The organism is Stenotrophomonas sp. (assembly GCF_032099025.1).
Lineage (GTDB): Bacteria > Pseudomonadota > Gammaproteobacteria > Xanthomonadales > Xanthomonadaceae > Stenotrophomonas.
This window is the reverse complement of sequence record NZ_DAMCID010000007.1, coordinates 1-115,343: the sequence shown is the minus strand read 5'-3', so window position 1 is coordinate 115,343 and position 115,343 is coordinate 1. Positions and strand designations below refer to the sequence as shown.

Here is a 115,343-nt window from a genome sequence, read left to right as displayed (position 1 = left end):
GAGGGCATTGCCATTCGCACGCACCTGCTGCCCGGGCACGGCGCCGGGCACCGTGGTGCAGCTGGCCGCATCGACCGCCTGTGCGCGCACCGCAGCGGGGGCAGCACCCAGCACCCCGAGCACCAACAGCAGCGATGCCTGCCGGCGATGAAGCGGGCAGGCGGACGTCAACGGTGACGAAACCATGCGGCGGGACCCTGTCCATTCGTCCGCGCACAGGGTGGGCGCTCCTACAGCGCTGCACCAGCGCAATAGGTGCAACCGGGGTGAGTAAAACTACTTACCCCCTGGCATCGCGACGGCTGAATGAGCGCATGCACCCGTCGCAGGTCCATGCGCGCCGCCTGCACCTCAGAAGGCTGCCCGCACCGTTATCTGCGCGCCCTGGTCCTGCACACCCGAACCGAACCGGCCCTGATAGTCCGCCTTCAGTTCGACCGCCGGCGTGAGCTGCGTACGGAAGCCGAATTCGGCTACGCCCGCATTGCGCGCCAGCGGCATGCCGCTGATGTCGAATGCATCACCGCCCGCCGCGAACCGCTGCGTCAGCCCGGCATCGGTGTCACCCCACACGTGCTGGTAGCCAACGTTGAGCACCAGCGCGGTGTTGAAGCGCGAGTCCAGGTGCCAGTGCGTGCGCAGGCCTGCCGTACCGATATCCAGCGCGCGGGTCTGCGCCTCACCGGCAAGCGCGGCATCGCCGCCCTGTTCGGCGAACGCATCCTGGTCGAGCTCTGCACGCGCGTAGTTCAGATAGGGCTCCAGCCGCAGGCGGCCGATGTCACTGCCATGTGCGACTTCGACGAAGCCCTGCCACAGGTCAGCATCGTCGTGCGACTTCAACGTCTGGTTGCCGCCCACGGTGCCGGTGCTGCGGGTGAACCGGCTGTCGCTGCGTCCGGCTGACAGGCCGCTGCGCACGACCCACTGGCCAAACGTGCCACCCGCATACAGACCGGCGTACGTGCTGTTGGTCTTCGCATCCGATCTGCGCGCGCCCACCTCCAGCGTGCTGCGTGCCTGGCCCACCGCCACGCCCAGCACCACCTGGTTGTCCAGGGTCAGGTCGCTACCCGCCATCCAGCCGGTGCCCTGCTGGCGCGAACGGGCCGTGTTGCCGTTGTCATCCGTGTGCCCGCGGTGGCCCCACGCAGACGCCCACGCGTGGACGCCACTGCCCTCTGCCGCAGCGTCTGCCGGCTGCCCACTGACCAGTCGATCGGCCAGGGTGCGGCGCACCCGTGCGGCATCGTCAAACAGCGACACCTGCGCGCTGGCGCGCACCTCGCCGGAATAGGCCTCGAAGGCCTGCCGTGCCGAATCACCATCGAGCGTCAGCACCCGCGCATACAGCGGCCCGCTGCCCACGCTTTCAAGCGCGGCGGCCGTGCTGCGCTGGTTGTCGGTCTGCCCGACCGACGGGAAACTCGCCTCGTTGCGGGCCAATGACAGCGTCACGGCGGTGGGCGCGTACTCCAGGGTCGGGGTCAGGAAGGCCAGGTTGCTGCTGACCGCGTTGAACTGCCCGCTGATGCCGCCCTGCGAGGTCAGGATGGTGTAGCGCGTCAGCGGATTCCAGCGCGCGCCGTCGGCCAGCCCCAGCACCGAGCCGCCCAGGATCGTGGTGCGCCCGTCCACAGCCAGCAGATCATGCCCGCCGTCGGCATCTACCTCGACCTGGTAGCGCGCCGATGCCTGGAAGGTTGCGTTGCCGCTCACGTGCAGCGTGCCGATGGAATTGCCCGGTGCGAGCGTGCCGTACAGATCCAGGACGCCCACGCGGCCAATGCCCTTGAGCAGGGCGTCCTCACGGACGATCACCGCTCCGTTGATGGCTGCCCCGCCGAAGCCGGCGTCACCCATCACCAGCGTGCCCTGCTGCACGTCCGTGCGGCCGCTGAAGGTCTGCGCCTGGCGCACCACCAGCGCGCCGGCGCCGGTCTTGACCAGGCTGCCGGATCCGCTCAGCGCGGCAGAGAGCAGGCCGTCCCCGGCCTGGTCGATCACCAGCCGTGCATTGTTCTGGATGTCACCCTGGAAGGCAGCCGCGCTGCCCTGCAGCGTGCCCGCTTCGATCACGGTGCCACCGCTGTAGGTGTTGGCGCCGGACAGCACTACGCTGCCGGTGCCGCGCTTGGTCAGGCTGCCGCTGCCGGAGATGTTGGCGGCAAGGCTGCCATCGATGTCCTGCGCCACCAGCACGGCGGCGTTGTTGACGATGTCGCCCTGCAGGCTGGCGGTGCTGCCCTGCAAGGCACCTTCGGCCACCAGCGTACCGCCCGTGTAGCTATTGGCACCCTGCAGCGTGAGCGTGCCCTGCCCCTGCTTGGTCAGCGTGCCGCTGCCGGACATCGCACCGGCGTACACCCCGTCGGCGGCCTGCTCGAACACGACGCGCGCATGGTTGGTGATGGCACCGGACAGGCTGCCGCTGTTGCCCAGCAGTGTGCCCTGCTGCACCGTCGTACCGCCCTGGTAGCTGTTGCTGCCTTGCAGTTCCAGGGTGCCTGCACCCGCCTTGAGCAGTGCCCCGCTACCGGTGAGCGACTGGCCGACTACCAGCGTGTGCGCCGCCTCGGCCACGTCGAAGCCACCGCCGACACTGCCGAGCTGTATGCCGCGTGCCAACGTGCCTACCGCGTTGCCGGTGACCTGCAGCACGCCGCCGTCCAGCACCAGGGTGGACGACAGGGCGCCCAGGGACGCCTCCGCTGCAACAGAGAGCGTGCCGCCGCTGATGCGGGTGTCGCCCGTCCACGTGTTCACGCCGTTGAGCACCAGCGTGCCGAGGTCGGTCTTGTCCAGGCCCGCTGTTCCGCTGAGCACGGCATCGATGGTGGTCGTATAGGCGGCGCCAGCGGCACTGCCATCGCCCACGCGGATGACCGGTGCGGCGCCCTGCGGGTCGGCCAGCAGGGTCAGCGCATCGCCGTTGAGGCGGTAGCCGTCGCTGGCGAACTGCAGTCCGTAGGCCGTCACCGCGCCGCCGGTGTTGTCTACCGTGACCACGCCCGGTGCGCCCGCAAAGATGGCGGTGCCCGGCATGGGCGTCATCGCCGAGGTGATGGCGCCGGTGGCGTCGGTCCAGCTCGGCGCGCTGGTTGACCACACACCGCTGCCGCCACCGGCCGTGATGGGCGATGCCTGGCCGTTGGCATTCCAGAACTGCAGCGTGCTGTTGCCGGTGGCGAGCAGGTTGATCTGCCCGGCACCGCTGAGGTACTGCAGCGCATAGCTGTTACCGGCGGGCACCTGGCCGAACGTGATCCCGCCATTGCTGAGCGTGAGGGCGCCACCGTAGCTGAAGAGCCGGTACAGCCCCGCGCCGAAGCCACCGTCGTCGCTGATGGTGAGCACCGCGCCGTTGAGGCTGAGCGCGCCACCCACCACCACGCTGTCGCCCTGCCCCACCGCCCCGAACGGATTGCCGGATGCCGGGCTGCCGAATTCGAAGTCGAGCACCGCGCCTTGGTCAAGCTGCAGATCGCCTGCAACGTGCAGGGTGCCGATGCTGTTGCCGGGCGAGAGCGTTGCGCCCTGCGCGATGACCACATTGCCCAGCAGCGTGCCATGGCCGGCCAGCGCCGCGCCTGCCGCCACCTGCACGACGCCGCCCAGCTGCGCGGCAGCATCTGCGGCAGCGCCTCCAATGACCAGGCGACCATCGACCACCTCGGTCACCCCGGCAAAGGTGCCGCTGGTGCCATTGAAGATCAGCGCACCGCTGCCGTCTTTCAGCACCCGCCCGCTGCCGGACAACGTGCCCGCGTAGGTGCCTGTGCCTGCCTGGTCGAACACAACCGTTGATGAAGCCCCCACCGCGATGGCGCCGCGCAGCGAAGCTGCGTCACCCAGAACGGTGCCCGCCTGCACGTTGATGCCTCCCGCGAAGGTGCTCGGCCCGTTGAGGTACAGGGCGCCGGTGCCTGTCTTGGTCAGCTGGCCAGGCCCGGACAGCGCGCCATTGAGATGAACGTCCGCCGGCCCGCCGAGCGAGGCGTTGCCTGAAAGTACGACGGCGTTGGCCAGATTCAGCGGCACGTAGGCCAGCAACGCGCCTGACGCCAGCGAAAGGGTGCCACTGCCCAGGGCATTGGGCGCCGTCACCGCCACGGTGCCGGCGTTGACAGTGACGCCACCGAAGGCGTTGTTGACGCCGGAAAGCGTGAGGGTTCCCACGCCCTGCTTGATCACTCCGCCAACGCCGGTGAAGGTACCTGCGAGGGTCAGGTTGCTGCTGCCGCCGATGGTGAGGTTGCCGGCGCCCAGCACGATGCCACTGGCCAGGGTCAGGCCATTCGCACCTGCTTCGAGCATGCCACCGTCGGCGGTGACGGTGTTTCCCAGCAGCCACGGATTGGTGAACTGCAGCGCTCCGCCATTCAACGTCGTCGCAACGAAGGGATTGCTGCCCGACAGCGCCCAGGTGCCGCTGTTGACGCGCAGCGAGGTGAAATTGAGGTACTGGTCCGTATTGAGCGCACCGTTGCCGGACGTGCCACTACCGGTCCATGTCGCGGCGTTCTGCAGCAGCAGCGTGTTGATGCCAGCGGCACCGCCATCGACGTAACCGGTGGGCGCGAAGTTCATCGTGCCGCCCGGCCCGGTCAGTCGTTGCCCCAGCCCGGCCGCGCCGTTGACGGTGCTGCCGGTCACCGCGGTGAAGCTGTTGCTGCCGAGATCCCCGAGTGAGACGCTGCCGTTGATCGTGCCGGCATTGACGAACGTATTGCCGCTCCCCGAGCGCTCGAATCCAACGCGCCCATTGATGGTGCCGGTGTTGATGGCGTTGACGGCGCCGCCCCCGGTGACCGCGATCACCGGGGCATCCGATGTCAGGGTCGACAGGGCCAGCAACGAGCGCGAGCTGATGGTGCCCTGGTTGTCGATCGTCACGGTGCCGCCGCTGCTGCTGCGCAGGTCCAGTGCCATGCCATCGAAGCTGGACAGCGTTGCGCCGAGCAGTCCGCCGGTGCCGTAGATCGAACCGAAGACCAGGTTGTTGACCGCGACCAGCGTGGACGACGCGTTGCCGAGCTGCACCCCTGTCGACGGGGCGGTGAGCAGCCCCAGGGCCGACGGGTCGATCGTGCCGGCGTTGTTGAGCGTGCCGTTGGTGCCGCTGAGGCTGAGCGCAGTACCGCCCAGCTGACCGGCGGTCATCTGGGTCCCCGCGGCCACGTTCACGGTCAGGTTGTTGGCCGCACTGGAAAAGCTGTTGCTGGTGATCGGCAGGCCGGTGCAGGTGACCACGGCGCCCGCCGCCGGTAGCGCCGGCGTGCATGCACCCCAGGCAAGTGCCGGTGCAGCGCCCGCCGTCAGCAGCACGGTCAGGCGCAGTACGCCGCGCCGCGCGGAACCGCCCTTGCGGCGCTTGCGCGCCCGTTCATGCGTGACCACCCAGGCGCCGAGCGCCACGTTCCAGACCAGCGCGAATGCACGGTTCATCCCACTTCCCTATGAAGGCGAGGGCCAATGCACGCAGGAAGCGACCCGCCCGGCAGCACGCGGGCATGGCGGGGCTGGCGCCCCCTGTCGCCTCCCCTACGCAGAGCATACGGCCTGCAGCGCCCGCTACAGAACCTTCGCCCACAGCTGCGAGACCTGCGGCTTGCCGAACAGATGCTCCTGCTGCTCGGTCAGCAGTTCAAAGCCACTCCTGGCATACAGATTGCATGCGTCGGTCAGCACCGCGTTGGTCCACAGCACCATGCGCTTGTAGCCCACCGCGCGCGCGAACGCGATGGCTTCGTCCACCAGCCGCTGGCCGATGCCCAGCCCGCGCGTGCTGGCGTCCACGTAGAGCAGCCGCAGCTTGGCGGTCTGCGCATCGTGGCGGACCACGAAGATGGAGCCCACCGCCGCACCGTCGTGCTCGGCGATCCAGCAGCGCTCGGTCTGCGGGTCGTGCTCGCGCACGTAGCGCGCGACGATGTCGGCCACCAGCGCTTCGAACTCTGCATTCCAGCCATATTCGCGCGCGTACAGCGCGCCGTGCCGGTGCACGATCCAGCCCATGTCGCCGGGCCGCGGGTCACGCAGTACAAAGCCGCTGCCCGCGCCGTCCAGCAACGCCTGGATCTGCCGCATGGACTCCACCAGCTGCTGGCGCCCGCCGTCGGTGAGGGCCCCGATCATCTCGCCCACGCTCTGGCTCGCGGCGCGGTCCAGGTCCTGGACGACCGCGCGCCCGGCATCGGTCAGGCCGAGCACACTGGCGCGTGCGTCCGCCATCGAGGGCTGCCGGCTCACCCGTCCGCGCGCTTCCAGTCCGCCCAACAGCCGGCTGACATAGCCCGCGTTGAGTCCCAGCAGCCGGCACAGGTCCGCGGCCGTCACCCCCCGACGGTCGGCAAGTTCAAACAGCACCCGTACTTCGGTGAGCGCCAGGTCGCTGCACAGCAGCGCCTCGTCCAGTACGCCGAGGCGACCGGTGTAGAAGCGGTTGAATGCGCGGACATGCGCGATATCGGAGGCGGTTGGCTCGGCCATGGCGGTGTCACGTATGTGCTTATGGCAAGTATTGATTGCCTATAACAACCATACAAGCCCTTTATGTGACCTGTTTCGCAGCGCATATCGTGAAAACGAAAGATTCGTTGCAGTACGGTTTACGTTCTGTTAATTCTTTGTGCAGCGCGTCAGGGGGATACCGAAGCGCAGGGAGAACCAACTGGATGAACACCTAACCGAACGACAACTCAGACTCTGACTGCAAGGTGCATGCATGAACTACGGCATAGGCAAGTGTGTTCACGCTCCAACCGCATTTTCGCCATTGGCCTCTGCAGTGAAGGTGGCCCTGGCCACTGCACTGCTGGTCACCAGTTCCGTCGCAGTCGCCCAGGACAGCAGCCCGCCGGGCAGCGCCGAGACCTCCACCCTGGACACGGTGTCGGTGCTGGGCAGCCGCACCAAGCCGCGTACCGTGTCGTCGTCGGCGGTGCCGATCGACATCATCAGCGGTGAGGAATTCCGCAACCAGGGCGCCACCGATGCGCTGGACCAGCTCAAGGTGCTGGTCCCCTCGTTCAACGTCAGCACCATTCCCATCGACGATGCCGCCAGCCTGATCCGCCCGGCCAACCTGCGCGGCCTGCCGCCGGACAACACCCTGCTGCTGGTCAACGGCAAGCGCTTCCACCGCGCGGCGGTGATCACCTTCCTCGGCCACGGGCTGTCCGATGGCGCGCAGGGACCCGATCTGTCGGTATTCCCGTCGCTGGCCCTGGAGCAGGTGGACGTGTTGCGCGACGGCGCGGCAGCCCAGTACGGCTCGGATGCCATCGCCGGCGTGATCAACTTCGGCCTGAAGAAGCTGCGCGAAGGTGGCACCGCCGAAGCCTTCGTCGGCCAGTTCTATGAAGGCGACGGACTCACCACGCAGTACTCGGCACAGATCGGTTTGCCGCTGACCGAGCGCGGCTTCGCCACCTTGACCGCCGAGTGGCGCAACGCCGATGACACCTCGCGCAGCGTGCAGCGCGACGACGCCGCCGCGGCCATCGCCGCCGGCTACCCGGGCGTGGGCCAGCCCGCGCAGGTCTGGGGCTCGCCCAAGGTCGACGACGACCTCAAGCTGGTCGCCAACCTGGGCCTGACCACCGACAGCGTGGACTTCTACCTGTTCGGCAACTACGCCAAGCGCGACGTCGACGGTGGCTTCTACTTCCGCGATCCCACCGCCCGCTCGGGCGTGTATTCCAATGACGGCGGCGAGACCCTGCTGGTGGGCAACCTCACCGGCGCCGGGGGCTGCCCGACCATTCCGCTGCGTGACGGCGGTGGCACCCTGCTGCCGTACACCACAGTGAGCGGGGCGGTGGCCGCGCTGCCGGCCAACTGCTACACCTTCCTGTCCAGCCTGCCGGGCGGCTTCACCCCGCGCTTCGGCGGCAAGCTGGAAGACGCGTCTGTGTTCGCCGGCGCCAAGGGCAACCTGGGCGAGTGGTACTGGGACGTGAGTGGTTCCTGGGGCCGCAACGATATCGAGTTCATCATCTACAACACGGTGAACGCCTCGCTCGGCCCGGCCCAGCCGGCCGGCCTGTACTTCCGTCCCGGTGGCAACACGCAGACCGAGAAGAGCGTCAACGTCGATGTGAGCCGCGACATCGCCACCAGCTTCACCAGCCAGCCGCTGCGCCTGGCGGCCGGTGCCGAGTGGCGTGAGGAGAGCTTCAAGATCAGCCCCGGCGATGGGCCGTCCACGGCCATCGGTCCACTCACCCAGCAAGGCTTCGCACTGGGCTCCAACGGCTTCAACGGCTTCAGTTCGCGTACTGCCGGCACGTTCGACCGGCGCAACTGGGCCGCCTATGCCGACCTGGAGGCGCAGGTGACCGAGCGCCTGCTGCTGGCCGGCGCACTGCGCTTTGAAGACTACGATTCGTTCGGCAGCACCACCAACGGCAAGGTCACCGCGCGCTTCGACTTCAACGAGCACTTCGCCCTGCGCGGTGCCTACAACACCGGCTTCCGCGCGCCGACCCCGGGCCAGGCCAACATCAGCCAGATCAGCACCGTGTTCGGCGGCACCGCACTGGAAGACATCGCCACCCTGCCGCCCACCAATCCCATTGCCCAGCTCAAGGGCGCGCAGCCGCTGACCCCGGAAGAGTCGAAGAACATTTCGTTCGGCGCGGTCTGGACCGAGGGCGATTACCTGCTCACCCTGGACGGCTACCAGATCAAGGTGGAAGACCGCATCGCGCTCAGCACCAGTTTCGCGGTCACCCCGGAAGAACGCGCCGCGCTGGTGGCTGGCGGCAACCCGGAAGCGGCATCGATCTCGCAGGTCACCTATTTCGGCAATGCGTTCGACACCACCACCACCGGCGTGGACCTGGTCACCAGCTACCGCAGCGATCACTTCGGTGGCACCACCACCTACTCGCTGGCGGCCAACTGGAACCGCACCAAGGTGGACCGGTTCAACCCGGACTTCATCGACGAGGCCCGCGTGTACAAGCTGGAGAAGTCGCTGCCCAAGACCAAGGGCTACTTCAGCATCAACCACCAGCGCCAGATCTTCCACGCCAACCTGCGCTTCAACTACTACAGCTCCTGGTACGAGGACCACCTGGACAGCGGGGTGATCTCGGCCGACGACGGCGGCCTGCCGATCTACGGTGGCAGCGCGTTGATCGTCGATGCCGAAGTGGGCTGGAAGTTCGACTCCGGGCTGTACTTCAGCCTGGGCGCGCAGAACCTGTTCGACCGCGTGCCGTCCGACAATCCGTGGGGTGGCGTGGCCGGTGCCCAGTACCCGGTGCACTCGCCGTACGGCTTCAACGGGGGCTTCTACTACGCCCGCGTGGGCTGGAAGTTCTAGGCAACAACGTTCCAGGCAACACAGTGGGGAAACAGGCGGCGGGCCCTCGGGGGGCCCGCCGTCTTTTTTTGTGCAGGCCCGGCATGCTCCACTGCACGTTCAGCCATGCGTCACGAGAATCCGAACGATTCAGCAACATCCAGTACCACGCGCCCTGCATCCCGCCCCGCACATACGCCACCGACACGGCTCGCGGCGATAATCGGCGTTGCCCTGCCCCGCCAGCCCCCACCACCGCGAGATCACCTTGAACCCATCGGATTCGCTAGACCCCCACGCCGAGCGCGACAGTGAACGCGTCAAGATGGCGCTGGCCGCCGGTGCGATCATCGGCACCTGGTTCTGGGACGTCGCCAAGGACAGCCTGACCATCGACGATGCGTTGGCGCGCTCGTTCGGGCTGGACCCGTCGGTGGGGCGCAGCGACCTTCGCCTGGACGAGGTGGTGACCGGTGTGCACCCGGACGACCGCGCCGGGCTGCAACGCGCCATCGACGATGCCGTACGAAGCGGAGGGCGCTATGCCCACCAGTTCCGTACCCGCGGCAGCGACGGCGAGTACCGCTGGATCGAGGCCATCGGCCGGGTCGATCTGGACGCCAGCGGCAAGGCCGTCGAATTTCCCGGTGTCCTGATCGACATCGACGACCGCCTTCGCATCCAGGCCGAGCGCGACCAGGCACAGACGCTGCTGCGTTCCTTCGTGGAGGCGGCGCCCGGGGTGGTGTATGCCAAGGACCGGCAGGGGCGGATCCTGATCGGCAACCGCGGCACCACCGAACTGATCGGCGTACCGCCCGAGGCCTACGTGGGCCGCACCGACGCCGAGCTGCTGCAGGACCCGGTGCAGGCGGCGGCGGTGATGGCCACCGACGAGCGCATCATGGCCACCGGCCAGGTCGAGCAGCTCGAAGAGGTCGTGAGCTTCCCCGATGGGCGCCGTGCCACCTGGCTGTCCACCAAGGCACCGCTGCGCGATGCGCAGGGAACCGTCGTGGGCCTGGTCGGCACCTCGCTGGACATCACCGACCGCAAGGCCGCCGAAGCGCGCCATGCCGAAGTGGAAGAACGCTACCGGCTGGCCGCCCGCGCCACCAACGATGCGATCTGGGACTGGCGCATCTTCGATGGTCATGTGATCTGGAACGAGGCATTGACCGCCCTGTTCGGACACACGCAGGTCGAGACCAGCGCGCGGTGGTGGCTGGATCACATCCACCCGGAGGAACGCGAACGCGTTGAAGCAGGCATCCATGCGGTCATCGAGGGCACTGACCTGTCCTGGTCCGACGAATACCGCTTCCTGCGCGCCGATGGCAGTTACGCCTCGGTGCTGGACCGCGGCACGGTCCTGCGCGGCACGGCAGGCGAACCGATCCGCATGATCGGCGCCATCCTTGATCTGTCCGGTCGCAAGGCGGCCGAAGCGGCCCTGGCCGAAAGCGAGGAACGCCTGCGCCTGGCTACCGAGGCAGGCGACATGGGCTTCTGGGATGTGGACTTCGTCCAGGATGTGCTGATCTGGCCGGCGCGGACCAAGGCGATGTTCGGCATGTCCTCCGACGCTGACGTGACCCTGGACGATTTCTATGCAGGGTTGCACCCCGATGATCGCGAGGCGACCAGCGCCGCGTTCGCCGCCGCCGCCGATCCGGTGCTGCGTGCCCTCTATGACGTGGAGTACCGCACCATCGGCAAGGAAGATGGTGTCGTGCGCTGGGTGGCCGCGAAGGGCCGTGGCCTGTTCGAGGGCGATCGCTGCGTGCGCGTCCTCGGCGTGGCCATCGACGTCACCGCCCGCAAGGCGGCCGATGCACGCCTGCAGGAATTGAACGAGCGCCTGGAAAGCCGCGTGCTCGAAGAAGTCGCCGAGCGCTCGCGCGTTGAAGATGCGCTGCGCCAGAGCCAGAAGATGGAAGCCGTGGGCCAGCTCACCGGCGGCATCGCGCACGACTTCAACAACATGCTCACCACCGTGATCGGGCCACTGGACCTGCTGGAAACGCGGCTGGGCGACAGCGACCCGCGCACGAAGCGCTACATCCAGATGGCGCTGGACGGCGCACAACGCGCCGCGCTGCTCACCCAGCGGCTGCTGGCCTTTTCCCGCCGCCAGCCGCTGCAGCCGGTACCGGTGGACGCCAACCGCCTGGTGGCCGGCATGTCCGACCTGCTCACGCATTCGCTGGGCGGCAGCGTGCGCCTGCAGACCGCACTGGCCGACGGTCTGTGGTGGACGTACGCCGATGCGAACCAGCTGGAGAACGTGATTCTCAACCTGGCGGTGAACTCACGCGACGCCATGCCCGGCGGCGGCCGGCTTGCAGTGCAGACCACCAACTGCCAGGTCGATCCACGCACCGCCGACGCGCACCCCGGCGTCCCCGCCGGGCAGTACGTCCTCATCGCCGTGGCGGACACTGGCACCGGCATGACCCCGGACGTCATGGCCAAGGCATTCGAGCCTTTCTTCACCACCAAGCAGGTCGGGCAAGGCACCGGGCTCGGGCTCTCGCAGGTGTATGGCTTCGTCAAACAGTCGTCCGGCCATGTGAAGCTGCATTCGGAGGTCGGTAAAGGCACTACGGTGAACCTCTATCTTCCCCGTCATACCGCCGGCCTGGATGCGGTGGGAAGCGAGGATCCGCGCACCACGCCGGCCAGTCCCGGCCAGGGTCGCGAGCGGATCCTGGTGGTGGAGGACGAACCGGCGGTGCGCCAGTTCTCCGTCGACGTGCTGACCGAGCTGGGCTACCCGGTGCTTGCCGCCGATGGTGCCGCCGCCGCTCTGGCCCTGCTGGATGCGCATCCCGATGTCGCGCTGCTGTTCACCGACGTGGTCATGCCCGAGGTCAATGGCCGGCAGCTGGCCGACCAGGCGCTCCAACGGCGCCCGGACCTGAAAGTGCTGTTCACCAGCGGCTACAGCCGCAATGCGCTGGAAAGCGACGGCGTGCTGGACCCGGGTGTACAGCTGCTCGCCAAGCCCTTCACCGTGGAAGCGCTGGCAACCCGGATACGCGGGATGCTGGCGGATGCTGCATGGCCCAACGCCGCACCATAGGGCGGACGGCGGCCATGGCGGGTCAGCGCACCCGGTTGCCGGCCGGGTCGATCACCACTTCACCGTCTTCCTTGGTGAAGGGCGCGCTCACTGCGGGAAGAATCTCCAGCACCTGCTCGGACGGGCGGCACAGGCGGGTGCCGAGATCGGTCTGCACGAACGGGCGGTTGATCAGGATCGGATTGGCCAGCATCGCGTCCAGCAGTGCATCGTCGCTGAGCGTGGCGTCGTCCAGACCCAGCGCGAGGTACGCGGGCTCCTTCGCCCGGATGGCATCGCGCACGCTCAATCCGGCTGCTGAAATGAGTGCCGCCAGCTGGGCGCGCGTGGGCGGGTTGGCCAGGTAGTCGATCACCTCCGGCTCGATGCCCGCATGGCGGATCAGTGCAAGCGTGTTGCGCGAGGTGCCGCATTTCGGGTTGTGGTAGATCACGGCGTTCATGCACTTTCCTTCTGCGTAACAGTTGCTTCCACGACACCGGCCGCGGCGGCGAGCGCCGCAGCCTCAACCGCGCCCTTTCGTTCGCTGTAGCGGTCCACCAGGTACTCACTGCGTCCTCGCACCAACAGGGTGAACTTGACCAGTTCCTCCATGACGTCCACAACACGATCGTAGTACGGCGAGGGCTTCATACGCCCATCTTCGTCGAATTCCTGCCAGGCTTTCGGCACCGACGACTGGTTGGGGATGGTCACCATGCGCATCCACCGCCCCAGCACACGCAGCGCGTTGACTACATTGAAGGACTGCGAACCGCCGCTGACCTGCATCACTGCGAGCGTGCGTCCTTGGGTCGGTCGTACGCTCCCTTCCTCCAAGGGCAGCCAGTCGACCTGGTTCTTGAACACCGCCGTCAGCGTGCCGTGGCGCTCCGGACTGATCCACACGTGCCCCTCCGACCAGAGTGAGGCCTGACGCAGCTCCTGCACCTTGGGGTGCGTGGCCGCTACCGAGTCGAGCATGGGCAGTGCATGGGGGTCGAACAACCGCGTCTCCGCGCCGAGGTGCTCAAGTATCCGCTGCGCCTCCAGCGCCAGCTTCCGGCTGAAGGACTGAGGACGCAGGGAGCCGTACAGGATCAGAATCCTCGGGCGGTGCTGCGGAGCGGCCGCCGTTTCAAGCATGGCCGTCGAGGGAACGTCCACGGCGTCAGGGCTCAGGTTGGGATTCTCGTGCATGTACTTGTCCTGCGACTTTCGTTCCACTATTCTAGAATCATGGAACATTCAAATGCAACGCAGGCGCTTGCTGCGCTTGGCCAGGCCACCCGGCTCTCCATTTTTCGTCTCCTGGTCCAGGCTGGATCGGGCGGCAAGCTCGCAGGCGACATTGCACACGCGCTGGTGTTGCCTGGCGCCACCTTGTCCTTTCACCTGAAGGAATTGCTGGCCGCAGGCCTGATTACCGCCGAGCAACGCGGCCGCACCATCTGCTACCGGGCCGAGTACCGTGCCATGAACGCGCTGCTGGCCTATCTGACCGAAAACTGCTGCGCTGAGGATCAGGCCTGTGATCGCCCCGGCTGCTGATCGCCCACCGGCGACTCCCGTGGCGGCGAAATCTCCACGCCTGTCCTTCCTGGACCGCTACCTCACGCTGTGGATCTTCGCCGCAATGGCTCTCGGTGTGGGCCTGGGCGCGGCATTCGATGCAATCCCCGTGGCACTGGAGGGAATGTCCATCGGCACCACCAACATTCCCATCGGCATTGGTCTCATCCTGATGATGTATCCGCCGCTGGCCAAGGTGAAGTACGAAGCCCTGCCCAAGGTATTCGCCGACAAGAGAGTGCTGGCGCTCTCCCTGGTGCAGAACTGGGTCATCGGGCCGTTCCTGATGTTCGGCCTGGCCGCCCTGTTTCTGCACGATCATCCGGACTACATGACCGGCCTGATCCTGGTCGGCTTGGCGCGTTGCATTGCGATGGTGCTCGTATGGAACCAGCTGGCACGCGGCGACAGCGAGTATGTGGCGGCATTGGTGGCATTCAATTCAGTCTTCCAGATCGCTCTGTTCAGTGTCTATGCCTGGTTCTTCCTTTCCTGGCTGCCGCCCGTGTTCGGGCTTCAAAGCAGTGTCGTCGACGTGAGCTTCGCTCGCATCGCCGAGGCGGTGCTCATCTACCTGGGTATTCCGTTCGCAGCCGGGGCTGCCACCCGGCGCTGGTTGAAGGCGCGCAAGGGTGAGCGATGGTACGAAGAGCGCTTCCTGCCATCCATCAGCCCGATCACCTTGGTGGCGTTGCTGTTCACGATCGTGGCGATGTTCAGTCTGAAGGGCGCGGATGTGCTGCGCATCCCGCTCGACGCGGTTCGCGTCGCCATTCCGCTCGCGCTCTACTTCTTCATCCAGTTCGGGCTCAGCTTCTGGATGGGAAGGCTTGTCGCCAAGGACTACCCCCGTACCACCGCCATCGCCTTCACTGCTGCAGGCAACAACTTCGAACTGGCCATCGCCGTCGCCATCGCTGCATTCGGCTTAGCCTCGCCAGTGGCATTTGCCGCTGTCATCGGCCCGCTGGTGGAAGTACCTGTGCTGATTCTTCTTGTGCATGTGGCGCTTGGATTGGGCAGGCGCTGGTTTACCGCGCCTGCACCGGGGCGCTGAGGCCGCGCGGGCAGGACGAGCTCGGCCTGCACGAATCGATCACGGCATTCCTGTTCGGTGGTACGGGCGCTGCGCGCACCCCTGCTCAATAGCATATCTGGCCATCCTCGAAATGGCCGGTGTAGACCACCGGCAATCCGCAGCGCAGCGGATGCTTCCGCCGGTCTTCGCCACGGTCCCGCAGTACGAGGAAGGTCGCGTAGCTGCGGCCATCCACCACGAAACACGGGCGGAAGACCCGGTCCGGCGCCGCCAGCTGGAAGGCCCCTGCTGCGTTGGTGACCGCCGCCAGCTCACTGCCCTGCCTGCAATCGCGCGCATCCAGGTCGGTTGATATCCAGACCTGCACACCGGCGCGCGGAACGCCCTCCACCGTAAAGGTCCCCTCCATCATCGATTGGGGAGACGGCGCGCAGCCCACGATGGCCGCGCACAGGGCACACAGAAGCAACGCCTTCGCCACCATCAGTTTCCTCTGTTCAATGGAGTGCCGTCTCGCTGCAGCGCACACCTATCTGGACGGGATCAGGAACGGGCGCTGCAACAAACGACTGCCGATCCTAGCCGGTCGCCGTGGGCGGTGTCGGCCCCTGGTCGAAACAGTCGATCAGCAACTCGGTCAGTGCCCGCACCTTCAGCGATGGATGCGGGCCCGGTGGCCGGATGACATAGATGCCGGCCGGCGGTGGCGGATAGCGCGGCATCACGTGGACCAGTTCACCCGCTTCCAGATGCGGCTGGGTGAGACCGTCCGGAAGCCAGGCGATGCCAAGCCCCGAGAGGGCCGCCGCCAGCAGCGCTGTGCCGTTGTCGGCCTTGAAGCGTCCTCGTGGATGCATCGTGACCACGGCGTCGCCATCCATGAACTGCCATGGCTCGGTTCCCTGCATCAGTGCCTCGTGAGCGGGCAACTCATCCGGGGTCTCGGGCGACCCATGCGCGTTCACATAGTCCGGGCTGGCGACAAGCCTTCCGTAGAGCGGCCCCACGCAGCGTGCCACCAGGTTCGAGTCCTGCAGATAGCCAACGCGCACGGCGCAGTCGAAGCCCTCTGCGACCAGATCGACGAAGCGGTCGCTGTAGGCGGCATGCACATGCAGCTGCGGGTGGCGCCGTGCCATCTGGGCGAAGACCGCGGCAAAGTGCGTGGGCCCGAACGTCAGCGGCGCCGCGATCCGTAAACGGCCGCGCAGGTCACCGTTGGGCAGGATGGCCTCGCGGGCGGCGTCCATCTCCGCGCACGCGCGGGCGGCGTGTTCGCGAAACGTGGCCCCGGCTTCGGTGAGCGCCGCCCCGCGCGTGGTGCGTGCAAGCAGCTGCACGCCCAGCGCCGCTTCGAGCCGGGCAAGCCGGCGGCTGACGATGGACTTGGCCACGCCCAGCCGGCGCGCTGCAGGCGAAACACCCCCGGCGTCGGCCACTTCCACGAACGTGCGCAGGTCTTCGATATCCATTCTGGCCTCCCGGTACGTGGCACAGCCTGACACAGCCGCGGCCAGTTCAGCGTTCCGCATTCTGCGACACAGCATGGCGCGCGGCGCGGCTACCGCCGTACCGGGTGCGATGACAAGGTCTGTCTTCGCCTCACTCCACCCCACCCAGGATGAATTCATGACATTCCGTAACGGTCTTGACTCGCTGCTTCGCCCCGAAGATTCCGTGCTTGTCCTCATCGACCACCAGCCCTACCAGCTCACCAACCTCAACAGCCACGATCCGCAGACCGTGGTGAACAACGCCACCGCACTGGCCAAGATCGCCAAGGCCTTCAATGTGCCTACCATCCTCACCAGCGTCATCGCCGAGCGCGGCGGCCTCATTTTCCCGCACATCACCGATGTGTTCCCCGGCCAGGAGGTCATCGACCGCACCTTCATCAACACCTGGGAAGACAAGAAGGTGGTGGACGTGGTGAAAGCCACCGGCCGCAAGCAGCTCATCATCGCCGGCCTGTGGACCGAGATCTGCGTGGCCATGCCGGTCATCCAGGCGCTGGGCGAAGGCTGGGACGTCACCGTCATCACCGATGCCTGCGGCGCCGTGTCGGTGGAAGCGCACCAGGTGGCCATCCAGCGCATGATCGCGGCCGGCGCGAACGTGATGACCTGGCTCGCCCTTGCCGGCGAATGGCAGCGTGACTGGGCCCGCATGGAGCACGTGGCTGAGGTGACGGAGGTGTTCAAGCAGCACGCCGCCGGCAGCGGCATTGCCTACCTGTGGGAGCAGCAGCTGCTCAATACGCCGGTACCTGCGCCCGCTGCCTGAGCCTGCTTGAACACCGCTGTGTGGGCGTACGTCGCCCGCACAGCGTGCAGTGGCGCAGCGCCGCTGTCCCGGCGCATGGCCCGGGACAGCCGAACCACTCTGGTGGCCAGATCGGGCACGTGGGTGCATTTGCCGCATGCCAGATGCAAGAATGGCCGCAGCGCCAAGTGTTTCGATGGATCGACCATGCTGAGCCAGCATCTCCTGTTCTTCTTTGCCATGCTCGGCGCCTTCAATGGCATCGGGCTGGCGTCGTTTCTCTGGTGGCGGGCCAGCGGCACGCCCTCGCTGCGTTGGCTGTCGCTGCTCATCCTGGCCGTGGGCCTACGCACGGGAAAATCCGTGGCGTTCTATTTCTGGCCCGACATCCCCCTGATCGTCCTCCAGCTGGGCCTGACCGCCTGCTTCCTGATCGGCCCCTGCCTGTTCTTCCTGGTGCGTTCCTGCCAGAGCCATACGCCCGGCCCCAGCCGCGTGGACCGCTGGCATATCGCCGCGTTGCTGGCGATTGTCATCGGCGTCAATGTATTCCTGCCCTACACCGGGCACCCCGACCTGTGGCGGCACGTGATCACCCCGGGCATCAACCATGCCTGGCTGGTCTACCTGGTCCTGGCCACTGCCCTGCTGTACCGCCATCGCGCCCGGCTGGTCGGCGCGCCCACCGGCCGGTTGCTGCTGGGCGTGCTGGTGGGGGTGTGGATCATCTGGACCGCGTACTTCACCGCCGGCTACACCTCTTACATCGTGGGCGCGCTGTCCTTCACCTTCATCCTCGCGCTGAGCGTGCTGGTTTACCTGCGCCAACGGTCTGGCCAGGCCACGGTTGAGCCCTACCAGGACCGCCGGATTCCCGAGACTGAGGCGGCCACCCAGCTGCAGGCGCTGGCCGACCTGATGGCGCAGGAGCGGTTGCACCTTGACCCCGGGTTGACCCTGCCCCGGGTGGCCCGCCGGCTGGGCATGCCGCAGACCCGGCTGTCGCAGCTGCTCAACGACAACAACCAGACCTCGTTCAAGCAGTACCTGGCGCAACTGCGGGTGGTGGAAGCCAGGACGTTGCTGCGGCAGGTGCCGCCCAAGCCGCTCGAGGTCGTGGCCGAGCAGGCCGGCTTCCAGTCGATGTCCACCTTCTACAGTGCCTTCAAGAAGCACGAGGGCATTACCCCGGCCGCGTTCCGCGCCGCCGCAGCGAACTCCTAGAATCGATTCCAGCAGTCCGGGAATGGCTTCCAACATATTGATTTGAAAGTGATTGGTTAGCGTACTGGCTCCTCCTGCGAGCCAGTACCCATGACCGCCTCCCGCTACCTCCTCTCTCTGCTGCTCCTGCTGGTGTCCAACCTCACCGGCGGTGTCTGCCTGGCCGGCGCCGCAGACGTGCCGGGGCGCCCCGCCCCGGAGCGCGTGCTCTTCATCGTCTCCAGCGCCAAGGTCCACGGCGCCTCGTCGCTGCCCGCCAGTGTCAGCTTCGGCGAGGTCGTGCATGCCTGGGACACATTCCACGCCGCCGGCTACGCCGTGGATTTCGTCTCGCCCGACGGCGGTGGCGTGCCGATCCTGGACGCCTATGTCAGCGACGATGTGGAAGCGCGTTTGAAAGACGCGCGCATCATGACCGGCCTGCGCAACACCGCCAGGCCCAACCAGATCGATCCCTCCCGTTACCGCGCCGTGTACTACGTCGGCGGCAGCAACGCCATGTACGGCGTGCCGGAGAACCTCGCCCTTCAGCGCATCGCCCTGCATGTGTACGAGCGCAACGGCGGGGTGGTGTCGGCGGTCTGCCACGGCACGGCCGGCATCGTGAACCTCACCCTTGCCGGTGGCCAGAACCTGATGACCGGCAAGCGCATCACCGGCTTCCCCGAGCAGCACGAGGATGCCGATGCCGCCTACTTCCGCGAGTTCCCGTTCCTGATGGGCAAGACCGTCAAGGCCCGCGGCGGCCTGTTCAGTGCCATCGACAGCGAAGACCCCTATGTCCAGGTGGATGGCCGCGTGGTGACCGGGCAGAACTACGCCTCCGCCAGGCCGGTGGCCGAAGCCGTGGTCGAAGTACTGCGCAAGCGCGCGGCGCAACCCCCGGCGCCGGTCGCCGCCAAGGACTGATCGCTCAACACCACACCCCCAACCCACCCGAACGCCGACTTCAACTCCAACGCCACCAGGAAACCCATGAACGCTTCGATCCGATCCCTCTGCCTTTCCGCCGCCCTCGTCCTTCTCCCCACCACGCTCATGGCGCAGAACAGCGACCGCGATGCGGTTGACCAGGTCATGCAGACCATGATGCGCGGCTTCGAAGCCGGCGACCCCACGCTGATCCTGCAGGTGCTCAGGAAGGACGGCGTGGTGGTGGGCTACTCGCCCGTTACCAAGGGCATGATGCAGGTGAGTGCCGAAGAATGGGCGAAGGGCTTTCCCGGCAAGCCGGCCGACGACGAGGACAAGCGCCACCGCAAGTACGAGATCCTGGATGTCACCGAACACGGCGCGCTGGTGAAGGTGTCCCTCGATTACCCCCGATGGGACGGCGTGGACTACCTCGGGCTGGCCAAGATCGACGGCAAGTGGATGATCATCAGCAAGTCGTGGACGGGCAGGAGCAAGCCGGCGGCGCCGTAACACAGCGCTCAGCGCCTGCGGGCCCGATCAAGAAGGCGCCGTGCAACGGCGCCTTCAGCCACCCAAGTGCTCCGTCAGGATCAGCGTCTATGGAGACGAGGAAGCTGGCATGGTCGCCGCGGACATTTCGTTTATTGCGATTTTCGTATAGTTCGTTTAGTCTCGACGCTTGCCTACGATGCACCCGTTCGTTGGAGCTCCGCCGTGACCACGCCAGTCTCCCTTCCGCTCACCCAAGACATTGAAACCGCGGCCACCGCGCAGCGCGAGCTGGCTGCATACCTCGCGACTGGCTTTGAGACCAAGCGCGTTCAGTTGGTCGACTCCCAGGACCATGTCCACTCCATCCAGCTCCCCATGGCGGCATTGCGCCTCCTGGGCGATATCCTGGCAGAGCTCGCCGATGGCAATGCCGTCAGGATCGTACCCGTGCACGCGGAGCTGACAACGCAGCAGGCCGCCGACATGCTCAACGTGTCGCGTCCGCATCTGGTCAAACTGCTGGAGAGTGGCAAGCTGCCCTATCACCGAACGGGGAAGCATCGCCGCGTCCGCTTCAATGATCTTATGACCTATAAACAAGCGCGTGATGACAAGAGTGCACAAGCCTTGGATGCCCTTGCCTCGCAGGCTCAGGAGCTTGGACTGGGCTACGAGTGAACAGCTCCGCTTTCACGGCGGTGTTTGACGCATGTGTTCTATACCCTGCGAATGTTCGCGATTTGTTGATGCGTTTGGCCTGTACAGGCGCATTTCGTGCGCGCTGGAGTAAGCAGATTCACGACGAATGGATCCGCAATCTACTGGCCAAACGGAGTGATCTGACGCGAACCCAGCTTGACCGCACTGCAGCGCTGATGAATGGCGCAATCGATGACTGCCTGGTTACCAACTTCGAGCCATTGATTGAGAGCATCACGGGCTTGCCTGACGCAGATGACAGACACGTGGTCGCCGCCGCCATCCGATGCAACGCAAGCGTCGTCGTCACCTTCAATCTCAAGGACTTTCCTGAAATCGCTCTCGATGCATGGGGTCTTGAAGCACAGCACCCGGACGAGTTCGTGGAGAACCTCTTCGACCTTCACCCAGCTCAAGTGCTTGGTGCGGTGCAGAGCATGCGCCGAGCCCTTGGGAATCCCTCTCTAACCGTTGACGATCTATTCGGTATCTTGCTCAGGGCGGGGCTGGCTCAGACCGTGAAGTGCCTGGAACAGTACAAAGGCATGCTGTGACCGAAACTGGATCCGCTATCAGGATCGCTTGACGATCGACACAATCAAGCGCTCCAGCTCACCCTCCGCGTGCGGTTGCTCCACCAACCCTGCAGCCACCGCCTCAGACAGCGATTCAGCGGCGCCGAGAATCGCCCAGAAGCCCGCCTCCGGCACTTCAGCACCCGTCGCGAATCCGCCCAACCACGTCGCGCACTTCCCGGTGAAGTCCTGCTGGTAGCGCCGCTTCACCTCCATCAACTCCGGCGACCCCGCCAGCGCGGCCAGAATTCCCTGGATCTCGCTGCCCTGTGACAGCACGCAGTCGATGTACCCGCCGGCAATCGCCCGCGCGCGGTCCCTCAGCTGCGCCTTCGCCTTGCCGATGCGCTCTTCGAACACCGCCGTCTGGCGCTGGTCGTAGTCCTGATAGAGCGCTGCCAGCAGACCGTTGCGGGTGACGAAGTGGTCGTAGGCCACCGGCTTGGTAACCCCGGCCGCCTCGGCCAGCCGCCCCAGCGAGAGCGCATCGGTGCCCTCTTCGCCCACCAGCGCCCACGCCACGTCCAGCAGTTGGCGGGTGCGCTGTTCGCGCGGCATGCGGCGGCGGGGTGGTTCAGGGCGGGCAGGCATCGAAGTGGCAGCAGTCACGCGGCAGCAGAGGTCCCAATGGTACGACCGATATCACCAGCAGTGCGCAGGTTGGCGTCGGCGTTGCCGCTGTCGGACTCCAGCAGCAGCGTGGACGACTGCACGCGCGCACCGCAGTAATCGAAGATACCCATGTCGATCTGCGTCTTCATCGCCGCGCCATAGCCACGCCGCTCGATCATGCTGGCATCCGCGCCGCCCAGGCCAACCAGGTGCACCTGCAGGCGTTGGAGCTTCTTTTCCACTTTGCCATCGGCCCCGTCCGCATAGGCCCAGCCCTGGGTGAACACCCGGTCGATCCAACCTTTCAGCAATGCCGGGAACGACCACCAGTACAGCGGATAGACCAGCACCAGCTTATCGGCGCGATCGATGCGGGCGTGCTCGGCCACAACGTCCGCAGGTGGCGGTGCCGTCATGCGGAACAGCGCGTTGTCGGCCTGGTTGAAGCGGGGGTCGAAGCCCTCTGCGGCCAGATCGGCGATCTCCACCGTGTTGCCGTTGCTGGCAGAAAGGATGAGATCGCCGATCCGGTTCGCTACCGCATGGGTCAGCGAACCGGGTTCGGGATGGGCTACTACGATCAGGCTGTGCATGGGGATGACCCTTTGAATGACATTACCTACCAAAGGTAACATCGCACATCCAGGTCACCAGTGCCGCCGCTGGAACGCTGTTTTCGCATCGGCGGCCGTTCAGTACTTCGGGTTCTCCGCCAACGATTCGCACCACCAGCCTTCCTTGCGTGCGACAGTCTCCTCACCGTCGTCTTCGAAGACAAACGCAGACGATTCGGGTGGTATCGCGCGGAGCACCGCGCAGGCGGTGCATTTGAAGGTCCGATCTGTCACCGGGGCACAAAAGACAGGATGATGACCCTGGATATCCACATACTCCTGCATAAGCAGCCGAACTACCGCCGCCGGGCTGGTCCTTGAACGCCATGCCGCCCCCTTGAAGCGGGCGCGCAGCGCATCGTCCACTTTCACCCGCATCAGCACCGTCTTGCTCATGCCGTGTACTCCTGGCGGTGCGGGCTGTGTGCCAGCGGGCTGCGTGCCAACGGCCAGCGATCCACCACGCCTTCGCGGTGCAGCAGCGTGGGCGGCGGGGACACCACGGGCGGCGCCGGGGTGATCATCATGATGCAGACGAGGCCTTCGCTGGCGTCGACACGTACCTTCGCACCTATGTCGAAGCCCATCTTTCGCAGCCACGGGCCACGCAACAGGATGTAGGGCACAGGCTCGTCGTCGCACACCACGCAGGGCGGAGCGGACGAGGCGCCCACTTCGTCTTGCGGCCAAGGGGCGGGCGGCGAGCTGCCGTTCGAGTAATCGATGTGGGGCGTGTCTGCCCAGTGCGACTGCATAAGAGACCTCCGATGGATGTCTCCCCCGCCGGGATGGCGAGGGAGTCGGGAGGTTAGGAACCGACACATGAGAACCGGTGGGCGTATTTCCGCGAGGGTGTTGTATTAGCCGCCCTCCCGACCAAGGGACGTGCAACTTTCTCATGTGAAGGAGTTCCTACACTCCGGTGGCCACCATGCGGGATGCTGTAGAAGATAGGAAATCGCTTGTTTCTGTTGATATGGCGGCTTCATTCGACGCCGCCTTGCAATGACGCTTATGGCATTGACGTGTTGTGACTGCCGTCATCAGCTTCAGCGCGCATCTACGCCAGTCAGCTGTTTCCTACGGAGAATTCAGGCCATTTCGGGTATTTGACTGATCCAGCGGCAGGGTAGACTGCCCGCAACGACCGGACTACCGGGCTCAAAAGGGTACAGCTATGGCTCCCGCAACCAGGAAGATGTGCGACTCCATTGATTCCGAAATTCGAAAGCTTGCACAGGGCTCCGTCAAGATCAGCTTCTGGGGCGCCTATTCGCTCGACACAAATCGCATCTTTGTAAGCAGATCAGCGGCAGATCATTCCAGTGTCATCCTGAAGTCCTTACTGGCGCGGCGAGTGAAAGCAGGCGATAAGTGACGTTATGACCGCCGGACTTGCCGCGATCCTACCTGCGCTCACTGCGGGCTTCCTTTTCGTCATCGTTCATTACAAAACCCGGATTCTAGGCTCCCAGGCAGAGGGTCAGCGATTGTTCTTCATGTGCGCGGCCACGGGCTTGGCCTTGGCGGCATTCGCTCGGCTCATCTTGCTGTTGATGCCTTCAGAGGTGCTGGAGATCGTTACGTACTGGGTGCCGGACAACCAGAATCGCCATCACCTCTTGACCTTCCTTCTTGGCCCCATCTCCGCCTGCCTTGCCAACGTCTTCTACGCACTCCACTACTGGATGCGCGTAGAAGCAGATGCGAAGTCGCACGCATCAACCCCGTGGGAATGGGCAAATTCTGCGCATGTCAGACGCTCTGGAAATCCGATGCGAAGGATGCTGGTTCAAGCAGTGGACAGTAACGGAGCGCAGCTGTTGCTTCTTTCGCTTTCGTCCAGAAAGGTCTATTGCGGCGCTGTACGTCGCCTTCCCTCTACCACATCCGGCGAAGAATTCATTGAAGTCATCCCGATGTTCTCAGCGACTCGGAACAAGGACACGTTGCTGTTCGAGCACAGAATCGATTACCCGGCGTTTCATATCTGGCGTCTCAGGCGTCGCATTGACATGCTGATGAGGCTAAGCAAGCTCGCAGCACGCAACGCAGAAGCGGCGAATGACCTGGATGTCATCGAGGAGGAACTGGCGGACCACATGGCACTACTCGCCTCCGTTACAGAGACGGCACCTGAGCACTACAAGGACAAGATCGATATCGACCTCTGGTCGAAAGTCATTCCTGCAAGGACAATCGAATCACTCTCCTTCTTTGACGAAGAAGGCAACGACAGGTGGTTCCGCTTCGCGCCAGCGTGCGCTCAGTTAGCGACGGTTTCAGCGCTCCCGTCACCCTCCGCCCGCGCGGATCGCGCCGGGGTCATCCCCACCTGTCGCGCGAACCCCTCTTCAACGTCCTCGACGTACATGAGACCCATGGGAAGGTGCGCCACAGTCCGCACTTCCTCCACGCTCTCTAAGCGATGCAAGCCGACGCGCTGTAACGGGACGCGAAACGGTCACTAGGCTTCGCGCTGTTGCGCCGTACAGCGCTCAAGCTGCGCCAGCCCGCGAGGAAGTCGATACAGGTGCCATCAACCGGGTCCAGTCCACCTGCCGCCAAACACGTTCACGCGCAGGGCCCTGAACTTCCTGGTCATGCACCACTGGAGAATCCGCTCGACGTCGGCGCCAGTAGGTGCGCCCTCGCGCAGTAATACGCGCAACTTTGGACGCAGCTCGATCAAGTGGCCCACCGTCGCTGCACGCTCCGCATCAGGGAACGCGGGGCCGATCACCAGGATGGACCGGAGGCAGCATCCTTTTACGGCCGGGTGTGGATCCGACTGCACTTCAATCACGATATCGAACCCGGTGTCTGGCTGCCATATACGCAGGACGTCCACCGGCTCATCGCCCACGAATTTTCGTCTGAAGGCGTTGAATTCTGTCGTGCTGGAGACAAGCGCCCATTCGAAGGCGTTGCCGCCCACTGTTACACGTGCCATCCGACGCCCCTTCTGCGTAATCTGGTGCGGACCCTGAGCCCGGATCTTATGCTGCGTCCCGTCAGCGATCCAGTCCAAGCCGACAGCTGCTACCCGCCCGGCAGGTGCTTCATGCCCGCCACACAATCGCTCCTTGGTCGCCTCACCTCGCGGCAGCACGCTTGCAGCTCTGCCACTGCCGAACTGCCCCATGTCGTCCATCGCAGGCCATGCCGCCGCAGGCATCACCGCCTACCTCTGCTGCAACAGAGGGCACAGCGCTTCCTCACGCTGGGCGCTGGCGCCGTTCGCCTTCCTGGCCGTCTGCCCGGATCTTGATTACCTTGCCGTCTGGCTGATCCATTACGACGCCACGCCACGGTTCACCCACAGCCTTGCCTTCGGGATGGGGACTGCCTTGCTTGTTCACTGGGCAGTACGCACGTCCACCAACGCACGTTTGCCCCTGGGTTGGCTGATGGCGGCCAGCGCGTCGCATCCGGTGCTTGACCTGCTGGTTGGCGCACACTCGGTGCCGTTGCTCTGGCCATTCGGTGCAGAGCTCGCCGTTGCAGTGGGCGTTCTTCCCAGCGCAGGTGCGCCTTCGCTGGGAAACTACTTCCTGTGGCGAAACCTGCTCATCGAACTCGGCGTGTTGTTGCCGGTTTTCGCGTTGATGGTTGCCGTGTCGCGGCGCGTCAGCATGGGTCGGCTCGCTGCCTGGGCGGCGTGCGTCGCGCCGGTGTGGGGGCTGTTGCTTGGCTGGTCGATCAGCCTTGTCCGATGAGCACCGCGTTGGTCTCCCCACGCGCAAACCGCGCCGGTGTCATCCCCACCTGTCGCGCGAAGGCCACACCAAACGTCACTGCGCTGGCATAGCCCACCCGTTCGGCCACCTGTTCAAGGCTGAGTTCGCGCCCACGCAGCAGGCGCTTGGCCAGCGCCATGCGCCAGGTGAGCAGGTACTCCATCGGTGCCACGCCCACCACCTTGGTGAAGCGCGCAGAGAATGCCGAGCGGGAGAGCGCGGATTCCGCCGCCAGCGTCACTACGCTCCAGCCATGTCCGGGCTGCGCATGCACCGCCCGCAGCGCGGCAGCCAGCCGCTCGTCGGCCAGGCCACGGACCAGGCCGGTGCCTTCCGCAGGACCCGCGCGGCTGCGCAGTGCTTCAATCAACAGCACTTCCAGCAGGCGCTCCAGCACCACCTCGCGCGCCGGCCGCCGCGAGCGGGCCTCCTCGCCGACCATCTGCACCAGTGCCGCCAGCCGCGGCTCGCCGCGCACATGCACCCGCTCGGGCAGCAGGGAGACCAGCAGCGCTGTATCGGGCGAGCCGAACTGGCAGTGGCCAAGCTGCACGCGCACGTCGGCAGGCCCGTCCTGGCGCCCGATGCGGAAATGGTCCTCGCCAATGCGGGTGGGAACGCTGTACTCGGTGTCGGGCGGGGCGTGCGCGCTGGCGTGCTCCAGCGTCTTCGCAGCGGGTATCAGCACGAAGTCACCGGCCTTCAGGAGCAGCGGCGGCCGCCCGTCGACCGACAACCAGCACTCGCCCTCCAGCACGGCTGCATAGAACGGCTCGCCCTGCCCTTCCCGGAAAACACGCCAGTCGCCTGCGCCTTCCACCCGTTTGGAGAACCGCGCCGCCGGCTGCAGCAGGGAAACAACCTCGGAGAGGGGATCGGCCACGACAGGACGCTCTATGAAGAAATGTGGACGTTCGAGTGTATCCCGTCCTGCACACCGCGCCGATCATGGACGTCCGTTCCGTGGTGAAAGGTGTTGCGATGTCGACTGTATTGATTACCGGCTGTTCCTCCGGCTTCGGGCTGGAGACCGCCGAGCTGTTCCTGGCCCGTGGCTGGAACGTGGTGGCCACCATGCGCACGCCACGCGCCGACGTGCTGCCGCGGTCCGACCGGCTGCGCGTGCTGGCGCTGGATGTCACCGACCCGGAGAGCATCGCCCGCGCCATTGCGGAGGCCAGCCCGATCGACGCGCTGGTGAACAATGCCGGCTTCGGTGCACCGGTACCGGTGGAGCTGACGCCGATGGACACCGCTCGCGCGCTCTTCGAGACCAACACCCTGGGTACGTTGGCCGTGACGCAGGCGGTGCTGCCGCAGCTGCGCGAGCGTGGCGCAGGCGTGGTCGTCAATGTCACCTCGTCGGTGACGCTCAAGGCACTGCCGCTGGTGGGCGTGTACAGCGCGAGCAAGGCGGCGGTCAACGCGTTTACCGAGTCGCTGGCGATCGAGGTCGAACCGTTTGGCGTGCGCGTGCGGCTGGTACTGCCCGGTCGCGCGCCCACTACCCGCTTCGGCGCGAATGCCGGGGTGCATCTGGGCGGCATGGATCACCCGGCTTACGGGCCGCTGGTGAACGGTGTGATCGCAAGCTTCCGCGATACCAGTGGACCGGTCACGCATGCGCCGGACGTTGCCGAGGCGGTGTGGCGCGCAGTAACCGACCCGGCCACGCCGATGCGCATCGCTGCCGGTGCTGATGCAGAAGCGTGGATGGCCGAAGGACACCAACTCAAGCTCTGACTGAACGTAGCTGTCTGCGTCAACGTACCAGGCGATGTCGCGTATCCGACATCAGCGAATCGTTCAATGGAAAATACGCTGGAGTGGCATCGCACGTATTACCGAGTGCGCGTTTCCAACTGTCGCCGCTGGCGCGGCCCACTCAGGTGGTCAGCGTGGCAGACCCGGGAACGGCCTTTTTCTGGTACTTCCGGCTCATTCAAGGCCAAAGGCCCGCCAGTGGCGGGCCCTTCGGAAACTAGATGGCCCCGCAATGCGGGGCCACAACGGACCTAGTGTCTTCACCAGTAATGGTGGCTGGGAGAGGACTGAAGCTAGGGCTGCCGAGGTAGCCTATCAGAACGGTCATTCTGGCGAAAGTGAAGGGTCATGAAGTGGGAACAGATGGAGCAGCACTTCTCCCCCGCCCGTGTTGGACGGTACAGGGTAGCCCGAGGCGGCGATGCGACACTTGCCGCTGCTGACTACTCGCGCAACATGCTGCTGGCCGAGGCCATGTTGCCGATGCTCAATGTTCTTGGCATGCCCGCGTGATCAACGACAACGACATACGGTCTCCAGTGCACTGAACCGCGTACGTGAACTGCGGAACCGGGTTTTCCATCACGAGCCGTTGCTTTGGTTATCCCCGGACCTCTACGAGCAGCACGGCAAGGGGGTAACACTGGTCCGTTGGCTCGATCCTAACCTTGCAAGATGGCTAGGCCGCCATGATCGCTTGCCTGTGATTTGGGCAACGGAAGAGCTCGCCGCGAAGCGGCTCCCGCTGGAATGAATTGTCACGGCGCCACGATGGACTCTTCTTCACCACAATCATAGACGTCCAGCCCGAGTGCGATACCGCGCTGACCGATGGCGAGCATAGCCTTTGCCGAAATCGAGATGCCGTCATTGCTGCTGCGCATGAAAAGGCCACAGAACAGATTGGGATTGAACCGCGCCAATGACGCCCAGATGGAGAGATCCTGTGTGAGTTGCTCGAGAATCTCGAAAATCTGAGCCTCCAGGTCCTCAGGCCTACGATCAGACGCTCTAAGCCGCCAACTGCCGGTCCTGGCAATGCGCGTGACTCCGGTACGGCTGCCAACAATTTCCTGGCCCTTGTGATGCGCCACCGTTGGGTTGGCTCCCAGCAAGGCACTTATCTCGTCGGGCGCGAGCTCGTCCCCGAAGAATCGTAGTGCTGCCAAGGAATGATCGAATGCCGCCATTTGCCCCCACCTACCTTTTGGACCGACGCCGGGTCCGGTGATGCGAATTATCTGAAGCTTACCTCCCCGTCATCTTCAGCGCGACTTCGGGCAGGCGCTCACCGCTGATGCGAATGTTGGCCACCTCTTCGTCGATGCGCATCAGGTCTGCGTGGTCCAGAACCAGATCCACAGCACCCAGGTTCTCATCAAGACGATGCAGCTTGGTGGTACCCGGAATCGGCGAAATCCACGGCTTCTGCGCCAGCAGCCAGGCCAGCGCGACCTGCGCCGGCGTGGCGCCCTTCTCAGTCGCCATCGCCCTGACCACGTCCACCAGGGCCATGTTGGCCCGACGCGCCTCAGGTGAGAAGCGTGGCACCACATTGCGGAAGTCGCTCGCATCGAACTGCGTATGCTCCTCGATGGGCACTGCCGGGTCAACGCGATGCTGGTACAGAAGATCGATGCGCTCGGTGCGAAGCCGCGTCAGACTGGCCTCGACGGCGGCGCGGATGTGTGCCGGCTGGCTGTTGGTATCCGTCACCTTTACCCTCTTTCTGGCCGACAGCGCCATCCGGACGCTGCCCGAAAGGATTCACGTCGGAGGGACAGCCTACCTGGGCGGCACCACGCTGCCACGTACGCCCTTGCCCAAGAGCTAGAAGACCGGAGATGAGCTGGACGTTGACTGGGACTGGAGGCCTTAGTCGCACTGAAGCTGTTCTCTGGCCGGAGCGGCGAAGCGGCTTCCGGTTGAATGAACGGTCAGACGGCGAACAGATTACCGCCCGCTGTAGACAACGGCAATCTGGGCGGTTGGATCGCGCACAACCAAGGACTCGCCCTCGAGGCAGTAGCTGTGCCGGCCTGGCACGCCGCTGATCTCAAGGGTGTAGCAACCATCAGACTCATTGACGACCTTGTAATTCATGGTCATTGCGTCGGGAGTGCCATCAAGACGTAAGACGAGGGTGTCAGAAGTAATCTGAAGCAGGCCTCCGTCATAGGTTTCGCGGATCTGGCCGGCCACCGAATCAGGCAGACCAGACGCCTTGGCCCTATCCGTCGTAGCGACAAGGTCGACCGCCCAGTTGCCCTGCATCGATGGGGACTTATGGCATGACGCCAGAAGAGAGAGCGAAAGAAGAACAAACTTTTTCATGTGTAGGTTCCTGCTGGCGTCCAATGCCGCTCTAGTCCTTGACAGACGGACCCGTGGGTCCGGTTAACGAGCCAACTTATAGCAGGACCCAGCGGAAGGCAATGCGCGCATTGGGTCGGGAGTTACCCTTCACCAACCTCGATAAACAATTGTTGTTCCCTAGCGCGCTCGACGTCCGCTATCGGCCAATAGCAGCCGCCCCCCCCCTACGTAAAATGCTCATGTCCAAGTAGATGATTGCTCAGGCACCCAAGCATGGTGGCCATGGGTGCTGGCCCTTGTTGCTGGATTTCAAGCTCTACCAATGCCAGCGCATGCCTACCTTTGCGTTCCATGAGGTCTCTTCGCCGTCGAAGCTCCAGGTGTAATCGGCGTCTGCAAATAGATAGCCGGTGGCGCTGACCTGCCAGGTGCCGCCCACCCCTGCTTCGCCCCAACTGTCGCCAAGGTCGGCGGTAAAGGGGACGTAGCCACGTGCACTCGAGAACTCGGTGGTTGGCGTGCCGCTGAACTGGTGCCAAGCGTTGGCGCGTATCCACCAGTTGGTGGCACGCATGCCTGAGTTGACAGCCCTCTCGCCGGTTCGGTTCAGGCGAACCCCGAGCCGGCCCACGGTGGAATCGCCATCGCTGTAACGCACCCGTGCGGCGGCATCCACCAGCTCGTCCACCGTGACCTTCTGCCAGATCACCTGCGCCTGCGGCTCAATGCGCCAACCGGCATGACTCGCCTCTTCACTGGCGGCTTGCCCGATGGCCCACGGCCACCCTGCTTCAAGGGACGCCAGCACCCCATCGCCGTTGGTGAAGACATCCGCCAGACGGGTGGAGCGTGCCCGGAAGTCGTACCAGGTGTACTGCGCAACGGCATCCACGTACGCACCACGAGGAGAGAATGCCGTCCAGTACGCACCGACGGTGCGCGCATCGAACTCGTCCGTGCCAGCGTGGAATTCATAGTCAGGGAACGTATGGCGCACCTGGCCACGAGCCTTGCCATAGGCCAGGTAGCTGCCGGCATGCTGGTGGCTGCCGTCCTCGCTGAGAGAACGGTACAGGTCCACCCCCACCTGCAGAATATCGAACGCGTAGTCGAAGCCGGGGCCCCGGTTGCCGTAGATGCCCTGGCTCCCTCCGTCACGTTCGCCGTCGTGGTGCAGCACGCGAACCCAGGCGCCCGCGAGGCCTGCCCCCGTCGACGAGACATCGTCGCGTTGGCGCAACAGGTGCTGCTCGCCGACGCGCTCATGCAACGTGTCCACGACGGCTCGACCGTAGATTGCCGACAGGGTTGGCAACGCCGCAGCCAGCGAAACCTCCTGCCGGTACGCAGGCGTGGGTTGGGGAGGCGCAGGAGGCGCCGGCGGAGGCACGGGCGGGTCCGGCGGCGGATCGGGTGGCGGCAGCGGCGGCGGCGGATCAGGTTCAGGATCTGGATCCGGCGGCGGGGGCGGGGGGGGCGGCGGCGGCGGCGGTGGTGGCGGAGGTGGTGGAGCCGGGCACGGCGGAGAGGGCGCACCTGGGGAGGCGCAATCGATTACCGACCGAAGGAACCAGCTGTTGTCGGTATCGGTGCTGCTGGCATCGACAACGCCGCCTTGATAGAGGAGGTATTCGTATGGGCCGGCGACGACTGGGCTGGCAAGGCTGAAGGCACCGGCCGATGTGGTTGCGTTGACCGCCTGTACGAGCAGGATGCCACTGGATTTGGTCACCGCGCCACTGCCACCGGTGTTGCGCACCTGGATCCGGCTCTGTCCGGCGCCCGTACCGTCCACGATGACCAACCGGTCCGATGCAGAGCCATCAGGTCCCAGCCAGGTGTTCATGGCCAGCAGCCCGTCGTAGCCGACGTAATCGGTGACGGTCAGCGCCATGTAACTCTCCGGCAACGCCGGATCGCCGAGCGGTGCGCCGAAATCAATCAAACCCGCCTGATGCGAGAGCGACGTCAGCAGCGAAGAGTCGCTCATCAGCCACGTGCTGTCATTCAACACGACGGTTGAAACACTGTCGGGTCCGGTCTGGGCAAAGCCAGACAACGAAGAGCGTTCCGCAAGGATGTAGGCATCGGCCGGATCGCCGCCCGGGTTCGCACCGACGTAAAGCCATTGGCCGCTCCCGCCGACGGTGGTGTTGGTAAGTTGGATGTTCACCCCGTCACTGCCGTTCACGTAGATCGTCGGTCCATCCACGTTGTTGAGCCGGCTGTCGGCAAAGTCCGCACGCGGGAAGTAGCCGGCCAGCCACAACGCGGGCGCGCCCTGCCCGTAACTGGAGACATCCGTGCTGGACGCACTGACCCGGCCACCGTATGCCGCGAGGACGCCCGCCGTCTGCGCGCCTTGGACAATGACGTCGACGTTGTCCAAGGACATCATTCCGGCTTGTGCCACTACACCGTGACTTCCAATGCCCACAGTCTTGACGGTACTGGACGCCAATCGAACTTCTCCTCCGCTGCGCGCCACCGCACCCCACGAGCTGTCGACGCCCGTGCCGCTGATCACCAAACCAGTGCCTTCAAAAAGGCCTGTCGCCTCGGCGCCAACCACGCCTTCGCCATCCTCGTGCGTGCTAGTCAGTGTTCCGCCGGCAGACAGGGACACGTGGCCCAAAGAGTCCCGCACGTAAATGGCGGACCGCCCAGCGCTCACGTTGACAGGGCCTCCGAGCAGCACCTCCGAACCACTGGCGAAGATGCCGCCACCTCCAACCGAGGACACGGTGAGCGCACTGCCCGCCTCGCCGATGAGCTGCGACCCCGTGGTGAGGTTGATGGCAAATTCGTCACTCTGGTTCTGAACGCCAAGCGTGCTGCCACTGCGCAGGAGGAAGCTGGCCGCGTCGACGCCTACCACGCCCTGCTCGCCCCCGAGCACGTTCAAGCTGCCTGGATTGAAGAACACACGGCTGGCCTGGTTCTCAATGCCGATCGACCCTGCTCCCGACGCGAGAATGGTGGCTTGTCCCGCCAGCGTCAGCTCCGCGCCACGGTCCAGTCCCGCACCGAAGCTGTTGCTGCCCGTTTGTATCCGCGTGTCCGTCAAGGAGGCAAAGCTGCCTGCGGTCATGTAAAGGCCCCAGCTCTGCTCCCCTACCACGAACGTTCCGCGTGTATCGCTCAACCGCGCCGGCGCGCGTGCGCCCGTCCCCCACCACCCTACGCTGCGATCTCCGAGGGTGAGCGAGGTATCGGTCAGGTTCGTTCGCGAACCCAGCACGGGCGACGCGTAGGTAGCGCTGAAGATGTTGTAGATGCCAGCCGAATAGTCACCCATCTCGAAGGTTCCGCTAGTGACGTTGAGCTCGGATTCGCCTGCCACGTAGCCGCCGAAGGTGCGCCCGGTGCCCACAATGCCACTGCCGATCCGCACGATCGTATTGGTCGCGTTTATCTGCGCGAAGCTGCCGTTCTGCCCCGGCAGCCCACCGCCCGGATCGGTGTTCATGACCTGCAGGCCATAGCCGAGCGTGGTGGGAATATCGATGATGGAGTTCTCGACATTGACCACGCCGCCACCGAAGGCTGCTACCACCGCCAAGGTCTGCGTTGGAACGTAGCTGGTGCCCGGGTGCAGCGCGAGCGTGGCATTGCGCAGCGTCAGCGTGCCCTGCGTGGTGGCCACTGCGTTGGCGAGCCGCTCTGGCGCCATGTACACGGTGGAATCGATGAAGGTCGCGTTCGCCGGGGTATAGGCGGTGCCTGGCCCACTGAACACGGTGATGGGGCTGAAGTAGCTGCCTGCGGGACGTTCGGCAACCGCTTGGTAACCGGTGAAGGTGGCAGTGGTGCCATAGGCCACGCGCACGACATCCCAGACGGTCGGAGTGATGGCTCCATCGGGTAGGTCGTAGGTGCCTCCATCACACAGAGATAGCCCGCGCGGATTCGCGGTAATGCCAAAGCACCCCTGCTGGGCACCGGGAACGGTAGACAGGAGCGTGCCGCTGCCGACGGATTCGGCGGCATCCGGCGGCGCCTCGGGCGGCGGTGCCGCAAACGCGGATGGAGCTGCCCAGTGCGCGATGACCATCGCCAGCGATGCCGCCAGGCATCGGGATGGAGGACGGCCCTCGGACACACGTCGTTCGTTCGATGAAGACATTGCACAACTCCCGATCAAAGGAGCTCCCTTACCGTACGGGGACTGGAAGCACTTGTGCCGCCACGTGGCGGCTGTATAGGTTCAGCCTCGGCCGCATTCGGACGTACACGCCACGCCGCCAAGCGGGCATAGGCGTTGGGGGGACAAAGGGGCATGATTCGTCTGCCATGGCTGTTCCGTTGGGGCGAGCCGATGCCAAGATGCTGCGGCATGCACCGGACGCCCGCCTCTGCGGTTCTACGCAGGGGAAGCCAGTAAAAATACGGTGCCGGCGGGTATGTTTGTCACCAGATTCGGCTTGGGAGCGTATCCATGCGCGAACTGAGGTTGTCTCGATCCCGTCCTGCGGCGCTTGAAGCGCTCGACTAAATGAAGCCTTCCGCCTTGGCCTTCAGCAGAAGCTGCAAGGTGCTGTGCACTTCCAGTTCCTGCATGAGCGCGTACTTGTGCGACTCAACGGTTCGGGGTGATACCCCCAACTCCAAAGCAATCTCCTGTGGTCTCAACCCCAGCGCAAGGTACTCAAGAATCCGCTGTTGCTTGCTTGTAATTACATACTCCCTCGGATTACTGGAGCACAGCACTCTGGCTGCCAATGTCTGCGAGATGTAGGTCCCGCCGCGCGCGATTTCCAGAAGCGCCTGAACGAGTTCTTCACCGGCAACGTTCTTGACCACATATCCGTTCGCGCCAGCCCGCATCGCTGTTAGCGCCATTGACACATCATCGTGCATTGTCAAGAACAGGAAAGGCACGTTGATGCCCTCCTTCCGTGCTGCAACCATCGCGTCAATGCCGCTGATGCCGGGCATGCCTATGTCGGCGACGACGACATCGGGCAGGTCCGTCCGAATGGCCTGGAGTAATTCTTCGCCACTGGTGACTACGTCAATTTCGCTGGTCGACGACTGAAGCAGGTATCGAATACCCTGCGCCACCATTGCATGGTCATCGGCGACCACCACCTTTCGGAACAAATGGCATGCCGGATGCAACTCTAGTAGACCCATACCCTGCTCCAGTGCGGCGAGTCGCTTTCCCTGGACTGCCTGTTGCCTGCATGGCCACGCGTGCGCGGTGCTGTCCCGGCCAAACTGTGTCTTATAGGCCGTGACGCGTTCATGATAGTAGGCGCGCCGTCCCACGGTGGTGCAGAAGCAAGCCAATATGCGAGTACTCGGTCACATTCTGCGACGGGCGTTCGCTTCCGCTCGGAAAGGCAATTCTTCTCTCAGGCAACGGGATAAGAAGACATGTGAAGCCCTCCTGCAATCTCGGTAGAAATACTGAGCCGAGGGCAGTGGAAACCCTCTTGTCACTGTGCCGGGCGCAAACCAGAGTGTGGCTGGACCTCCGAAGCCCGGGCCCGCGAGCAAGCTGAATCGTTTTGGCCCACTGGTTCGAGCTGAGTGTGCGACCTGAGCTGGAGCGTCTCCCAGTACACCCAGCCAAAAGTCGAGCCCATTGCCATGCGCTTAATTCCGTGCGTCGTGTTCTCCCTGATGATTCCGGTCCTGTTGCTTCCGGCGTGCCAGCGTCAACAAGACCATACCGGTTCTGCGGAAACGGAATCGACGGCGGCCCAGCCCGCCGCGGCTACTGCGGCCCGCCCTGCCGCCGGCCAAGAAGAGGCGGAGGTGCGCGCCATCGCGAAGGATGCCTACATCTATGCCTTTGCGATGCTGGAGAACTACAACACGCTCTATAAGCAGGTGGCCAATTCCAAAGCCCAGGAATATGTCGGCGGATTCGGAAAATTCCGGCACTACTCCCAGCTGTACACGCCTGACAACCATGACGTCGTCACACCCAACAACGACACCCCCTACTCATGGGCCTGGCTGGACCTGCGCGCGGAGCCGTGGGTAGTCACCGTGCCAGAGGTGCCCGAAGGACGCTACTACGTTCAGCAGTGGGTTGACCTGTTTACCTACAATTTTGCCTACATCGGTTCGCGCGCCACTGGCAACGAAGCGGGCAGCTACCTCATCGCCGGCCCCGGCTGGCGAGGTGACAAGCCCGAAGGCATCAGGCAGGTGTTTCCTTCCGAGACCGCACTGGTGCTGACGCTCACCCGCACCGCGTTGAACGGGGCCGACGACATCGCCAACGTCAAGAAAGTTCAGGCGGGGATGACGCTGCAACCACTAAGCAGTTATTTGAAGACGCAAGCGCCCCCGGCGGCACCTCAGATCGAGTTTCCCGCCTATGACGCCGGCAAGGTGCACTCGCACGATTTCATCGGCTATCTGAACTTCCTGCTGCAGTTCACTCAACCGACGAATCCGGAAGAGGTCGATCTGATGCAACGCTTTGCGAAGATCGGCATCGGCCCGGGGCGTCCGTTCGACGCTACGACGCTGAGCCCGGCGCGACTCGCTGCGATCGATGCTGGCATCGCCGATGCCAAGGCAGCCATGGCCGAGAAGGCCAAGGCGACGCTCTCGTCCAATGGCCTGTTCGGTTCGCGGGCGTTCCTGAAGAACGACTACCTCACCCGCGCCATCGCGGCCGAGAAGGGCCTGTATGGGAACTCGATCGAGGAAGCCTGGTACGGCGGCTATGTAGGGGACGGCAACAAGCCCTCGACCATCCACTTCAGCAAGGACACCCTGCCACCGGCGAAGTTCTTCTGGTCGGTCACGCTGTATACCCTGCCAGACCGCTTCCTGTACGCCAACGACCTCAAGCGCTACTCCATCGGCGATCGTACGCCGGGGCTCAAGTACGACGCCGATGGCGGACTGACCCTGTATATCGGCCACGTCTCCCCGGGCAAGGACAAGCAAAGCAACTGGCTGCCGGCGCCTGCCGGCCCCTACAGCGCAGTGGGGCGTGTCTACGGCCCAAGCCCCGCCGCCATCGAAGGCAGGTGGAACCTGCCTCCTCTGCAGCCCTTGCAGCCATCGACACCCTGAGCTGTGTTGAGCAGATTGCGTCGAAGCAGCCCACCCAGGAGAGACCGTATGTACGCCCATCGAGTTCGTCCGTCTGCCACGGTCTTCGCCACGGCCCTCGTCCTCGCCGGCTGCCTTTCGCTCAGCGCCTGCGGCGACCGCGCATCGACCGATAAGGACGGAAAGACAGCGGAACCAGGAAGTCATGTCCCCGTGCGCGCGCCAGCGCCTGCAGAGGCTGTCTCGGCGGAAGAAGCCAAGGCCATCGCGCGGGACGCCTATGTCTATGGCGTTCCGCTGGTGGACACCTACAAAACGCTCTATGCCTTCAACGTTGACACGTCGAATCCGCAGTACAAGGGACCGTTCAACTCCATCCTGAACATCGCACGGGTATTCACTCCCGACGACACCGCCTTCGTCACGCCCAATTCGGATACCCCCTATTCCTTCGCCATGCTGGATCTTCGCGCAGAGCCGGTGGTGATCACCGTGCCGAAGATGGCCAAGGACCGCTACTTCGTCTTCCAGCTGATGGATCTGTACACGTTCAATTTCGACTACATCGGCAGTCGCGCCACCGGCAATGACGGAGGCAGCTTCCTGATTGCGGGACCGGGCTGGAAGGGCGAAGCGCCGAAGGGCATCACCAAGGTGATCCGCTCCGAGACCGATTTGGTCAGTGTGGTTGGGCGTACCCAACTCTTCAATGCGGCTGACCTGGAGAACGTGAAGAAGATCCAGTCCGGATACAAAGTTCAGCCCTTGTCAGCCTTCACCGGTACGTCGGCGCCGCCACCCGCGCCCGACATCGCCTGGATCAAGCCCACGCCGCCCGCACAGGACCGTACGTCGCTGGAATTCTTCAACCAGCTGGCGTTTCTGCTGCAGTTCGCGCAGCCGCCGCACCCTAGCGAAGTGGCTCTGCGCGAGCGGTTTGCCACGCTGGGTATCGAGCCGGGCAAGCCGTTCGAAGTAGACAAACTGTCGCCGCAGATGCAGGCCGCACTCAAGGAAGGCATGGCCGAGGGGCAGAAGGAGATCGATGCCAAGCGCGCGTCGCTGGGGGGAAAGACCGATGCCCTGTTCGGCACTCGGGATTTCCTGAAAAACGATTACGTCGCCCGCGCCACAGGCACCCAGGTGGGCATAGGTGCCAACTCCCGCGAAGAGGCGATGTATCCCATCTTGGACAAGGACTCCAAAGGCGAACCGTTGGACGGGAGTAAAGGAGCGTACACGCTGCGCTTTGCCAAGGATCAGCTGCCGCCCGTCGACGCCTTCTGGTCCGTCACCATGTATGGACTGCCGCAGCAGTTGCTGGTGAAAAATCCGATAGACCGGTATCTGATCAACTCGCCGATGCTGCCCGAATTGAAGAAGGACCCCGATGGCGGGCTGACGATCTACGTCCAAGCGGAGTCGCCCGGTAAAGAGAAGCAGGCCAACTGGTTGCCGGCCCCCAACGGGCCATTCGTCATGTTCATGCGCTACTACCGCCCCAAGCCGGCATTGCTGGAGAGCCGCTGGACCACCCCAGCCGTGGTCAAGACCGCCGACGGCGCCGGCCATTAGTTGCATGACCGACTCCAGGGAAGCCCCGACCTTTGTCTGCCATCACCCAACGAGGAGGCACCCCCATGATGGGCATAGCAAGACTGATGGTATTGGGCTGTGCGGTCCTCGCCGCCGACGCTGCCGCGCAGAGCGCAGTTCCGGATGCAGCAGCATCCAGCGATGACATCGCCCGTAAGCTGGCAGATCCCGGCGCGGCGCTGATCTCCGTACCTTTCCAGTACAACTACCTGGGCTCGGTCGGCCCGGGAGGGGACTTTCACAACCAGCAGCTGAAGATCCAGCCAGTGATCCCCTTCGTGGGCGAGAACGGAAAGTTCATCCTGCGGCCCATCCTGCCGCTGAGCTGGAACCAGTTCTCCGAAGACAAGCACGGCACCGGCGATCTGTTCGTGCAGGGCTATTACATCCCCAAGACCGCCGCCGAAGCGCGTGGCACCGAGTTCGGTTTCGGTGCCGCCGCGTTGCTCGACACTGCCTCCCACGACAGTCTTGGCACCGGCAAGTATTCACTAGGTCCCGCATTCATTCTGGTGCACAAGACCAAATCGTGGACGATAGGCGCGCTGGCCAACCATATCTGGTCGATTGGCGGCGACAGTGACCGCGACGATGTCAGCAGTACCAACGTGCAACCCTTCGTCACCCGAAACCTGCCGGACGGCTGGTCGCTCAGCTTCACTTCGGAGACTACCTACAACTGGAAAGCCGCCAGTGGCGATGCATGGACCGTTCCACTTGGCGCAACCGTCTCCAAGGTCCTGCGCTTCGGGCGCACCCCGGTGAGCCTGGGTCTGGGTGGGTTCTACAACGTGGACCGGCCGCAGTATGCCAGCCGATGGACAGGGCGCTTTTCGGTCACGCTTGTTTTCCCCGAGTAACTGGCGTCGATATCCGCTATCTCCCAGAAGCGGCCACTGTCAGCCTCAGTTGGTGCTGCTGCCGGTACCACGGACCGGCGGCTTATAGCCGAAATGGACATTCAGACGCGCAGCAATGGTGTACAACCTCCGGGAGTTCAACAGGGGGGGCGCGGCAGCGAAAAATGGTTATGTCTTGCTGCTCGGCTGTTGCGAACCCGGCGACAGCAGCTGCTCTGCCAGTCCCTTATAGATTGGAGTCCTGCACACCAGCCCGGACATACCGCGGGCGATCAGTACCGTTGCCAGGATGGGTAGCAGCAGGTCGCCACTGTCGGTTAGTTCCAGCGAAATGACCGCCGAGGTCAATGGCGCTTGGGTGACACCCGTAAGGTATGCGCACATGCCCAGCAGCACGAACGCACGCGGGTCCACGCCGGGCATCAGCACGGCCAGGTTGTGGCCCAGACCGGCACCGACGGCCAGCGCCGGCGAGAACAGCCCGCCGGGAATGCCGGCCACATAAGAGGCCAGGTTCGCCAGCAGCTTCATCAGCCCAAACTCATGCCCAACCGTCGGCTGACCCTGCACAAGACTGCGCGCTTGCTCATAGCCGGTGCCAAAGGCCCCGTCGCCGCACAATGCCGCCAGCGCCACCACCACCAGCCCGCAGCCGGCTGCCAGCAGCACCGGATGCCGCTGCCGCAGGTTGCCCAGCCAGCGCGGGCGCCCTGCAGCGCTGGCCAGCACCATGCGGGCAAATACCCCGCCCAGCAGACCCGCCACCACCCCGCACAGCAGGATGGCCAACCACCCCTGCCCCAACGGCAAGCCCGCTGTCACATGGCCGAAGTAGGTGTAGTTCCCCAGAAGGCCCAGCGACACTACGCCGCCGACGATGACCGCCGTCAACAGCGTGCCCGAGAAGCGATGCTCGAAGCGCCCGCTGAGTTCTTCAATAGCGAACACGATGCCGGCCAGCGGCGTGTTGAAGGCCGCCGCGATACCGGCCGCACCGCCCGCCAACAGGAAGTGCGACAGCTCCCGCGGGTCTTTGAAACCGAACCAGCGGCCAAACAGGTACATCAGGCTCGCGCCCACATGCACCGTTGGCCCCTCGCGACCCACCGATGCACCTCCCAGCAGCGACAGCGAGGTCAGGAGCAGCTTGCCTGCCGAGACCGCCGGTGAAAGGTTGGTTGTCCGGAAAGCTTCATCTGGCTTGTCCAGCGCCGCGATCACCTGGGGAATCCCACTGCCCCGGGTGGGACGAAGCACCCCGCTGGTCAGCCACGCCAGCAGGGCGAATATTCCCGGCGTGAGCAGCAGCGCCCACCAGGGCGAGTGCTCGATGGCGCGTCGAAACAGGGCAAATGCCGCATCGCTGGCCTTGGCAAAAAGGATCGCGACAAGCGCAACCACCACCGCGCCCGCCCAGAGGGCAGCACGGCGCCGCCATGCCTCGCTCCGCAACTGGCCGGCCAGGCGCATCTGGATTCGGCGGAAATAGGTCATGACCTTAGTATGGCCACCGTCGCCGGGGACGAAAAGCCGGCTGCTTGGCGGGTGACCTTGCCTGATGTGGCCGGCAAGGACCGGACATCTGCCCTTCGCCGATAGACATCACCAGACGTTGCCCCGGCGTCAGAATCCCAGGATCGCGTAGAGCATAGAGCCTCATCCATTCCTGAGACAATCGTGCAGCTTCAGTGGTGGCGTGCATCTACAGCCTGTCGCGCCTAGCCGGGCTGTCAAATCTGACTCGGATTTCATGTACATGTCGACGGCACACGCTCAACCGCACGCGCGGCCAGGCTGCCGAGCATCGCTACGCTGCCGCCGCTACCCGGCATCAGCATTACCCCGGCCTCAGTGGCGCTCAGGTCATGGCGCTCGGCCAGCTGGTAGCTGTCCAACTCGGCGGCAATATCCAGGTAGTGGACGCCGCCCCCCAGGCATGCCTCCATCAGCGCTCCCGCGGTATGCGCGAACGGCCCAGCGCAGTTGAGCAGGACCGTGATGTCCTGCAGCCCGTAGGCCACATCGCCAGCATTATCCAGCGCAAACACGCGGTACGCCACGCCAAGGCGTGTGGCCAGCGCCTGCAGCGGAGCTTCGTCGCGCCCTGCCAATACCAGCTTCAGCCCAGCTTCCTTCGCGTGCGCAGCAGCCATGCGCCCGGTGTAGCCGGATGCACCGTAGATCATCAATGTCTTCATGGTGTGTTCCTCGCCACCCTATTCGAGTGAGGCGTCAATGCGGGAGATGCGGCCTGCGGAATCCACGGCCACTAGAAGCAATCCGATCTCGTGACCGAAATCGCCAGTGAAATCGACCCGGGCTCGTGCACGTGCATCGCCAAGGCCTTCGAGCGAAAGAAGCCGGGTAAGCGTGTGGTAACCCACGAAGTACTTTTCCAGATAGTCCCGCACACCGGCGTGCTTGTTGAAGGTGCATCCGGTGGACGGGTCATCGATCACTGCCGCCGTGCTGAACAACGCCAGGGCCCGTTCGATATCGAAGGCGTTCGTGGCGTTGATGAAGGCCACCACCGTCGCCTGCAGGGGGTGCGACTCGGCGCCGTCATTCATGGCCGTGCTGCCAGCTCTTGTAGACGAACTCCAGGCTGTAGCCATCCGGATCGCGCACCTGCGCGGCGTAGTAGCGCGGGTCGTAATGCAGCTGCGGGCCAGGCGGATGGATCTCGCTGGCGCCGGCGGCCATCGCGGCGGCATACGCTGCGTCGACCATCGCGCTGGAATCCGCCACGAAGCCAACATGTGCCGCCTGCGCCGCCGCCACGCCCTGCCGCAGCCAGAAGAAGACCCGGCCGCCCGCGCCGAAGCCCTTCAGGTCCGGGTGGCCGGGTGGGCCCTGCCGGCCGTCGTAGTCGAGCCGGTTGACGATGCCCAGCGGGGCCAGCGCGGCCGTGTAGAACGCGACCGAGCGGGTGGTGTCGGTGACAGTGAGGAAAATGTGGTCGAGCATGTCGTACTCCCGTTGCGAACTAGATGTTGTAGCCGCCTGCAACTTCAAGGGTCTGCGCATTGACCCAGGCCTGCTCATCACCGAGCAGCCCGGCAATGACGCGGCCCACGTCGTCCGGCTCACCTACCCGGCCCAGCGCCGTCTGCGCGGCCAGCAGGGCTTCGAACTCATCATTGAGGCCGCCGCCCAGTTCGGTACGGATCGCCCCGGGTGCGACGGCGTTGACGCGGATGCGGCGCTCGCCGAACTCCTTGGCCATGTAGCGGGTGAGCACCTCCAGCCCACCCTTGAAGGCGGCGTATGGCGCCACCCCGGCGGTGGCCACACGCGTGGTGGCACTGGTGACGTTGACGATGCTCGCGCCAGTACCCAGCAGCGGCAGCAGTGCCTGGGTAAGGAAGAACGGCCCCTTCAGGTGCACGTTGAACAGACCGTCGAACTGTTCCTCCGTCACGGCCTCGATTGGATTGAACAGCCCGAACCCGGCGTTGTTCACCAGCCCCCCCAGCGCGGAGGCGCCCCAGGTGTCCTGCAGTGTGTCCTTTACCTTCGCGGCGAATGCCGCAAAGCTTCCGGTGTTGCCCACATCCAGCTGCAGGGCCACTGCCGTACCGCCCTCTGCCTGGATGCGCTCCACTACCTGCTGCGCAGCATGGGGCTGGGCGTTGTAGGTGAGGATGACGCCCATGCCGCGCTGCGCGCAGTGCAACGCGGCGCTGGCACCAATGCCACGGCTGCCACCGGTGATCAGTACGTGTTTCATGCAGGTGATCCTGTGCAGTGAAAGGAGATGCACAGGCTAGGGTCGCCGGCTGCGGCACGCCGACCTGATCCACGCCAATTCCTGCCTATTCCTGCTTTCCGCCTTGCCAGCCCCCTGCGGCGGGTGTCCAATGTGGTCATGGACAACGCACTGGATGAACTGCGCCGCCTCGCGGCGCACGCCGAGAATCGCCGTACCGATACGGGTATTCCCCGCGTTGCCATGGTGCAGGGCGAGATCCCGGAGCATGCCCTGGCGGCCGTATACGAGCCGATGATCAACCTGATCCTGCAGGGAAGCAAATCCATGACGGTGGGTGAGAAGACCCTCGAATACGACCCTGCCACGTACTTCATCATGTCCGTGGACCTGCCGGCCGTGGGTGCGGTGCACCCGGCCAGCACCGGCGAGCCCTACCTGGCGGTGAGCCTCACGCTGGACCTTGGCATCATCGCAGCGCTGCTGTGCGACACCACCGATACCGCCACCGGGCGCGGCGAGCCCTCCACCCAGACCGAGGCCTTCAACGTCGCTGCCGTCACCCCCGAACTGATGGATGCGTGGGTACGCATGCTGCGCCTGATGGAACGCCCCGGTGAGATTCCTGCGCTGGCCCCGGCCTACGAGCGCGAGATCCTGTACCGCGTGCTGCAGGGACCACACGGGTGCATGCTGCGGCAGTTGGCCACGCCGGATTCGGCGCTGGCGCGTATCAGCAGCGCGATCCAGCGCATCCGCAGTGACTATGCCAAACCGCTTCGCATCGGCGCCTTGGCCGAACAGGTGGCAATGAGCGAGTCGGCCTTCCACCGCCACTTCAAGTCCGCCACCGCACTGAGCCCGCTTCAGTACCAGAAGCAGCTGCGCCTGCTGCAGGCCCGCCAGATTCTCGCGACGCGGGGAACAAGCGTTACGGCAGCCGCGCTCGATGTCGGCTATGAGAGTCCCACCCAGTTCACCCGCGAATACGCGCGTGCCTTCGGTTTGCCACCCTCGCAGGATGCGGCGCGCATGATCGCAAGCCGGCGTGGGTAAGCGGCATGCGCTTCGAACGCGCTGGATGAAATGGACCACCGCCTTGGGCTGGCTCTTCGCCTTGCTTGCATGCGCCCCTTGCCAGGCTGCACGCACCGGCGCGGAGCCGCTGGTCGACCCGCAGGATCGCCCCTGGCATCCCCAGCCACCCACCATCGAGCAACCCCTGTGGCCGGACGCCCTGGCCATCACGCTGCCCGCCACGACGGGCGCCGAACGCTTCGGCCGCAGCACGAGGACCATTGCCGGCCAGCCGGTCACCATGGTCCAACTCGTCTCCCGAAGCGGGCTGAGCTTGAATGAATTGTGGGGCCGAACCCTACTCGAACACGGTCAACAGATCCTTGTCTTCATGATGCTGTTCCCACGTGGAGAGCCAGCAGAAGCTCACCCCGCTGCGCATGGCAACCGTCTGGAACTCGGCGAGTTCTTCCTTCGTGATCGGGTACTCGACCGGATCAAAGTGCAGGAGCGCCCACGGTCTGAGGAATGAGAATCCGGACCTGAGTTCCGAGAAGATTGCCTTGAACTGAGGCCGGATGGGGGAGAAATCCCTGATCGGACCCGCGCGATTGCCGAGGGCATGGCACTGCCGACGAATTTTTCTATCCCCACCAACAGCGCGAGCAATGAGGTGGTCCTGGTGCACCTGCACGTAGATCAATTGACGGCGAAAAAGTTTCATCCCTGCCTGACTCCGTAATCAATCCAAGCCGCGAAGCCCACGTGCTGCCAGCCGGTGTTCCGATTCACCAATCCCAGAGCTTGCACGGGCCGATTTAACTGCCGGCCACTGCATAGCTGCGGCGCCTTCGCCCGAGGATACCTATTTCGCCAGGAGCGCACACTGCGAGCCGCGATCCAAGCGGCAAATCCTTCGAAGGCTGCAAACAACACCAGGAAGCCGCTCGACCGCTGCCATGGCTCGCCCCTCAGTCCGCTGACACATGCTCCGCCGCAAACGCGCCGTACGTACGCAACGGTCGCCCCAGCAACTGCATCAACCGCTCCACGTCACCCGCGCCCGGCAGCATGCCGTCGCTGATGAAGCGTTCGGCCATCTGCCGCATGTCGTACGCCATCCACGCCGGCATGAACTGGCGCAGATTCTGCTCGAAGGCGGCCGTGTCATCGCCGCCGTAGGCGACCGGGCGGTTCAGCGCCTCGCTCCAGATGGCGGCCACCTGTTCGCCGGTGAGTGCTTCCGGGCCCACCAGGTTGAGGCGCGTCAACGCGCTGTTGTCCGGCGCCTGTTCGCGATTGAGCAGTTCAATGGCTGCAATCTCGGCGATGTCACGGGTGTCGATCATCGCCAGCCCCTTGCTGCCGATCGGCATGGGGTACACGCCGTAGCCCTGCACCACGTCTTTGACGGTGAGGTCGTTGTCAATGAAGTACGCCGGGCGCAGGATCGTGGCGCTGAAGCCCATCTGCTCGATCATGCGCTCCACGCCGAACTTGCCGGCGAAGTGCGGCACGTTGACGTAGCGGTCGCTGTGGATCACCGAGAGGTACACCACGCGCTTCACCCCGGCCTCGCGGGCCACGTTGAGGGTGATGAGCGCTTGGGTGAATTCGTCGGCGACCACGGCATTGAGCAGGAACAGCGTGGTGACGCCCTGGAAGGCGTGGCGGAGAGCGTCCACATCCAGCAGGTCGCCCTGCACCAGCTCCACGGTTGCGGGCAGGTTGGCGGTGGCGGGGCTGCGGACCAGTGCGCGAACATTCGCGCCGCGCTGGGTGAGGTGCTGGACGACCTGACGGCCGATGGTGCCAGTGGCGCCGGTAACAAGAATGCTCATGGGATACTCCGGGTGGGTGGTGAGGCCTCATGGTTGTTGATCCGCGTGCGGGCCGATAGCCCATATACTTGGACCACCCGTCTCGCTGGTGGAACACATGGACCTGCTGGCCCTGGCCGACTTCAACCTGGTGGCGCGCCACGGCGGCTTTGGTCGTGCAGCGCGCGCGGCCGACCGCCCGAAGGCGACGCTGTCGCGGCGCGTGGGCGAACTGGAGGCCAGCCTGGGGGTGCGGCTGTTCGAGCGCGGCTCGCACACGCTGAAGCTCACCGAGGAAGGCCGGGCGCTGTTCGAGCGCACGGAGACGCTGCTTACCGAGCTGGATGAGGCGGCCACGTCCATTGCCTCGGGCGGCGACACACCCCGTGGCCGGCTGCGCGTGAGCGCACCGATGCTGTTCTCGCAGATGGCCCTGGGCAAGATCGCAGCCGAGTTCGTGAAGCGCTACCCGCAGGTGCGGCTCGATGTCACCACCGAAGACCGCGCCGTGGACATGGTGGAAGAAGGCTATGACCTGGTGATACGGGTCAATCCGGATCCGGATGAGCGGCTGGTGGGGCGGGTGCTGATCCGGGACCGCCTGGTGGCGGTGGCGCATCCGGACCTGCCCCTGCCCGCGATGGGCGCGACGGCACCCGCGGTGTTCCGGCCGACCAGCGATGCCACCGGTTGGGACCTGGTGACGCCGCGTGGCGAGATGCGGATTGCGGTGGACCCGGTGCTGCGCCTGGGCGCATTGACCATGGTGCGCGATGCCGTACGCGCAGGCACCGGCGCGGCGATGCTGCCCTTCTCGCTGGTTGCCGACGACCTCAGGGAGGGCGCATTGGTGCTGTGGGGACATGCGAAGGCCCCGCCCATCGAGATATGGGCGTTGTACCCGTCGCGTCGTCTGCTCAGCTCACGGGTGTCGGCGCTGCTGGACCTGCTCAAGGAATCCTTCCCGGAGGGTCAGGCAGAGGAGCTGGCCGCCTTCGCCCATAAGCCTGTCACTCCAAGCCCTCGCCCCAAATTTCAAACGACCGATTGAAACGCGCGTAACTTCGCCGAACTGGACACCATCCACCGGTTCCGCCAGACTTCGCCCTTTCCCGCTCCGTGGTCCCCATGGCGAAACTGCTGGTCCTGCATGGCCCCAACCTCAACCTGCTCGGTACGCGCGAGCCGGGGGTGTATGGGCACACCACGCTGGCGCAGATCGACCAGGCCCTGCTGGCCCAGGCGCAGGGCGCCGGGCACGCGGTGGAAAGCCTGCAGTCCAACGCCGAGCATGTGCTGGTGGACCGGGTGCAGGCCGCCCGTACCGACGGTACCACCTTCATCCTGATCAACCCGGCCGCATTCACCCATACCTCGGTGGCCCTGCGCGATGCGCTGGCCGCGGTGGAGGTGCCGTTCATCGAAATCCACCTCTCCAACCCGCACGCGCGCGAGCCGTTCCGCCAGCACAGCTATTTCAGCGACAAGGCCGTGGGCGTGATCTGCGGCTTCGGCGCGGACAGCTACCGCTACGCCATGGACGCAGCGCTGGCGCGGCTGGCAACCGCCTGAACCCCATTGACCCGAGCGCTACGCGCTTCCCACCACACTGACATCAAAACCCAGAGGCCCCTATGGATCTCCGCAAAATCAAGAAGCTGATCGACCTGCTTGAAGAGTCGAACCTTGCCGAAATCGAAATCAAGGAAGGCGAAGAGTCCGTGCGCCTGTCGCGCGCCCCGGTGTCGGGCTACGGCATGATGCAGGCCCCGCAGATGATGATGGCCCCGGCACCGGCCCCCGCCGCCGCCGCCGCACCGGCGATGCCGATGCAGTCGCCGACCGAAGCCTCCACCGGTGGCACCGCCAAGCCGGGCCCGGTACTGCCGGAAGGCCACGTGCTGCGCTCGCCGATGGTGGGCACCTTCTACACCTCGTCCGCGCCGGACAAGCCGGCCTTCGTGTCGGTGGGCCAGCAGGTCAAGGCCGGTGAAACGCTGGCGATCATCGAAGCGATGAAGATGTTCAACCCGATCGAAGCCGATGCTTCCGGCACCATCGTGGCCATCCTGGGTGAAAACGGCCAGCCGGTCGAATTCGACCAGCCGCTGTTCGTGATCGGCTAAGGATCCGTCCATGCTCGACAAAGTCGTTATTGCCAACCGAGGGGAGATCGCGCTGCGCATTCTGCGCGCGTGCCACACCCTGGGCATCCGCACGGTGGCCGTGCATTCCACGGTCGACCGCAACCTCAAGCACGTGGCCATGGCCGACGAGTCGGTCTGCATTGGTCCGGCACCGTCGCCGGAAAGCTACCTCAACATTCCGGCGCTGATCGCAGCGGCGGAAGTCACCGATGCCCAGGCCATCCACCCGGGCTACGGCTTCCTGTCGGAGAACGCCGACTTCGCCGAGCGCGTGGAAGAGTCCGGTTTCATCTTCATCGGCCCGAAGGCGGACACCATCCGCATGATGGGCGACAAGGTGGAAGCGATCCGCGCGATGAAGGCCGCCGGCGTGCCGTGCGTGCCCGGCTCGGGTGGCCCGCTGGGCGAAGACATCGTGGCCAACACCAAGATCGCCCGTGAGATCGGCTACCCGGTCATCATCAAGGCGGCCGGCGGTGGCGGTGGTCGCGGCATGCGCGTGGTGCATGCCGAGGCGTCGCTGAAGACCTCCATCGAAACCACCAAGAGCGAGGCCAAGGCCGCGTTCGGCAATGGTGAGGTGTACATGGAGAAGTTCCTGGAGAATCCGCGCCACGTGGAGATCCAGGTGCTGGCCGACGGCCAGGGCAACGCCATTCACCTGGGTGAGCGCGACTGCTCCATGCAGCGCCGCCACCAGAAGGTGGTGGAAGAAGCACCGGCACCGGGCATCAGCGCCGAACAGCGCGAGCAGATCGGCAAGGTATGCACCGAGGCGTGCGTGCGCATCGGCTACCGCGGCGCAGGTACGTTCGAGTTCCTGTACGAGGACGGCCACTTCTACTTCATCGAAATGAACACCCGTATCCAGGTGGAGCATCCGGTGACCGAGATGGTGACCGGCATCGATCTGGTGGTGGAGCAGCTGAAGATTGCCGCGGGCCAGAAGCTGTCGATCAAGCAGAGCGACATCGTGCTGAACGGCCACGCGATCGAATGCCGCATCAACGCCGAAGACGCTGAAACCTTCGTGCCGAGCCCGGGCCAGATCACCGCCTTCCATCCGCCGGGTGGTCCCGGCGTGCGCGTGGATACCCACATCTATGCGGGTTACCGCGTGCCGCCGAACTACGACTCGATGATCGGCAAGCTGATCGTGCACGGTCCGGACCGCGAAACGGCCATTGCGCGCATGCGCGTGGCGCTGAGCGAGATGGTGGTGGACGGCATCAAGACCAACGTGGCGCTGCAGCAGCGCATCATGCGTGACAAGGGCTTCCAGGCCGGTGGGCAGAACATCCACTACCTAGAAAAGCGCCTGGCCGAGCGCAAGACCAAGTCGATCGCGTTGACCTGATCCACCCGGCAGCCATGCATGGCTGCCCTGCCCCATCTGGACGCCCGGTGCTTTGCGCCGGGCGTTCTGGTGTGTGGCCAGCGCTCATGACAGATCGAGAATGTGCGCGCCGGCCTGCCCGAACGCCTGGCGCACCGAGCCGACCTCCTCCAGCTCCAGCTCGCCTCCGCCCACGCGCACGACCTTGAACACCCGACCGAGGTCGATCAGCACTTCCGCCTCGTCCTGCACGGTAAACAGGCCGATCGGGTGCGCGCCGCGGGTCATGCGCAGCGTCACCAGCAGCGGCACGTGGCCGGCGGGTACGGCGCGTGCGTCCAGCTGCCGCACGGCGACGTCGCGCTCGCCTGACGCGCGCACGAACGTATGGAAGTACACGGTGTGCCCGGCGCTGATGCCCTCCAGCGCGTCGGCCTGCACCATCGCGCCCCGGTATACCGCTCCGGCATGCGGTGCTATCTGGGCCAGTCCGCTGCGGATGTCCTGGGTCTGCTGCACGAACGCCTGGCGCTGCCAGGGGTACGTTGCACCGTGGCGATGGAAGTCGTCCAGTGCCGGGTGCTCCGCAGTGGCATACCCCAGGATCGCGCGATGCTCGGCCTGGGTAAGGTGCACATTCGGCGCATTGCGCACCGCCTGTTCGTAGACCTGTGCACCGTCGAGACTGCTGAAACCGCGGAAGCGTACGTTGAATTCTGCCTGGGTCATGAACTGCGGACCGTGAGTGGCCGGCGACTCGGCGACGTCGACCAGGCGCTCGCCGCCCAAGGGACGTGCCAGGCGCACACCGGCAATGTGGGAGACGCGGGGCACGTGCACTGCCAAGCGCTCGCAGGTGCCAAGCCGGTACGGTCTGACGCGGAAGTAGCGGTCCTGGAAGCGCAGGAACGGTTTGCGCTGGCCCTCATGCACGCGCACATACCACCCTGGTCTTTCAGGATCGGGGTGGATGCCGCGCCGCAGCGCCTGTGCCGAGGAGAGTCCTTGCCCATGATGCGCCTGGAGCAGTGATTCAAGTTCGCTGGAGTACGCGGACGCCGGCACCGCACAGGCAGCACCGGGGGCTCGCCGGCAACGCAGGCTGCGCGCTTCGGCCGTTTCGTCATGGCCCTCTTCCGCCGTCTCCCGGCGTCGCGGCCAGTAGATGCCATCCTGGGGTTCGAGTGCAGTACCTGCCACCGTGAAGCCTGCGCCGTGCAGATCCTGTACGGCGTGGAAACGTCCGGCCGACGCCAACGCAAGGCCCGTTTCACCGGTCGCGGGATCGCGGTAGCGCAGCAGGCCGCGTGCGTCGTGCAGGTCGGACTGGATCCACGCGGGGTCCAGCGCCGGCCCCTCGCCGACAGCCTGTGCCGCGCGGCTGGAGAGGCGGATCGCACCCGGTGTGCCGGCACGCCACAGGCCGCCCCCGGATGCCTCCGGCTTGAGGCCACCCTGTGCCATGAGCATCTCCTCGAGAAGGCCTTCGTCCGGGGGCTCGCCCTTAAGCGCATCGCCCAACGCGTCCAACGTGGCTGCGGCCTCATGCAACGCGACGGGGACTTCCGGCCCGAACAAGTCGATCTCCAACTGCGTGAACGCCATGTCGACCAGTTGCAGCGCGATCCGCTCACCGCGGCTTTCCGGTGGCGGGCAACGACGGTCGGTGAGTTCGTAGTACGCGTTGCGGCCCGCTTCATAGGCGGTCTCCGCCGGTGCCCGGGCCCATTGGGCGACGTCGTGCAACACCACCGGCCACGTCAGCGGCGACGTTGGCGCACACGGAACGGTGGCCACAGTGTCGTTCGCCGCAGCAGGCACCGTGCGGGTCATGCGATGTGGCGCGGCGGCGGCAGTGGTGGTGGCATTGGTCACCAGCAACAGCACCAAGGCCAGCTGCAGCGGTGTCTCGATGCGCAGCGATGCCGGCGCGCGCGCGCCGCGCGCAACTGGCGTCCGTTCAGCGCAGGCCAAGCCGAATGCGCCGCAGGTCCGGCGCATCTGTTCGGGGGATTTGGGCAAGACAGGCTCCTGGTGAGCCGCCCATGAAAGGCGCACACCGCGTAGCTGTCCAGTTGATGGTTGCAATGCCGCAGAACGCAACGGCTGCGCCGGTGCGAGCTGCGCCGGTTACGTCAGAAGCACGACAACGACACCACGTGCCCGGCGCCGCAGCGCCAGGCAGGCGCTTCAGCGCGGGGCATCGGCAGCGGTCACCTGCGTGTTCTTGATCGGGGCCACGCCAAGCGACGAGGTCGGGTCCACGATGACCATGGTCTCGGTCGAACCGTCCGGCCACACCACCTGGAAGGTGCTGCCGGCCGGCAGCGCGGCGAACGGCATGCCGCTCTGCGCGCGGTACACCGCGGCCACCTGGCTGGCACCGGCGCGACGCACGTCTTCCTGCGCCTTTACCGAGGTCAACTGCACCTTGGACAACTGCCGGTAACGGTCGTCGTAGGTATCGATCATGACCAGACCCACCGCACCGGCCGAGTACGCCACGAACAGCGCTACCCAGAACCAGAACTTGGCGCCATGCAGGAATCGACGGTAATTCATCGCCCGTTGCTCCGCTTGATCAACTGTTCCACCAACGTCTTCATTTTCCCCGCACCTTGCCGCGATACCGCAGCGTCATACACGAAAGTGGCAAAGTCCTGCCCACCGTCCTGCGAACAGATCCCTCCGTTCGCGCAGAAATTGTTCATCAACACACTGTCGGCGCCGCACGCCATGCCCAGCTCGCAGGCGGCCAGCCGCCAAGCGAGCTCGCTGAACTGGTCGCCGGCAACCATGCCTTCCATCGCCTGGTCACCGCTGGCACGTTGACCCATGGCGGTGGACAGGGCCATGAAGGCCTCCGGATCACGCGAATCCATGACCCGTTCAACCAGCCCACGCCGGTAGTCGGGGCTGTCCTGCAAGGGCTGGCCATCGGCCAGCAATGCCGCTTCGGCCGCCAGGTTGCCGGCCTTGGCCGCCAGCAGGCGCTGGGTCAGGATCAGCTGCCGGCCCAGCCCATCGCTGGCCACGAAGCCACTGCAGCGCCGGGCCACGCGCTCGCGCGCCTGCACCATCGGCGAGGAGGCACTCATGCCCAGGCCGGTCAGCACGTTGTTGTCGAGCTGGTAGCCGCCTGGATCCATCGCGTAGATGGCGCAGTAGTCGTAGACACGGCTGACCATCCAACCCGCTTCGGCATTGCCGTTGGCCGCCTGCAGGCGCAGCCGCTGCGCGTACGCGAACAGGTCGCTGTCGCCTTCAATGTCGGCGCGGAGGTCAAGCGGCAGCCCCGAAGGCACGGCCGTGCCGGGCTCGCGCGCGAGCAGCTGGCGGGCCAGTTGCTGCGGCTGCGGCTGCGCTGCGGCAAGGGTGCCCATCGGCACCTCGTTCATCGTCGCCGCAGGATGCTCCACCTGCAGCGCGCGTCCACCGGCGCGGTAGCCCACCACCCCCAGCAACGCCAGGGCCGGTACCACCAGCAGCCAGGTTTTGACGGTAGGCACGAGCGCCATGCGCAGGACCGGAAAGGAAGGAGGGACAACAGGTGGGGCGCAGTTTATCAATGCCGGCCGCCCCTGTCTGAACAAGCGGCCGCCTGAATTCTCAACCAGCGGCGAGACCGGGGCAGCCGCGCGGCGCCACAATGGTCTAGCATTCACGTTTTTCCGCAGGTTCTTTCCGCCCATGCCGTTCCTGGAACTCACCCTCCACTGCACCGAAGCCACCCAGCCCCGCTACGAGAATGCGCTGGACGACGTCGGCGCGCTGGCGGTGACCCTGCTCGACGCCGATGCCGATACCAGCAACGAGCGCGCCATCCTGGAGCCCGGCGTGGGCGAGACCCCGCTGTGGAATGATCTGGTGCTCTCGGCGCTGTTCCCGGCCGACACCAATGCGCTGGCCCTGCTGGCGGCGCTGGAAGCCTTCGACCCCGGCCTGGAATGGAGCAACGCGAGCTTCCGCACCGTGCAGGACGAGGACTGGGAGCGCGCGTGGCTGGACCAGTTCCAGCCGATGTCGTTCGGCGAACGCACCTGGATCGTGCCGTGGAACCATGAACTGCCGGAGGCGGCGCAGGCCGCCAACGCGGCGGTGGTGCGCCTTGATCCGGGCCTGGCCTTCGGCTCGGGCACGCACCCCACCACCGCGCTGTGCCTGCGCTGGCTGGATGGCCTGTCCGCCGAAGGGCTGCTGGTCGAGCAGACCGTGCTCGATTTCGGCTGCGGCTCGGGCATCCTTGCCCTGGCTGCGGTGAAGCTGGGCGCGGCCGGTGCGGTGGGCGTGGACAATGACCCGCAGGCGCTGATCGCCACCGGCGACAACGCCGAACGCAACGGACTGCAGGACCGCGTGCAGGTCTACCTGCCGGCCGACGAACCGCAGGCCACCTACCCGGTGGTGGTGGCCAACATCCTGGCGTCGGCACTGGACGCGCTGGCCGAGGTGCTTGCCGCGCGCGTGGCGCCAGGTGGCCGCATCGCCTTGTCGGGCATCCTGCACGGACAGGAAGACGAATTGCTGGTGCGCTACGCGCCGTGGTTCGAACAGCTTGAGGTTGCCCGCGACGACGACTGGATGCGCATCACCGGCGTCCGTCGTGCTTGAATGGCGTGACCCTCGCCCGAGCGTGACGCGATGACCGAGCCGACCCCGCCACCCCGCCGCCCGCTGGCCACCTTCCTGCGCGCCTCGACCGAGGACACGCCGGCGGTGGACGATGCGCATGCATTGCCGGCGTCGGAGACGGCGGCGCGACCGGATGACGCAGGCGACGCGTTGGCAGATGTACGCGTCACTGAACCAGACGCGGCGACCGAGGCCGCGGACGCGGCCGTGACCGGGGACGCACACGTTGAAGTAGATGACGCACCGGCGCCTGTGGATGCCGTTGACCGCGACCGCGACACTCCCACGACAGCAGACGAACCGGCCGCAACGCCCGCCCCCAGCTTCCTGCGCCTGCCGGGCGCGCGGCTGCATACCCCGCGCTGGCAGTGGGGACTGGTGGGCGGGCTGGTGGTGCTGTTGTCACTTCAGATCGCCGTGGCCGACCGCGCCCGCTTGGCCGCCGACGCGGGCAGCCGGCCGTGGATTGCCGGGCTGTGCGGCGTCCTGCGCTGCAGCCTGCCGGCCTGGCAGGAACCCACCGCCTTCAGCATGATCAGCCGCGACGTGCGGCCGGTCCCCGGGCAACCCGGGGCGCTGCAGGTGCAGGCCAGCTTCCGCAACGATGCGCGCTGGGCACAATCCTGGCCGTCGCTGCGCCTGTCGCTGTCCGACGCCGATGGCCGCGTGATCGGCACCAATGTGTTCGCGCCGCGCGACTATCTGGACCCGGCTGCCGATGCCGCAGCCCTGCTGGAACCGGGCCAGAGCGCGCAGATCGCGTTCCGTGTCCGCGAGCCTGCCGCGTCCACCGTCGCATTCACCTTCGACTTCCTGTAACCCGGCGTCCTGTCGACGAGCGTGGCGGTCCGGCGACCCACGCGCTAGACTGGCCCCCTTCCAATTTTCAGCCAGGGCTGTGGTCCGCCCTAGCTTCCGCACCGGGAACCTCCTTGAACGCTGTCCTTTCTCGTCCTGACAATAGTCGTGGCGCGCCCAAGCCACCGCTGCGCGAACACGTGGCCCAGTCGGTCCGGCGCTACCTGCGGGACCTGGATGGATGCGATGCCGACGACGTGTACGAGATCGTCCTGCGCGAAATGGAAATTCCGCTGTTCGTGGAAGTGCTCAACCATTGCGAAGGCAACCAGAGCCGCGCCGCGGCGATGCTGGGCATCCACCGCGCCACGCTGCGCAAGAAGCTGAAAGAGTACGGCATCGCTACCTAGCGTAACGGCATTGCATCGACCAACGGTCGATGCCTACCCCCAGAAATACCGGACCAGGTGGAAGAATACCGGTGCGGCGAAACACACCGAATCCAACCGGTCGAGCATGCCGCCATGGCCCTCGATCATGTGGCCCCAATCCTTGATGCCGCGATCGCGCTTGATTGCCGACATCACCAGGCCACCCCAGAATCCCATCAGATTGATCGCCAGCGACATGCCGAACGCCTGCCACGGCGTGAACGGCGTCAGCCACCACAGCGCCGCGCCCAGCGCGCTGGCCGACAGCACCCCGCCGACGAACCCTTCCACCGTTTTCGACGGCGACAGCTTCGGCGCGATCAGGTGGCGGCCCAGCAGCTTGCCCCAGATGTACTGCAGCACGTCCGAGGACTGCACCACGATCACCAGGAAGGCGAACAGCAGCAGGTTGCGCGCCGGCTCCACGCCGTCCAGCCGCAGGTTCAGCAGCGCGGGCACGTGCGAGATGCAGAACACGCAGATCATCAGCCCCCACTGCACCTTGGACGTGCGCTCCAGGTAGTCGGTGGTGTCACCGCCGATGGTGGCCAGGATGGGCAGGAACAGGAACGCGTACACCGGGATCAGCAGGGTGTACATGCCGTACCAGTCGGTCCACACCAGCCAGTACTGCCAGGGCAGCACGATGTAGAACGCCGCCAGCAGCGCGTAATAATCGCCGGCGCGGGTCGGGGTCAGGGTGATGAATTCGCGCAGCGCGAACAACGATACGCCGGCAAACAGGATGATGACGCCGGTACGCCCGAAGAAGAACGCCACGGCCACCACGGCGGCCATGACCCACCACGCGCGGATGCGCGACACCAGGTTGGCCAGCACGCTGCTGGGCGCATGCCGCGAACGCCAGCGCAGTGTCTCGGCGATGACCGTGGCCACCACCAGCACGCCGGCGATGCAGGCAAACAGCAGCCGCGTCTGCGCATGCGTGGACAGCCCTGCCACCTGCGTGGCCACGCCCTGCAGCGCGTTCATGCGCGCCCCCGGCGCGGCTGCGGATCCAGCGCCAGCAGCGCGTCGCGCGCGCGTTCCAGGAAGTGCTGCTTGTCTTCATCGGCCTTGAGCCGCAGCGGCTCACCGAAGGTGGTGGTGCACAGCAGCGGCAACGGCAACCAGCGGCCCTTGGGCATGACCCGCTTGAGGTTGTCGATCCACACCGGCACGAACTCCAGTTCCGGGCGTTGCCGCGCCAGGTGGTAGATGCCGCTCTTGAACGGCAGCACGCCCTCGTCGGTATTGCGGGTGCCTTCGGGGAACAGGATCAGCGAATTGCCTTCGTCCACGGCCTGGCACAGGCATGCGATCGGATCCTGCTGGCGGGCGCTGGCGTCGCGTTCGATCAGCACGCCGTTGAACACCGCGTGGATGAGATACCGGCGCAGCCCGTCGCGCTGCCAGTAGTCGGCCGCGGCCACCGGCCGCACCTGCCTGCGCAGGCCCGCAGGCAAGGACGACCAGATCAGCACGAAGTCGCCGTGGCTGGCATGGTTGCCGTAATAGACGCGGTGCTCGCTGGACGGGGCGCAGCCCTGCCACAGCGCGCGGGCGCCGGTGAGGGTACGGATTGCACCGCTGCAGCCGCGTGCCACCAGATCAGCCAGCATGAACGTGTCTCCTGTCCTGCCTCATGCCTGCCACCGCAACCACAAGGCCAACCCAAGCAGCAGCGCCTGCACAAGCAGCGCCAGCAGCTGGCCGCGCAGCAACGCGCGCATGCCCCGCCAGCGCGCCGGCCAGTCGCGGCAGGTGGCACCGGCAGGCCGCAGCGACAGCGCGTCCAGCGCGGCGTCGATCGGTGCCGGCGAGGGATCGCTCTGGGTGGCCGCGAAGGCCTCCAGCAGCGCCTGGTCGAAGCCCACCCGCACCGCGAAATACGCCTGCACGCTGCCGGCCAGCAGCGACAGCGCCGCCAGCAGCACGGACACCGCCGTCATCGGCGGCAGGCACAGCAGCGCCAGTGCGGTGGCACCCAGCACTGCCGACACCACCGACGCCACCCTGCCCTGGCGCAACAGCGCCGCCATGATGCGAACCTGCAACATCCCGCTCATGCGTTCACCTTGAACGGGCCGTTGGCGGCCTGCAGCTGCACCGCCTGCTCGATGGCGCGGCGATGCCGCGCCTTCAACACCACCCAGGGGCAGTCCTGCGCCAGCAGCGTGATCGCTTCATCCGCGCTGCCGGCATGCCCGCTGCGGCACAGCCAGGTGGCCACCGCCGCGGCACTGCGCGAATAGCCCAGCGCGCAGCACACCAGCACCGCACCCCGGCGGTGCCCGTGGGCGATGGCGTCGGCGGCCTGGCGCAGTGATTCCGGGGTGGGCGTGGCCAGGTCCAGCATCGCCACGTGGCGGTAGTGGCGCGCGCGGCCGCGGAACGGCAGCTCGGCGCAGACATCCACCACGGTGGGCATCTGCAGGGGTGCACCTGCGTCGGGCATGCGCCCCAGCCACACCCCGTCGATCACCAGCTGCGGCTGCGGCGCGCGCCGCGTCCACCAGCGCGAGTTGGCCCACGCGGCCCACAGATACGGGGCCAGCAGCCAGCTGGCGGCCATGCTCAGGCGGCCATCTTCCTGCTTCTGGAATACCGCCGTGCCCAGGCCGGCGTAGGCCAGCGCGACCAGCAGCAGCGACAGCGCCGGCCAGGCCAGCCACAACGCCCAACCGCCGAACACCACGGCAACGGCCGCGCAGCCCGCGCTGCCCAGCGCGTACAGCAGTGCCAGCCGCCAGCGCATGGGCTCGCGCGCCCAGTGCCACTGCAGCAGGGGCGAAGACCCCTGTGCCGGCCACAGCCACACGCACAACCAGCCCACGGCCACACCGGTGGGAACATCGATGAAGTGATGCTGCCAGGTGGTGAGCACCGACAGCCCGATCAATGCGAACCAGACATGCAGCGCGGTACGCCACAGGCCGTGCAGGTGCTGCTGGTAACGCACCCACAGCACCACCAGCAGCACGATGTGCAGCGACGGGGCCTGGTTGAACGGCTTGTCGAAGCCGAGCAGCACATCGAACAGCCAGCCGAACACGCCGCCGGTTTCCGGCCGCGCCAGGCTGAAGCGCAGCGGCCACAGCAGGAAGCAGCCCACCGACAGCAGCTGCGCACTCAACAGCCGGCGCGCATGCATGTCCAGCTCGGCGCGGTGGGCGCAGATGAAGAACGAAGCCACGTAGAACAGGTCGATGGACCAGTACGGCACGATGGTCCACGCCTGGAAGGGGATCTTCGCCTCCCAGCCGAACACGATCGAGGGCACGAACGGCAGCCGTGCGGCCAGTGCATTGGCCATGCCGTAGCTGAGGAAGAAGAACGGCCCCAGCAGCGCCAGCCACAGCAGCGCGCGCCGCCACGGACGGCCCAGCTCAGTCATGCCGCACCCGGCGTGCCAGCGACACGGTGAAGATGCCGAAGCGATCGATACGCTGGGTCACCTTCTCGAAGCCGGCCAGCCGCACCAGTTCATCCATCTCCTGCTGGGTACGGCGCCGCATCACCCACGCCGCGCCTTCGCGATGGCTGGTCAGCGCGCGGGCGATGAACTCCAGCTGCGGGTGCCACGGCTGCCCGGTGTACACCAGGTAGCCGCCGTCGCGCATGGCGGCGGCAATGCCCTGCAGCGAGCGCGATACGGCGTCGTTGTCGGCGAACAGTTCGTACAGGCCCGATACGATCGACAGCGTGGGCGCCACCGGCAACGCGGCCAGGGCATCGGCGTCGAACGCATCGCCCTGTTCGAAGGTGGCGATGTCGGCCGCGCCGAACGCGTTGATCAGGGCGCGACCCTGCACCACGTTGATCTCGCTGAAATCACGCAGCTGGATCGATTCGGCGCGCTGCTCGCCCTGCGCCAGCGCGTCCAGCGCATAACGCCCGTGCCCGGCCGCCACGTCGAGTACGCGCACCGCACGGCCTTCGCCATGCAGGTGCAGTGCCGCCAGCTGCAGCAGCTCGCGCACATGGCTGCGGCGTATGCGGATGCCACGCCAGCCGATCGCATCGAGATAGTTGCGATCCACCATGCGCCCGAGCGGACCACGCCCGCGTGCTTCATCACGGTAGATGTAATCCAGCGTGCTGCCGGAATCGAAACCGGTACTCAAGCCCAGCGCGATGCCCTCGGAGAGCTTGCCGCCGAAGCGCAGCCCGGCGCGGGTGAAGCGCCAGTACAGGTCCTGCAGGCTGTTGCGCTGCGGGGGCCAGGCCAGTACGTCGGCCTCGTTGAAGGTGGGGCCCTGGCGATGTGCATCGCGCAGGCTGGGCCGCACCAGCGGCGCGGCGAAGCGGGCGCTGATGAAACGGCGTACGGCGGCGATGGCCGGCGCGCGGTCGCGCTCGCCCAAGGTGTCGTGGAAGAAGCCGGGCAGCAGGTGGCGTTCCTTCAGCGGCGAAGACAGGCGCTCGTAGAAGCGGTCCTGCGGCGCGCGGTGCACCACGAAGTCGGCACCGGACACCAGCAGCTGGGTGGGCACGGTGATGGCTTGCGCATCCCCCACCACACGCGCCGCCGCTTCGTACAACCCCAGCAGCACGCGTACCGAGATGGGCCGGGTGATCAGCGGGTCGGTGCGGTAGCTTGCGACGCGTTCGGGGTCATGCGTCAGCCACTGCGGCTTGACGTAGCTGTTGACGAAGAAGTTGCCGCGCAGTTTCTGCATCAGCTTCAGGCCGGGCACCGCAAGCGGCACATACAGCTTCACCTTGAACGCCGGCGAGGCCAGTACCAGCGCGCGCAATGGCGGCGCATAGTCGTGCACCCACGTCGCCGCCACCACTGCACCCACGCTCTGCGCGACGATGGCGATGTCCTGCACGGCAATGCCATGCTGCTGGCCGATATGCGCGATGAAGCTGTCCAGGTCGCGCACCAGCGCCTCGAACCCGGGCGCATCGCCGCGTTCGCCCGGCGACTGGCCGTTGCCGCGCGCATCCCAGGCGAACATCTCGGCATCGGGCAGGTCGAGTTCGTCGACCAGGTGTGCCACGCGGCCGGAATGTTCGTGGCCACGGTGCAGCAGCACTACCGCCCGCCGGGAGGTGCCCGGGGTGGGTGCGGGCCAATGGCGGTAGAACAGCGGTTGTCCGTCGAAACCATGAAACTGCAGGTGTTCCTGTCCGCGCATGCATCACTCCGTTGTGCATCCGGCGGGGCAAGCCAGGTCAGCCGGCCTCCGCCAATCCATTCCGTACCCGCCGCCAGGCGGTCAGCACGCACAGTGCCGCTGCGGCGCATGCCACCCCGGTCACCACGCTGCCACCGATCCAGCCCGGCGCGAGTACCACCCCCAACACGCCAATCACGAAGGCGCGATCGCTCTTGCCCATCGGACCGTCGTAGCGCCGGGTCGCTCCCACCATCAACCCCAGGACGCCAGCGTACTCGCAAACGGCGGCCAACCACGCCAGCGCCCACAACGCGGCCGGGTTGACCCCGGGCACGCTGAGCAGGCTGAGGTACAGCGCGGCGTCGGCGAACAGGTCGCACAATTCATTGAGATACGCGCCCAGCCTGGACTGCTGGCCGAACTCGCGTGCCAGCATGCCGTCCACGGCGTTGAGCGCCATGCGCAGCAACATCCAGCCGGGCAGCGCCAGGTACCACAGCGGCTGCGCCGGGGCCCAGACGTAGACCGCGGCGGCGACCGCCAGCGATACCACGGCAGCCGCCACGGTCACGGTGTTGGCGGTGATGCCCATCCGGTACAGGCCGCGTACGGCCGGCCGCAGCAGGTCCTGGAAACGCCCCTTCAATGCATAGATCGACATGCCGCACTGTCCTTCTGATCGTCGTTGGTCCAGCCAGCCCTGCCGTTGCAGGGCATCGCACCCGGGCGCTTCGCGCTCACCCGGCCGCCATCAGTTGCCGCCAAAGCTGCACGAAGCGATCGGAGTACCAGTAGCCTTCGGTGCGCATCAAGTGCGTGGGCAGTTCGTCGGCCAGCCGGTAGCGGCCGTTGAAGCGCTGGCCGAACTGCTGCTTCAACCGGGCCAGGTGGGTGGGGTCACTGTCCAGCATCGCGCAGGCCAGCAGTCCCATCCAGCCATCCACTTCGTCCGGCTCACGGGTGAAGGCCTGCTCGAACAGCTGCCGGGCATCCTGCGGGCGGCCCAGGTCCAGCAGCATGAAGCCGTAGTTGCGCTGCGCCTCGATGTTGTCCGGCTGCGCCTGCAGCAGCTGCTGCATGTGAGTGGTCGCCTCGCCGGTGCGCCCCAGGTGGAACAGCAGGTAGCCGGCATGCTCCAGCTGCGCCGGGTCCGGCTGCGCCTGCGGCGGTTGCGCGCGTTGCAGTGCGTCCAGGCGGGTCCACGCGGCGTCGAAGTCGGGCCTTGCTGCTGCCGGGTCGCCCGCCGACAACGCCATCCCGGCACGGTTGAACCAGGGCCGGTAGTCGTCGGGTGATTCGTCGATGGCGGCCTGCAACGCAGCGCGCGCGGCGCTTGCATCGCCGGCGTCGGCCAGGGCGCTGGCCAGGTTCAGATGGATGCTCATGCGCCGCTCGCGCTGTTCGTCGGCGTCCACCTCCGGGTCCATCTGCAGCTGCAGCGCGGTGCGGTATTCCTGCACCGCCTTGCGCGGCGCGTTGAGCTGCTGCAGGTACAGGTTGCCCAGGTTGAAGTGGGCGTCCAGGCGCTTGGGCTGCAGCCGCATGGCGTCGCGGTAGGCGTCCACCGCCTGCGCATGCTGCCCGCTGTCGCCCAGCGCATTGGCAAGGTTGAGGCGCAGGCCGTAGTTGTCCGGGAAGCGCGCCACGCCACTGGCCGCCACCACCGCCGCTTCACGGGTGTCGCCCAGCTCCAGCAGCATCGCCGTGTAGTTGATGAAGGCATCGGGCGCGACGTTGCCGGGCAGTTTCACAAGTTGGGCATAGTAGCGGCGCGCCGTGTCGGTCTGGCCGGTGCGGCTGTAGTGGCGGGCCACGCGCTGCTGGATGTCCAGATTGCCCGGCTCCAGCTGTGCGGCCCGCAGCAGATCCTTTTCGGCCGCGCTGTCGTCGCCGAGCGCGTGCAGCACGTCGGCACGGTTGACCAGGCCGATGCTCTTCAGCGGTGCGCGTTTGATGTAGTCGTTGAGGGTATCGAGCGCACGCTGGTGCTGCCCCAGCCTGGCCTGCATCACGCCGAGGTTGAGCCATGCGGTGTCCAGCCCCGGATCGAGACGCACCGCCTGTGCGAACAGATCGGCGGCAGCCTGCCACTTCGATGCCTTGGCCTGTACCAGCCCCTGGTTGAAGAGCAGCTGCGCCTGGTTTTCGGCGGGCAGCGCGGCGGCCTGCGCCGCGGCGGCGGCAGCGCCCTTGCCGGTCCGCTGCAGCAGCGACAGCCGGTTGGTCAGCACCTGCGGGTTGGCAGGCTCCTTCAGCAGCGCCCGGTCGTAGGCCGCCACCGCTTCGCGGGTTCGGCCCAGCCGGTCTTCGGCCACGCCGATGTTGAGCCAGTTCGCGGCGTCGTCCTTGCCCAGTGCCAAGGCCGCCTTGAAGTCCTCCAGTGCGCCGGCCGCGTCGCCCATGTCCAGCCGGGTCACGCCGCGGTTGTACGGGTACTGCGCTTCCTTCGGGTCCAACCGCATGGCCTGGGCATCGTCGGCCAGCGATTGGCTGGACCGGCCCAGCGCGTGCTGCGCCATTGCGCGATTGCCGTAGTAGCCGGCGACCTTCGGCGACTGCGCGATGGCCTGGTCCAGCAGTTCCACCGCGCGGCGCGGCTGGCCCAGGTGGACGTACGCCTGCGCGGCGTGGAACGGAATGTCCGCCTCCTGCCCGGTGCCTTCAGGATCGTCGCGGTACGCCGCTTCGTACGCGGTATGGACCTCGATCATGCGGGCGTTGTCGTGCGCTTGGTTGAGCAGGAACAGGTAATTGCGGAACAGGCTGCTGGTATGCCCGCCGGCCTGCAGGGCGGCGGCGTAGTCCGACAGCGCGCCCTGCGTGTCGCCCTGCTTGGCCCGGGCGGTGCCACGCAGCTGCAGGGCTTCGGCATCGTCCGGGGCAAGCTGCAGCGCCTGCGCGGCGGCCGCCAGCACGCCGGCGTTGTCGTCCGTGGCACCGGCGATGTACGCCTTCAGCCGATACAGGCTGCCCTGGCGCGGGTCCAAGGCGATCGCCGCATCAATCCGCTGCCGGGCCAGCGCCCAGTCCTCGTCCTGGTAGGCGGCGTAGGCCTGCTGCTCCAGGTCATCGCTGCTGGACCCGTTGTCGTCGGCGGGGTCGTCAGCACCCCGTTCGGGCGCCGGCGAGGCGGTCCTGGCCGCCACCGCCACATCCACCACCACGGCCGGCGCGTCCACCGCCGCACGGGCCGCGTCCTGGGCCTGCGCGGCGGTACCGAAGGTGGCGCACGCCACGACGCTGGCAAGCAGCCGCACATTCCATGTTGCTGTCGACACGATGAAGACCTGCAGATCCTTGGCTGAACGCGCAGCCTACCCCAGCACCCCGGGCTTGCGGTGGTCCGACGGATGTGCCGGATCCGGTCGCCAGGGGCAATATCGCCGGTGCGGCGCCCGCCACCGGCCCCCACCGCCTACAATATTGGCCCCGCTCCGCTGCCGATTGCCCTGTCCCCATGACTGCTGATCTGTTGCCCGTTCGCCGGGCCCTCCTGTCCGTCTCCGACAAAACCGGTCTGATCGACCTGGCCCGTGCCCTTGCCGCCCGCAACGTGGAGCTGCTGTCCACCGGCGGCACCGCCAAGGCGATCCGCGAGGCCGGCCTGCCGGTCAAGGACGTGTCCGACGTCACCGGCTTCCCGGAAATGATGGACGGCCGGGTCAAGACCCTGCACCCGCTGGTGCATGGCGGCCTGCTTGGCCGCGCCGGGCTGGACGAGGCGGTGATGGCCGAACACGGCATCGGTGCGATCGACCTGCTGGTGCTGAACCTGTACCCGTTCGAGTCGGTCACCGCCAAGGCGGACTGCACGCTGGAAGACGCGGTGGAAAACATCGATATCGGCGGCCCGGCCATGCTGCGCTCGGCGGCAAAGAACTTCGCCCGCGTCACGGTGGCCACCGACCCGGCGCAGTACGCCGAGCTGCTGGCCGAGCTCGATGCCAACGACGGCAAGCTCTCCGCTGCGAAGCGGTTCGCGTTCTCGGTGGCCGCGTTCAACCGCGTGGCGCAGTACGACGCGGCGATCAGCAACTACCTCTCGGCCGTGACCGCCAGCGATGCCGCCGTGCCGGTGCGCACCGAGTTCCCGGCGCAGCTCACGTCCAGCGTGGTGAAGGTGATGGACCTGCGCTACGGCGAGAACCCCCACCAGGCTGGCGCGTTCTACCGCGACCTGTACCCGGTGCCGGGCACGCTGGCCACGTTCCAGCAGCTGCAGGGCAAGGAACTGAGCTACAACAACCTGGCCGACGCCGACGCCGCATGGGAATGCGTGCGCCAGTTCGATGCGCCGGCCTGCGTGATCGTCAAACATGCCAATCCGTGCGGTGTGGCCGTGGGTGCCGGTAACGGCGATGCCTACGAGCTCGCCTACGCGACCGACCCGACCAGCGCCTTCGGCGGCATCATCGCCTTCAACACGCCGCTGGACGCAGCCACCGCCAAGGTGATCCTGGACCGCCAGTTCGTGGAAGTGCTGATCGCCCCGGATTACGAGCCGGCCGCGCTGGAGTACGCGCAGAAGAAGGCCAACGTGCGCGTGCTGCGCATTCCGCATGGCGAAGGCCGCAACAGCTACGACACCAAGCGGATTGGTTCTGGCCTGCTGGTGCAGAGCGCGGACAACCGCGGCATGACCCGCGACGAGCTGACGGTGGTGAGCAGGCTGGCACCGACCGACAAGCAGTTCGCCGACCTGCTGTTCGCCTGGAACGTGGCCAAGTTCGTGAAGTCCAACGCGATCGTCTACGCCAAGGACCACCGCACGATTGGCGTGGGCGCCGGGCAGATGAGCCGCGTGTACTCGGCCCGCATCGCCGGCATCAAGGCCGCCGATGCGAACCTGGTGGTGGAAGGCTCGGTGATGGCTTCCGATGCGTTCTTCCCGTTCCGCGACGGCATCGACGCCGCCGCCGCCGCCGGCATCAAGGCCGTGATCCAGCCGGGCGGTTCGATGCGCGATGCGGAAGTGATTGCCGCCGCCGACGAGCACGGCCTGGCGATGGTGTTTACCGGCGTGCGTCACTTCCGGCATTGATCGTTGGGCGTAAGGTGGGTGCCGACCGGGTGTCGGCACCGACGGGCGGTTCTTGATCTGAGCTAAGGGTGATCGCATGACGGACAACCACGGCGAGCTGATTCTGTACCGCACCGAAGACGGGCGAACGGACGTTCATCTGCGCGCCGAGGGGGGGACCGTCTGGCTGACGCAGGGTGAGATGGCTGAGCTGTTTGATACGACGAAGCAGAACATCAGCCTGCATGTCCGCAATGTATTCGCCGAGCAAGAGCTGTCCGAGGAAGCAGTAGTCAAGCAATACTTGACAACTGCTTCTGACGGAAAGCGCTATAAAACAATGCGTTACCGTCTGGATCTGATCCTGGCGATTGGTTTCAGGGTGCGTTCCCCTCGAGGCGTGCAGTTCAGACGCTGGGCAGGATCCGCATTGGCGGAGTATCTGGTCAAAGGCTTCCTGCTCAACGACGAGCGGCTCAAGGAGGCCGAACGCGCAGACTATTTCAAAGAGCTGCTTCGCCGCATCCGCGACATCCGCAGTTCGGAGAAGCGGTTCTACCAGACGCTGCGCGACCTGTTCAAACTCAGCAGCAGCGATTACGACGGTACGGCCGCGACCGCCAAGACCTTCTTCGCCACCATCCAGAACAAGCTGGTCTATGCCATCACTGGCTGCACTGCCGCGTCTGACACCCGGTCTCACCACCACTTTTTCTTACTGTTACCCAGGATCGCCCTCAATGAAAATCCTCGTCATCGGCTCCGGCGGCCGTGAACATGCCCTGGCCTGGAAGCTGGCCCAGTCGTCCCGCGTTACCGAGGTGCTGGTTGCGCCGGGCAATGCCGGTACGGCGACCGAGGCGGGCTGCCGCAACGTGCCGGTGAAGGTCACCGACCTGGACGGGCTGCTGGCGCTGGTGCAGGCCGAAGGCGTCGCGCTGACCGTGGTGGGCCCGGAAGTGCCGCTGGTGGCCGGCGTGGTCGATCGCTTCCGCGCCGCCGGGCACCGCATCTTCGGGCCGACCGCTGCGGCCGCGCAGCTGGAAGGCAGCAAGGCCTACGCCAAGGACTTCCTGGCCCGCCACAACATTCCCACCGCGTTCTATGCGGTGCACACGGAGGTGGACGCGGCGCTGGCCTACCTCCGCGAGAAGGGCGCACCGATCGTGGTCAAGGCCGATGGCCTGGCCGCCGGCAAGGGCGTGATCGTGGCGATGACGCAGCAGGAAGCCGAAGATGCGGTGCGCGACATGCTGTCGGGCAATGCGTTCGGCGATGCGGGCGCGCGCGTGGTGATCGAAGAGTTCCTCGACGGCGAGGAAGCCAGCTTCATTTCGATGGTGGATGGCACCACGGCGCTGCCGATGGCGACCTCGCAGGACCACAAGCGCGTGGGCGACGCGGACACCGGCCCGAACACGGGCGGCATGGGCGCTTATTCGCCGGCACCGGTGGTGACCGATGAGGTGCATGCACGCGTGATGCGCGAGGTGGTGAACCCCACCGTGCAGGGCATGATTGCCGATGGCATTCCGTTCACCGGCTTCCTCTATGCGGGCCTGATGATCGATGCCAGCGGCGCCCCGAAGGTGATCGAATTCAACGTGCGCTTCGGCGACCCGGAGACGCAGCCGGTGATGCTGCGGCTGCAGTCGGACCTGGTGGAGCTGGTGGAGGCGGCCATCGATGAACGCCTGGACAGCGTGCAGGCGCAGTGGGACCCGCGTCCATCGCTGGGCGTGGTGATGGCGGCGTCGCCGTACCCGGAGACCCCGATCACCGGCGATGTGATCCAGGGGCTGGATCAGGTGCCCGCCACGGCCAAGGTGTTCCATGCGGGTACTACGCTGGATGCGCAGGGCCAGGTGCTCAGCGCCGGCGGCCGCGTGCTGTGTGTGGCGGCGCTGGGCGACAGCGTGGGCGATGCGCAGGCCAACGCGTATGCGGGTGTGGCGAAGATCTCGTGGGAACACGAGTTCCATCGCAACGACATCGGCTGGCGCGCGATTGCGCGCGAGAAGGCGTAGGAACCAACATACAACGTGCCCGACGGGTTAACCGATGGGGTCACCGACTGGGTAACCGACGGGTTGACCGACTGGGTAACCGACTTGGTTAACCGACTTGGTTAACCGACTGGGTATCCGACTTGGTTAACCGACTGGGTAACCGACTTGGTTAACCGACTGGGTAGAGCCGACTGGGTAGAGCCGACTGGGTAGAGCCGACTGTTAGTCGGCTGCCCTAGGCGCGAACGTGTCAGGACACCCAGCAAGAGCAGCCGACTAACAGTCAGCTCTACCCAGTCGGTGCATCCCGGTCGGTGCATCGCGTTCGGCGCATCCCGGTCGGTGCATCCCAGCCCGTGCATCCCAGTCGGTGCATCGCGTTCGGCGCATCGCGGTCGGTGCATCCCAGTCCGTGCATCCCGGTCGGTGCATCGCGTTCGGCGCATCGCGGTCGGTGCATCCCAGCCGGTGCATCCCGGCAACAAAAAACCCGGCGATGCCGGGTTTTTTGTTGGACACATGGCCACCGGGTTACGCGGTGAACAGCGCCTTCATCTTCTTCAGCGCGTTCGCCTCGACTTGGCGGATGCGTTCGGCGGAAACGCCGTACTCATCCGCAAGCTCCTGCAGCGTGACCTTGCTGTCCGCGTCCAGCCAGCGACGACGGATGATGTCGCGCGAGCGGGCATCCAGTTCGGCCAGGCCTTCGCGCAGCAGTTGCAGCTGGTTGTCTTCGCTGTCGGCACGCTCGTAGGCCATGGACGGGTCTTCGTCCTGCGCCATCAGATACGCTGCCGGCGACGGCGGTGCACGCTCTTCGTCCTCATCGGCGGGCGCGTCGAAACCGATATCGCGACCCGAAAGGCGCGACTCCATTTCCAGCACTTCGCGTTCGGAGACGTTGAGGTCCTTGGCCACCGCGCTGACTTCGGCCGCGTTCATCCAGCCCAGGCGGGTCTTGGACTTGCGCAGGTTGAAGAACAGCTTGCGCTGCGCCTTGGTCGTGGCGACCTTGACGATGCGCCAGTTCTTCAGGATGAACTCGTGCATTTCGGCACGGATCCAATGCACGGCGAACGACACCAGGCGCACGCCCATTTCCGGGTCGAAGCGCTTCACGGCCTTCATCAGGCCGATGTTGCCTTCCTGGATGAGATCGCCCAGCGCGAGGCCGTAGCCGTTGTAGCCACGGGCAACGTGCACCACGAAGCGCAGGTGGGAGTGGACCAGTTCGCGCGCGGCGTCCAGGTCCTGGTCGTCGCGGAAGCGGCGCGCCAGGTCCTGCTCGTCATCGACCGTCAACACCGGGATCTGGTGCACGGCGCCGATGTAGGCGTCCAGCGAACCGAGCGCACTGGGAATCGGAAGATTGTTTGCCACAAGGGCAGTAGACATGTTCTGGCTCATAGTCGTCATCTTAGCAGTCCCGGATTTGGACTGCTAAAGGGTTAAAAAGTTCCAGCATCCCATCAGTGCAACGCTGGCGCAGATCACACCGATAACGTACCGCGAAATGGTGACAGTGGCGAGTTTACCGCCTGGTCAAAAATTCCATTGCAATTCAACAACATAGCGTGAAAAACGTCATGGCCATGTGGTTTTGGGCTGGACAATCCCAGATCGCCAAGCCCATTCAGCATGAAAACGTTGCCAGGCATTCAGCCCTGCGGCCCCGCCGACATGAACGATGGCCCAAAGAAGGGGGCCTGCGGCCCCCAGCCACGCGTGGCCAGGCCCTACCCAGCAGGTGTCCGATCTGCCCGGTGATCCGCCAGCCATGCAGGGCGTGGCTCTACCCCCGCGGAAGCAAAGCCAAACCAACCGAAGCAAGAGCGAAATGCCCGGCAGCCAGCCACGCAGGGCGTGGCTCTACCCCGCAAAAGCAAAGCCAAACCAACCGAAGCAAGAGCGAAATGCCCGGTAGCCAGCCACGCAGGGCGTGGCTCTACCCCAGCGGAAGCAAAGCCAAACCAACCGAAGCAAGAGCGAAATGCCCGGTAGCCAGCCACGCAGGGCGTGGCTCTACCCCGCAGAAGCAAAGCCAAACCAACCGAAGCAAGAGCGAAATGCCCGGTAGTGCCACGCCCTGCGTGGCAGGCCCGACAATGACGAAGGAGGCGCGTGGCAGGCCCGACAATGACGAAGGAGGTGCGTGGCAGGCCCGACAATGACGAAGCAGGTGCGTGGCAGGCCCGACAACGACGAAGGACGTGCGTGGGCACGCCAGACAATAACGAAGCCAACGGCCGGCAACCCCGCCAAAGCCAGATCTAATAATACCCAGCCATATTCAGGAAGAACCCTTTCTGGTCGTACTTCAGCTCGGTCATGTCATCACTGAACTCGGTGAAGTTGTACCCCACCCCGACCTTGAAGTTCTCACCCACCCGGCGGTCCACACCCAGCAGCCAGCCCTTGCGGACGCCGCCGTCGCGCACCTTCAACCAGCGGTGCTCGGCCAGGCCTTCCCATTGTGCGAACAGGCGGTAGCGCAACTGCAGCGCGGCGAAGTCGGCGCGGCTGTCCAGCCAGGCTCCCTCGCCTCGCCCGGTGCGGTAGTCGCCCCAGCGCGATGCCAGCTTCGCAGCCAGCTCCCAACGCACGCCGATCTGGCGGATGCCTTCCAGCGACAGCACCTGCGAGCGCTGGTCATACAGGTTGCCGCCTTCCTGGCCCAGCGATGCCACGTCATAAAGATAGGTGTACTTGCCGAAGCCCGCCCAGCGCGTGTTGTCATGCGGTCGCCAGGCGAAGCCGACGTTGGTCTCCACCAGTTTGGCGTCGGCCACCGGATTGATGCGGTCGTCGGTGTCGGCGTAGTTGGCACGCAGGGCGAAGCGCCAGTCTTCGTTGAGCTTGTACAACAGGCGGTTGGTGGTGACCCACTGTTCGCGCTGCTCCGCGCCGCTGTCGTGGCGATATTCCAGCTTGCTGCTCCACTGCGTCACCGCGTCGGTGCGGCCGCCGCTGACGCTGTAGGCGCGGCGGTCGATGCGGCCTGCGGTGGAGTCCAGCTGGCCGTCCATGAGGGTGAAGCCCAGGTTCCAGCCTTGGGCGGGATAGAAGTCCATGCCGAAGGTGTGTACCAGGCCGGCGCTGTCCTGGCGGCGGTCCTTCAGGTACTGGCTCTCGTTGTAGACATTGACCTGGTTGCTCAACCGCCAGCGCTGGCCCACGGTCCAGCCGCTCTGCAGGCCGGTGTCGAACAGCGGGTCGGTGCCGGTGCGGTCGGTGCTGTAGCTGTAACTGCCGTACAGGCTGTGGTCGGCGGCCATGCGGTACTCCGCGTCGACCTTGGCTCCGTTGCCACGACTGCCGCTGCTGACTTCCGCACCCACGCTGCTGCGGTCACCGAACAGGTAGCGCGCGCCAAGCGTCAGCAGGTCGTTCTTCTCGTAGGCGCCGCCATCATCGTCCAGGGTCACCTGGCCGGTGCTGTACAGCTCCCACGAGGAACCGAAGCGCTGGCGGTAGCCGATGGCGGCGAGCAGTGCATCCACGTCCTGCAGATCCTGCTCCTCGCGCACGCGGCGCAGCTCACCGGTGAGCTGGCCATCGTTGCCCAGCCGCCATTCGGCCGTGAGCTGGCTCTGCTCCAGCGCCAGTTCGCCCTGTTCGGTGCGGGTATGCCGGCCATACAGGCTGAAGTCGTCGTTCAGATAGCCAAGGAACTCCGCGCCATATTCCTGGATCGGCTGGCCGGTGTCCTGGCGCGCCACCGAGAAGCCTGCGTCCACGTCGCGCCACCAGGCGCCCAGGCTCCAGTCCTGGCTCGTCCACCCCAGTTCACGCAGGTTGGCACGCGCTTCCACCGCGCTGGCCGTGCCGGAGCGACGGCCTTCGTATGGATTGCGGCGGATGAAGCTGAGGCCGCCGTTGTCCGAATAGAACACCGGCGCAGCGGTGGCGTCCGTGCGGGTCTGTTCCATCTTCAGATAGGTGCCGCGACCCGCCTGCAGGGTGAGGTCGGCACCCTTGAGGCTGTAGTTGTCGCCGCTGCGGTTCTCGTCGATCCAGGTACCGCCAATGGCCACGTGGTCGCCCAGCCATTGCCGGCCCCGCGCACCGTAGGTGACGTCATCGCTGCTGAAGCCCAGCGGCACGTATTCGTAGTCCACCAGCAGCAGCTGGTCGTAACCGTCCAGCGGCATGTCGCGGGTGATGCTGCGGACGTTCTCGCGGGTCAGCTGCGCCAGCGGGCGGGTCAGGATCAGGCGCCCCTGCAGGTCGTCGATCTCGTAGTCCACGCCTTCCTGCAGCGTCGCGCGGGTTTCGGTGCGGCCGGTGGTACGGTCGCGCACTTCCAGCACGACCTGCTCCGAGCCGGGCAGCACGTCGGTGTGGCGCAGGTAATAAAGGCTGCCACCGGTGCCGAGGAATTCGCTGTGACCCGGTGCGGACTGCGCCTCGGACCCGAACACCTTCAACTGCGAGCGCGCTTCACCCAGCGGAGTGGCGTCCAGCGAGCGCCAGTTCAACGCGCCGCCGTACAGCGAGCGCACGAACTGGCCGTATTCGGTGCCGGTGATGCCGGTGGCGTAGTTGCCCCACAGTGCCTGGCTCTGGTCCCAGTCCACCCGCAGGTACAACCGGCCCTGGGTATCCACGTCGCGGTAGGTGGTGGAGTCGTCGCCGTACACGGGGTAATACAGGTCCGGGTCCAGGCGGCGGAACACGTCCTGCGCATCGGCCTGGGTGAAATCGCGGAACAGGTACTTCAGTTCGCGGTCCTGGGTGTCGGCCTGTGCGGTCACCAGGTACTTGCCGCGCATTTTTCCCTTCAGGTAGAACGCCAGCCGTCCTTCGCTGAGGAAGCTGTCGTCGTCGCGGTTGTCGGCCGCCAGCGGCTGCACGTTGCCGCTGGCACTGTTCCTGGACAGGGTGACGTCGGCGATGGCGACCAGGAACAGGTAGCGACCGGTGACATCCACGTCCAGCTGCCGCTGCGCACCCGGCGCATCGCGCGACTCGACGCTGACATCGTAGCGATGCTGGCCGACCGGTTCGAGGAACTCGGCGGCGAACTTCTGTTCCAGGTCGACCGGGAAGTCCTGGCCATTGATGCGCACGAGGCTGTTGGGCTCCAGGCCACGTCCGTACAGACGCACGCGCGAGCCATGGATGGGAATGTTCTGCAGCCGCAGCATGCTCTGGCCGTAGATGCTGTTGCTGACCTGGAGGTCCTGCGCGCCTTCGCCATCCAGGGCCTGGCCAAGGGTCTTCTGCACGTTGTCACGCGTGAGCTGCAGGCCGCGGTCGAAGTCCTCCGGGGTGACCAGCTGGATGCGCTGGATGCGGGTTTCATCGAAGGCCCCACCGGCGCCATACGCACGGGCGACGTAGATCAGGTCATCGCCGGTGCGCAGCTTGATCTGCGCCGGCACCTCGCCATTCCACTCCGCATCACCCACGTAGTCGGGCGGCAGTTCGATGCGTGCCAGCGGGGTGACCAGGTCGGTATCGGTGCCCCGGTACAGGGTGACCTCCAGCTTCTGGATGAAGGAGGCGTAGTTGTTGTAGCTGTGGAAGCGCAGCGGACGCACCACACGCCCATTCTCGAACGGCACGGTGGCGGCAGCCTGCACGCTCAGGCTGGGCGGCACCATGGTCGGGTCTTCGGTCGCCCACACCACGCCGCCACTGGGCAGCTCGGCCATGAACTGGCCACCTGGCGCGGCGACATCCGGCGTGGTCGACGGCGCCAGCGGAACGGCGTCCCCGGCAGAGGCATCGGCACGACCGGTGAGCGGCAGCGCCGCCGGCTCGGCATCGGCATCGTCGCGGATGCGCAGCAGCAGGCCGTCATCGCTGCGGCAACTGTCGGCCTCGCAGCGCACCGTGGCGGGCGGGTCGGCGGGCAGGGTCTGCTGGGCGAAGGCCGGCGACGCGGCCAGCAGCAGGACGCCCGCCAGGCGGACGGCGAAACGGCGTGAAATCGGTGTCGGACTCAGGGTCATGTCCATGCTGTCAGCGCCCCTCCCTGAGCGAGCTGTTGGTACCGGCAGGAGACGCGGGAGGATCATCCAGGCGCAGCGAATGCAGGGTGCTGCCATCGGCGGCGAGCACATCGATGGTGGTGGCGGCGGCAACGGCGCCGCTCACCAGGGGACGCAGCGCGGCCTGCAGCGCGGACGCACGCTGTCGTGCCAGCGCGGCCCCGTCGGCGGTGGTCGCCAGCGTCAGGCGCCCCCCCGCGTGCGTCTCCAATGCCTGCGCAGCCTTGGCCAGCACCGCCGTGCGGTCGGCAGGCAGGCGTGCGCTGCCCGGGACGAACAGGGCATCGCCGAGCTCGATGCGGGCCGGTCGGGGCACGGCGGCACCCGCGGACGGCGCGCTGCGCAGCGCCCCTTCGGGCATCTGTACGCCGAAGTCGAAGCGTGCCGGCAGCCCGGGCGTGATCCGGCGGACCAGCGGATTGGGCGTGGTGAAGCGCGCACCGGCCGGCACGGTGGAGGGATCGACCTTGAGGATGAAGTTGCGCCCACGTGCCTGGCCGCCGGGAATGCCGACCAGGTGATAGCGACCGAACGCGTCCGTTTCCATCAGCAGGCCTTCGACCGCCGCGACGCGCACGCCGGGAATGCCGCGCTCGCCATCGTCCTGGATGCCGTTGCCATTGCGGTCATCGAACACGCTGCCCACGATCAGGCTTTCATCCAGCAGCGGGTCGGTGATGATGTCCACGTCGGCTGAGGCAACGTTGCCGATGGTGCGGTTCTCGCCGTCGATGGCGGTGATGCGGTTGGTGTGCACACCGGTGCCGGTGCCCGCACCGACGCGCAGGTAGTACACCACCGTGGCGCGCTCGCCTACCGGGATGTCGATGCCGTCGATGCGCAGCGGCTGTACGCCGCTGGTGCGCGCATCGTTGTCGGCGTCCTGCACCGCGAAGCCAGCGCTGACGAAGGTGAAGCCCGGCGGCAGCGTATCCAGCAGCGTTGCGCCGTTGGCATCGACTTCACCGACGTTGTCGATGGTGACCGTGTAGCGCACCAGGTCACCGATCTGCGCGCTGCGCTTGGCCGCACTCTTGGTCAGGCGCAGCACGGCCTGCTGCCCGGCCACCGTCACCGACACGTTCGCCTCGGCGCACATCGGGGTCGGGATGGACACATCGCAGACGCGGTAGCGGAAGCTGTCGGTGCCGGCGAAGGCCGCTGCCGGTGTGTAGGTGCACAGGCCGTTGGCGCACTGGACGGCGCCGTGGGTGGGTGCCACCACCCGCTGCAGGCTTGCCGGGTCCAGCGGCGCGGCGCGGGTGCTGTCATTGGCCAGCACATCGATCACCAGCGGCGCTGCCGTATCCGCGGTCGCCGCATCGTCCACCAGGCTCAGCACATTCTGATCCACCATGACGGTGACGGTGGCCCTGGCGCACATGGCCGGATCAGTGACGTCACATACCTGGTAGTCGAAGGCCTGCTCTCCGGAGAAATTGGCCAGCGCCGCAAAGCGGATGCGCGCACGCGGCAGCACGGTGGCGGTGCCATACGGCGGCGGCGACACGATGCTGAGGGTGACGCTGTCCGGATCGATCGGGGTGCCATTGACGCGGTCGTTGCCGAGCACATCGATTTCGATCACGCCGTCCTGCGGCAGATCCACGCGGTCGTTCTCGGCGTCCACACCGGGTTCGGCCGCGATGATGGTCACGCTGACCGTGCCGCTGTCGCAGACGGTGGGCTGGTTGAGCAGGCACAACGTATAGGTGGTGGTGTAGCTGCCCGCCGGCAGGCCGGCAGCAACGTCCACCCAGCCATCCGCACTGAAGGTCAGCGCAGTGGTGGCCACCGGGGTGAAGCTCACCTGCGCCGGATCAAGGGGTGCGGTATTGAAGGTGTCGTTGGTGAACACGTTCAACAGCCGCGCGCGCCCTGCCGGGCCCACCGGGCCACCGCTGTCGTCTACCGCCAGCAGTGCCCCGACCGGACCCTGCACCCGCACCGTGGCGATGGCGGTGGTGCAGTTGGTCGGCACGCCGTTTTCGCAGAGCTGGTAGGCCAGCTGGACCTGCCCCGCCTGCACGCCGGCCGCCACCATGATCTGGCCCTGGTTGTTCATGGTGTAGCCGGGGGTGCTGCCAGTCAGACTGGCGATGACACTGCCGACCGGCGGCGGCGAGACGTTGTTGAAGGTGTCGTTGTCCAGCACCGAGCGGGCGATGGTGCCGCCTACCGACGGGTCCACCGGCGTGCTGCTGAAGTCGTCGTTGACCGCCAGCACCACGTTGGCCGAACCGGAGAGGGTCAGCGTGACGCTGGCATCGCCGCACTGTGCCGCATAGGGAGCGGGCAGGCAGACGCGATAGGTGAAGCTCACCTGCCCGGTCGTGCCCGACGGCGGCGTGTAGGTGAACCCGCCGCTGCCATCGAAGAACAGGCCCGCCACCGCGCCGCTGGTGAGGGTGTACGCCGCCCCTGCCGGCACGTTGTCGTTGATGGCGACGCTGCCGGTAAACGGCACCCCGCCCGGGACGGTGAACGCATCATTCTGCGGCGCCGGGGTGACCACCACGAGGGCGCTGGCGGTGGTGCAGTTGGCCGTCGCGGCCGCTTCGCAGATCTGGTACGTGAGCGTGGTGGCACCCGAGAGGACGCCGGTGCCGACCGCGACCGTGCCGTCGGCGTTCAAGCTGAAGCCAGTCGGAGCGCCCACCAGGCTGAGCAGCACCGTGGCGGGTGCCGGCGGGCTCACTCCGTTGAGCTGGTCGTTGACCAGCACGCTGGTACCCGAACTCGTCCCGGGCAACACGTTGGTCAGTACGTCATCACCGGCCACCAGGGTGCCGTTGTTGATGTTGATCGTCGCGGTGGCGGTCGCGCACACCGTGGCATACGGCGCCGGCAGGCATGTCTGATAGGTGAAGCCGACCGGGCTGGGCGTGCCACCCGGCGGGGTGTAGGTGAACGCACCGTTGCCCGCCAGCGACAGGCCCGGCACGGTGCCCTGGAGCGTGTACAGCGCGCCCGCCGGCATGTTGTCGTTGCTGGCCACCGTGTTGCTCAGCATCTGCCCGACCTGCACAGAGAACGCATCGTTCAGCGGCGCCGGGCTGACCACCACGGTCACGCTGGCGGTATCGCAGTTGGTCGGCGCCGCCGCTTCGCAGATCTGGTAGGTGATGGTGGTCGCGCCGGAGACGACGCCGCTGGAGACGGTGATCCGGCCGTCCGGGGTGATGGTGAAGCCGGCTGGCGCCCCCACCAGGCTCAACGCCACCGTGGCCGGCAGCGGCGGCGTGACGCCGTTGAGGCTGTCATTGGCCAGTACGCTGGCAGTGGAGATGGTGCCCGGTGCCACGCCGGTGATCGTGTCGTCGCCGGCCACCAGCTGGCCGTTGTTGATGCTGATGGTGAGGATCGCCCGGCCGCACAGGCTGGCGTTCGGTGCGGGCAGGCAGACCTGGTACGCCAGGGTGATCGGGCCCACCGCGCCCACCGCCGGCGTGTAGGTGAACGCACCGTCTGCAGCGAAGGCGAAGCCTGCCGGCGCCGTGTCCTGCAGGGTATGGATCGCACCGGTCGGGGTGCTGTCGTTGGCGGCCACGGTGTTGGCCAGGGTCTGGCCGGCCTGCACGGCATAGGCGTCGTTCTGCGGCGCCGGGGTCACCACCACGGTGACACTGGCGGTATCGCAGTTGGACGGCGCGGCCGCTTCGCAGATCTGGTAGGTGATCGTGGTCGGGCCGGAGGTCACGCCGCTGCCGACAGTGATCGTGCCGTCGGGATTGATGGTGAAGCCACCCGGTGCGCCGACCAGGCTCAGCAGCACGTCGGCAGGCAGCGGCGGGCTGACGCCGTTGAGGCTGTCATTGGCCAGCACGCTGGTGCCGGTGGCCGCGCCCGGCAGCACGCCCACCAGGGTGTCATCGCCCGCGCTCAACGTGCCGTTGTTGATGTTGAGCGTCACCGTGGCCGTGCTGCACAGGTTGTTGTCCGGTGCAGGCAGGCAGGTCTGGTAGGTGAAGGCCGCCGGACTGGGCGTGCCGATGGGCGGCGTGTAGGTGAAGCTGCCGTCCAGGTTGAACAGCAGGCCGGCCGGCGGGGTGCCCTGTACCGCCCAGCTCGAGCCTGCCGGCATGCGGTCGTTGCTGGCCACGCTGTCGCTCAGACTCTGCCCGGCCATGACCGAGAACGCGTCGTCCTGCGGCGTGGGCGTCACGATCACGGTCACGCTGGCGGTGGCGCAATTGCCGGGGGCCACGGCTTCGCACACCTGGTAGGTGAAGGTACTGGGGCCCGCATCGACGCCGCTGGACACCGTGATGGTGCCGCTGGGCGTGATCGCGAAACCACCCGGTGCGCCGATCAGCGTCAACACCACGTTGGCGGCCGCCGGCGGTGATACGCCGTTGAGGCTGTCATTGGCCAGCACGCTGGCCGCCGACGTGGTGCCCGGAACCACGCCACTGAGGGTGTCGTTGCCGGCGGCCAGGGTGCCGCTGCTGGTGTTCAACGTGACGACGGCGGGCGCGCACAACGCCGCGTTGGGCGCCGGCAGGCAGGCCTGGTAGGTGAAGTTGACCGACGCCGGGGCACCGGGCGGCGGCGTGTAGGCAAACGAGCCGTCCACATTGAAGACCACACCGGCAGGCAGTGCGCCCTGCACGGTGAAGCTTGCCCCTGCCGGCAGGTTGTCATTGGTGGCCACGCTGTTGGACAGGGTCTGCCCGGCCTGCACGGTGAATGCATCGTCCTGCGGGGTCGGGCTGACCACCACGGTGACGCTGGCGGTATCGCAGTTGGTCGCGGCCGCGGCTTCGCAGATCTGGTAGGTCAGCGTGGTCGGGCCAGACACCGTGCCGATCGCCACGCTGATGGTGCCAGCCGGCGTGAGGGTGAAGCCGGCAGGCGCGCCGACCAGGCTCAGGATCACGTCGCCGGCCAGCGGCGGGGTGACGCCGTTGAGCGCATCGTTTGCCAGCACGCTGACACCGGTGGTGCCACCTGCGGCGACGCCGCTGAGCACGTCATCCGTGGCGACCAGCGTGCCGGTGTTGACGTTCAAGGTGACGCTGGCGGTGGCGCACAGCGCCGCATTCGGGGCCGGCAGGCAGGTCTGGTAGACGAAGACGAGCGGGCTGGTGGTACCCGGCGGAGTGAACGTGAACGTGCCATCGGGGTTGAACGACACGCCATCGGGCGGAACGCCCTGCACCGCCCAGGTGGAGCCGGCCGGCATCCAGTCGTTGGCAGCCACGTTGCCGTTGCTGATCGTGCCGCCGGCCTGCACCGAGTACGCATCGTTCTGCGGCGACGGATTGATCACCAGCGACACCGTTGCGGTATCGCAGTTGGCCGGCGCGGCCGTTTCGCAGATCTGGTAGGTCAGCGTGCCCGGACCGGCCATGGTGCCGACCGGCACGGCGATCGTGCCGTCGGCAGCGATGACATAGCCGGTGGGCGCGCCCACCAGGGTGAGCTGCACCGTGGCCGCAGGCGGGGGGCTGACGCTGTTGAGGACGTCGTTGCCCAACACGCTCGGCGTGGAGGTGCCGGGAGCAATGCCGGTGAAGCTGTCATCGCCCGCCACCAGGGTGCCCTGGTTGACGTTGAGGGTGGCGGTGGCATCGCCGCACACGGCGGCATTCGGCGCGGGCAGGCAGGCCCGGTAGGTAAAGGTCACCGCACCCGTGGTGCCCACCGGTGGGGTGTAGCTGAAGGTGCCGTTGCCATTGAACACCAGTCCGGCAGGCGCGGTGCCCTGCACTGCCCAGCTCGACCCGGCAGGCATGCTGTCATTGGTGGCCACGCTGGCATTGGCGATGGTGCCGCCGGCCTGCACGGCGAAGGCGTCGTTCTGCGGCGCCGGGGTGACGATGAAGCGGATGGCCGCTGTGTCGCAGTTGGTCGGCGAGGCGCTCTCGCACAGCTGGTAGGTGAGCGTGGTGGCGCCGGCAGTGGCATCGGACGGGATCTGAACGGTGCCGTCGTTGTTGATCACGAAGCCGGCGGGCGGCGCCACCAGCAGCAGCTGCACGGCGGTGGATGCAGGCGGGGTGACACCGTTGAGCGAATCGTTGACCAGCACGCTGGGCGTGACCGAACCGGTGCCCAGCGGCACCGCGAACGTATCGTCGCTGGCCACCAGCGCGTTGATGCCGATGTTCAACGTCGCGTTGGCGGTACCGCACACGGTTGCATCCGGTGCAGGCAGGCACGCCTGGTAGCTGAAGGTCACCGGACCCACGGTGCCCGCCGGCGGGGTGTACGTGAAGCTGCCGTTGCTGTTGAACACCAGGCCCTGCGGCGGCACGCCCACGCTCCAGGTGGAGCCGGCGGGCATGGTGTCGTTGCCGGACACGTTGCCGGTATTGGGCTGGCCGGACTGCACCGCAATGACATCGTCAACGGGCGTGGGACGCACCACCAGCGCGATGTTGGCGGTGGCGCAGTTGTTGGCGGCCGCCACTTCGCAGATCTGGTAGCCCAGCGTGATCGCACCGGCCGGTGCGGCGGCACCCACCGAAACGGTGCCGTTGGGATCGAGGCTGAACCCGGTCGGCGCGCCGACCAGCGCCAACGATACGGTGGCCGCCGCAGGCGGACTCAGCCCGTTGAGCACATCGTTGCCCAGCACGCTGGGCGTGACACCACCGGGAGCCACCGCGCCGAATGCATCGTCGACAGCAACCAGTGCACCGTTGTTGATGTTCAACGTGGCCGTGGCCGTCGCGCAGACGGCACTGTCCGGCGCCGGCAGGCAGGCCTGGTAAACGAAGCTGGTGGGGGTGGTGGTACCCGCCGGCGGGGTATAGCTGAAGCTGCCATCGGCGGCGAAGGTGACGCCCGCAGGCGGCGTGCCCTGCACGGTGTAGATCGAACCGATCGGCATGCTGTCATTGGTCGACACGTTGCCGTTGACGGTCTGTCCCGCCTGCACGGCGAAGGCATCATTGGCCGGCGCCGGCGCGACGATCAGGCTGATCGCAGCGGTATCGCAGTTGGTCGACGCCGCGGCCTCGCAGATCTGGTACGTCAGCGTGGTGGCACCGGACAGCGTACCGGTGGCCACATTGATCGTGCCGTCGGCGGCGATGGTGAAGCCGGTCGGTGCGCCGACCAGCGACAGCACCACATCGGCCGGCAGCGGTGCGACGGCGTTGAGCGTGTCGTTGCCGATCACGCTGGGCGACACGCCACCGGGTGCAACGGGCGTGGCGAACGTGTCATCGACCGCGACCAGCGTGCCGGTGTTGACGTTGATGGTCGCATTGGCCGTGGCGCACACCGCCCCATCCGGCGCGGGCAGACAGACCTGGTAGGTGAAGCTGACCGGACCGCTGAAGCCCACCGGCGGCGTATAGGTGAGCGTGCCATTGGTGCCGAGCACCAGACCGGCCGGTGCGGCCCCGGACACGGTGAACTGCGCATCGGGAACGGCATTGTCGTTGGTGGCGACCGAACTGTTGAGCGGCACGCCGACCGGCGTGGACAACGCATCGTCCACGGCAGAGGGCGCTACCACCAGGCGCAGCGTGGCGATGGCGCAGTTGCCCGGTGCCGCGGCTTCGCACAGCTGGTAGTTGAGGCTGCTGGCTCCCGCGGGAGTGCCGGCGGCCACGCTCACGGTGCCATCGGCAGTGATGCTGATGCCGGCGGGCGCGCCGGGCAGCGACAGCAGCACATCGGCGGCGGCCGGCGGGGTGGCACCGTTGAGCGAATCGTTGAGCAGAACCGACGCGGTGCTGCCACCACCCACCGGGCTGATCGGGGCGGTGCTGAAATCGTCGTTGACCGCCGCCAGCGTGCCGACCGTGATGGCGATCGCGGCGTTTGCCGTGGCGCACAGGGCACCGTCAGGCGCAGGCAGACAGACCCGGTAGCTGAAGTTGACCGGACCGACGGTGCCGGTCGGTGCGACATACAGGAAGCTGCCGTCGGCGTTGAACGTCAAGCCGGCCGGCACGGCGCTGGTCAGGGTGAACAGCGCGCCGGCAGGTGCGTTGTCGTTGCTGCCCACGTTGCCGTTCAGTGCCTGCCCGGCCGGCGTCGAGAACGCATCGTCGGTGGCCGACGGCGTAACCACCAGCCGGATGGTCGCGCTGGCGCAGTTGCTGGGCACGACCGCCTCGCAGACCTGATAGGTCAGCACGGTGGCGCCACCTGCAGCACCGCTGGGCACCTGCAGGATTCCGTTGGCATCCAGCGCATACCCGGCAGGCGCGCCGACCAGGCTGAGGATGACGCTGGGCGAGGCCGGCGGCGTGACGCCATCCAGGGTGTCGTTGGCGAGGACGCTCGCAGGGCTGCTGCTGCCCGGCGCCAGCGGCGACGCGCTGAAGTCATCGTCGCGTGCGACCAGGGTCCCCGCATTGACATTGATGGTCGCCGCAGCGGTGCTGCACTGTGCGGTGTCCGGTGCCGGCAGGCAGACCTGGTACGTGAACGCGACAGGGCCGGTGAAGTTCGCCGGCGGCGTGTACAGGAAGCTGCCATCCGGTCCGAACTGCAGGCCCGCCGGCGCCGTGGTGGTGAGGGTGAAGACGGCGCCGACCGGCGCGTTGTCGTTGCTGCCGACGTTGCCGGCCAGCAGCTGGGCCGCCGGGGTGGAGAACACGTCCGCGCTGGCGAGCGGCGCGACGAGCAGCTGCACCTGCGCCGAATCGCAGTTGGTATCCAGCGCCGTTTCGCACAGCTGGTAGGTGAGCGTGATGGCACCGGCGGGCACGCCGGCGGCAATGGCCAAGGTGCCGTCCGCAGCCAGCGTATAGCCGGACGGCGCGCCCACCAGGCTCAGCAGCACCTCCGCCGACGCCGGCGGCGTGGTGCCGTTGAGACTGTCGTTGGCCAGCACCGAGACGGTGCTGCCGCCCACGACGGGATTGATCGGGGTGCCACGGAAATCATCGTCACTGGCGACGAGCGTGCCGGCGTTGACGTTGAGCGTCACCGTGGCCCCGGAGCACACGGCGGTGTCCGGTGCGGGCAGGCAGGCCTGGTAGGCGAACGTGATCACGCCCTGGGTGCCCACCGGCGGCGTATAGGTGAAGCTGCCGTTGGGGTTGAACACCAGGCCTGCGGGCGCCGCGCCACTGAGGGCGAAACTGCCAGTGGCAGGCACGTTGTCGTTGGCGGCCACGCTGCCGGTCAGGACCACGCCGGCCGGCGTGCTGAAGTTGTCGTTGACCGCGACCGGTGCAAGCAACAGCTGCACGGCTGCCGTGTCGCAGTTGGTCGGCAACGCCGCTTCGCACAGCTGGTAGCTGAAGTTGACCGCGCCTGCATCCGCCCCGCCCGGCACCGAGACGGTGCCGTTGCTGTTGAGCACATAGCCGGCCGGTGCGCCCACCAGGCTCAGGATCACCTGCGCCGGTGCGGGCGGGACTGCACCATTGATGGTGTCGTTGGCCAGCACGCTGTTGGTGGTGCCACCGCTTGCCGGGTTGATGATGGCGCTGCGGAAGTCATCCGGCGTGGCGACCAGCGTGCCGGCGTTGACGTTGAGGGTGACCGCGGCGGTATCGCACACGCCCACCAGCGGCGCGGCCAGGCAGGCCTGGTAGTTGAAGGGAGTGGTCCCGGTGAACTGCGCCGGCGGGGTGTAGGTGAAGCTGCCATCGGCATTGAACACAAGGCCGGGCGGCGTGGGGCCGGTGACGGCATAGGTGGTGCCGGCCGCCACGTTGTCATTGACCGACACGTTGCCGCTCACTGGAGTGGCCACCTGGGTGGCATAGGCATCGGCCACGGCATCGGGCGCAATCACCACCGCGATGGTCGCGGTGGCGCAGTTGCCCGTGCCCGCCTGGCACAGCTGGTAGGTCAGGCTGATCGGCCCGGCGGGCGCACCGGCCGGGACCACCAGCTGTCCGTTGCTCTCCAGCGTGTAGCCGGCCGGCGGTGCATTGATCAGCGAGAGGGACGCCTGGGCCGGCGTGATCGGCGCGCCGTTGAAGGTGTCGTTGGCCAGCACGCTGGCAGTCAGGCCACCGGCGCTGGTCAGCGGCGCGGCAGTGAAATCATCGTTGTTGGCGACGATCGAGGCAGCGCCGACGTTCATGGTGACGGTGGCCGCGTCGCACACGCCGGTGTTCGGCGCCGGCAGGCACAGCTGGTAGCGGAAGGTGTCGGGGCCGGTGTACGCCGCCTGCGCGGTGTAGGTGAAACTGCCATCAGCATTGACGGTGACAGTGCCATGCGCGGCCACGGCCAGCAGGCTGAACTGCGCGTTGGGACCGGCGTTGTCGTTGCCGGTCACGTTGCCGTTGAACACGACACCGGCGGTGGCGGCGAAGGCATCGTCCACGGCATCGGGTGCGACCACGAGCTGTACATTGGCGGTGGCGCAGCTGGTCGGCGTGGCCACCTCGCAGATCTGGTAGCTGAAGCTCACCGCCCCGGCCGTGGCACCGGCCGGGATCGACAGTTGTCCACCCGCGGTCGCGGCATACCCCAGCGGTGCGCCGCTCAGGGTCAGCGTCACCGCGGCCGGAGGCACCGCCGCGCCGTTCAGTGTGTCATTGCCCAGCAGGCTCACCACGGTGGTGGTCCCCGGCTGCAGCGGTGTGGCGAACAGGTCGTCCACCGCCAGCAGCTGGTTCGCCGCGACATTCACGCTGACGGTGGCGGTATCGCACACGCCGGGATTCGGCGCCGGCAGGCACACCTGGTAGGTGAAGCTGTCCGGCCCGGTGTTGCCGTTGAGCGGGGTATAGCTGAAGGTGCCATCGGCATTGACCACGGCGGTGCCGCGGGTCGCCGGGCTGCCCAGCACGTAGGTGGAACCACTGGCGATGTTGTCGTTGGTGGCCAGGCTGCCGGTCGCGGGCTGGCCGCCGCCGGACGTGCTGACCGTGTCGTTGACGGCATCGGGGCTGACCACGAGGTTGGCGGTGGCCGTGGCGCAGTTGGCCGGCAGCGCGTTTTCGCAGAAGCGGTAGGTGAGCGCGAGCGGACCGGCCGCCGCGGTGGCAGGAACTTGAACGGTGCCGTTGGCATTGATGACGAAGCCGGTCGGTGCGCCGACCAGGCTCAGCGTCACCTGCGGCTGGGGCACGGCACCGCCGTTGAAGGTGTCGTTCTGCAGCACGCTTGTGGTGACGCCGCCCGCACCGGGCGCGATGGCGGGGGTGAGCGTGTCATCCACGGCGACCAGCGCGTTCGCATTGACCACGACCGACGCGGTTGCGGTGGCGCAGACCGTTGCGTTGGGCGCCGGCAGGCAGACCTGGTACTGGAACGAGGTCGGGGTTGCGATGCCGCCAGGCGGCGCATAGGTGAAGGTGCCGGCGCTGGTGACGGTGAGCCCGGCCGGCGGCGTGCCGATGGCACTGAACACGGCACCGGCCGGCGCGTTGTCGTTCGCCGCGACGCTGCCGCTCAGCGACGCGCTGCCGCCGACGGCGTTGAAGCTGTCATTCACCGCGGTCGGCGCGATGACAACACTGGCCGTGGCAGTGGCGCAGTTGGTCGGCGATGCGTTCTCGCAGATCTGATAGCCCAGCGTGGTGGCACCCGCCGCGGCGCCCGCCGGCACCGCAATCACGCCTGCGGCATTGATGGTGAAGCCGGCCGGTGCGTTCTGCAGCGCGATGATCAGGTTGGCCCCGTTCACCGGCGCACCGTTGAGGGTGTCGTTGGTGAGCACGCTGGGCGTGTTGCCCCCGATGGTCGAGGAAAGGGGCGTCGCAAAGGTGTCATTGTTGGCGACCAGTGCGTTGGCCTGTACCGGCACCGCCGGGGTGGTCGCGCTGTTGTCGCCCGGGGTCGGATCGGTGGTGCCGGGTGGCAGCACCAGCGACACCGTGTTGGCCGGCACCGTGGCGGGCGTGGAGGTGGGCGCGGTGCCGTTGACCAGCAGCACGACGCTGTCGCCCACACCCACGTTGACCTGCACGTTGACCGCGTTGCCGGTGCCGTTGGCCAGCGCGCAGGACGATGCGGCGGTGGTGGGCTGGCAGCTCCAGGTGACATTGGTGAGCAATGCGGACACGGTATCGGCCACGCCAACCGCGGTGGCCGCCGAGGGACCGGCGTTGCTCACCTGGATGCGGTACTGCACCGCACCGCCTGCGGCCACGGGCGTGGCGCTGAGCAGCGTCTTGGTCACGCTCAGCTGTGCCTGCAGGGCCAGCGCGTTGGTGTCGATGGCGGTGTTGTTGCCCAGCGCGGGATCGCCGACATCCACCGGCGCGGTGACCGTGGCGCTGTTGTTCAACGGATTCGGGTAGCTCTGTGCGAAGACCGATGGCGACAGCAGCAACGCCAACAGGGCCATCGCGTGCGCGATGCTGGCCGAAGCCATGCGTGCCCTGCCGTGTTTGCCGGTTGCTGCCATGCGTTCCTCCTCGAATGCGGCCGCCAGGCCTGTGCGGCCCGTTCGGCAACGGTGCGTCTGTCGATCCCCGGCGCGGGGTCATTCCCTCGCCATCGGCGCTGCTGCCCGGCGCGCTAGTACGCGCCGGGGTTGTTGCTGAAGCTCACGGGCACGCTGATCGTTGCCTGGCCCCCATTGACCAGGTTCACCCCCACGCTGACCGCACTGCCGCCGACGGTGCCGCCACTGGCTGCCGCGCAGGCGCTGCCGCCGGTGGCACTGCACGTCCAGGCGGCGCGCAGCGTGGTGCCGTTGGGCAGCGTGTCGGCGACGATGGCGTTGGTGACCGCGTCGGGGCCGTCGTTGCGCACCACCAGCGTGTAGGTCGCCGTGCCGCCGGGCGTGTAGCTGCTGCTGCCATCGCTCTTGGTGATCGACAGATCCGCCTGGCGCGTTCGATTGGTGATGCTGCACACCAGGGTGACCGCGGTGGCGGTCATCGCGGGCGCCTGCAATGTGAACGTGCCGCCGGTGCCGGAAGACACCACCGTGTTGTTCTGGTCCACGCACTGCCAGGTGCTGGCGTAGCGCGCCAGCGTGCCGCCCGCTGCGGCGGCCTCGGCAAGTGCGTAGCTGCCGCCGGGCACGGTGATCACCGCGGCGGTTGCGCCGTTGTTGCCCACGTTGCTGGCCGAGCCGACGGTGCTGCCGTTGTAGGTGATGGACAGATTGAAGCGACCGGTATCGCTGGTGGGTTGCAGCAGCTTGACCAGCTGCAGCGTCGCCGCGCAGGCCTGGGTGATGCCCTCCACGGTGAACACCGCCTGGCCGATGCGGATGCCGAGCAGGCCCAGCAGGTTGTCCACCACCCCGCCCAGCAGGGTCGTCAGTACCGGGGTGACCAGCCCGTTGACCAGAGTGCGGATCGGCGTCAGCAGCGTGCTGACGACGCCATTGACCAGATCGGCCACCGGCAGTGGCAGGGCGATGCCGCCGAGCAGCGTCACCACCGGATTGCCGCTGGTGACCTGGATGTTGAGCGAGTTGACCAGCGTGGAGACCAGCGTTGCCGCACTCACCGTACCCGCGGTCAGGGTGCGCGTCTGTGGATAGGGGCCGGTGAAGCTGGCGCTCTGCAGGCCAGGGGTTGCAGTGGCGTAACCACTGATGCTGACCGTCAGGGGAATGGTGACGTCGGCGATCGGGGTGAGGATGCCGAGGATGTTCGCCGACACCCGCACCTTCACGCTCAGCGAGGTCAGCGCTGCAGGGCTCAGCGCCGTGCTGGTCAGCACCGTGCTGCGGTTGAAGAAGGTGGCGTCGCTGATCTGGCCGACATAGAGGTTGACCAGGCCCGGACGCGCCTGCAGGGTGACCGCGTTGCCGACCAGGTTGATGGCGGAAATCGAGCCCTCGGCGCGTGCGACATCCGCGTACACCTGCAGGTGCAGCACGTCGGCGCTGATGCTGGTGTTGGACAGCGAGATGCCGAGCAGGTTGAGCCCGCTGAGCGCGGCGGTTAGCGTGCCGGTATTGAGGCCCTGCACAAGATCCAGGTCGAGCTTGATGCGGATGGCTGCGCTGTGGAACGCCGCGCCGACCGCGCCGCAGGTGTAGACCGGCGGTTCCACCACCTGCGCCCACAGGCGCACGTTGGCCACACCGTTGAGCCCCAGTGCCGCCGTGTTGACCGTGATCGGCGTCGGCGTGGTCAGCACGTTGCGGAAGTTGTACAGCTGCACCCCGCCGGTGAGCAGGTCCAGCACGTTCAACCGCACCGTGGTGAGCGAGCCGGTGGGCAGGGCGATCTGCAGGATGTCGGCCAGGCGGATGCTGCCCGACGTGCCGGCCACGCCCAGCGGCAACGCGTTGAGCACGTTGGCCGCCGCCGTCTGGCCGTCGGCCTGCAGCACCTGCACCATCGCCGCGCGCAACTGGCCCAGGGTGATGTTGGTGTTGAGCACCTGGCTGGGGTCGCTGACCACCACGCCCCCGTTGAGCTGGGTCAGCAGTGCATTGAGGTTGATGTTGGCGCCGGCGAGGTTGTTCCAGTCAACCGCGCTCAGGTTGAGGGTGGTGCCGGGCAGCAGCGCGCCGAACAGCAGATTCAGGATCGGGCTCTGGGTGGAATCGACCGAGGCCAGGCGCGGTCCGGCGCTGACGCAGGCACCGGCCGTGCAGGCCGATTGGGCATGGGCCCGGCCAAGGCAGGAAAGCACCGCCAACACGGCCAGCAGTACCAGCGACTGCCACCGCGATGACGAAGCGTTCACGCCTTTCACATTAACCATACGTTCGTCTCCCCCGCTTTTTGGGCAAAGCTCGACCGTAACGATGGATTTACTCCGTCGCCGCCCTGATCTCGCTTGCCGTTGTCCGTTTCCCGACGTGATTTACGTTCAGGCCCGGTTTTGGCGATTAATGCGGGGCAGCGGAATTTTCGTCAAACAAGACGGCGTGAAAACGGGGGACAGTACCGCTTGCTGGCGCGTGTTTATCCAGCTATAAGCCTTGTTGCAGAAGTGGGCGAAAGCAATTCTGTACACAGAAGAAAAGAATCGCTTTCAGGGAAGCAATACTTACTAAACAGGGAAAGGGGGAGTGAAATGCAGGCTATGTGCGACAGAATCAGGCGAGCACGCCTGACCGCAGGCCTATCGCAATCGCAGCTGGCGCTGGAGGCCGGCGTGCGCCGCAGTGCAGTGGCGCAGTGGGAACGCGAGGGAGGCACGTTTCCCAGTGTTCAACACCTTGCCTGCATAGCAATTGTGACGCAAGTCTATTTTGAATGGCTGGCGACGGGACGCGGACCGGGACGACCGGAGGCAGAAAACGACATTCCGCTGTCGGAAGAAACTCGCGTCGAGGCGGAGCGCACGAGCCAGGAATCCGAGATTCTCGCCCTGCTGCGTCGGATGCCGCCGCGGAAACGTCAGGTGGCCCGCGCAATCATTGAAATGCTGACTGATTAAATCGATTCAATCGATCGAGCAATTAACACTGAATGCACAGAACGTGAGGCCCGCCCACGGCTGACCGGATCGATTCAGAGCGTGGCGCGCGGCGGCAGCGACCAATCGATGCGACCCAGGCCGCGCCGGTCCAGATACTGGTTGGCCGTGGAAAAATGCTGGCAACCCAGGAAGCCGCGATGCGCCGACAACGGCGACGGATGCGGTGCCTTGAGCACGCGGTGGCGGCCGGTGTCGATCACCTTGCCCTTCTGCTGCGCGTAGCTGCCCCAGAGCAGGAACACCAGGCCCTCGCGCTCGCGGTTGAGGGTATCCACGACCTGGTCGGTGAATCCCTCCCAGCCGCGTTTCTGGTGCGAGCCCGGCTTGCCTTCCTCCACGGTGAGCACCGCGTTGAGCAGCAGCACGCCGCGCTGCGCCCACGGCAGCAGGCAGCCGTGGTCCGGCCGCGCAATGCCCAGGTCGGATTCGATTTCCTTGTAGATGTTCAGCAGCGACGGCGGCACCGGCACGCCGGGCATCACCGAGAAGCTCAGGCCATGGGCCTGTCCGTGGCCGTGATAGGGATCCTGCCCGAGGATCACCACCTTCACCTGCTCGAACGGTGTGGCGTCGAACGCGGCGAACATCTGCGGGCCCGGCGGGAACACGTGGGCACCGGCGGCCTTGCGCTGGCGCAGGAAGCCGGCGAGCTCACGCATGTCCGGCCGCAGCAGATAGTCACCAATATGCGCCTTCCAGCTCGGTTCGAGCTGGATGCTGGGCTGTACGTCGTCGTTCATCGCACCGCGGGTTTGTCGTTGAGTCGCGCCAGGCGCAGCTGGAACAGGACCTTGGTGACCAGCAGCCGTTCTTCGATCGGCTTCTGCACCAGGTCATTGGCACCGGCCTGCAGCAGGCTGGACTGGTTGAGCGGGTTGCCGTCGCCGGTCATCACCAGCACCGGCAGGCGGCGCTTGCCGTAGCCGAAGTCCACGCGCACGCGCTCCACCACATCGCGGCCACTGAGTTCGCCCTTCAGCGTGACGTCGGTCAGCACCAGGTCGATGCGGTGGCTGCTGCGGCCCAGCGATTCGGCGGTGAGCAGCGCGAAGGCTTCTTCCGCGGTCATCACGTGCAGCACGTTGAGGCTCTGCCGTTCCAGCATGCGCTTGGTCGCCTCGGCCACCACGCGGCTGTCTTCGACATACAGGATGGTGGCGCCGGGAATCGTCTCCGGCTGCACATAGCCACGGATGAAGGTGGCCAGCGCCTCGTGGCCCAGGGCCTTGTCGAAATAGTCGGTGACGTAGTCGGTGAAGCGGCGCTGCTCCAGGTGCTGCTGCGCATCGCCGGAGACCACGATCACCGGCACGTAGGCCTGGCCCGCGGTCTCGCGCACCAGCCGTGCCAGCGCCAGCCCGTCGCCATCACTCAGCGTGAGCGAGGTGGTGACCAGGTTGACCGGGCCGGCTTCCAGTGCGGTGCGCGCCTCTTCGATGCTGGCGCAGCCCACCACTTCCACCGCCGGCAGTTCGCGCTTCAGCACGTCGGCGATCAGGCGGCGGACCAGCTTGGAACCATCGACCACCATGACGCGCGGTGCATCGTCGACCAGGTGCTTCAGTACTTGCGGACGCATGCGGGCCTCAGGTTTCGGTCGGACGGGTCTGGCGCAGGAAATGTCCCGTCACCAGCCACGCGCCCAGCCAGCCCAGCACGACAGTGCCGACCAGCACGAGCGATGAATGCAGCAGGTCCAGCCCATGCAGCACGAACGGGCTGGCGTAGCTTTGCGAGAGCGCGGCCAGCGGCGGGCGCAGGGCCAGCCCTGCCACGCCGATCAGTGCCAGTGCCAGCGCACCGGCACCCAGGCCATACCAGGCGCCAAGGTACAGGAACGGGCGACGGATGAAGCCGTCGCTGGCACCCAGCAGCTGCAGCACGCCGATTTCCTCGCGGCGCGCCTGGATGTCCAGCCGCACCGTGTTGCCCACCACCAGCGCTGCGCCAAGGCCGAGCAGGACCGACAGCACCTGCACCAGCCGCGTGCCGAAGCCCAGCCAGGCATCCAGGCGCTTGCGCCACAGGGCGTCGTGCTGCACCAGGTCCGCCTGCGGCAGGCCTTCCAGCGACTGCGCCAGGCGGGCGTCATCGGTGCCGTTGGCCGGGGTCACGATCAGCAGCGACGGCAACGGGTTGTCGTGCAGCGCGTCGATGGCTTCGCCCAGCCCGGCGCTGTCGCGCAGCTCGGCCAGGCCTTCGTCCGGCGAACGCAGGGTAACGCCGGCCACGTCGGCACGGCCGCGCAGCGTGTCGGCCACCTGCTTTGCCGCAGCGGCATCGACCGTGGTCTTGAGGAACAGGTTGATGTCGCGCGACTGCTGCACGCTGCCGGCGAAGTGCTTGAGGTTGTCCAGCGCGATCGACAGGCCCAGCGGCAGGGCCAGCGCGAGCGCCATCACCATCACGGTGAGCAGGGTGGCCCACGGCTTGCGCCAGGCGCGGCCCAGGCTGAACACCACGCTGTGGCCATGATGGTGCAGCCACACGCCGAAGCGCGAGGGTGCCACGGCATCCTTGTTGGTGGCGGTACTCATTCGGCCAGGTCCTGCGGCGAGATGTCGTCGATCAGCTTGCCGTGGTCGAGGATCAGCACGCGCTTGCGCATGTGGCGCAGCAGCGCCAGGTCATGGCTGACCACCAGCACGCTGGTGCCGCGCTCGGGCAGTTCGGCGAACAGCGCCATGATTTCCGCCGCCAGGGTGGGGTCGAGGTTGCCGGTGGGTTCGTCGGCCACCAGCAGCTTGGGTTCACCGACGATCGCACGGGCGATGCCCACGCGCTGCTGTTCACCCGCCGAGAGCTGCGACGGCAGCGCCTTCTCGCGGTGGCCCAGGCCCATGCGTTCCAGCACCGAGCGCACGCGCTTGGCGATGTCGGCACGGCGGGTGCCACGCAGGATCAGGGGCAGCGCCACGTTCTCGGCAATGCTGCGGTCCATCAGCAGGCGATGGTCCTGGTAGACCGCGCCCACCGTGCGCCGATGCCGGGGGATATCGCCACCACGTACCTTGAGCAGGTTGCGGTCGTCGAACACCACCGCGCCGCGGCTGGGCCGCTCGTCGAGGTGGATCAACTTGAGCAGGGTGCTCTTGCCGGCGCCGGAATGCCCGGTGACGAACAGCATCTCCCCGGGCGCGACGTCGAAGCTGACGTCCACCAATGCCTGGTGGCCGCCCGCATAGTGTTTGCTGACATTGTCAAAACGCAGGACGCTCATCCCTCCGATTATGCCGGAGGAGGATGGCGAGGTGGGGATGACTGTTCGCCCGACCAACGGTAGGGAGCTACCGTTGATCGGGTTTGGCCTGCCGCCCCGCCAATAGCGGGGCGCTACCGATCAGGCGCGGATCAGCTGCCCGACAGCATCCGGCGGATCTTGCGGCCGATGCGGGTCAGGAAGCCGGCGCCCGGGTCGGCAGACGGTGCGGTGTTGCGCATCGGCTTGGCGGTGACCTGCACGGGCGTGACCTGCTGTGCCGTGCCTTCGGCGCCTTCAACCGGGCGACCGTGGCGACGACGACGGCGCTTGCGCGGTGCGCGCTCGCCGTCCACTGCTGCGTCCGGCGCGCCTTCGGGACGCGGCGCCTCGACAGCCTGCACGGCGGCCACGGGGACGGCACCTTCCACGGCGGCGGCGGCGGCGGCGGCGGCGGCGGACTGCTCGCCTTCCACGCGCGGCTTGCGCGGGCCACGCGGACGGCGTTCGCCGCTGCGCTCACCACTGCGTTCACCGCGACCACCCGCGGAACGGCTGCCACTGCCACTGGAACGACCGCCGCCACGACGCTCTTCCTCGGCCGCACGCGCTTCGCGTGCCTCGCGGAAGATCTGGCCAACGCTTTCGTTCGCGTCCGGGTCCACCTCGCCGTCGGCCGGCGGGGCGCGCTCGGGGCGCGGCAGCGAGGTCAGGATCTCGCTGGTGACGGGTTCCACCGGGATCTTCTGCTCGATGTACGCCTCGATGTCCGGCAGGCCCATCGCGTAGCGCTCGCACGCGAAGCTGATGGCATCGCCTTCCTCGCCCAGGCGGGCGGTACGGCCGATGCGGTGCACGTAGTCTTCGGCGTCGAACGGCAGGTCGTAGTTGTAGACGTACTTGATGCCGTCGATGTGCAGGCCGCGCGCGGCCACGTCGGTGGCGACCAGGATTTCCAGCTGACCCTTCTGGAAGCGGTTGAGCAGGCTCTCTCGCTTCTTCTGCGGCACGTCGCCGGACAGCACGCCGACACGGTAGCCGGCCTTTTCCAGCGAGCGCGCAACGCGTTCGACGAACACCTTGGTGTTGACGAAGACCATGGTGCGCGCGCCTTCGCTGCGCGACAGCAGGCCCAGCAGCAGCGGGATTTTTTCTTCGTCGGCCGGGAAGTAGATGCGCTGGCGCACGCGGGCGGCGGTGATCGACTCGCTCTCCACCACCAGCTTCTGCGGCTCGTTCATGTGCTCATAGGCCAGTTCCAGCACGCGGTGGCTGAGCGTGGCGCTGAACAGCAGGGTCTGGCGCGTGGCGCGCTCGGGCATGCGGCGCAGCAGGAAGCGGATGTCCTTGATGAAGCCCAGGTCGAACATGCGGTCGGCTTCGTCAAGCACGCAGATCTCGCAGGCATGCAGCGAAACCACCTTGTGCTGCTTGACGTAGTCGATCAGGCGGCCGGGGGTGGCGATGATCACGTCCACGCCCTGCTGCAGGATTTCGCGCTGCTTGTCGTAGTCCACGCCGCCGTAGACCAGCGCGAAGCGCAGGCCCAGGTCCGAACCGAACTTCACCGCATCCTTGTGGATCTGGATGGCCAGTTCGCGGGTCGGCGCCAGAATCAGCGCGCGCGGGTCTTCCGGCTTGCGGTCGGCCAGGGCCGGGCGGGTCAGCAGGCGGTTGACCACCGCGACCAGGAAGGCCAGCGTCTTGCCGGTACCGGTCTGGGCCTGGCCGGCGACGTCGCCGCCAGGCAGTGCCACCGGCAGGGTCAGCGCCTGGATCGGGGTGCAGCGGGTGAATCCAGCTCCTTCCAGACCGGCCTGCAGGGCCGGATGCAGATCAAAGGAGGAGAAGGTCAAATCGGTCAGCGGTTTGTCGCTCATGAGTCCGTCTTGGTAAGGCCAGCCCGGCAGCGTGCACGGATGGCTTGCAATCTTGGGGGCACCGTCGCCATTGAGGGCCCTGCGCCAGGGAAGGCGGAGGCCGGACCAACCGGTCCTCGGGCGCCGCACAATGACCCAGTTTAGCGCAAAGCGGCCGGCAAACCGGGATGGCCGGTCTCACGACCCCAAGCGACAACCTGTGAAGGCGCATTGATCGGGTAGAGCCACGCCCTGCGTGGCTGGCCGTCGCAGCCCATCAACTGACCCTTCACCGCCCCGACCCTCAGTTGAACGCCCCGCCTTTAGTGGCTGGAACCGCCACCACCTCACCCGCATATCAGTCTCGCCAGCCCCGGCAAAGCGCGATGGCAGTCACAGGACGAATCTTTCCAACCGGTGCCTGCCACCCCGCGACGATAGGGGTACACTGCCGGCCGTGAGCGTCCAGGCATCCATCGGACGCACCGCTGGCCGCCTCCGCGGCCACGAGGCAGCAGACGGGGACGGGGCCTGCGGGCACCGTCCAGGTTCAACCTCCTCCGGCCCGGCCGGGTGCACTCCAAAACGAGAGACCAAGATGAGCGACAAGGTTGTACATGTCAGCACGGCTGACTTCCAAAGCACTGTGCTGGATTCCAAGGAACCCGTGCTGGTCGATTTCTGGGCCGAGTGGTGTGGCCCCTGCAAGATGATCGCCCCGGCACTGGACGAGCTGGCCGACGCCTATAACGGGCGCGCCAAGATCGCCAAGGTCAACGTCGACGAGCAGCGCGAATTGGCCGTGAAGTACCACGTGCGCTCGATTCCGATGCTGCTGGTGTTCAAGGACGGCGAAGTCCAGGCCCAGCAGGTCGGCGCAGTGGGCAAGGCCCAGCTGGCCGGCATGCTCGACAAGGCGCTGGCCTGATCGCAGCAGGCAGCCGGCCCAGGCTGGCTGCCCCGCGGGCCCCCACGCCCGCATGAATGACCCTGCCCCACCCGGCTTGCGCACTGCCGCGAGCCGGTGTTAGTGTCGGCATATCCGGCCGCATTCGCGCGCCGCATCTTCTGGACGTCGTCTCTTTCCAGAATCCCTTCCCAACGTTCGCCGCCCCTGCCGGGCGCTCGCACCTTCCAGCGAGGAATTCAGCACTTGTCCGATATCACTACTTCCGAACCCGGGAGCGCCGACGCGCCCGCCGAGAAGCGCGTGCGCAAGCCGCGCGTCGCCAAGGCCGCTGCCAGCAGCGCCGACACCGGTTCTTCTCCTTCCCAGAACGCCCTGCCCCTGGCTGCCGCGCCTGACGCGCCGGCGCCGGCTGCACCCGCAGCCCCGCAGCAGGCGCCCCAGGCACCGGCCGCGGCCAGCGGCGATGCCCCCGCCCCCCAGGGCGGTGGCCAGGACGCCGGCGACGGCGGCCAGCGCAACAACAACAACCCGCAGGGCGGCCAGAATCCGTACCAGCAGGGCCAGAACCAGGGCAAGGGCCAGAACGACGGCCAGGGCCAGGGCAACCGCCGCGACCGTTTCCGTAACCGCCGCGACCGCGACCGCAATCGTGGCGGCGGCGGTGGTGGCTTCCGCGACGACGGCATGCCGCAGGACACCGGCGAGCAGCAGCCCTTCGTGCGCAGCCAGCAGGCCAACGTGCCGGAAGGCTTCCCGGTCTATTCGCTGAGCGACCTCAAGCGCATGCCGGCACAGAAGCTGCTGGACATCGCCGAGCAGCTGCAGATCTCCGAAGGCGTGGCACGTGCCCGCAAGCAGGACGTGATCTTCGCCCTGCTCAAGGTACTGACCCGCCACGGCGACGGCGTTGCCGCCGACGGCGTGCTGGAAATCCTGCCGGACGGCTTCGGCTTCCTGCGCGCGGCCGAGGCCAGCTACCTGGCCGGCCCGGACGACACCTACATCTCGCCCAGCCAGATCCGCCGCTTCAACCTGCGTACCGGCGACCACCTGTCGGGCCGCATCCGCTTCCCGAAGGACGGCGAGCGCTACTTCGCGCTGTCGATCGTGGACACCATCAACGGTGAGCCGCTGGAAGCGTCGAAGAACAAGGCGCTGTTCGAAAACCTTACCGCCCTGTTCCCGCGCAAGCGCTTCACGCTGGAGCGCGGCAACGGCTCGTCGGAAGACATCACCGGCCGCATCCTCGATCTGATGGCACCGCAGGGCAAGGGTCAGCGTGCGCTGATCGTCTCCCCGCCGAAGGCCGGCAAGACGATGATGATGCAGCAGGTTGCTACTGCCATCACGACGAACCATCCGGAAGTGCACATGATCGTGCTGCTGATCGATGAGCGTCCGGAAGAAGTGACCGAAATGCAGCGCACCGTGCGCGGCGAAGTCATCAGCTCCACGTTTGACGAGCCGGCGGCCCGTCACGTGCAGGTGGCCGAAATGGTGATCGAGCGGGCCAAGCGCCTGGTCGAACACAAGAAGGACGTGGTGATCCTGCTCGACTCGATCACCCGCCTGGCGCGCGCCTACAACAACGTGGTGCCCAGCTCCGGCAAGGTGCTCACCGGTGGTGTGGACGCCAATGCCCTGCACCGTCCGAAGCGCTTCTTCGGCGCCGCGCGCAACGTTGAGGAAGGCGGCAGCCTGACCATCATCGCCACCGCGCTGGTCGAAACCGGCAGCAAGATGGACGAGGTGATCTACGAAGAGTTCAAGGGCACCGGCAACAGCGAAGTGCACCTGAACCGTCGTATCGGCGAAAAGCGCGTCTACCCGGCCATCGACATCAACCGTTCGGGCACCCGCCGCGAAGACCTGCTGATCGAACCGGAGCTGCTGCAGAAGATCTGGATCCTGCGCAAGCTGCTGCATCCGATGGACGAAATCGCCGCGATGGAGTTCCTGCTCGACAAGATGAAGAACACCAAGTCCAACGACGAGTTCTTCGGTTCGATGAAGCGCTGATCCGCGCAGATATCGAAACAGAAAGAGGCCCCGCACTGCGGGGCCTCTTTCGTTGTGGCGGCTGCCGTCGGCGCCACCGGCAGGTACCGACCGTTGGTCGGTACTGCCTGGCGCTCGGCCCGACGCAACATCCCTACGGACGCAGCCGATCCCGCAACGGACCAGACTGCGCAGGCACCGCCATCCCCAACAATTCTTCGACGGCTACCGCGCCTGCCTCAGCGCGGCGCTCAGCGGCATCAGGAACTGCTACGTCATACGCGTGGCCCACCCCCAATCCCGCCCGCACCACCGTCGACACCGCCACCAGTATCAGAAGCGACGCCCCACCCAGGACATGTAACAGCGTCACATCCACCTCCCCGCATGCATGTGCCCCGCACACTACGCGTGACGCGGATGGCTTCCTTTGAAACTGTTCCTATTTGCAGCATCCACTGAATGGGTCTGGTTCGCGCCCGCCCCACATGCCGCTCTACCCCTGCCGGCACGTTTAGCGGCATCGCAGCATGGACCAGGCCCTTGACCCTGTTGTCCAAGCCCTTATTCTTGAATGCATGGCCAGTCCGAAGCCCCTGCCCCAGCCATGCCCCCCAGTGGTCGCCTCAGCGTCCGTTGATCGTGTGGCTGCCCGACTCGCGGCGCTGAAGCTGGCGAAGGCACGCTACGCGGCCCTGCGCAAAGTTCACCGCACCCTTGCGGCCGAGTTTGCAACGCTGGATGATGAAAAGGCAGCCCGCCTTGTAAAGCGTGCGCTTCGAAACGTGAAGGTCTGGGAACATGGCGGAGTAGCCAGCCCATACTATGTGCGCGCTTGGCGTAGAATTCTGCAGGATCCTGCAAACAGCATTCCCAAGATGCTGCGTGGCCACAACGCCAATGCGCTGGTCCAGAACTCCCCCTTCGGATTCATCTACCGGGAACCGAAGTATCGCGAGGAGCTTCGCGTTGGCGCCCCCGAAGAGGCCTGACGTCCCAGCGGACCTCGCGCGTGTCGGCGAATTGTTGGTCGAGGCCAGCAAGCTGAGCAACCACAAAGAATTCGTGATCATCGGCAGCCTGTCAGTACTGGCAGCGTCGATTCCGGCGCCGGATGCCATGCTGATGTCGACTGCCTTGGCACGGTCTGTCAATTGAAGGACCAGTCGCAGCTGATCCGCGAGAAACGAGGTCGCCGAACTGGCAACTTCATCAACGCTCCCGACTATGGCGATGCGCCAGAAACTTCAACTGACCAGAGCGCATCGCCCCCGGCATAGTGGACGATGGAGAAGTCGGGGCCTCGATAGATCACGGACGGCACAACGCGTTCGGGCAGGGGCAACCTTTGAGAGGGCAGCGAGACGCGGAATGCTGTCTCTCCGGAAGGCAGCGCCCAGAACGCGTCGTCCGCTCGGCCGACAATGATCTGTACCCGGCCCGCCAGATCATTTATCTGGTAGTACGAGATTCCGTCTCGGGTGAAGCCGTATACCTTCCAGCGCGCATCCAAGCTCATATCTCTGACCTTGGGGGACGAGTCGCCAAGCCCATGAGACGCCAGCTGATTCCCGTGACTGTCATCCTTCTGGGCCATCGCTATCGGGGCCAGTGCAACCATTGCCGCGAAGCAAAGTGTTCTGCAGGTTTCGACACGCATCATCTAGCCCTTCCAGGGACGGAATTCGATGTCGGCAACCATAGACCAGCGGGGCGATAATTCCTTTGAACACTGTCCTATAGCAAAGGTCCGACAGTGCAGGCCGAAGTGACGTTCACTTGATCGGCACGCTTCGTGCCACCGCTCCCCTACCCGCGCGGTGCAATGTTTCGACTTCATCACCAGCTTACTGTGACGCAGCTCAGCCAGCGCGTCATCCGCCTTCGTATTCCTCTGATAATTCATCGCGAACATTGCATGTCAGCACGCACGCCGATACGTTTCGGACCCGGATGTCAACGCATCCGGTTCAACTCGCCTAACGCAATGAAACGGAGCACTGCATGCAGATGGACTGGTGGACCAATGGCGTTGGTGTCAACTTCCGCCTGCGGCCCGTTGGATTGGCACTGGCGGTTCTGTATGCAGCGGCCTACTGGGCTTCGCGTGAAGTCTCTTTCGATCAGTTCTACCTCCCGGCTGGCGTGCGCGTCGCAGCGCTGCTGCTCTGCCCACCGAGACTTTGGCCCTATCTCCTTCTGGGCGAGTACTGCTACTTCGCGTGGCTCCGCTATCCGCTCGTCGTCAAGTACGGCGCGACATGGGCAGTACTTGGTTCGGCGTTTCTCATGCCCGCCGTCATGCTCATCGTTCATCTCCACCGCAAAGTGCTTGAAGATAAAGCGGACATATGGCTCATCTGCATTGCCGCTTCATCTACGGTATCCACGACTGCGCTCAACGTTGGACTTTCGTTTCTCCTCTGGCCTTCGCCCCCTGCCCATGGGTTCGGTGTAAACCTGATCCGCTTCCTGGTAGGCGACTTCATTGGCATCCTGACCCTTGCGCCCCTCGCTCTTCTTTGGGTGAACAGACGCAGGGATTCAACGAAAACGCTGGATTCCACTGCACCTACCATCATCTGCTTTGCGCTGATGTTCGTTCTTGGAGGGACGACGCTGTGGTTGCCTGGCCCATCCTCTTCCCAAACAGACCTGCTGTTGCTGATGGCACTTCCAGCCGTTGCTCTCACCTGCATTCATGGCTGGCGAGGGGCTGCAATCAGCATCCCGTTGTGGAGCATTGTTGCGAGACTCAACATGCCAGCTAGCGGAATGGCCGACGCTTTCGATCCCGTATCGTTTTCCATACAGCAGAGCATTGCAGTTGTGGGCATTGCCCTTCTCGCTGTCGGATCCTGCTTGTCCTACTACTACCGGCAGCACAGGGCACACGCACAGAATGGCGAGCGGGCCACCTCGCTCGCCCGGTCGGCTCACATTGCCAATGAGATGGACCTGCGCTCCCGCGCGCTCGACATCCGGAAGCTTGGCGATGGCCTGGACCACTCCCTGAGTGATCTCGCGGACTGGTTGAAGATCAAAGGCCACGATGACCTAGCGACGAGTCTGCTGCGCGTAGTCACCGTGCACTCGCGAAAGTTCCGTGAGCAGGTCACGATGGTCTACCCCACCTCCCTTGAGCACGTCGGCCTTTACTTGGCGCTGCAGATCGGCGGTATCCACGAAGCCTGGAAGAGCACCGACCGGTTGGCACTGCATCGCCTTGGCGGTGATCCGTGCCAGCTGAGCGTGGGCCTGCAACTGGCCACATACAGAAGCATTGCCGAGGCAGTGTCGCTGCTGCTCCAGTACGAGCCTGGGCAGATCCAGGTGCGCGCCCGATGCGGCACCTTCCAGCGAGAGAAGGGAATCCTGGTTTCTGTAGCGCTGCTGGACAGCCACCACCGGCTTTCGGCCACCTCGATGACGCAGGCGATCGAGCGCCTGACGGGGCGAACGCTGGGCTACAACGGCACCGTCCAGTGCCGCCGCAATCGCATCCGGATGGTGCTGCTGGAACCGGCGGACGACGAAGCGTGGATGCAGCCGAGCATTTCACGCGGCGCCGCTTGAACGTGGCGCAGGTGCGGCTTCGCCCGGCAGGGTTCAGGCCGGCCGTTGGCCGGCCTCATGTCACCTGCAGTCCACCACGCCCTCCGCCTTGTCCGCCTTCGCCGCGATCCGCACCTGGGTGAACGCCGCCGCGAACGGCGTGTCGGCGCTGACCACGAACGGGGCTTCCACCGCGCCCAGGTCGACGCCCTTGCTGGCGAAGCAGGCCAGCGGAATGGTCACGGTGCGCTTCTGCCCCGGTGACAACGACGACAACGCCGACGCGATGTCCACCCCGCCCTCGCAACCGGTGCCGCACTGCATGGTCACCTTGACCGGCGAGACGGGCGGGTGCTGCACCATCACGTCGAACTGCAGCGCGCCATGGCTTCTGGCCAGTGCGCCGAGGTTGCGCCGCGAGCTGCTGCGCGCGATGAGCTGCGCCGGGGCCAGCCAGGTCACCTCACGGGCATCCTGCTGGGTGTTGATCTGCACCGTGCGCACGTCGGCAACCGGCGCCTCCTTCGGCCAACGCAGGGTTGCGTTGAGGTCGCTGCCCAGCGGCTGGGTAGCGCCGTTGGCGGCGATGTGCAACGCGAACGGTGCGCTGTCGATGCGGTTGAAGATCGGCAGCGTGGTTACCTCGCCGCAATGATCCGGGTTGGCTTCCGGTAGCCGCGCGACCTGCGTGGCCTTGGCATAGCTCAGGCCGTACCCGAACGCGAACAGCGGCGGCCGCTTCGGGTCCGGGCGGTCGATCGGTGCCGGACACGGTACGCCCGGCCACGGGAAGCTCAACCGGCCGCGGAAGTCATGCGCAGGCGCGCCGTCCTTGCCGGCCAGCAGCACATCGGTGATGCCCTTGCCCTCGGTGCCCGGCAGCCACGCAGCAACGAAGCCCTGGGACAGGTTGAGCAGGTCGTTGGTGTACATCGGGCGGCCGGAGAAGTACACCGTGACCAGCGGCTTGCCGGTGGCGGCAGCCGCCTTGAGCACCGCCAGGTCCTGCGGCTGCGCGCGGCTGTGGCTCATGGTGTCCGAGGCCAGGATGTCACCGTTGGTCTCGGCATACGGCGTTTCGCCGATCACCGCCACCACCACGTCGAAGGTCGCCGCATCCACGCCCGTTGCATCGGCGCTGAAGGTGACCTGCTGCGTGCCCAGCTCGGCGCGCAGTGCCCCCAGCACGGAGTCTGCATTCGGGAAGTCGGCATTGCGGTTTTCGGTGCCCTGCCAGGTCAGCGACCAGCCGCCGGCCTGGTCGGACAGGCTGTCGGCACTCTTGCCCACCACCAGCACGCGCGCATCGCGCTTGAGCGGCAGCACGCTGTTCTGGTTCTTCAGCAGCACCAGCGATTCCCGCACCGCCTCGCGCGCCAGCTCGCGGTGCTGCACCGCGCTGTTGTCCCCCGCGAAACGACTGTCGGAGGGCGTGTGATCGAACAGGCCGGCGCGCAGCTTGACCCGCAGGATGCGGGTCACCGCGTCGTCGATGCGGGCCATCGGAATCTCGCCGCTCTCGACCTGGGCCATGGTGTTGGCGATGAACGCCTTCCAGTCGTCAGGCACCATCACCATGTCGATGCCCGCATTGATGGCCTGCGCGCAGCTGTCGTTGCGGCAGCCGGGCACCTGCGCGATACCGTTCCAGTCGGAGACGACGAAGCCGTCGAAGCCCATCTTCTCCTTCAGCGCCCCGGTCAGCAGCGGCTGGCTGCCGTGCATTTTGCCGTAGTCCACGCCACCGGCGCGGTCGTTCCAGCTGTTGAACGAGGCCATCACGGTCTGCACGCCCTCACCCAGCGCGCCGTAGTAGCCCTGGCCGTGCACGTTGACCATGGTGGCCTTGTCGACCAGCGCCTCGCCCTGGTCGCGCCCGTTGTCGGTGGCACCGTCGCCGATGTAGTGCTTGGCGGTGGCGACGACGTTGCCATCGGTGCTGAAGCGACCCTGCGCACCCTTGATGTAGGCGCGCGCATAGTCGCGCACCACCGATGGGTCGGACGAGAAGCTCTCGTAGGTGCGGCCCCAGCGCGGGTCGTGCGCGACTGCGAGCGTGGGCGCGAACACCCAGCCGATGCCGGTGGCGCGGGTGGCGCTGGCGGTGGCCGCGCCGATGCGCTCGATCAGCGCCGGATCGCGTGCGGCACCCAGCCCGATGTTGTGCGGGAACAGCGTGGCGCCGTACACGTTGCTGTGGCCGTGCACCGCGTCGGTGCCCCAGATCACCGGCACCGGCGTGCGTGCATCCGTGGCGAGCGAGGCCGCGTGATAGGCGTCGGCCAGCGTGACCCAGTCCGCCACGCTGGCGTGCTTGTCCATGCCGGGCCAGGAGCCGCCGCCGTTGAGTACTGAACCGATGTAGTAGGTGCGCACCTGCTCCGGCGTGATCTGCTTGATCTCGGCCTGGGTCATCTGCCCCACTTTCTGCGCCAGCGTCATCTGCGCGAGGATGCTGCGCACCCGGGCTTCAATGGCCGGATCGGTGCCGATGGCGCTGGTGATCCGCGGCCAGTCCTGCAGGCGCTCGCCGGGTGCAGGCGCGGCATGGGCGTGCGCGGTCAGTGCGCTCAGGACACAGACGGCAAGTAGAGTCTTTCGGGCGCTGCTCACGGACATCTATCTCCAATCGAACACACGGATGGGGAACCGGACGCAGCGCGTGCCGCCGCGGTCTTGACAGCGCTGTCATATAAGTCACCTCCCGTGATGTCAACCGTTACGTCGCTCCCTCGCACCACGCTCCCGTGCTTGCTGGGCTGACAGCGCAACCGGCAGCACCGCGAAGTCAATTGCTGCTGCAGCGCCGCACGGAATGCACGCCCCTGCACGCACGTGCCATGCCGTGGCACCATCGCCCTGCATCGGCAACCCCGACGCGACGCTGGCGCATTACCATCGGCAGCGGCCGACCTGCCCTCCAGAAGGATCCATCGCCCCATGCGTAGTCGTATCGAGGATGTCGCCGCGGTGGCGGGGGTTTCGATCAAGACCGTGTCCCGTGTGCTCAACCATGAGCCCAACGTGCGCGTGGAAACCCGCGACCGCGTCATGGCGGCGGTGACCCGGCTCGGCTACAAACCGAACCTGTCCGCACGCAGCCTGGCCGGGCAACGTTCGTATGCGCTGGCACTGGTCTACAACAATCCGTCGCGCAACTACCTGATGGAAATCCAGAACGGCATGCTGGAGGCCTGCCACGCCCACCACTACAACCTGACCTTGGGTCCGGTGGGGATTGGCCGGCGCACCCTGCCCGACCTGGCGGCGCTGTTCGAGAACTCACGCCCGGACGGCGTGGTGCTCATTCCGCCGCTGACCGACGATGAGGTGGTGCTGGCCTATCTGGATGAACACGAGATTCCGTTTGCCAGCATCGCCCCGCGGCATCCGGAGGGTCGCATCGGCGTCCGCATGGATGAAACCACCGCGGTGGTGGAACTGATTGGCCACCTGGTCGCGCAGGGGCATCGCCGCATTGCCCATATCAAGGGACCGCGCACGCACGGCGCGTGCCAGTGGCGCCTGGCCGGCTATCGCCAGGCGCTGCGCGAGGCGGGCATCGACTTCGATCCGGCGCTGGTGGTCAACGGCCAGTTCTCGTTCGAGTCGGGCATTGACGCGGCCAACGCGCTGCTGGATCTGCCCGAGCCCCCGACGGCGATCTTCGCCGCCAACGACGATATGGCCGCTGCGGTCTTCCGCGTTGCCGGCCAGCGCGGGCTGCGCGTGCCGCGCGACCTGTCCGTGTGCGGGTTCGATGACACCCCCATTGCCGGGCACATCTACCCGGCGCTGACCACCGTGCGCCAGCCGACGTCGACCATGGGCACGCTGGCCACTGAACAGCTGCTTGAACGCATCCGCACGCCTGGCGCCGGCCGCATGGTGACCGTGGATCACGCCTTGCTGGTACGCGAGTCGACCCAGGCCCCGCGACGGCGCTGAGGCGCACACGCGTCTTTGCGCCCGCCTGCTCCGGTCGGCGCCGGGTGCCGCCGGGTGCCGCCAGCGCGCCCCTACGGCGCTGTCCCACTGCTGTCCGCCCAACGCCGTGTGCAGACATCGCGCGCGCACTGCAGCGATGCGCATGACCCATTTTGTCCAGCGCTGTCAGACAACCGGTCAGCGCGCGCGACATCCTGATTGCGTGGCGGAAAATGCGTTCTGCGCAGTTTCGTTCTGCACTGCACAACGCTCCACCCGTGTTGAATCGGGCGCTTCACGTCCCCTCAAAAATGCCCTGAAAGGCCCACACTGCTGGGTTTGATGCGCATACGTCGCGTCCGTTTCGGCATACCTCGGCGCGCGCGTGCCTCGCAGTGTTACCGCTACCACGGATCGGTTTGTTGACAACGCTGTCAACCGCACGCTCAATCCGCCCACATTCGCTGTTGCATCGTGCCAAACGCTGTAGGACTGCCATTTTCGAATTCCCTGGGGAGGGAGCTTCCATGAAGACGTACAAGGCCGTACCCCGCAAGGCAATGCTCACGTCCGCGCTGCTCGCCGTATTGGCAGGCCCGGCATGGGCCCAGGACCAGACCCGTGACGGTGCCGCATCGTCGGTGGAAGGACTGGACCCGACCACGCTTGATGCGGTGCAGGTCACCGGTATCCGCGGCAGCCTCACCTCGTCGATGAACCTCAAGCGCGACAGCCAGGGCGTGGTGGATGGCATCGTGGCCGAGGACATCGGCAAGTTCCCCGATACCAACCTCGCCGAATCGCTGCAGCGCATCAGCGGCGTGTCGATCGACCGCACCTCCAGCGGCGAAGGCTCCAAGGTGACCGTGCGCGGCATCGGCCCGGACTTCAACCTGGTGCTGCTCAATGGCCGCCAGATGCCCGCCTCCAACCTGGGCAACGGCGGCGCCGGCCTGTCGAGCTCACGCTCGTTCGACTTCGCCAACATCGCCTCCGAATCGATCTCGGCGGTGGAAGTCTTCAAGACCACGCGCGCCGACAACCCGACCGGGGGCATCGGCGCCACCATCAACGTCAAGACCCTGCGCCCGCTGGAATCGGCGCCGGTGGTCAGCGTTGGCCTCAAGGCGGTCAACGACACCTCCAACGACAACCTGCCGCGTACGCTCAAGGGCTCGGACTTCACTGGCGAGCTGTCGGGCATCTTCAGCGATACCTACGCGGACGGACGTGTTGGCGTGATGCTCAGCGGCAGCTACCAGGAGCGCGATTCCGGATTCAACCAGGCCACGGTGGCCGAGGGCTGGGCCACGTTCGAGGGCGACAACACCACCGATTGGCGCGTGCTGCCACAGCCTGGCCAGGGCTATGCGGACCGCATCCAGAACCGTCCCGGTCCCAACGACGTGTACGGCCGCCCGCAGAACACCGCCTACAACGTCAACGGCGTGCAGCGCCAGCGCACCAACGGCCAGGCCACCCTGCAGTGGAAGCCGGTCGACAATGTGACCACCACGCTGGACTACACCTATGTCGAGAACAAGGTGCAGCAGCAGCGCAGCGAATTGTCGGTGTGGTTCAACTATGGTCCTGGCGACAGCATCTGGACCAATGGCCCGGTCGCCGCACCGATCATCTACAGCGAGGACATGACGAACTCGGACGTATCGATGGGCGGCGCACAGCTGGCGACCAAGAACGAGATGGATTCGCTGGGCTTCAACGTGGAATGGGAGGTCAACGACGCGCTGACGCTGTCCTTCGACGCACATAACTCCAGCGCCGAATCCAAGCCGGACAGCAAGTACGGTTCCGCCGGCGTGCTGGGCGTGGCCGCCTTCGTGCGCGGAAAGACCACCGTGGACTACAGCGGCGACCTGCCGATCATCAACATCGCGCTGCCGCCGGGTGGCGTGCAGGCGGCCGATGCGCTGGTCACCGGGTCGGTGTTCCAGAACAGCTACAACAAGTCGGACGTGGATCAGTACCAGGGGCGCGGTACGTTCACCTTCGCCGACTATTCCGCGCTGGACTTCGGCGTGGGCTATACCGATGTGAAGAACCGCTCGGCCTCGGCGATCATGCAGCGCGACAGCTGGGGCGGCGTGGGCACGCCTGCCGATTACGATGACAGCATCTGGTACGCCGATGACATGGCCAGGTACTTCGATGCGTTCTCCGGACACAACGATCCGCGCCTGACCGGTCAGTTCCTGGTGTTCGACTTCGACCGCCTGATCGAACGCGCCGCCCAGGTCGGCAGCGCCGGCAGCCCGGCCTGCCCGACCTGCTATTACGCGCCCACCGAGTACTCCGAAGACATCCGCACCAACGAGACATCCAAGAGCGCCTTCCTGCAGTACCGCACCACCTTCGACTGGTCGATGCCGCTGAACGTGGCGGTGGGCGTGCGCTACGAGCAGACCGAGGTGGATTCCACCGCGATGGTGCGCGTGCCCAGCGGCATCAGCTGGAGCTCGGCCAACGAGCTCAACATCGATTACGCCAGCGAGCGGGGCTACATCAGCGACAGCGGCAAGTACGACTATGTGCTGCCCAACCTGGACCTGAAGCTGGACATCAGCGACACCCTCGCCCTGCGCGGCAGCTACAGCCGCAGCCTTGGCCGCCCCGGCTGGACCCAGATCCAGAGCGGGCAGAGCCTTGCCGGCATCGTGCGCACGCAGGGGGGAACAGGGTCGCGCGGCAATCCGTCGCTGGAACCGCTGCTGTCGGACAACTTCGACCTGTCGCTGGAGTGGTACTACGGCGAATCCAGCTATGCTTCGGTCGGCTTCTTCCGCAAGAACATCAAGAACTTCATCAGCGACACCATCGTGCGCGAGAACACCGGCAACCTGCACACCCCGGTGGGCGGTGCGTACTGGAACGCGGCGCTGTCGGCCGGCGCGTGCGGGGTCACCGACATGCCCTGCATCCGCGACTACATCTTCACCAACTTCAACGGCCAGCCCGGCGTGACCGCCACCGGCACCAACTCGGCCGGCCAGCTCACCGGCACCATCGTCGGCCAGCCCGGCGACCCGGTGGCTGGGTTCGACATCACCCTGCCGGCCAACCAGCGTTCGGATCATCTCGATGGCTGGGAAGTCGCCGTGCAGCACCTGTTCGGCCAATCGGGCTTCGGCGTGGCCGCCAACTACACCAAGGTCAAGTCGGGGCTGACCTTCGATGACCTGAGCCTGGGCGACCAGTACCCGATGGTGGGCCTGAGCGATTCGGCCAACCTGGTGGTGTTCTATGACAAGAACAGCTGGCAGATCCGCGCGGCCTACAACTGGCGCGAGAAGTTCCTCAACGGCATCGGCGGCCAGGGCCCCAACCCGAACTACACCGATGATTACGGCCAGCTCGACCTCAACATCAGCTATGCGGTCAGCGACCAGCTGTCGTTGAGCCTGGAGGCGATCAACCTTACCGACGAGACCATGCGCACCTACGCGCGCCATACCAACATGCTGCGCTATGCCACGCAGACCGGCCCGCGCTACATGTTCGGCGTCCGCTACAAGTTCTGAGTCACGGCGGTCTGGCGGGTCTACACTCGCCAGACCGCCATCGCCCTGCGTGCGCCCCCTCATGCCTGCCACTCCCGGCCCGATCGACGAAGTCCGCGACCTCGACCGCAGCCGGCTGCCCGAGCTGCTGCCCACCTGGACGACGCCGAAGGTGCTGCGCGGGCTGGTGGCGGACTGGCCGATGGTCATCGCCGCGCGCGATTCGGCCGACGCCGCTGTCGCCCATCTCAAACAGTACGATCACGGCACCCTGCCCGTGACCGCCACCACCGCGCCGCCCGAGGCACAGGGGCGGATCTTCTACAACGCGGACATGAGCGGCTTCAACTTCCGCCGTGAGCAGATTCCACTCAAGGTGGTGCTCGACACCCTGCTCAAGTACCGCGTGACTGCCGCCCCGCCCACCATCTACGTTGCGTCCACCACGCTGGACAGCTTCCTGCCCGGCTTCCGCCAGGACAACCCGCTGGCGCTGGGCGTGGACGCGCCGCTGGCCAGCATCTGGATCGGCAACCGGTCGCGGATCGCCGCCCACCACGACGTGCCGGACAACCTGGCCTGCGTGGCGGCCGGGCGCCGTCGGGTCACCCTGTTTCCGCCGGACCAGATCGGCAACCTGTACGTCGGGCCATTGGACTTCACCCCGGCGGGTCAGGCCGTGAGCCTGGTCGACTTCGCCGCGCCCGACCTGGAGCGCTTCCCGCGTTTCTCCCGGGCGATGGCCAGTGCCCAGGTGGCCGAGCTGGGTCCAGGCGACGCGGTGTTCATCCCTTCCTTGTGGTGGCACCACATGGAGGGGCTCGACGACTTCAACGTGCTGGTGAACTACTGGTGGCGGCCGGTGCCGGCGTGGACGGACGCGCCGATGAACGCATTGATGCTGTCGCTGCTCGCGCTGCGCGGCCTGCCACCGGCACAGCGCAGGCATTGGCAGGCGCTGTTCGACCACTACGTCTTCACCGCCGGCGCCGAGTCCAACGCGCATATCCCCGATGCCGCACGCGGGGTGCTCGGGCCACTGGATGAGGCCATGGCGGGCAACGTGCGCAGCGTGCTGCGCAAGCGGCTGGAACGCTAGGTCCTGCCCAGGCCGTACTGCGGCCTGCGCCGGTTTCCCCACATCGCCCGGGAATCCGTGATAATCCGCGCCGTGATCCGCCGCCGGCTCCCCCTTTCATGCCCCTGCTGTCCTCCCGCCTGAACCTGGGCAAGCTGATCCTGGCCCTGGCCCTGCTCAGTGCCGTTGTTGCCCTGGCCAACACCCTGCACGCCAGCTACCGGGTGCAGCGCGAACAACTGATCGGCAACACGCTGGAGGCCAACCGGGTGTACGCCAGCAAGCTGGCCGAGACCACCCAGAACTTCGTCCTGTCCGCACAGCAGCAGCTGGCCTACGCCGCCACCGGGCTGGGGCAGCGCGCGCACGACCGCAGCCAGCTGGAAGCCGAGGCGGCGCGCCTGCAGCTGCAGACCAACAGCTTCAACTCGGTGCTGATCGTGGACCCGGCCGGCACCGTGCTGGCGACCTCGCCGCAGAGCCTTGCCCTGCAGGGCGTGGTGCTCAAGAGCCAAGGCAATGCCGAAGCCCTGCAGCGGCGCGAGCCCTACATCAGCGACCCGTACCAGTCGGCCACAGGGCGGCTGCTGGTGGCGATCTCGCACCCCATCTTCAATGCGCAGGGCCAGTACCAGGGCTACGTCAGCGGCACCATCTACCTGCGCGAGCGCAGCATCCTGCAGACCCTGCTGGGCAAGCACTACTACCGCGACGGTTCGTACCTGTACGTCGTCGATCGCAACGGGCGCATCCTCTATCACGTCGAACCGGGCCGGGTGGGCCAGTTCGCCCTGGAGAATCCCGCAGTGAAGGCCGTCAGCCAGGGACATTCGGGCGCGCAGCAGGTCCGCAACAGCCACGGCGTGCTGATGCTGGCCGGCTACGCGCCGGTGCCCAGCATCGGCTGGGGGGTGGTCGCGCAGCGCCCCACCGAGGCCACGCTGGCGCCGCTGTCGCGGTTGATGTCGGCGGTGATCTGGAATGCGATCCCGCTGGGCGTGCTGTCGCTGCTGGTGACATGGTGGTGCGCACGGCGCATCTCGCTGCCGCTGTGGCAGTTGGCGCGCAACGTGCAGAACCGTGACACCGGCATCGCCATCCGCCATGTCACCGGCATCCGCGCCTGGTACTACGAAGCCGCGCACCTGAAGCAGGCGCTGCTGTACAGCTTCAACCTGCTGCAGGACCGCATCGGCAAGCTCAACCGCGCCACCATGACCGACCCGCTGACCGGCCTGCAGAACCGGCGTGGGCTGCAGGAAGGGCTGGAAGACTGGCAGGCGCGCGGCCAGCCGTTCGGGATCATCGCGATGGACATCGACCGCTTCAAGACCATCAACGACCGCTTCGGCCACGCGGTGGGCGATGCGGTCATCCTGCGCATTGCCCAGCTGATGCGCGACGACTCGCGTGACACCGACCTGCTGTGCCGCAATGGCGGCGAAGAATTCCTGATCCTGCTGCCGGGTATCGACGCCACCGCCACCGCCGGCATTGCCGAGCGCCTGCGGCTGCAGGTGGAAGCGGAAGTATTCGAACAGGTGGGCACGGTAACGGTGTCGCTGGGCGTGGCCCACTACCCGTCCTACCACGAAGACCCGCAGCAGGCACTGCGGCTGGCCGACAAGGCGCTGTACATGGCCAAGGAACAGGGCCGCAACCGCACGGTGATGTACCCGGCGCCGGAGGGTAGCGGCGCGCCGTAGAGACCGCAGTCAAGCCAATCTATGGCTTCCCGCATAAGGCGGCGTATCCGGATAGTCGCCTGCCGCGAAGCGGGCCTGCAGGCCCTGCCACCACGCCGTGTCGAACAGGTGGGCATGATGCTCGCGCACGGCAACCAGTTCCGCCGCCGGCAACCCCATGAACGGCGCGAAGCGTTCCGGGAACACGTCGCGCGGGCCGACATGGAACCACGGCTCGTCGGCCATCGCTTCTTCTGCATTGCGCGGCTGCGGCCATGCGCGGAACACGCAGTCGCTGACCAGGCAGAGTTCGTCGTAGTCGTAGAAGACGGCGCGGCCATGCCGTGAGACACCGAAGTTCTTCGGCAGCATGTCGCCGGGGAAGATGTTGTTGCGGGCCATGTCGGTGATCGCCTGTGCGTAGTCCAGCGCGGCGGCGCGGCGCGCCTCCGCCGTCTGCTCGCGCAGGTACAGGTTGAGCGGACGGAACCGACGCTGCACGTAGCACAGCGCGATCACCAGCGCATCGCCGTCCACCCGCACGCTGCCGGCGCACTGGCCCAGCAGCTCGTCCAGCAGCGCCGGTGCGAAGCGCGCCAGCGGGAAGCGCAGGTGGCGGTAAGGCTGCGCGTCGAGCAGGCGGCCGACGCGGTCAAGGTTGAACACCAGTGCGTACTTCTCTTCGACCTGGTGGCGGGTCATCGTCTTGGGCCAGGCGAAGCGGTCGCGGATCAGCTTGAACACCAGCGGATAGCTGGGCAGGGTGAACACCGCCATGACCATGCCGGGGGTGCCGTCGGCGTGTACCAGCAGCTCGTCCGGATGCGCCTGGAAATGCCGGAAGAAGGTGCGGTAGCGCTCGGTCTTGCCCTGCTTGGCGCGCCCCAGCACGGTGTAGATCTCATCGATCGGCTTGGCCGGCAGCAGACTGCGCAGGAACACCACCGCGTCGCCGACCGTCGCCAGGTCGGCCTGGAAGTAGCTGCGCGAAACACCGAACAGGTGCGCCACATCGCGGCGCCGCGTCAGCACGGCTTCCGCGCGCAGGCCCTTGTCGTCGTTCACCAGCGCGATGATGCAGGGCGAGAAGCGATGCTCGCCGAACACACGTCCGACCAGGTAGGCGCGGCGCTCGCGGTAGAACACGGTGTCCAGCAGTTCGATGCTGCGCACCGGCGCGTCGCCCCAGTGCTGCAGGTCGTCCTGCAGGCGCACGGCGATGGCGGCCGCGCAGCGCAGCTGGTGTGCATAGGGAATGTCGAAGCGGAAATCGCCCAGCACCCGCATGAAGGCTTCGGCCGGCCGCGTGGCCGACAGTGCGTAGGCATGCCGCGCCACCGGGTGGGTGATGGCATCGGACGGCTCCATGTCCAGCGCCATGAATTCCACGGCCGCATCCACGCCTTCGATCCCGAACAGGCGGCGTGCCAGCGTGTTGTAGAAGGTCTTGTAGAGTTCGGCGTCGATCAGGCCCTCGACCAGCTCGGCAAAGGCACTACGCACCTGCAGCCACACCGCACGCTGCCCGATCGCGTCGCCAGCGGCACGGCGCAACGCGTCGACCCTCTCGCCGATGCAGCGGTCGTACAGCGCGATGCGCTCCACCGCATCCTGGCGTGCCCCAGCCCAGTCACGGCCCTCGAAACGGACGCGCGCGCGCCGGGTGATCGCGGCAAAGCGCACGTGGTAGTCCTCGAAGCCATCGTGGATGCACGCGGCCAGGCGCGCCGCCAGTGCTCCAACATCAGCAGAATCCACAACAGGCATGCGGCACGACCGGAAGGACCCACCGCAACCATAGTAGTGCCGGCCCATGGCCGGCAAGCCCAGATGAAAGAAGCCGCCAGCCACCCCGCAGGGCAGCCGGCGGCGGAGGGAAATTACAGCTTCAGGTTGGCTTCCACGTCCTGCACCTTGCGCCGGGCGAGCGCCAGGTTGGCCTTGTTGCGGTCCAGCACCAGGTACAGGAACAGGCCCTGCTGCTTCGCCACCGGGCGCATGATGTGGTACGCCTTGCCCAGCGAGATCAGGATGTCCTCGATGGTGTCGTTGAGGTTCAGCGATGCGGCCGTCTTCATCTTGGCGCGGATCACCTCTGTATTCCCTGCGGCGGCCACTTCCATGTCCATGCCCGAGCCGGCCTCGCCCAGCAGCATGCCGCTTTCGTAGTCCACCAGCGCCACTGCCTGCGCGCCGTCGATGGACATCAGCGCGTTCAAAGTATCGTCGAGTCCTGCCATGTTGCTCCCCGTTGGTTGTCGAGCCCCTAGTTGCCCTGCGGATCGGCTCGTGATCCGCTGAGTTCGGCCATGATGTTGCGGCCACATTCCTTGGCATTCCAAAGCACCTTGCCGATCACACAGCGGCTGTCGCACGCGGTCATCAACAGCAGCGGTGCCGGCGTGCACGGCAAAGCCAGCATCAGCACCTTGCCCTCGCCGGCCTCCAGCATCAGCACTTCCAGTTCACCCAGCGCCAGCTCGCGTCCCACCGCCGCGGCCAACGCCAGCATTGCGCTGGTCATTGCCGCCAGCCGCTCGCCATTGCCATGGGTGCCTGCGGCCGGCACCAGCGCAAAGCCATCCACGCTGGCCAGCACCACGCTGCGCACGCCGTTGATGTCGTCGGCGAAGGCCTGCAGGTGGTGGACCAGGCGCTCATGCAGCTGCGGTTCTAAGCGGCGGGCGTCGTGTCCGTCAGCCATCGGCAAGCACCAGGTCGTGGGTTTCCATCTCGCTCATCAACACATCCATCAGGCGCAGCCCCTGATCGCGATCACGCGTATCGACCGGCACGACCGGCAGCACGCGCTGGTCCCAACCGGCCAGGGCCACGCAGGCGTCCAGGTCGAAGTCCGGCGCCAGGTCCAGCCGCGAGATGCCGATCACCGCCGGCACCTGTGCGGCATGCTGGCGCAGCACGGCCAGGTAGGCATCCAGTTCGTCGGCTGCGGCGCTGCGGGTGGCGTCGACCAACAGGACCACGCCGCTTGCGCCCTGCAGCAGTATCGGCCAGAGAAAGTCGAAGCGCTGCTGGCCCGGGGTGCCGTACAGGCGCAGCCGGTCGCCGTTGGGCAGGTCGATGTCGGCGTAGTCCATCGCCACCGTAGTGGACGCCTTGTCGGCACCCTGGCGATCGCTATTGAGCACGTCGGTGTCCACGACCGCCCCCTCTGCGATGGCCCGCACCAGGGTGGACTTGCCGCTTCCCATCGTGCCCAGCACCACGATCTTGTGTTCGCGCATGCTCAGCCCCCGCCGCGCTGGCGCACGCTGCGCCACATGCGTGCCAGCAGCGTGCCGCCACCGCTGCCCGGGTGCGGCAGCGGTGCGGCGGTGGCGGTGTCTTCCAGCGCGGCATAGCCACACAGGTAGGCGGGGTGTACGAAGCTGCGCACCGCTTCGGCAGGAACATCTAGCAGGCGCGCGCATTCGTCCACGCTGCACGCGCGCTTGAGCAGCAGCGAACACAGCCGGAAGCTGTCGTGCTGGTGGCCCAGTACGCGGAAGTCCGGCCAGCGCAGCAGCTTCACCCGTGCCTGGCGCTGCAGGCGTGCGTCGAGGTCGTGCCAGTGTGCGGGCCGTTGGCCCCACTGCCACAGCAGCGGGCGCAACGGCTGGCGCGGCAGCGCGCCGGCCAGCTCGTGGTAGCGCTTGGCGGAAATGCCGTGCATGGACAGCAGTTCAAAGCGGTCGGACAGGTCCTGGGCCAGGTCTGCCGTGGCCGCGCCGGCGGGCACCACCATCTGGTCCTGGACGAAATCCACCAGCACCTTGGGTACGCCTTCCACCGCCAGCACCGCGTGGCCTTGGCGTGCCGGCAGGCTCTCTCGGAGCGCACGGGTGATCGCCTTGGCGCCGCGGGCGGTACAGGGTTCGTCGATGCAGGCCGGCACTTCGGGCATGTGCCGCAGCGCGTGCTCGATGGCGTGGTCGTCCAGCACACTGCGGTTGTCGCCCTGCCCCTGGCGCAGGTGGCCGTCCTGGTCTTCCACCCAGAACTGGATGCGGGGGCGCTCGCGCACCATGCGCAATGCCGCGTTGCGCAGGGCCGGTGTGTCTTTGATGACGAGCAGGTCGCAGTCGTCCAGATCGCGACAGCTGCGTACTGTATCCGGCGGCAATGAAGCGGCCACGCGCAGCCGCTGCAGCAACGCACGTTCTCCCTGGACATCCGATCCGACCACCAGCACCCTGGCCATCGCCTTCCCCTGGGTTGTGAGAGATCACAGCTATTACGAAGAAGATCGTCGATAGCCTATGTCATGGCCCACGCAGGCATAGGTGATGGATTGCACACTTTGAGTGTGGACATCTGGCCAAAAATCGCGCGACGTTACGCGCTGCCCACAGGCAAGTTTCATGCCGTTTTTACGAACCGAGGTGCCTGCTCCGATCAAAGAAGGTGGCGACGGAGTTCACAGAATTTCCAGGAACACAGTTCCAAAAAAGGTTCGTCTCGCAGCTGAGTGAAGGGGGCTCATTCCAGGGGCGTAGAAGCTTGGCGCTCGGTCTTCGATCAGGTTCGTCGCGAGCGTTGAGGGCCCCGCCGCGGCCGGTAGGCCCCTATGCAAATGTCCCCCGGCGTCGGCATGCGCCGCCGCCTCCTCCTTTA

87 protein-coding genes and 1 pseudogene (1 of these 88 running past the window's edge) are annotated in these 115,343 nt (G+C 66.3%); 38 read left to right on the top strand and 50 right to left on the bottom strand.

Going from position 1 to position 115,343, the window contains the following annotated elements; genetic code table 11:
* The 3 genes from RT456_RS07100 to RT456_RS07090 form a co-directional block, all read right to left on the bottom strand.
* Positions 1-171, bottom strand: the 5' end (the start) of a protein-coding gene (locus RT456_RS07100) for an autotransporter outer membrane beta-barrel domain-containing protein (protein ID WP_313344407.1). It extends 4,449 nt beyond the left edge of the window; only the first 171 of its 4,620 coding nucleotides appear in the window; it begins with the start codon at positions 169-171; its stop codon lies off the left edge, out of view.
* A 180-nt stretch (positions 172-351) separates the two neighbouring features.
* A complete protein-coding gene (locus tag RT456_RS07095; protein ID WP_313344404.1) occupies positions 352-5,448 on the bottom strand; it encodes an autotransporter-associated beta strand repeat-containing protein in 5,097 nt (1,698 codons plus the stop codon).
* A 126-nt stretch (positions 5,449-5,574) separates the two neighbouring features.
* Positions 5,575-6,492, bottom strand: coding sequence for a helix-turn-helix domain-containing GNAT family N-acetyltransferase (locus RT456_RS07090; protein WP_313344402.1), 918 nt, complete (start codon positions 6,490-6,492; stop codon positions 5,575-5,577).
* Between the two features lie 298 nt (positions 6,493-6,790).
* On the opposite strand from RT456_RS07090, the gene RT456_RS07085 reads away from it, so the two are divergent.
* Together RT456_RS07085 and RT456_RS07080 are read left to right on the top strand one after the other, a co-directional pair.
* A complete protein-coding gene (locus tag RT456_RS07085; protein ID WP_313344399.1) occupies positions 6,791-9,334 on the top strand; it encodes a TonB-dependent receptor in 2,544 nt (847 codons plus the stop codon).
* Positions 9,335-9,581: 247 nt separating this feature from the next.
* Positions 9,582-12,398 (top strand): PAS domain-containing protein, encoded by a 2,817-nt coding sequence (locus RT456_RS07080; protein ID WP_313344397.1) that lies wholly within the window; start codon positions 9,582-9,584, stop codon positions 12,396-12,398.
* Positions 12,399-12,420: 22 nt separating this feature from the next.
* Here RT456_RS07080 and arsC read toward each other — a convergent pair whose 3' ends face one another.
* Both arsC and arsH read right to left on the bottom strand, forming a co-directional pair.
* Complete coding sequence (gene arsC / locus RT456_RS07075) at positions 12,421-12,840, bottom strand: arsenate reductase (glutaredoxin) (RefSeq protein WP_313344395.1); 420 nt, start codon at positions 12,838-12,840, stop codon at positions 12,421-12,423.
* Entirely contained in the window at positions 12,837-13,577 is a 741-nt protein-coding gene (gene arsH, locus RT456_RS07070; RefSeq protein ID WP_313344393.1) for an arsenical resistance protein ArsH, read from the bottom strand. Before arsH ends, arsC begins: the two co-directional genes overlap by 4 nt.
* 39 nt (positions 13,578-13,616) lie before the next feature.
* Here arsH and RT456_RS07065 point away from each other — a divergent pair, with 39 nt between their 5' ends.
* A complete protein-coding gene (locus RT456_RS07065) occupies positions 13,617-13,928 on the top strand; it encodes a metalloregulator ArsR/SmtB family transcription factor (protein WP_313344390.1) in 312 nt (103 codons plus the stop codon).
* A 19-nt stretch (positions 13,929-13,947) separates the two neighbouring features.
* A complete protein-coding gene (gene arsB / locus RT456_RS07060) occupies positions 13,948-15,006 on the top strand; it encodes an ACR3 family arsenite efflux transporter (protein WP_313344525.1) in 1,059 nt (352 codons plus the stop codon).
* A gap of 85 nt (positions 15,007-15,091) precedes the next feature.
* On the opposite strand, the gene RT456_RS07055 is transcribed toward arsB, so the two are convergent.
* Both RT456_RS07055 and RT456_RS07050 read right to left on the bottom strand, forming a co-directional pair.
* On the bottom strand, positions 15,092-15,469 hold the full coding sequence (locus RT456_RS07055; RefSeq protein WP_313344388.1) for a hypothetical protein: 378 nt from the start codon (positions 15,467-15,469) through the stop codon (positions 15,092-15,094).
* A 97-nt stretch (positions 15,470-15,566) separates the two neighbouring features.
* On the bottom strand, positions 15,567-16,460 hold the full coding sequence (locus tag RT456_RS07050; protein WP_313344386.1) for a LysR family transcriptional regulator: 894 nt from the start codon (positions 16,458-16,460) through the stop codon (positions 15,567-15,569).
* A 157-nt stretch (positions 16,461-16,617) separates the two neighbouring features.
* On the opposite strand from RT456_RS07050, the gene RT456_RS07045 reads away from it, so the two are divergent.
* From RT456_RS07045 to RT456_RS07020, 6 genes are all read left to right on the top strand, one after another.
* The gene (locus RT456_RS07045) at positions 16,618-17,271 is read left to right on the top strand and encodes a hydrolase (RefSeq protein ID WP_313344383.1); all 654 of its coding nucleotides are present in this window, start codon (positions 16,618-16,620) and stop codon (positions 17,269-17,271) included.
* Positions 17,272-17,457: 186 nt separating this feature from the next.
* Positions 17,458-18,474, top strand: coding sequence for a helix-turn-helix transcriptional regulator (locus RT456_RS07040; protein ID WP_313344380.1), 1,017 nt, complete (start codon positions 17,458-17,460; stop codon positions 18,472-18,474).
* A 90-nt stretch (positions 18,475-18,564) separates the two neighbouring features.
* Positions 18,565-19,383, top strand: coding sequence for a type 1 glutamine amidotransferase domain-containing protein (locus RT456_RS07035; protein WP_313344378.1), 819 nt, complete (start codon positions 18,565-18,567; stop codon positions 19,381-19,383).
* Between the two features lie 66 nt (positions 19,384-19,449).
* Positions 19,450-19,899, top strand: a complete 450-nt coding sequence (locus RT456_RS07030) for a nuclear transport factor 2 family protein (RefSeq protein WP_313344376.1) — start codon at positions 19,450-19,452, stop codon at positions 19,897-19,899.
* Positions 19,900-20,103: 204 nt separating this feature from the next.
* Positions 20,104-20,559 (top strand): helix-turn-helix domain-containing protein, encoded by a 456-nt coding sequence (locus RT456_RS07025; RefSeq protein WP_313344374.1) that lies wholly within the window; start codon positions 20,104-20,106, stop codon positions 20,557-20,559.
* The gene (locus RT456_RS07020) at positions 20,556-21,134 is read left to right on the top strand and encodes a PIN domain-containing protein (protein WP_313344372.1); all 579 of its coding nucleotides are present in this window, start codon (positions 20,556-20,558) and stop codon (positions 21,132-21,134) included. The genes RT456_RS07025 and RT456_RS07020 overlap by 4 nt, the downstream gene beginning before the upstream one ends.
* 18 nt (positions 21,135-21,152) lie before the next feature.
* On the opposite strand, the gene RT456_RS07015 is transcribed toward RT456_RS07020, so the two are convergent.
* From RT456_RS07015 to RT456_RS07000, 4 genes are all read right to left on the bottom strand, one after another.
* Entirely contained in the window at positions 21,153-21,746 is a 594-nt protein-coding gene (locus RT456_RS07015) for a TetR/AcrR family transcriptional regulator (RefSeq protein ID WP_313344369.1), read from the bottom strand.
* A gap of 14 nt (positions 21,747-21,760) precedes the next feature.
* On the bottom strand, positions 21,761-22,360 hold the full coding sequence (locus tag RT456_RS07010) for an NAD(P)H-dependent oxidoreductase (protein ID WP_313344367.1): 600 nt from the start codon (positions 22,358-22,360) through the stop codon (positions 21,761-21,763).
* Between the two features lie 99 nt (positions 22,361-22,459).
* Positions 22,460-22,777, bottom strand: coding sequence for a hypothetical protein (locus RT456_RS07005; RefSeq protein WP_313344365.1), 318 nt, complete (start codon positions 22,775-22,777; stop codon positions 22,460-22,462).
* The gene (locus RT456_RS07000) at positions 22,774-23,136 is read right to left on the bottom strand and encodes a hypothetical protein (RefSeq protein WP_313344362.1); all 363 of its coding nucleotides are present in this window, start codon (positions 23,134-23,136) and stop codon (positions 22,774-22,776) included. Before RT456_RS07000 ends, RT456_RS07005 begins: the two co-directional genes overlap by 4 nt.
* 627 nt (positions 23,137-23,763) lie before the next feature.
* Between RT456_RS07000 and RT456_RS06995 the strand changes: the two genes are divergently transcribed.
* Positions 23,764-24,852, top strand: a complete 1,089-nt coding sequence (locus RT456_RS06995) for a hypothetical protein (protein ID WP_313344360.1) — start codon at positions 23,764-23,766, stop codon at positions 24,850-24,852.
* A 68-nt stretch (positions 24,853-24,920) separates the two neighbouring features.
* On the opposite strand, the gene RT456_RS06990 is transcribed toward RT456_RS06995, so the two are convergent.
* Entirely contained in the window at positions 24,921-25,535 is a 615-nt protein-coding gene (locus RT456_RS06990; RefSeq protein WP_313344358.1) for a hypothetical protein, read from the bottom strand.
* Here RT456_RS06990 and RT456_RS06985 point away from each other — a divergent pair.
* Positions 25,525-26,100: a metal-dependent hydrolase gene (locus RT456_RS06985; protein WP_313344355.1), complete on the top strand. Its 576-nt coding sequence runs from the start codon at positions 25,525-25,527 to the stop codon at positions 26,098-26,100. The genes RT456_RS06990 and RT456_RS06985 overlap by 11 nt on opposite strands.
* On the opposite strand, the gene RT456_RS06980 is transcribed toward RT456_RS06985, so the two are convergent.
* Positions 26,084-27,004, bottom strand: coding sequence for an AraC family transcriptional regulator (locus RT456_RS06980; protein WP_313344353.1), 921 nt, complete (start codon positions 27,002-27,004; stop codon positions 26,084-26,086). The two genes, RT456_RS06985 and RT456_RS06980, sit on opposite strands and share 17 nt — an antisense overlap.
* Before the next feature lie 98 nt (positions 27,005-27,102).
* On the opposite strand from RT456_RS06980, the gene RT456_RS06975 reads away from it, so the two are divergent.
* Both RT456_RS06975 and RT456_RS06970 read left to right on the top strand, forming a co-directional pair.
* The gene (locus RT456_RS06975; protein WP_313344350.1) at positions 27,103-27,864 is read left to right on the top strand and encodes an SDR family oxidoreductase; all 762 of its coding nucleotides are present in this window, start codon (positions 27,103-27,105) and stop codon (positions 27,862-27,864) included.
* A gap of 369 nt (positions 27,865-28,233) precedes the next feature.
* A complete protein-coding gene (locus RT456_RS06970; RefSeq protein ID WP_313344348.1) occupies positions 28,234-28,398 on the top strand; it encodes a hypothetical protein in 165 nt (54 codons plus the stop codon).
* Between the two features lie 245 nt (positions 28,399-28,643).
* On the opposite strand, the gene RT456_RS06965 is transcribed toward RT456_RS06970, so the two are convergent.
* The 5 genes and pseudogenes from RT456_RS06965 to RT456_RS06945 form a co-directional block, all read right to left on the bottom strand.
* Positions 28,644-29,075: a DUF4279 domain-containing protein gene (locus RT456_RS06965; protein ID WP_313344345.1), complete on the bottom strand. Its 432-nt coding sequence runs from the start codon at positions 29,073-29,075 to the stop codon at positions 28,644-28,646.
* 58 nt (positions 29,076-29,133) lie between these two features.
* Positions 29,134-29,589 (bottom strand): annotated as a pseudogene (locus tag RT456_RS06960) (aldo/keto reductase); the annotation flags it as partial.
* Positions 29,590-29,838: 249 nt separating this feature from the next.
* Positions 29,839-30,219 carry a hypothetical protein gene (locus RT456_RS06955; protein ID WP_313344343.1) on the bottom strand — a complete coding sequence of 127 codons (381 nt, stop codon included), beginning with the start codon at positions 30,217-30,219 and terminating at the stop codon, positions 29,839-29,841.
* Positions 30,220-30,517: 298 nt separating this feature from the next.
* Positions 30,518-34,327, bottom strand: a complete 3,810-nt coding sequence (locus tag RT456_RS06950) for an autotransporter outer membrane beta-barrel domain-containing protein (RefSeq protein ID WP_313344340.1) — start codon at positions 34,325-34,327, stop codon at positions 30,518-30,520.
* Positions 34,328-34,692: 365 nt separating this feature from the next.
* Complete coding sequence (locus tag RT456_RS06945; RefSeq protein WP_313344337.1) at positions 34,693-35,337, bottom strand: response regulator transcription factor; 645 nt, start codon at positions 35,335-35,337, stop codon at positions 34,693-34,695.
* A 399-nt stretch (positions 35,338-35,736) separates the two neighbouring features.
* Here RT456_RS06945 and RT456_RS06940 point away from each other — a divergent pair, with 399 nt between their 5' ends.
* The 3 genes from RT456_RS06940 (at position 35,737) to RT456_RS06930 (ending at position 39,680) form a co-directional block, all read left to right on the top strand.
* Positions 35,737-37,245 carry a DUF1254 domain-containing protein gene (locus tag RT456_RS06940; protein ID WP_313344335.1) on the top strand — a complete coding sequence of 503 codons (1,509 nt, stop codon included), beginning with the start codon at positions 35,737-35,739 and terminating at the stop codon, positions 37,243-37,245.
* A gap of 48 nt (positions 37,246-37,293) precedes the next feature.
* Positions 37,294-38,799: a DUF1254 domain-containing protein gene (locus RT456_RS06935; RefSeq protein ID WP_313344333.1), complete on the top strand. Its 1,506-nt coding sequence runs from the start codon at positions 37,294-37,296 to the stop codon at positions 38,797-38,799.
* A 65-nt stretch (positions 38,800-38,864) separates the two neighbouring features.
* Positions 38,865-39,680, top strand: coding sequence for a hypothetical protein (locus RT456_RS06930; RefSeq protein WP_313344331.1), 816 nt, complete (start codon positions 38,865-38,867; stop codon positions 39,678-39,680).
* A gap of 168 nt (positions 39,681-39,848) precedes the next feature.
* Here RT456_RS06930 and RT456_RS06925 read toward each other — a convergent pair whose 3' ends face one another.
* The 5 genes from RT456_RS06925 to RT456_RS06905 all read right to left on the bottom strand — a co-directional run bounded on the left by RT456_RS06925 (position 39,849) and on the right by RT456_RS06905 (position 43,410).
* Entirely contained in the window at positions 39,849-41,174 is a 1,326-nt protein-coding gene (locus RT456_RS06925; RefSeq protein WP_313344329.1) for a chloride channel protein, read from the bottom strand.
* Between the two features lie 254 nt (positions 41,175-41,428).
* Positions 41,429-41,878, bottom strand: a complete 450-nt coding sequence (locus RT456_RS06920; RefSeq protein ID WP_313344326.1) for a saccharopine dehydrogenase NADP-binding domain-containing protein — start codon at positions 41,876-41,878, stop codon at positions 41,429-41,431.
* Positions 41,879-41,896: 18 nt separating this feature from the next.
* Positions 41,897-42,250: a nuclear transport factor 2 family protein gene (locus tag RT456_RS06915; RefSeq protein ID WP_313344324.1), complete on the bottom strand. Its 354-nt coding sequence runs from the start codon at positions 42,248-42,250 to the stop codon at positions 41,897-41,899.
* On the bottom strand, positions 42,243-42,647 hold the full coding sequence (locus RT456_RS06910) for a VOC family protein (protein ID WP_313344321.1): 405 nt from the start codon (positions 42,645-42,647) through the stop codon (positions 42,243-42,245). Before RT456_RS06910 ends, RT456_RS06915 begins: the two co-directional genes overlap by 8 nt.
* A gap of 19 nt (positions 42,648-42,666) precedes the next feature.
* On the bottom strand, positions 42,667-43,410 hold the full coding sequence (locus tag RT456_RS06905) for an SDR family oxidoreductase (protein ID WP_313344318.1): 744 nt from the start codon (positions 43,408-43,410) through the stop codon (positions 42,667-42,669).
* A gap of 138 nt (positions 43,411-43,548) precedes the next feature.
* On the opposite strand from RT456_RS06905, the gene RT456_RS06900 reads away from it, so the two are divergent.
* On the top strand, positions 43,549-44,445 hold the full coding sequence (locus tag RT456_RS06900) for an AraC family transcriptional regulator (protein WP_313344315.1): 897 nt from the start codon (positions 43,549-43,551) through the stop codon (positions 44,443-44,445).
* 25 nt (positions 44,446-44,470) lie between these two features.
* Positions 44,471-44,938, top strand: coding sequence for a hypothetical protein (locus RT456_RS06895; protein WP_313344312.1), 468 nt, complete (start codon positions 44,471-44,473; stop codon positions 44,936-44,938).
* A 439-nt stretch (positions 44,939-45,377) separates the two neighbouring features.
* On the opposite strand, the gene RT456_RS06890 is transcribed toward RT456_RS06895, so the two are convergent.
* Positions 45,378-46,247 carry an NmrA/HSCARG family protein gene (locus tag RT456_RS06890; protein WP_313344309.1) on the bottom strand — a complete coding sequence of 290 codons (870 nt, stop codon included), beginning with the start codon at positions 46,245-46,247 and terminating at the stop codon, positions 45,378-45,380.
* A 97-nt stretch (positions 46,248-46,344) separates the two neighbouring features.
* Here RT456_RS06890 and RT456_RS06885 point away from each other — a divergent pair, with 97 nt between their 5' ends.
* The 4 genes from RT456_RS06885 to accC all read left to right on the top strand — a co-directional run bounded on the left by RT456_RS06885 (position 46,345) and on the right by accC (position 49,730).
* Positions 46,345-47,277 carry a LysR substrate-binding domain-containing protein gene (locus RT456_RS06885; protein ID WP_313344307.1) on the top strand — a complete coding sequence of 311 codons (933 nt, stop codon included), beginning with the start codon at positions 46,345-46,347 and terminating at the stop codon, positions 47,275-47,277.
* A 77-nt stretch (positions 47,278-47,354) separates the two neighbouring features.
* Positions 47,355-47,798, top strand: coding sequence for a type II 3-dehydroquinate dehydratase (gene aroQ / locus RT456_RS06880; RefSeq protein WP_313344304.1), 444 nt, complete (start codon positions 47,355-47,357; stop codon positions 47,796-47,798).
* A 62-nt stretch (positions 47,799-47,860) separates the two neighbouring features.
* The gene (accB, locus tag RT456_RS06875; RefSeq protein WP_313344301.1) at positions 47,861-48,352 is read left to right on the top strand and encodes an acetyl-CoA carboxylase biotin carboxyl carrier protein; all 492 of its coding nucleotides are present in this window, start codon (positions 47,861-47,863) and stop codon (positions 48,350-48,352) included.
* Positions 48,353-48,362: 10 nt separating this feature from the next.
* Complete coding sequence (accC, locus tag RT456_RS06870) at positions 48,363-49,730, top strand: acetyl-CoA carboxylase biotin carboxylase subunit (protein ID WP_313344299.1); 1,368 nt, start codon at positions 48,363-48,365, stop codon at positions 49,728-49,730.
* 84 nt (positions 49,731-49,814) lie between these two features.
* Here accC and RT456_RS06865 read toward each other — a convergent pair whose 3' ends face one another.
* The 3 genes from RT456_RS06865 to RT456_RS06855 all read right to left on the bottom strand — a co-directional run bounded on the left by RT456_RS06865 (position 49,815) and on the right by RT456_RS06855 (position 53,227).
* Positions 49,815-51,731, bottom strand: coding sequence for a hypothetical protein (locus tag RT456_RS06865; protein ID WP_313344296.1), 1,917 nt, complete (start codon positions 51,729-51,731; stop codon positions 49,815-49,817).
* Positions 51,732-51,899: 168 nt separating this feature from the next.
* Positions 51,900-52,271 (bottom strand): hypothetical protein, encoded by a 372-nt coding sequence (locus RT456_RS06860; protein ID WP_313344293.1) that lies wholly within the window; start codon positions 52,269-52,271, stop codon positions 51,900-51,902.
* Positions 52,268-53,227 carry a hypothetical protein gene (locus tag RT456_RS06855; RefSeq protein ID WP_313344291.1) on the bottom strand — a complete coding sequence of 320 codons (960 nt, stop codon included), beginning with the start codon at positions 53,225-53,227 and terminating at the stop codon, positions 52,268-52,270. The genes RT456_RS06860 and RT456_RS06855 overlap by 4 nt, the downstream gene beginning before the upstream one ends.
* Before the next feature lie 172 nt (positions 53,228-53,399).
* Between RT456_RS06855 and prmA the strand changes: the two genes are divergently transcribed.
* The 3 genes from prmA to fis all read left to right on the top strand — a co-directional run bounded on the left by prmA (position 53,400) and on the right by fis (position 55,549).
* Positions 53,400-54,320: a 50S ribosomal protein L11 methyltransferase gene (prmA, locus tag RT456_RS06850; RefSeq protein ID WP_313344288.1), complete on the top strand. Its 921-nt coding sequence runs from the start codon at positions 53,400-53,402 to the stop codon at positions 54,318-54,320.
* Between the two features lie 30 nt (positions 54,321-54,350).
* Complete coding sequence (locus RT456_RS06845; protein ID WP_313344285.1) at positions 54,351-55,160, top strand: DUF3426 domain-containing protein; 810 nt, start codon at positions 54,351-54,353, stop codon at positions 55,158-55,160.
* Between the two features lie 113 nt (positions 55,161-55,273).
* A complete protein-coding gene (gene fis / locus RT456_RS06840) occupies positions 55,274-55,549 on the top strand; it encodes a DNA-binding transcriptional regulator Fis (RefSeq protein WP_038685853.1) in 276 nt (91 codons plus the stop codon).
* Positions 55,550-55,582: 33 nt separating this feature from the next.
* Here fis and RT456_RS06835 read toward each other — a convergent pair whose 3' ends face one another.
* The 7 genes from RT456_RS06835 to RT456_RS06805 form a co-directional block, all read right to left on the bottom strand.
* Positions 55,583-56,563, bottom strand: a complete 981-nt coding sequence (locus tag RT456_RS06835; RefSeq protein ID WP_313344283.1) for a phosphatidate cytidylyltransferase — start codon at positions 56,561-56,563, stop codon at positions 55,583-55,585.
* The gene (locus tag RT456_RS06830; RefSeq protein ID WP_313344281.1) at positions 56,560-57,192 is read right to left on the bottom strand and encodes a lysophospholipid acyltransferase family protein; all 633 of its coding nucleotides are present in this window, start codon (positions 57,190-57,192) and stop codon (positions 56,560-56,562) included. The genes RT456_RS06835 and RT456_RS06830 overlap by 4 nt, the downstream gene beginning before the upstream one ends.
* A 21-nt stretch (positions 57,193-57,213) precedes the next feature.
* The gene (locus RT456_RS06825) at positions 57,214-57,639 is read right to left on the bottom strand and encodes a hypothetical protein (protein WP_313344278.1); all 426 of its coding nucleotides are present in this window, start codon (positions 57,637-57,639) and stop codon (positions 57,214-57,216) included.
* Complete coding sequence (locus tag RT456_RS06820; RefSeq protein ID WP_313344275.1) at positions 57,636-58,967, bottom strand: phosphatase PAP2/dual specificity phosphatase family protein; 1,332 nt, start codon at positions 58,965-58,967, stop codon at positions 57,636-57,638. The genes RT456_RS06825 and RT456_RS06820 overlap by 4 nt, the downstream gene beginning before the upstream one ends.
* On the bottom strand, positions 58,960-60,717 hold the full coding sequence (locus RT456_RS06815) for a bifunctional alpha/beta hydrolase/class I SAM-dependent methyltransferase (RefSeq protein WP_313344272.1): 1,758 nt from the start codon (positions 60,715-60,717) through the stop codon (positions 58,960-58,962). Before RT456_RS06815 ends, RT456_RS06820 begins: the two co-directional genes overlap by 8 nt.
* 37 nt (positions 60,718-60,754) lie before the next feature.
* On the bottom strand, positions 60,755-61,360 hold the full coding sequence (locus tag RT456_RS06810) for a CDP-alcohol phosphatidyltransferase family protein (RefSeq protein WP_313344269.1): 606 nt from the start codon (positions 61,358-61,360) through the stop codon (positions 60,755-60,757).
* Positions 61,361-61,436: 76 nt separating this feature from the next.
* Complete coding sequence (locus tag RT456_RS06805) at positions 61,437-63,977, bottom strand: tetratricopeptide repeat protein (RefSeq protein WP_313344266.1); 2,541 nt, start codon at positions 63,975-63,977, stop codon at positions 61,437-61,439.
* Positions 63,978-64,156: 179 nt separating this feature from the next.
* On the opposite strand from RT456_RS06805, the gene purH reads away from it, so the two are divergent.
* The 3 genes from purH (at position 64,157) to purD (ending at position 67,746) form a co-directional block, all read left to right on the top strand.
* Positions 64,157-65,740: a bifunctional phosphoribosylaminoimidazolecarboxamide formyltransferase/IMP cyclohydrolase gene (purH, locus tag RT456_RS06800; protein WP_313344263.1), complete on the top strand. Its 1,584-nt coding sequence runs from the start codon at positions 64,157-64,159 to the stop codon at positions 65,738-65,740.
* Positions 65,741-65,816: 76 nt separating this feature from the next.
* A complete protein-coding gene (gene rhuM, locus RT456_RS06795; protein WP_313344259.1) occupies positions 65,817-66,494 on the top strand; it encodes a RhuM family protein in 678 nt (225 codons plus the stop codon).
* On the top strand, positions 66,460-67,746 hold the full coding sequence (gene purD / locus RT456_RS06790; protein ID WP_313344256.1) for a phosphoribosylamine--glycine ligase: 1,287 nt from the start codon (positions 66,460-66,462) through the stop codon (positions 67,744-67,746). The genes rhuM and purD overlap by 35 nt, the downstream gene beginning before the upstream one ends.
* A gap of 513 nt (positions 67,747-68,259) precedes the next feature.
* On the opposite strand, the gene rpoH is transcribed toward purD, so the two are convergent.
* The 4 genes from rpoH to RT456_RS06770 form a co-directional block, all read right to left on the bottom strand.
* A complete protein-coding gene (gene rpoH, locus RT456_RS06785; protein WP_313344523.1) occupies positions 68,260-69,135 on the bottom strand; it encodes an RNA polymerase sigma factor RpoH in 876 nt (291 codons plus the stop codon).
* Positions 69,136-69,998: 863 nt separating this feature from the next.
* A complete protein-coding gene (locus RT456_RS06780) occupies positions 69,999-73,691 on the bottom strand; it encodes a hypothetical protein (RefSeq protein WP_313344253.1) in 3,693 nt (1,230 codons plus the stop codon).
* A gap of 4 nt (positions 73,692-73,695) precedes the next feature.
* Entirely contained in the window at positions 73,696-85,974 is a 12,279-nt protein-coding gene (locus RT456_RS06775; protein ID WP_313344250.1) for an Ig-like domain-containing protein, read from the bottom strand.
* Positions 85,975-86,120: 146 nt separating this feature from the next.
* The gene (locus RT456_RS06770; protein ID WP_313344247.1) at positions 86,121-88,259 is read right to left on the bottom strand and encodes a hypothetical protein; all 2,139 of its coding nucleotides are present in this window, start codon (positions 88,257-88,259) and stop codon (positions 86,121-86,123) included.
* Between the two features lie 93 nt (positions 88,260-88,352).
* Between RT456_RS06770 and RT456_RS06765 the strand changes: the two genes are divergently transcribed.
* Positions 88,353-88,958, top strand: a complete 606-nt coding sequence (locus RT456_RS06765) for a helix-turn-helix transcriptional regulator (protein ID WP_313344245.1) — start codon at positions 88,353-88,355, stop codon at positions 88,956-88,958.
* A 74-nt stretch (positions 88,959-89,032) separates the two neighbouring features.
* Here RT456_RS06765 and ung read toward each other — a convergent pair whose 3' ends face one another.
* From ung to rhlB, 5 genes are all read right to left on the bottom strand, one after another.
* Positions 89,033-89,740 (bottom strand): uracil-DNA glycosylase, encoded by a 708-nt coding sequence (gene ung, locus RT456_RS06760; RefSeq protein WP_313344243.1) that lies wholly within the window; start codon positions 89,738-89,740, stop codon positions 89,033-89,035.
* Complete coding sequence (locus RT456_RS06755) at positions 89,737-90,579, bottom strand: response regulator (protein WP_313344241.1); 843 nt, start codon at positions 90,577-90,579, stop codon at positions 89,737-89,739. Before RT456_RS06755 ends, ung begins: the two co-directional genes overlap by 4 nt.
* A gap of 7 nt (positions 90,580-90,586) precedes the next feature.
* Entirely contained in the window at positions 90,587-91,537 is a 951-nt protein-coding gene (gene ftsX / locus RT456_RS06750) for a permease-like cell division protein FtsX (protein ID WP_313344239.1), read from the bottom strand.
* The gene (gene ftsE, locus RT456_RS06745; protein WP_313344236.1) at positions 91,534-92,220 is read right to left on the bottom strand and encodes a cell division ATP-binding protein FtsE; all 687 of its coding nucleotides are present in this window, start codon (positions 92,218-92,220) and stop codon (positions 91,534-91,536) included. The genes ftsX and ftsE overlap by 4 nt, the downstream gene beginning before the upstream one ends.
* A gap of 131 nt (positions 92,221-92,351) precedes the next feature.
* Positions 92,352-94,079: an ATP-dependent RNA helicase RhlB gene (rhlB, locus tag RT456_RS06740; RefSeq protein ID WP_313344233.1), complete on the bottom strand. Its 1,728-nt coding sequence runs from the start codon at positions 94,077-94,079 to the stop codon at positions 92,352-92,354.
* A 577-nt stretch (positions 94,080-94,656) separates the two neighbouring features.
* Here rhlB and trxA point away from each other — a divergent pair.
* The 3 genes from trxA (at position 94,657) to RT456_RS06725 (ending at position 97,958) form a co-directional block, all read left to right on the top strand.
* Entirely contained in the window at positions 94,657-94,986 is a 330-nt protein-coding gene (gene trxA / locus RT456_RS06735; protein WP_313344230.1) for a thioredoxin, read from the top strand.
* Positions 94,987-95,211: 225 nt separating this feature from the next.
* Positions 95,212-96,987 carry a transcription termination factor Rho gene (gene rho, locus RT456_RS06730; RefSeq protein ID WP_313344227.1) on the top strand — a complete coding sequence of 592 codons (1,776 nt, stop codon included), beginning with the start codon at positions 95,212-95,214 and terminating at the stop codon, positions 96,985-96,987.
* A gap of 509 nt (positions 96,988-97,496) precedes the next feature.
* Positions 97,497-97,958 carry a hypothetical protein gene (locus RT456_RS06725; RefSeq protein WP_313344224.1) on the top strand — a complete coding sequence of 154 codons (462 nt, stop codon included), beginning with the start codon at positions 97,497-97,499 and terminating at the stop codon, positions 97,956-97,958.
* 233 nt (positions 97,959-98,191) lie between these two features.
* Here RT456_RS06725 and RT456_RS06720 read toward each other — a convergent pair whose 3' ends face one another.
* Complete coding sequence (locus RT456_RS06720) at positions 98,192-98,629, bottom strand: hypothetical protein (protein WP_313344221.1); 438 nt, start codon at positions 98,627-98,629, stop codon at positions 98,192-98,194.
* Between the two features lie 341 nt (positions 98,630-98,970).
* Between RT456_RS06720 and RT456_RS06715 the strand changes: the two genes are divergently transcribed.
* Positions 98,971-100,542 carry an MASE1 domain-containing protein gene (locus tag RT456_RS06715; protein WP_313344218.1) on the top strand — a complete coding sequence of 524 codons (1,572 nt, stop codon included), beginning with the start codon at positions 98,971-98,973 and terminating at the stop codon, positions 100,540-100,542.
* 60 nt (positions 100,543-100,602) lie between these two features.
* On the opposite strand, the gene RT456_RS06710 is transcribed toward RT456_RS06715, so the two are convergent.
* Complete coding sequence (locus RT456_RS06710; protein ID WP_313344216.1) at positions 100,603-103,134, bottom strand: glycoside hydrolase family 3 N-terminal domain-containing protein; 2,532 nt, start codon at positions 103,132-103,134, stop codon at positions 100,603-100,605.
* A gap of 327 nt (positions 103,135-103,461) precedes the next feature.
* Between RT456_RS06710 and RT456_RS06705 the strand changes: the two genes are divergently transcribed.
* The 4 genes from RT456_RS06705 (at position 103,462) to RT456_RS06690 (ending at position 110,750) form a co-directional block, all read left to right on the top strand.
* A complete protein-coding gene (locus tag RT456_RS06705; protein ID WP_313344213.1) occupies positions 103,462-104,469 on the top strand; it encodes a LacI family DNA-binding transcriptional regulator in 1,008 nt (335 codons plus the stop codon).
* A gap of 506 nt (positions 104,470-104,975) precedes the next feature.
* Complete coding sequence (locus RT456_RS06700) at positions 104,976-107,987, top strand: TonB-dependent receptor (protein WP_313344211.1); 3,012 nt, start codon at positions 104,976-104,978, stop codon at positions 107,985-107,987.
* A gap of 61 nt (positions 107,988-108,048) precedes the next feature.
* Positions 108,049-109,065, top strand: a complete 1,017-nt coding sequence (locus tag RT456_RS06695; RefSeq protein WP_313344209.1) for a cupin-like domain-containing protein — start codon at positions 108,049-108,051, stop codon at positions 109,063-109,065.
* Positions 109,066-109,163: 98 nt separating this feature from the next.
* Positions 109,164-110,750, top strand: coding sequence for a sensor domain-containing diguanylate cyclase (locus RT456_RS06690; RefSeq protein ID WP_313344206.1), 1,587 nt, complete (start codon positions 109,164-109,166; stop codon positions 110,748-110,750).
* 9 nt (positions 110,751-110,759) lie between these two features.
* Here the strand turns inward: RT456_RS06690 and aceK are convergent, their stop codons facing one another.
* From aceK to RT456_RS06665, 5 genes are all read right to left on the bottom strand, one after another.
* Entirely contained in the window at positions 110,760-112,496 is a 1,737-nt protein-coding gene (aceK, locus tag RT456_RS06685; protein WP_313344203.1) for a bifunctional isocitrate dehydrogenase kinase/phosphatase, read from the bottom strand.
* A 113-nt stretch (positions 112,497-112,609) separates the two neighbouring features.
* Entirely contained in the window at positions 112,610-112,969 is a 360-nt protein-coding gene (locus RT456_RS06680) for a hypothetical protein (protein ID WP_313344200.1), read from the bottom strand.
* A 26-nt stretch (positions 112,970-112,995) separates the two neighbouring features.
* Positions 112,996-113,433 carry a roadblock/LC7 domain-containing protein gene (locus tag RT456_RS06675; RefSeq protein WP_313344197.1) on the bottom strand — a complete coding sequence of 146 codons (438 nt, stop codon included), beginning with the start codon at positions 113,431-113,433 and terminating at the stop codon, positions 112,996-112,998.
* The gene (locus RT456_RS06670) at positions 113,426-113,974 is read right to left on the bottom strand and encodes an ATP/GTP-binding protein (RefSeq protein ID WP_313344194.1); all 549 of its coding nucleotides are present in this window, start codon (positions 113,972-113,974) and stop codon (positions 113,426-113,428) included. The genes RT456_RS06675 and RT456_RS06670 overlap by 8 nt, the downstream gene beginning before the upstream one ends.
* 2 nt (positions 113,975-113,976) lie before the next feature.
* Positions 113,977-114,930 carry a hypothetical protein gene (locus tag RT456_RS06665; RefSeq protein WP_313344191.1) on the bottom strand — a complete coding sequence of 318 codons (954 nt, stop codon included), beginning with the start codon at positions 114,928-114,930 and terminating at the stop codon, positions 113,977-113,979.
* Positions 114,931-115,343: the final 413 nt, after the last annotated feature.

What these genes read in the sequence shown, in the direction of transcription:
- purD (WP_313344256.1), top strand. Translation starts at nt 66,460, where the DNA reads ATGAAAATCCTCGTCATCGGCTCCGGCGGCCGTGAACATGCCCTGGCC.
- RT456_RS06845 (WP_313344285.1), top strand. Translation starts at nt 54,351, where the DNA reads ATGACCGAGCCGACCCCGCCACCCCGCCGCCCGCTGGCCACCTTCCTG.
- trxA (WP_313344230.1), top strand. Translation starts at nt 94,657, where the DNA reads ATGAGCGACAAGGTTGTACATGTCAGCACGGCTGACTTCCAAAGCACT.
- RT456_RS06695 (WP_313344209.1), top strand. Translation starts at nt 108,049, where the DNA reads ATGCCTGCCACTCCCGGCCCGATCGACGAAGTCCGCGACCTCGACCGC.
- RT456_RS06700 (WP_313344211.1), top strand. Translation starts at nt 104,976, where the DNA reads ATGAAGACGTACAAGGCCGTACCCCGCAAGGCAATGCTCACGTCCGCG.
- RT456_RS07000 (WP_313344362.1), bottom strand. Translation starts at nt 23,136, where the DNA reads ATGCAGTCGCACTGGGCAGACACGCCCCACATCGATTACTCGAACGGC.
- RT456_RS06835 (WP_313344283.1), bottom strand. Translation starts at nt 56,563, where the DNA reads ATGAACGCGCTGCAGGGCGTGGCCACGCAGGTGGCAGGGCTGTCCACG.
- RT456_RS07045 (WP_313344383.1), top strand. Translation starts at nt 16,618, where the DNA reads ATGACATTCCGTAACGGTCTTGACTCGCTGCTTCGCCCCGAAGATTCC.
- rpoH (WP_313344523.1), bottom strand. Translation starts at nt 69,135, where the DNA reads ATGAGCCAGAACATGTCTACTGCCCTTGTGGCAAACAATCTTCCGATT.
- RT456_RS06910 (WP_313344321.1), bottom strand. Translation starts at nt 42,647, where the DNA reads ATGCTCGACCACATTTTCCTCACTGTCACCGACACCACCCGCTCGGTC.
- RT456_RS06900 (WP_313344315.1), top strand. Translation starts at nt 43,549, where the DNA reads ATGGACAACGCACTGGATGAACTGCGCCGCCTCGCGGCGCACGCCGAG.
- RT456_RS06955 (WP_313344343.1), bottom strand. Translation starts at nt 30,219, where the DNA reads ATGAAAAAGTTTGTTCTTCTTTCGCTCTCTCTTCTGGCGTCATGCCAT.
- RT456_RS06775 (WP_313344250.1), bottom strand. Translation starts at nt 85,974, where the DNA reads ATGGCTTCGGCCAGCATCGCGCACGCGATGGCCCTGTTGGCGTTGCTG.
- RT456_RS06825 (WP_313344278.1), bottom strand. Translation starts at nt 57,639, where the DNA reads ATGAGCGGGATGTTGCAGGTTCGCATCATGGCGGCGCTGTTGCGCCAG.
- RT456_RS06965 (WP_313344345.1), bottom strand. Translation starts at nt 29,075, where the DNA reads ATGGCGGCATTCGATCATTCCTTGGCAGCACTACGATTCTTCGGGGAC.
- RT456_RS07040 (WP_313344380.1), top strand. Translation starts at nt 17,458, where the DNA reads ATGCTGAGCCAGCATCTCCTGTTCTTCTTTGCCATGCTCGGCGCCTTC.
- ftsX (WP_313344239.1), bottom strand. Translation starts at nt 91,537, where the DNA reads ATGAGTACCGCCACCAACAAGGATGCCGTGGCACCCTCGCGCTTCGGC.
- RT456_RS06720 (WP_313344221.1), bottom strand. Translation starts at nt 98,629, where the DNA reads ATGATGCGTGTCGAAACCTGCAGAACACTTTGCTTCGCGGCAATGGTT.
- RT456_RS06985 (WP_313344355.1), top strand. Translation starts at nt 25,525, where the DNA reads ATGTCGTCCATCGCAGGCCATGCCGCCGCAGGCATCACCGCCTACCTC.
- rhlB (WP_313344233.1), bottom strand. Translation starts at nt 94,079, where the DNA reads ATGAGCGACAAACCGCTGACCGATTTGACCTTCTCCTCCTTTGATCTG.
- RT456_RS06815 (WP_313344272.1), bottom strand. Translation starts at nt 60,717, where the DNA reads ATGCGCGGACAGGAACACCTGCAGTTTCATGGTTTCGACGGACAACCG.
- ftsE (WP_313344236.1), bottom strand. Translation starts at nt 92,220, where the DNA reads ATGAGCGTCCTGCGTTTTGACAATGTCAGCAAACACTATGCGGGCGGC.
- RT456_RS06885 (WP_313344307.1), top strand. Translation starts at nt 46,345, where the DNA reads ATGGACCTGCTGGCCCTGGCCGACTTCAACCTGGTGGCGCGCCACGGC.
- RT456_RS07005 (WP_313344365.1), bottom strand. Translation starts at nt 22,777, where the DNA reads ATGAGCAAGACGGTGCTGATGCGGGTGAAAGTGGACGATGCGCTGCGC.
- RT456_RS06915 (WP_313344324.1), bottom strand. Translation starts at nt 42,250, where the DNA reads ATGAATGACGGCGCCGAGTCGCACCCCCTGCAGGCGACGGTGGTGGCC.
- RT456_RS06930 (WP_313344331.1), top strand. Translation starts at nt 38,865, where the DNA reads ATGATGGGCATAGCAAGACTGATGGTATTGGGCTGTGCGGTCCTCGCC.
- RT456_RS07065 (WP_313344390.1), top strand. Translation starts at nt 13,617, where the DNA reads ATGGAACATTCAAATGCAACGCAGGCGCTTGCTGCGCTTGGCCAGGCC.
- ung (WP_313344243.1), bottom strand. Translation starts at nt 89,740, where the DNA reads ATGAACGACGACGTACAGCCCAGCATCCAGCTCGAACCGAGCTGGAAG.
- RT456_RS06975 (WP_313344350.1), top strand. Translation starts at nt 27,103, where the DNA reads ATGTCGACTGTATTGATTACCGGCTGTTCCTCCGGCTTCGGGCTGGAG.
- RT456_RS06855 (WP_313344291.1), bottom strand. Translation starts at nt 53,227, where the DNA reads ATGGCGCTCGTGCCTACCGTCAAAACCTGGCTGCTGGTGGTACCGGCC.
- RT456_RS06690 (WP_313344206.1), top strand. Translation starts at nt 109,164, where the DNA reads ATGCCCCTGCTGTCCTCCCGCCTGAACCTGGGCAAGCTGATCCTGGCC.
- aroQ (WP_313344304.1), top strand. Translation starts at nt 47,355, where the DNA reads ATGGCGAAACTGCTGGTCCTGCATGGCCCCAACCTCAACCTGCTCGGT.
- RT456_RS07050 (WP_313344386.1), bottom strand. Translation starts at nt 16,460, where the DNA reads ATGGATATCGAAGACCTGCGCACGTTCGTGGAAGTGGCCGACGCCGGG.
- RT456_RS06725 (WP_313344224.1), top strand. Translation starts at nt 97,497, where the DNA reads ATGGACCAGGCCCTTGACCCTGTTGTCCAAGCCCTTATTCTTGAATGC.
- RT456_RS06675 (WP_313344197.1), bottom strand. Translation starts at nt 113,433, where the DNA reads ATGGCTGACGGACACGACGCCCGCCGCTTAGAACCGCAGCTGCATGAG.
- accB (WP_313344301.1), top strand. Translation starts at nt 47,861, where the DNA reads ATGGATCTCCGCAAAATCAAGAAGCTGATCGACCTGCTTGAAGAGTCG.
- RT456_RS06830 (WP_313344281.1), bottom strand. Translation starts at nt 57,192, where the DNA reads ATGCTGGCTGATCTGGTGGCACGCGGCTGCAGCGGTGCAATCCGTACC.
- RT456_RS06925 (WP_313344329.1), bottom strand. Translation starts at nt 41,174, where the DNA reads ATGACCTATTTCCGCCGAATCCAGATGCGCCTGGCCGGCCAGTTGCGG.
- RT456_RS06995 (WP_313344360.1), top strand. Translation starts at nt 23,764, where the DNA reads ATGACCGCCGGACTTGCCGCGATCCTACCTGCGCTCACTGCGGGCTTC.
- RT456_RS07015 (WP_313344369.1), bottom strand. Translation starts at nt 21,746, where the DNA reads ATGCCTGCCCGCCCTGAACCACCCCGCCGCCGCATGCCGCGCGAACAG.
- RT456_RS06890 (WP_313344309.1), bottom strand. Translation starts at nt 46,247, where the DNA reads ATGAGCATTCTTGTTACCGGCGCCACTGGCACCATCGGCCGTCAGGTC.
- RT456_RS06860 (WP_313344293.1), bottom strand. Translation starts at nt 52,271, where the DNA reads ATGAATTACCGTCGATTCCTGCATGGCGCCAAGTTCTGGTTCTGGGTA.
- RT456_RS06945 (WP_313344337.1), bottom strand. Translation starts at nt 35,337, where the DNA reads ATGGGTCTACTAGAGTTGCATCCGGCATGCCATTTGTTCCGAAAGGTG.
- arsC (WP_313344395.1), bottom strand. Translation starts at nt 12,840, where the DNA reads ATGAACGCCGTGATCTACCACAACCCGAAATGCGGCACCTCGCGCAAC.
- purH (WP_313344263.1), top strand. Translation starts at nt 64,157, where the DNA reads ATGACTGCTGATCTGTTGCCCGTTCGCCGGGCCCTCCTGTCCGTCTCC.
- accC (WP_313344299.1), top strand. Translation starts at nt 48,363, where the DNA reads ATGCTCGACAAAGTCGTTATTGCCAACCGAGGGGAGATCGCGCTGCGC.
- RT456_RS06755 (WP_313344241.1), bottom strand. Translation starts at nt 90,579, where the DNA reads ATGCGTCCGCAAGTACTGAAGCACCTGGTCGACGATGCACCGCGCGTC.
- RT456_RS06715 (WP_313344218.1), top strand. Translation starts at nt 98,971, where the DNA reads ATGCAGATGGACTGGTGGACCAATGGCGTTGGTGTCAACTTCCGCCTG.
- RT456_RS07095 (WP_313344404.1), bottom strand. Translation starts at nt 5,448, where the DNA reads ATGAACCGTGCATTCGCGCTGGTCTGGAACGTGGCGCTCGGCGCCTGG.
- RT456_RS06895 (WP_313344312.1), top strand. Translation starts at nt 44,471, where the DNA reads ATGAAATGGACCACCGCCTTGGGCTGGCTCTTCGCCTTGCTTGCATGC.
- RT456_RS06780 (WP_313344253.1), bottom strand. Translation starts at nt 73,691, where the DNA reads ATGGACATGACCCTGAGTCCGACACCGATTTCACGCCGTTTCGCCGTC.
- RT456_RS06990 (WP_313344358.1), bottom strand. Translation starts at nt 25,535, where the DNA reads ATGGACGACATGGGGCAGTTCGGCAGTGGCAGAGCTGCAAGCGTGCTG.
- RT456_RS07010 (WP_313344367.1), bottom strand. Translation starts at nt 22,360, where the DNA reads ATGCACAGCCTGATCGTAGTAGCCCATCCCGAACCCGGTTCGCTGACC.
- RT456_RS06810 (WP_313344269.1), bottom strand. Translation starts at nt 61,360, where the DNA reads ATGTCGATCTATGCATTGAAGGGGCGTTTCCAGGACCTGCTGCGGCCG.
- RT456_RS06670 (WP_313344194.1), bottom strand. Translation starts at nt 113,974, where the DNA reads ATGCGCGAACACAAGATCGTGGTGCTGGGCACGATGGGAAGCGGCAAG.
- RT456_RS06705 (WP_313344213.1), top strand. Translation starts at nt 103,462, where the DNA reads ATGCGTAGTCGTATCGAGGATGTCGCCGCGGTGGCGGGGGTTTCGATC.
- rhuM (WP_313344259.1), top strand. Translation starts at nt 65,817, where the DNA reads ATGACGGACAACCACGGCGAGCTGATTCTGTACCGCACCGAAGACGGG.
- RT456_RS06680 (WP_313344200.1), bottom strand. Translation starts at nt 112,969, where the DNA reads ATGGCAGGACTCGACGATACTTTGAACGCGCTGATGTCCATCGACGGC.
- RT456_RS07035 (WP_313344378.1), top strand. Translation starts at nt 18,565, where the DNA reads ATGACCGCCTCCCGCTACCTCCTCTCTCTGCTGCTCCTGCTGGTGTCC.
- prmA (WP_313344288.1), top strand. Translation starts at nt 53,400, where the DNA reads ATGCCGTTCCTGGAACTCACCCTCCACTGCACCGAAGCCACCCAGCCC.
- arsH (WP_313344393.1), bottom strand. Translation starts at nt 13,577, where the DNA reads ATGCACGAGAATCCCAACCTGAGCCCTGACGCCGTGGACGTTCCCTCG.
- aceK (WP_313344203.1), bottom strand. Translation starts at nt 112,496, where the DNA reads ATGCCTGTTGTGGATTCTGCTGATGTTGGAGCACTGGCGGCGCGCCTG.
- RT456_RS07090 (WP_313344402.1), bottom strand. Translation starts at nt 6,492, where the DNA reads ATGGCCGAGCCAACCGCCTCCGATATCGCGCATGTCCGCGCATTCAAC.
- RT456_RS06905 (WP_313344318.1), bottom strand. Translation starts at nt 43,410, where the DNA reads ATGAAACACGTACTGATCACCGGTGGCAGCCGTGGCATTGGTGCCAGC.
- RT456_RS07030 (WP_313344376.1), top strand. Translation starts at nt 19,450, where the DNA reads ATGAACGCTTCGATCCGATCCCTCTGCCTTTCCGCCGCCCTCGTCCTT.
- RT456_RS06820 (WP_313344275.1), bottom strand. Translation starts at nt 58,967, where the DNA reads ATGACTGAGCTGGGCCGTCCGTGGCGGCGCGCGCTGCTGTGGCTGGCG.
- RT456_RS06920 (WP_313344326.1), bottom strand. Translation starts at nt 41,878, where the DNA reads ATGAAGACATTGATGATCTACGGTGCATCCGGCTACACCGGGCGCATG.
- RT456_RS06665 (WP_313344191.1), bottom strand. Translation starts at nt 114,930, where the DNA reads ATGGCCAGGGTGCTGGTGGTCGGATCGGATGTCCAGGGAGAACGTGCG.
- RT456_RS06935 (WP_313344333.1), top strand. Translation starts at nt 37,294, where the DNA reads ATGTACGCCCATCGAGTTCGTCCGTCTGCCACGGTCTTCGCCACGGCC.
- RT456_RS06970 (WP_313344348.1), top strand. Translation starts at nt 28,234, where the DNA reads ATGAAGTGGGAACAGATGGAGCAGCACTTCTCCCCCGCCCGTGTTGGA.
- RT456_RS06950 (WP_313344340.1), bottom strand. Translation starts at nt 34,327, where the DNA reads ATGTCTTCATCGAACGAACGACGTGTGTCCGAGGGCCGTCCTCCATCC.